We start from the raw sequence: 115,343 nt of genomic DNA, 5'->3' as shown, positions 1-115,343 counted from the left end.
AGCTTTTTCTTGCGTTGAAAATTGTTTCTTACCATTCACTAGGGTTCCACAACTTCCCGTCAAGTTCTCCTTGTTTCAATTCGATACGGGTTTCTTGCTGCTGCAACAACTGTCCCAGCTCTTGCAAAAATGCTTTTTCATGGTAATCAGTGGTTTCTTGAATGGATTGTTCTATCAGCGGTGTTAGCCAATCATGCCCCATCAAAGCACCTCCAATTCAGCTAAAGCATCTTCTAATTCGTTCAATGTTTCATGGTTTTCCTGCAACAGGGATAGCAAAGGAGAAAGCTGCGGTTTTTTAGAAACCAAATGTGCCAGTTTCTCAGCAAACCATTGTTGCTTTTGGTCAAACGTAAAGGGAGCGGGCATCGATAATAATTGCTGATAGGCAATGACAAAGGCACGCTTTTCTTTTTCCGTTTTATACATCAGTTGGTCAAGGACAACGATGGGTAACACGGTCATTTGGTGTTTTTTTGCCATCAGTACGAGTGGATGCAAAATTTCGTTAAAGGTCGTATTTTCTCGACCGCCTAACTGAAATTCTTTGGCAGCAACACCAGTAGAAACGGCGAAACTGATTTCTTTTCCCACCAAAGCAGGCGCACAATTTTCCCAAACCGTATCGATCCAAGCTTTCATTTTTGCTGGAACACTGTACCAATATAAGGGGAATTGTAAAACCAAACGGTCACAGTTTTGCAGCAGCGCCTGTTCATCGGCAAGAGAAAAGTCAGAAAAATCATCAAGAAAGTGTATGGTGACATTTGGAAGTTTGGCACTTTCACTGAAAAAACGTTGGGAAAGTGAGTTGTGGAAATCTGGGTGGCTAGCCACCACTAAGGTTTTTATCATGAGATTGATCATCCTTTCCTACTACATGTACCATATTTTACCAGAAAGGGAAACTAGTCTGCTTTGCTTTTCGTAGTGTTGGTCCTCTTTTAGTTTGATTTAAGGTACCTCGTCTATATTCATTGATAAGGAAGTGTCAGTAACAACTTACACGTGAAGGAAATGGGGGAATAGAGGATGGAATCAAATGATCCCTTGATCAAAGGTCTAGCAAATGTAGTAATGTTCGCCGCCAATACAGTGGAATATGTCGAAAATAAACTTGCCAGTTGCCGACAACGAATATCTGGAAAGCAACCCTCAAAAGAAAGTGACTATGGCAATGGGCAAGAGTTTACAGAATTGACTGCGCAAAAATGATAGATAGAGAGAAAATAGAAGAAGTGACTCACCTTTTACCTGGTGATTCACTTTTTTGCTGTCAAGTTCTTCATCATCAGTTGGTACTTTTCTTGATGGAAGGTATAATGAGTAAATGAAGCATAGTGGAGAGGAGAAGAATGAAGAAACAGTAGAGAGGAGAAGCAGGTGATGAACCATTTATACAAACGAATCCAATACAAAATCCCTGAGCTAAACCGAGTAGAACGAACCGTCCTTAACTATTGTTTGAGAGCGCCTGAGAAAGTTTCGGAAATGACGGCCGATGAGTTAGCTTCTCAAACCTATACTAGTCAAGCAACGATCAGTCGAATGGCGAAAAAGCTTGGCTTTACGGGTTTTCAAGAATTCAAATTTTCATTGAAAAGTTATCAAAGCCTTGAAAGAAACGAGTCTGCTACCCAAGCCTCTCTTGGCTTATCCCCACTGATCAAGCAAATGATTGACCAGCTGACGACATCCTTATCAATGATTGAAGAAGCTGACTTTCAGCGTGCCGTGGAAATGCTGCAGCAAGCACAACGAATCGAATTTTTCGCTTTAGGGCAAAGTGCGCCGGTCGCATTATCTGCAAGTCGAAAATTGCGCTTTTTAGGTAAAACAGTGGGTGCATCAACGGATTGGGATGAATTGACAACCATCGCGAACCAACTATCAAAAAATGATTTAGCTCTTTTTATTAGTCATAGTGGAGAAACGATCGGGATGCTAAATTATGCTACTCGTTTGAAACAAAGAGGCGTGCCGATTTTAGCCTGTATTGGTCAACCAAAAAGCACGTTAGAAAAGCTTGCCACCTTCTCTTTTCCTGTTGAAATGTCAGCGATTTATCATCATGAAGTCGATCTGAGCCCGCGGATCTCCTTAGCTGCGTTACTGGATATTTTAATTATTCAATACGCCAATCAAATCGAAGAAGGACTTGATCCTGAATGACCATTCCATTTTGTGAATGGTCATTCTTCTTTGGGGAACTGTATTGTAAGCCTTCTTGATATCGTTTACATTTTAAGAGATAAAAGTGTTAGGAGGAAATGATATGCAAAAAGGAAAGAAAGCAAGCTGGATGGAAATTTTTCAAGGACTTGGGAAAACATTTATGTTGCCAGTCGCTTTACTCGCATTCATGGGTTTATTTTTAGGGATTGGTAGTTCATTTTCATCTTCTTCAACGATCGACGTTTTCCCATTTTTAGGTGCCTCTTGGCTCCAAGTGGTTTTTCGATTCATGTCAACGATCGGTGGGTTTGCCTTTAGTTACTTACCCGTCATGTTTGCGATGGCGATTCCTTTAGGTCTAGCAAGAAAAGAGAAGGGAGTTGCGGCATTCTCAGGCTTTGTGGGCTATGTCGTGATGCATTTATCCATCAATTTTTATTTACAAGAAACGAATCAATTAGCTGCTGCAGATCAACTACGAGAAGCAGGGCAAGAGATCGTTTTTGGCATTCAAACATTATCAATGGGTGTTCTAGGAGGTATTATCGCAGGATTGATCGTTTATAAATTGCATATGCGCTTCTACCATTTTCAATTGCCAGATAGTTTTGCATTCTTTTCAGGAGCACGTTTTGTTCCAATCATCACCTCGCTTACTTTAGCTGTTGTCGGGGTGGTCATTCCGATGATTTGGCCGTTGTTTGCTATGATCATCACAGGAATCGGACATTTGATCCAACAAGCTGGTCCATTCGGTCCGTTCTTATTTGGTTCAGGTGAGCGCTTGTTACTGCCATTTGGATTACACCATATTTTGGTTTCCATGATTCGCTTTACCGAAGCCGGGGGAAGTCAGCTGATCGATGGTCAGCAAGTCTTTGGGGCGTTGAATATTTTTTATGCGGAATTACAAAACGGCTTGAGCATCTCACCAAGTGCAACTGCGTTCTTGTCTCAAGGGAAGATGCCAACCTTTATGTTTGGCTTACCGGCAGCAGCATTAGCTATGTACCACACGGCAAAACCTGAGAATCGTTCAAAAATAAAAGGCTTATTGATTTCAGGCGTCATTGCAACTTTTGTGACAGGAATTACTGAACCAATCGAATTTTTATTCTTATTCATCAGCCCTTTATTATGGATTTTTCATGTCATCATGACAGGTGCTGGATTTATGGTAATGAGTCTATTAGGTGTCACGATTGGAAATACCGATGGGGGCGTGCTTGATTTTCTTATCTTTGGTGTGATGCAAGGCGCATATACAAAATGGTGGCTCGTTCTGATCGTAGGAGCTTGCTGGTTTGCCCTTTATTACTTTGTTTTTAAAACAGTAATCCTTCGCAAGAACTTGAAGACACCTGGTAGAGAAGAGAACAGTGATCAAACGAATGAGTTGGAAGAGGAAATGACCTATTCTGGAAAGAGTGGCTACGATGCCCATGGTATTTTGGCAGCTTTAGGGGGAGCAAGCAATATTGATTCTTTAGACAATTGCATTACACGGCTACGCCTCGTTCTAAACGATGGTACATTGGTTGATGATGAACGGCTGAAAAAACTAGGTGCGCTTGGAGTCGTTCACTTAGATGATACTAACGTTCAAGTAATCATTGGAACGAAAGTAACAACAGTCAGAAATCAACTTGATGCGATTCTTTAGCAAAATTGTCAAGTAGTAGGAGTGAAGAAAATGTTTTTTGATGAACCAATCAATCGTAAAGGAACCCAGTGTACTCAATGGGATTATGTTGAAGACCGTTTTGGTGAAAAAAACTTGTTGCCATTTACGATTTCCGATACGGATTTCAAGGTGCCAGCTGCAGTTGAAGCGGCACTTATCAAGCGGATGCAGCACCCGGTTTTTGGGTACACACGTTGGAATCATAATGAATTCAAGCAAGCGGTCTGCAAATGGTATTCTGAACGTTTTAACAGCATGATCAAAAGCGATTGGCTGGTCTACAGTCCTTCCGTTATGTATAGCGTTAAACAGCTCGTCACCCTACTCAGTGAACCAGGAGATGGGATCATTATTCAGACGCCAGCGTATGATGCGTTTTATAAAATGATCAAAGAGAACAAAAGAAAAATCGTACCTAATACACTCATCTATGATGCTAAGTCGTATCGCATTGATTTCGAAGAGCTAACAAGATTGATGGCACAGCCTGAAAATAAAGTTCTTCTCCTCTGTAGTCCTCATAACCCAACTGGGAGAGTCTGGCAAAAGGATGAGTTGCAACGAATCATCGAATTGGCGAAAACCCATGATGTATTTATCATCTCTGATGAGATCCATATGGACATTGTAAGAAAAGGACAAAGGCATCAACCGATCATTGATTTGTTGCAAGAAAATGTAGCCCTTGTTACTTCGGGAAGTAAAACATTTAATTTCCCAGGGTTGATTTATTCTTATGGAATCATTCCTGATCCCAAGTTGCGTGAGCGCTTCTTAACTCAGTTAAAAGAAGCCGATGGGTTGAGCTCCACCAGTATTTTTGGCATGACCGCAACGATTGCTGCCTACGATAATGAAAGTAAGTGGGTGGATCAGCTCAATGACTATATTGATGGTAACATTGCTTATGTGATCGCTTATTTACAGGAACATCACCCAGAACTCGTTGTCACGAAAAGCGAAGCCACGTATCTTATGTGGATTGATTGTACAGCACTGGGTTTAACGATGGCGGAATTGCAGCAACGAATGATTCGAAAGGGGAAAGTCGCGATTATGTCAGGAGAGATCTATGGGAAAGAGGGGAGAAATTTTTTGCGCCTAAACATTGGCTGTTCGCGAGAAAAACTCATTGATGGCTTGAAGCGATTCACAATGAGTTTGACATAAAAAAGAACCCACTGAGCAATCAGAAAGATCCTGTATTCTTTCTGATCGCCAGTGGTTTTTTAGTCTTTCGTCGTGCGGGGAGTCATTGCAGTAGTAACGGGGATTGGTTCAACGACATGGAAATAACCTTCTTTGTCTTGAATGATCAGCATATCTTGCTGACTCTTGCTCTTGATGATCTCACCTTTAACAATTTCGTTGGTGACAGTCCGATAAATGCTTGTAGTCATGTTCATTCCTCCCAACGGTTTTTACCAATTGATCTTCAATAGGGGGACTAGTACAAATCAATTGCTTGATTTGTACCAGCAAGGAAAAAGAAAACGAATTGGTATCTTTAGTATAGGAGAGCAATGTTTAGATTGCTGCAATTCCATGTAAAGTTTTTGTTAATCCTTTTATTTTCAGCGATTGACTAATCGGCTAAAGAAAAACGCAAGGCCATTTTATTACTGCCAGACTCCACCATTTTTCCTAGTAACGTTGTTGCATTTTTTAAATACAGTTCGGCCATCTCAGCGTTGGCTTCTTCAAGCAGACGAGTAGGCTGCTTGTCAGCGGAAGCTTTACGATCAGTTTCTTGTTGGATGCGGCGACAAGCCGCCATCGTTTCCATTTCAAAACGGTTGGCAAGATCACTATAGCGATCGTAGTCGCTGTCTCCAATCAACGCCAAGGTGCGTCCTAACCAATAGCTATTTGATGGATCGTAGGTCTTTGTCGTATCACAATAGCCAAGTGGGGTCTTAGTGATAGCTGCATAAAAGGGCACAACGCCATTGAAGGTATTGGGGCCAAAGGCAAGCCAATGAATGCCAGCGATTGCTGCGGGCACGTGGTTGCGGATCTGTAAAATATGGACTTGCTGGTTGCGATTGAGAGCAATCGATCGGAATTGTGTTTTTTGTGTCTCGCTCCCTGTACCGTAAGGGTCAAAAGGCGTATTTTGGAAGTGGGAGCTCAATGCCCATTTTACATCTTCCACGGATAGCTTTTGTTTTGGGTAGCATACAAACGGGAGCTCTTGATCGATCGGTTCAGCGGCTGTTCCGCTAAAGTGTTTTTGAATGTACCATGCCCGCGGGTTATTGTAACGGGTATCTTTTTCTGAGGAGCTGCCAAAAATATGGCGTAGATTAATGCCTTCAAAATCAGGATTTAATTGATAGTCTTCAATCAACTGTTCGAGATCCTGCGAACACAACGTCATTTCTGAGGCGAAATCGAAGTGATCAATGTTTAAGCGATTTGGTGCCACGACATAGGCATCATCTGGTATGCGAACAGCTGCCCAGTGATGTCCACCGATGGTTTCCATATACCAGATTTCCTCGGCATCAGAAAAAGCGATCCCGTTGGCTTCATAGGTCCCATAGGTTTCTAAGAGTTCCCCTAAGCGTAAAACACCTTCTTTAGCGGAATGGATGTAAGGCAGTACGATGCTGACGAAATCAGCTTCCCCGATACCATCTTCCACATATGGATCAATAGCCAAAACGCGTGAATTGGTTGTGATCGTTTCTGTTGCAGTCATGGCGATATTTTCTTCATTGATTCCTGAAGCTGCCCAAACTCCTTGCGATTCATCTGCTTCAGGGGTTGAAGTATAGCGTAATGATTTTGCTGGCAAACTGATTCGACAGTCGCTTAAAACGGCGTAAAATTCATTTCCTTGCCGTTCTGGAGTGATGACGACGAATTTTTGCGGTTCCGAACCGCTTCCAGAATCTTCATTGCGGGCAATCATGGTCGAGCCGTCGATCGATGCTTTTTTTCCTACTAGTAAAGTGGTACAGGACGCTTTTTTTCTATCCATCTTTCCAACACTCCTTCATTTCTTCTTACGAATGATTGAAGCTAGTATATCCATAGTCTCATGGTTTTACAATGCTTTCTATAGAGAGGAACAAAAAAATTTCGCCTTTTTTATTAATTTTTAGTAGAATAAGGTGTTGTAAAAAAAATCAAAGGAGCCATTATTATGAAGAAAACAGTTGTTTTTAGTTATATTTTTTTACTAAGTCTGGTTTTTGCCGGCTGTGCCAAACCATCGATGGATGCGGGAAACTCCTCCAGTGAATCTTCGTCAGTCCAACAAAACGCCGAAGAGCGCACTGCCCAAATCAGCTTCAATAATAAAAGTGAAGAGCAAGACCAGGAGATCGAAACCAAAACGGTCACTTTTAAAGAAGGGGTTTCTTTGATGACTATCATGAAAGAGAACTTTGACTTGGAAGAAAATCAAGGGATGATCACCAGCATTGACGGTTTAGCGCAAGATGAAAAAGCTGGCTATTATTGGACATATACGATCAATGATGAAATGATTACAACTGGGGCAGATGATACCTTTTTAGGAAACAACGATAAAGTGGTTTTCACCTATGAAAAATTCGAATAAACCACTTGCATTTGCTGGAAAAGAAATTGCTTATTTAGGGCTGCTTGTGGCAGCGGCCGTCGTCGGCAGGTCACTTTTTCAACCCTTACCCAATGTTCAACCAATGACGGTGATCTTTTTATTAGTAACCATCCATTTAGGTCTTAGTCGTGGATTGATCGTTTGTCTGCTCTCGATGCTGATTACCAATTTTTACATGGGAATGGGAATATGGACGATTGCTCAATTAGTTAGCTATGCAATCATTATTTTGGGGATGTATCTGTTGTCAAAAAGCAAGCTGTTTATGAAACGATTGCTTTTACAAGTCAGCTACAGTGTATTTGCAGGGTTTGCTTATGGCTTTGTGATATCTTGGATCAGTGTCAAACTTTATGGGTTTCCTAGCTTTTGGGCTTATTATTTTCAAGGATTGAGCTTTGATGCCCTCCACGCAATAGGCAATGGCATTTTTTATCTGTTACTAGCACCGATTTTTCTGCGGCTTTTCCAACACTACTATCCAAAGAACAACAGCGAAGGGCACTAAGCGCTTCGCTTTTTTTGTTGAGTTAGCTAAGTTCGGGCAAAACGTCCATGACTAGAGGAAAAGTCTTTGACGATCAAGCGAGGTGAAAGGGGCTATGTGAGGAAACAAGCAGGCATATTGTTGTGCAAAAGCGGTTTCTGCAGGTATCCTTAAGGTATCTAAGGAAGGATGTGGCTTTTGATGAAATGGATCGTGAAAAAAGATGATTTAGAAAGCTACCGTGCGAAGTTCCATGGAAAACTGGCTGGTTATGCCGAGGAAGCCAAAATGATTGCCCTGCCAACACCAAAGTATTTTATCGTGGTGGTTGACGAAGAAAAAATCCACTTGATTCAGTTAGATCTGCAATTTCATGAAAAAGGGATGCAGACAATTATGATCCACGAGATCACAAAATTACAACTAGGCGGTGTGGTAAATAAAAAAGTCCAGATTCAGACACCTTCAACCACTGTCAAACTAATGATCAAACCGTTGGCGATCGGTATCAAAGAGGAGCAAAAAGCCTTGATCGATCGGTTTACCAGAATGTCGCGATAAACATCGGAGGAACACGCGGGAAAAATCAGCTGGATTTTTTCAAAAAAAAAGCAAGGGCAGTTGCCTGCACTTGCTTTTCGTGAGTCCTGTTATTCTGGCGTACCGACGATTTTAATAAACTCATCGATATTCTTGATTTTCATATGCTTGATCACTAACTGTTCCCGCTTGTTCCATTTTCCTTCGACTTCTAATTGGTATTTATTTAAAGGAAGGCGTAAGACATAACTGGCTAAGTAGCGATCCTTAATAATGCAATTCACGATTTTGTGGTCTTCTAAAAGTTGGATACCTGTTAGCATCATTGGCGTTTCTTGAAAAACACGGCTATTGACTAACAATCCAGTGTGGGTTTCGTTCATGGGATCTTCCTTTCTGATAAACCTGGGATAAATCATCTTTCTGTCTGTTATGTTACCTGATTTGCATCAGAAAGGCAATTCCTATAATAAATCCTCGTTATTATGTGCCACGTAAAAAGAAAGGAGGCAAAAGGAATGGTTGGGTATAACCGTTTCTCAAAAGAGTTTCAAAAGGCTTCGAAAGAACTCCGTGAAGGGAAGAAGTCCAAAAATGCCAATAAAGGGCTGCGAACACGACAAAAAATCGCTGCTGAAAAAGAACAAAAAGCACAAAATGCTTTTTCGACTGGTTTTTTGATCGGTTCCTTCAGAGAAATATTCCGCAAGAAATAAGCAAGTTCCGCTGCCAAAGCGGGACTTGCTTTTTGTTTAGAATAAATAATTGAAGAAGACACCGTTGAGAAAGGAAAAGCTCAGATAAAATAGAAAAAGTGTCACGATGTCCAGGGGTAGGCCTTTCAGAATTGGCGGAATTGCGGCAATTTGATTTCGTGTATGAACCCCTGACAAAGCACAGGAAAAGAGAAAATACATGCCTACAGCAACAAATAAATTGGTTAAATAATCGGTATAGGGAAATTGGGTCACAGTGGCGATCGTCAGCAAGATGACACTGACTAGGGTCGTCTTTTTTAGATCATTCGTCAAGAAACGTTTTTTTGCTGGAACGATCAGTAAGCATAAACTGGCAGTAATCAAGGCGATGATGGCAGCACTTACCAAATTGGTGACCACTTGATTGCCATAGACAAAGCGATTTTGAAGCAAAAGATAAAAACTTAAACCGCTCAACAAGTATGCGACTGCAATGATCCCTGACAGGAAAACCACCCGTGTCGTCACGTTCGGTTTTTTTTCTTTGACGGTCGGCGCCAAATTTTGACAGGCGTAATTTGTGAGTAGAATGACTAGGAAGACCACTAGTCGATTGGCGATCATCATATGAGAACGCTCCTTTCTTGCGTTTTAGCTCATGATTTTAAGGTTGAACGGGGTCTTTTTTCCTTCCCCTAAAATGCGAAGGCGTAAGAAGCGATCGATGAGTGGAGTAAAACAATTCATGATCAAGATGGCATAGCTCATGCCTTCGTTTGTGAAACCAAAGAAACGGAAGAGGACAACGAGAAGCCCCACGCCTAAGGCAAAAAGATTTTCTCCTGCTTTTGTTCCTGGAGTCGAAGAATAATCAGTCGCCATATAGATCGCACCCAACATGGCACCACCGCTGATGATATGCCCAATCACCGTTTGCCAACTGCCAGTAAAAAGTCCTTCTGGACCAAGGATAAAAGCAAAGAGCCCGATCGTTGCAAAAATAATCAGTGGGATACGAGGGGAGATGATTTTCTTGTAAACGAGAAAAATTCCACCCAGAAGTAAAAGCAAGGCACTGGTTTCACCGATTCGTCCCCCAGTAAATCCTAAAAAAGCATCCAACAGATCAGAACCGCTTAAGGTGTCCCCGGCCTTCATGACAGCTAATGGCGTAGCACCGGAAACGACATCGTTCGCCGTAGCTTGCGAAACCACATCAGGAGCGATGCTGCCAAAAGGTGGATCTGGCCAACTGATCAAAAACATCTGGTTATAAAACAAGCCAATCAACAAGGCGCGACCGCCAAGGGCTGGATTTAAAAAGTTATAGCCGATACCGCCAAAAAATTCTTTGACGATGATCACGGCAAACGCCACCCCGATCACTGGGAAATACCAAGGTGCGGTCGGTGGAAGATTCATCGTTAAAAGCAATGCCGTCACAACGATGCTTAGATCGAAACGAAATGGCCGTTTGATGAGGTAGGACCAAATTCCGTCTGCGGCAAACGCCGTGGCTAACGCAATGAAAAACAACCCATATACCTTGAGCCCGAAAAGGTAGCCCGAGAATAAAACTGCTGGTAGTAAGGCTAGTACTACACAGCCCATGATTTTGACTGTTTCGTCATTGCTGCGAATATGGGGGCTTGGTGGTGTTTCTTGGTTTTTTCGTTGCTGAAAGAGGCGCTCGCTATCGGAATCCTTGTAGTAATCAGGCACTTTCCTTCGCCTCCTTCTGCAGCTGTGCAACCTTGCCTTTTGCGGCAGTGATGTTGGCAGCTAAGGAACGTTTGGCTGGACAGACAAAGGTGCAAGCACCACAATTGATACACGCTTCTGCCAGCAATTCTTCACATTTTTGATAATCGCCTGCTCGATAGAATTGATCAATCTCCATCGGCATCAGGCGCATCGGACAAGCTTCAACACATTTATTGCAGCGAATGCAGGGGTTCTCGGCATATAGCCAATCGGTTTCTTCATTAAAAACAACGATCCCGTTGCTGCCTTTGGTGACCGGAACCTTTAATGTTTTGACGGATTTCCCCATCATGGGGCCGCCAAGAATCAGCTTGCTGGGCGCACCTTGAAAGCCGCCAGCAAAATCGATCAACTCTCCTGCGAGTGTTCCTAAAGGATTTTTGACGATGCGTGGATGTTGAACATCACCAGTCACGGTTGTATAGCGTTCAATCAGTGGTTTGTCATAACAGACCGCTTCAGCGATGGCAAAGCTGGTGGCAACATTGATCAATACGATCCCAATATCGGCAGTCAAGCCGCCTAAAGGTACCTCCTGATCGGTCAATAACTCTACTAACTGCTTTTCACCACCGGTTGGATAAACAGTTGGGACAGTAACGACTTCTATCGTGTCATCCTCTGCACTTGCGGCTTGCATCGCTGAAATGGCTAGCGGTTTATCATCCTCGATGCCAATGATGATTTTTGGATCAGCTAACAATTTTTGGGCAATTTTTGCCCCTTGGATGATTTTTTGGGCTTCTTTTTGCATTAAGAAGGCATCACTGCGCAAAAAGGGCTCACATTCAGATCCGTTTAAGATCAAGGTATGGATTTTTTTATTTTCATCAATACTGAATTTGACATGGGTGGGAAACGTTGCACCGCCTTTGCCGGCGATACCGCCTTGACGGATTTTTTTGAGGATCGTTTCGTTAGCAGCAGATTGCCAGTTGAATGGGGTAGACAAAAAATCATTATCGAAGGCATAATCGTTTTCAATGATGATGGTTTTTCCTTCTTCATTGTTTTGATTTGGCCAATCGACAATATCGACGATTTTGCCCGAAACAGATGCATGGACTTTCGCAGATACAAAGGCATCTGCTTCAGCGATCACTTGCCCTTGCTTGACGTACTCACCAACGGAAACCGTCGGTTCGACAGGGGCACCAATATGTTGTGCCAAAGGGATAAAGACCATCGTGGGTGAAAAGGTAAGGATTTCATCCTGTTCGATCATTAATTTTTCTTTTAACATTTGTAACGGGGGACTTAGTGAAATTCCACCAGTAAATGTTCTCATAGCCAACACTCCTTTTTTCTCCTAACTTTATTCTAGCATGCCATCCGCATTCTCAAAACCATAAACGCTTACATTTCACAAGAAAAACTTATTTCGGTTGACATATGATTGTTTGTTCATATATAATCAGGGTATAAACATGATTGGTCGTTCATATGTTCGATGGAATAGAGGAGGTTTTGATGATGGCTGAACATACTTGTCAACACGAGCACACAAAAACGAAGGGACATACGCATACCCATGATCATGGGACGTTTCCTCGTAAAGTTTACTTCGCGGGGGTAATCTTCTTTATAGTGGCGCTGTTTATTTCGAATCAATGGGTAAAAGACGGGGTTTATTTTGCTGCAGTTTTATTAGCGGGCTACCACATTTCGTGGGAAGGGATCGAGGATACCGTAAAAAGCACAAGAATCAATCGGCACTTTACGCCAAATGTACATCTATTGATGTTATTAGCAGCGATAGGGTCAATGATCATAGGCAATTTTAATGAGGCAGCCTTACTGATTTTGATTTTTGCTGGTGCTCACTTTTTAGAAGAATACGCGGAAGGGCAAAGCCGACGAGAAATCACCAATCTTCTCAAATTGAATCCAACGGAAGCACGTTTGATGGGCCCAGATGGGAAAGCCAAAAAAATTGCTGCTTCAGAGATAAAAAAAGGGGATATTTTACAAGTTTTGCCTGGTGATCAGTTAGCAACAGATGGGGTGATTCTTTCTGGCACGAGTGCCATCAACGAAGCTTCCATCAATGGTGAGAGTATACCGCGAGAAAAAACAGCGGGAGACGAAGTTTATGGCAGTACCATCAATGGCAATGGAACATTTTTGATGGAAGTCACAAAAGACAGCTCGGAAACGGTCTTTGCCAAAATTCTTTCAGTCGTTGAAGCGGCACAGTCGAATCAGTCACCAACAGAAACACGAATCAAAAAAATCGAACCAATCTATGTAACCATTGTTTTCATTGCAGTCCCTTTGTTCATCTTAACAGCACCGTTTCTACTTGGTTGGGATTGGTATACCAGTTTTTATCGCGGGATCGTGATGATGATTGCAGCGTCTCCTTGTGCGTTAGCGGCAAGTGCGGTACCTGCTAGTTTATCTGCGATTTCAAATCTAGCGAAAAAAGGGATTCTTTTTAAAGGCAGCAACTACTTAACGAATTTTGCTCAGATCAAAGCGGTGGCATTTGACAAAACGGGCACGTTGACCGTCGGAAAACCAACGGTCACGGATGTCATTTTCGCTGAAGCCATCGATCAAGCAGAGGCCGCTTCCATCATCGTTTCGCTGGAAAAACAAGCCAATCATCCATTAGCAGATGCGATCGTTACTTATTTTGAGAAGAACAATAAAGGGCAGCAAAGCGAACAGCTGACGGTTACGAATGAGATTGGTTCCGGTTTAGTAGCCGTCTCAGGAACAAAAACCTATCGATTAGGAAAAAGAACCGAAAACTCCCAGTTAACAGGTTCGTTGGAGCAACAGTACCGTCACCTGGAGGCGCAAGGAAAAACGATGGTCGTTTTTTCCATTAATGAAGAGGTTGTCGCAATCATCGCTTTGATGGATGAGCCGAACGAACAGGCAGCTTCTGTGATTCGTTATTTAAAAAATGAAGGGATCCATACCGTTATGATCACCGGAGATAGTGCGTCTGCTGGGGAAGCCATCGGAAAGCGGCTAAACGTTGATCAAGTGGCGGCTAATGTGTTGCCTGAGAACAAAGCGGAAGCGGTTCGAGCACTCCAAGAAGCCTACGGACAAACCGCCATGGTGGGGGATGGCATCAATGATGCGCCCGCACTTGTTCAGGCAGACATCGGTTTTGCGATGGGGGAAGGGTCAGATGTTGCTATCGAAGTGGGGGACGCCGTGATCATGAAAAATGATCTTTCACGCTTCGCGTATGCCTATCGCTTAGCGAAGAAAATGGATCGAATCATTTGGCAAAATATTTTCTTCTCCATGTTTATCGTCGCATTATTAGTCGGGTTGAATCTATTTGGAAAAATGAATATTGGGCTGGGGGTATTTGCCCATGAAGGAAGTACGTTGATTGTATTGTTTAACGGGTTGCGCCTTTTGCGCAAACTGCCAGATGCATAAAAAAAAGCGGCTATCGAAGGATAGCTGCTTTTTTAATGACTGAATTGTGTCGAAGTTGGAAAATCAAAGGCATCGATTTTTTGCAATCGATTTTCGATCCTTCTTAAAATCCCTTCAGAGGAATCCAACGGTTTGATTGCATGATAAGCAGTCAGTAACAGGTCTTTTTCTTTAGCGGGACGATTTTCGATGCGGTAGATATTTGCTAGTCGTTCCACGTATTCATAATGACTATAGTCTGTTTTGTTGATCAAGAAATGCAAAAGATCTTTTGCTTTTGCGTAGTCTTCTTGAAGATAGAAACTGATTGCTTCACGATACAATTTGATATCAAGTTCTTCGATCTGGTCAGGGGTTGCTTTAAGCGCACGCCACTCATTGATCGAGATTTTTCGTACGACTTTGCCAGTTGCATCGGTCAAAAAAATTACCGGTACATCGTTTGGATGTTTTGCTTCTTGCTTGATTTTCTTCATGTCGCACCTCCCGCGTGTCAATGGACTGACTGTTTGATATCTCCTATTTTAAAAGGAATAGCGGGAAAAGTCTACATGTAGATGTTAGATTCGTAGGAAATTTTAAAACATTCTCATTTATTAGGCTCTTTTTCGTTGAAAATGGTTGACCGCATCGGAGGCACCCATGAAAATCAAGATCCCGCCAAAAATTTGGAAGAATAACAACCAAGTGGCAAAAGGATTCAATACTAGGATGATCCCTGCAGCAATGATCAATAGACTGATGATCAAGCTAGTGATATAAGGTAAACCAATGCGTTTTTGGTTAAAGCTTGCCATCAATCGGGTGCAACCGCTGATGGTGATCATGATTCCTAAGAAAAATGGCACGATGGCAAGTAACCCTTTGGCAAAAACTAAAATCGCAGCTGCCGCAATCAGCAGTAAGATACCAGAGACGGATTGCACATTGCGATAGCCCTTTTGTTTTTCTTTGTAGCTCGTATACAAGCTAATGATCCCTAAACATGCAATATACCCGGCAACAAGATAAACGATCGTGTTAAAGACAGATCGGGGTGCAATCAAGATGATGAAGCCAAAGACGATATATACGACGGCACGAAGTAAATCATAGCGTTGTAATTTATCAAAAAATGCATTCATGATAATTCCTCCTTTTTTTCCTATTGTACCGAATTCTTGTTAAAATAGATATCAAAAAACCTACGAAATAGGCTAAGCCTTTTGTATCAGATGGTTTTTTGGTAGAATAAGGAAAAGAAAACAGAACGGAGAGTATTATGAGTGGGTTAACGCTAGTGATGTGTGCCTTTACGATCGTTTTATACCTTTATTTATTCGTGGTAAGGAAAGACATTCAATTTCTTGCTGTGGAGCGCAAACTAAGCAAGGTCGCCATTACGATTTTTTCAGTAATGATTATCCTATCTATGGTGATGATGGAAGAGGCACTTGATAATCGGGTGAGAGGGATCGTTTCGGGTTTGGTCTTTTTGAGCTTTGTTTTAGATAGCCGCGGCTTAGCACTTGATCGAATCATTGTCCATCCAATGAGTATCAAAGGGATACTATACCAAGAGATCGATCGAGTCGTTTTATTTCAAGAAAAGGAAGGGCAGCCCATCAAGATGAACTATTTTCGAAGAGGGATGAGAGGCCCATTGATGAAATTCAAGCAGCCATTAGCAGAATTGGTTGTTTTCTTGTCAGAACACTTGAATGAAGGGACACCGATCGATATTTTAGTCGATCATGATCAAGGAACAAAGGACTAAAAGACCCTCGATTACTGCCAGTTTAAGGCGTAATCAAGGGTCTTTTTTTAGGTTGAAAATTGATTAATGGAACACGCGGAAGCGCTCATCGTCACTTAGAAATTCTTTTTCGTTCGGTTCGCTTTCTTTTGAACCAAAAACTAGTTGCGCCCGTAGTTGCCAATTTTCAGGAATTGACCATTCAGCTGCAACAGCATCATCGATGACAGGGTTGTAATGCTGTAAGTTGGCACCTAATCCAGCTTCTTCTAAAGCGGTCCAAGCGTTCGCTTGAGCGATCCCATTCGATTGTTCTGCCCAAACGGGAAAGTTCTCTGCATATAGAGCAAATTGCTCTTGCAAATTTTTCACGGTATCCGTGTGAATAAAGAATAGAACGGTTCCGTAACCCGCTTTAAAACCAGCAAGTTTTTGTTTTGTCGCTTCAAACGCTTCGGGTGGTGTCAATGGTTCTATCGCAGCCTCTGTTAATGTCCACAATTTTTCGTGGGCTTCGCCAAATAAAATCACGGCTCTTGGTGATTGTGCGTTAAACGCAGTTGGACTATTTTTCACTGCTTCTTTCACAATGTCTTCGATTTCAGTGTCGGAAAGAGCCACATTTTTACCTAGCCCATAGATTGAGCGGCGCTGTTTGATTGTATCAAGAAATTTTGTCATCGTATTCCCACCTTTTCTATTGTCATAGAGTGAAGTATACATTCTTACTTAATGTTAGTAAAAGAAAATGCTTGGGACGTCAAAAAGTCAGGCAAACGCACCTGACTTTTTCTTATTGGGCATCGATAGCAATGAATTTAACGGTCACGTATTCTTCAGGGCCATATTTGCCGTTTTCACGACCAAAACCGGAATGCTTGACGCCGCCGAAGGGAGCCGCCGGATTTGAGATCGCAATGTCATTGACCCCAACCATCCCATAATGGAGGTTTTGGGCTACATCCGAGATCGTTTGCAAATTCGTTGAAAAGAAGTAGGAAGCTAGTCCAAATTCCGTATCATTTGCCGCAGCGATGACTGCTTGTCGATCCGTAAATGAGATCAATGGGATCACAGGTCCAAAGGTTTCTTCATAGTAGATAGCCATCTCGGAAGTAATCCCATCGATGACCGTTGGTGCGAAGAAGTTGCCTTTTTCGTACTCACCTTCAGTAAGCTTCTTACCACCGAGTAAAACTTTAGCTCCTTTATTTACCGCATCTTCCAACTGCTCGATGACTTTTTCAACGCCTGCTTGGTTGATCAAAGGACCAACAGTAGGGTTTTCCAGACCATTGCCGACCGTTACGGTTTCCATTTTCGCTAGTAATGTTTTGGTAAAGGCGTCTTTGACGGACTCTTCGACAAAAATTCGATTGGGGGATGTACAGACCTGACCGTTGTTGCGGAATTTTGCTGCAATTAATTTTTCAGCAGCTAAATCTAAATCAGCATCAGCAAAAACAAGAAACGGGGCATGACCACCTAACTCCAATGAAACTTTTTTCAGAGTTGGTGCTGCTTGTTCATATAATTTCATCCCAACTTTCGTGGAGCCGGTAAAGGTGATTTTTTTGACTTGTTCATTTTCGGTCAATTCTTTCCCAATCTCAGAAGAATCTCCTAAGACGATATTGACGACCCCGTCAGGAAGTCCTGCTTGTTGAAAAAGCTCGCCTAAAGCTAATGCGGATAGAGGGGTTTCTTTTGATGGTTTCATAACAAGGGTACAGCCAACGGCCATAGCAGGTGCAATTTTTCTTGCAATCATGTTAGAAGGAAAGTTCCAAGGCGTGATCGCGCCAACAACCCCGATCGCTTCTTTGCGTACCAGCCAATGATTGTGTTCAGGGGCTGGAATCACTTCGCCATAGACCCGTTGCGCTTCAGCTGCATTCCAACGGAAATTGTCAACGTTGGATTGGATTTCTGCCTCCGCTTCTTTTAATGGTTTTCCTTGTTCCATACTCATGATTTTTGCTAAACGATCGCTTTCTTCCTCCATCAAATCAGCAATGACGTTCATCAAGTCGGCACGTTCTCGAGGGGAGCGTTTTGACCATTCGGGAAAAGCAATCGCTGCGGCATCGATTGCTTGCTTGGTTTCCTCGATCCCTCCTTGACTGACTTTTACGAGTTCTTCATTAGTGGCAGGATTGGTAACCGAAACCGACTCTTTTGTTCCTTCAAGCCATTTTCCGTTAATCAATAACTTTGTTGGTACTTGTGGTAACTGTTGGTTCATCTTGGCACTTCCTTTCAATAATGGGTTCTTATTTAACCCTAGCACGGATCAGAAAGGATGACAATTCATATGCAAGTCTCTTGATTCTCCAAATTTTTGTAAAGAACCAAAGGGGAAATGTCCTGCTCCTATCATTTTATGGTAGAATAGAAAAATAAGAATGTTTGTTCGATTCTTGGAAAATATAGTAAAATATTCAAGGAGTGAGGGACGCGTGCAACAAGTAAAAGAGCTTTTAAAAACAGTAGGATTTGTCGTGATCTTCACTTTATTCCTCTTGTTATTAAGACAGTATGTCTTTACTCCTGTGATCGTAAAAGGAGATTCGATGGACCCCACATTACATGATGGTGAGCGGGTGATTGCTTTGAAAAATACCGAGATCGAACGTTTCGATATCATAACGTTTGAAGCACCGGATGAAACAGGCAAAAACTATATCAAACGCGTGATCGGTTTACCTGGCGATCAGGTTTCCTATCAAAACGATACCCTTTATATCAATGGACAAGCATATGATGAACCCTACTTGGATGAATTCAAAACAGCTGTCACAGATGGCTTTCCATTGACCAGTGATTTTGATATGGGGTTATTTGGTGTTGAAGTCATTCCTGAAGGTCAAATTTTAGTGTTAGGGGATAACCGCCGAATTTCCAAGGATAGTCGTCAATTAGGTTTGATCGATGAAGCAACGATTTTGGGTGATGTAAAATTTGTATTCTGGCCAATTGCCGATTTTGGTATGCTAGGCAAAGAGTGAAATTCTGCGACCGTTTTTTTGTTTTTAAGGAAATTCTTTTAAAAACAAAGACGCATTTGAAGAAGCGTGTCGCTGATTTTTAGTTTTTTTTTAAAAGACGATGGAGAGAAGGAGTCCTTTCATGAGTTTACGATTTATCCTTGGCGATGGCCGTTGTCGTCATGATCAAGCAGTGATAGAAAATGCAAAAAGTTGGTTAGAAAAAGACCATCAAGAAGTATTTTTTCTGGTACCTAACTACAACAAATTTGAACGAGAGCGCGAGATCCTTCAATTACTGAAAGAGGATCGCATAGAAGATTTTGCTTCTATTCGCGCGCAAGTGTATAGTTTTCACCGTTTGGCTTGGTTTTATTTGCAGCAAACCGGGTTGCTTTCTCAAAATGCCATCACTGAAAATGGTGCCTCCATGATCATGCGTAAGCTGCTTTTGGAACTAGAAGAAGAACTCGTCTTATACCGTGGTGAGATCAACAAAGCGGGTTTTATCCAGCAATTGTTGGCGTTCTATCAAGAAATGCATACAAGTCGATTGGGGATCGAAGATTTATTGGCAGGTGGTGCTGCACCAAGCGCAACCCAAGACGAGGAGAAAAAATACAGTGAATTAGCAAAAATATTTCAACGATTTGAACAAGAACTTCTGGAGCGTGCATTACAAGTCGAACAACCGGTCACCTTGTTGTCACGCTTTCTTGAAGGTTCCTTGCTGGATGATTCTCCAGTGGAGCAAGCAATGCCTAACGCGGTGTCAATGAACAAAGCACCAGATCTTTCCCATGCCTTATTTATTATCAGTGGGTTTTCCGCTTTTTCAACACAGGAACAGCAGCTGATTCAAGTGTTGATGAAAAAAAGTCATGTCATTATTGATCTTTTTCTGGATCGTGGGTATCCACAAGAGCTGCCTTCACCGTTAAATTTGTTTTATGAAGCAGGGCGAACCTATTATCAATTGATCAGTTTTGCCCGAGAAAATCAAGTGCCGATTTATTTGGATCAGAAACTTTCGGTCAACCAAGAGGTAGACAAGGAAGCGAAGGGATCGATGCAACAGGCGTATAATGAAATTGAAACATTTTGGCGGCAGACTCAGTCACAAGTCAACTATCAGCAACAGTCCTCTGTGAAGGACTTTCTGGCAGTTTGGAAAGTTGGGAATCCAGAAGAAGAGATCCGTCAGATTGCAGCGTCGATCCGTGGGATGATGAGCGATAAGAAACGGTACCCAGCATTACGATACCGAGAGATCCAATTATTGATCGCCGAACCAGAAATCTATCATCAATATATCCCTAAAATTTTTACTGAGTTTGAGATTCCTTTTTATATCGATGAAGAGCAGATGATGGCGCAACATCCATTGGTTGAGTTTTTGAATGCTTTTTTTGCTTGTCAATCCTATGGCTTTCGCTTAAATGATATTTTACGGTTGCTTAGAACGGAACTTTACTTACCGGCAGCCTATCGCTCCGAAGCAGATTGGCTCGTTGGGCGTGACCAGTTTCGTAAGTTGGTGGATATTACCGAGAACAAAGCGTTGGCTCATGATTTCCAAGGAGCAAGTTGGACGAGAAACGAAGATTGGGAACTGATCGAGTATTTACAATCGGAAGAAGAGCAGACGGATAAAGTGGATTTGACAGCGTATACCAACCAGTTGCGCAGGGCCTTTAAACAAGATGTTGCTGATACTCTTGACTGGCTGACGGCTGCTAGAACGAACCGCGATGCGGTCGAACTGCTGTATCGCTTTTTACTGAATGCCGGTGTTGAAGAACAACTGCGGCATTGGCGAGATCAAGCGATCCAGCAAGGGAAATTGGATCAAGCCCGTAATCATGAACAAGCATGGCAAGCCTTGATGGATTTGCTGGATGAATATGCTGCGATCTATGGGGAAGAGTCCTTTGATTTTGCGCTCTTTGAGGATGTCTTATTGACTGGCTTAGAAAATGTCACATTCGGGAAGATCCCAACAGCGATCGACCAAGTCAACATCAATCGCCTTGATCTGGCACGTCCAAAGCAAGCAAAGATCACATTTGCACCGGGATTGAATGAAACGGCGTTACCAAGAAAAATAGAGAACAAAACGTTGTTGACGAATGAAGAACGTCAGCATTTCAATCAGTTGTTCAATGGTGAAAAATACCTTAGAGATACAGTGGTGGAAGGCAGTGTCAAAGAGCCATTTGCCTTTTATTCTGTCTTGCTTTCAGCAACGGAACACTTATCACTGTCCTATGCCGTTAATTTTGATACCCAGCAAAACATCAAAATGTCGCCTTATTTAGATCGCGTGGTCAAACGTTTGGATGTCCCACTGCAAGAGCGAGGAATATTGACGCTAGTCAGCGATCCAAGAAACTATGTCGGCAGTTACCGTGGCCTGATCTATCAAATCAATAACCTCAGTCAGCAAGCGCAAAAAAACAAAGAGAATTTGCCTAGGGTTTGGGAGCAGCTGAAACAAGCACTGCTGCGTTCGGAATGGACAGATTTAGCTGCCCAAGTATTTGAAAGCCAAACGCATCAAAATATTCCGATTCCTTTGTCTCAAGCACAAGCTGCGGCACTATATGGACCATCGATCTACAGTTCCATTTCTCAGATGGAGACGTTCTATCAGTGTGAATACAAGTATTTCGTCAGCTACGGATTACGGTTAAAAGAACGGGAAGTTTATGGCTTAAATCCAGCAATGACCGGTGAGTTTTTCCATGATGCGTTGGACCGCTTTGTCAAAGTCCTGATTGCTGAAAATATTTCCTTGACCCAGTTAACTGCTGACCAACGCGTGCAATTTGTGGAAGTCGTTTTGCAGGAAATTTTTGGCGAAAGCCGTTATCGCTTACTGACGAGCTCTGCTCGGATGAATTTTATTCGGTATCAATTAGGCAAGACGATTCAGCGAGTAGCGTGGGCATTAGCGAAACAAGGACAAAAAATGCATTTTAGTCCTGAAAAGACGGAGGTGCTATTCGGTCAGATCGCTGGCTCAAATGGGATCAATGGGATCGAATTGCCATTAAGTTCTGGCGGGAAACTGCATGTGCGGGGGAAGATCGATCGTGTCGATACGGCGAAAACGGAAGAAGAACAATGGCTTTCTGTTGTTGACTATAAATCTAGCAGCCGAGATTTTGACCTTTCTGAAGCATACTACGGACTTGCGATGCAGTTGATCACCTATCTTGATGTCGCATTGACGGATGCTGTCCAACTGGTTGGTTCGCCAAATGTGCGACCAGCGGGGGCTTATTATCTGCATGTGCATAATCCGCTTTTGGACGGACAAGAAGCCAGTGAAGAAGAACGTTTAAAACGTTTCAAGTATGACGGGTTGTTTATTGACGAACCGGCTGTTTTCCCGTTGCTAGATGAGGATGTTGAAGCCAGCAAAAATTCACCGATATTTCCTGTTCGAAAAGACAAAAACGGCAATTATCAAAAAACAACGCAGGCGAAAAACAAGTTTTATACAGAAGAAGAGCTTGAACTGTTAAGAAAACACAATCGTAAAAACATGCAGCAAAGCGGTGAGAAGCTGTTGAGCGGTGAAATCGCCTTAAACCCGTCTTATAAAATAAAAGACAAAAAACGGGCGTGTGAATTTTGTCCGTTTCGCAGCATCTGTGACTTTGATGTATTGTTGAAAGAAAATGAGTACCACCGTTTAGAAAACTTATCTAAAGATGAGATTATCCATCGCTTAAGGGAGGAAGAAGATGAGTAAGATCCCTTTAAAACCGCAAAATGAAACCTTTACGGATACCCAATGGCAAGCCATTTTTGATAAAGGGGATAATATCCTCGTTTCCGCTTCAGCGGGTTCAGGCAAAACCACCGTTTTGGTTCGGCGAGTGATCGAAAAGCTAAAAGCAGGAACGACGATCGATTCTTTACTGATCGTAACCTTTACCGAAGCAGCTGCTCGAGAAATGAAAGAACGGATTCAAGTGGCATTGCAACAGGCCATCAATCAAGAAAGTGACGAGCAAAAGCGCCAGCACTTCGTTCGTCAGCTGCAGCTGTTGCCGACAGCTAACATTTCTACCTTGCATGCGTTTTGTTTAACTGTGATTCGGCGTTTTTATTATTTGATCGATTTAGATCCTAATTTCCGCATGATGACCGATGAAACCGAAATTTTATTGATGAAAGAAGAAATCTGGACACAGCTGAGAGATCAACAATATGAAGCCAATGATGAAGCCTTCTTTCGTTTGACGGAAAATTTTTCAAGTGATCGTTCTGATGAAGGCGTCGGGGATCTGATCCTGTCTCTTTATGACTTTGCCCGAGCCAATCCAGATCCAGTCAACTGGTTAGCCCATCTAAGTGATCACTATATCGGCAAAGAAACCTTTGCTGAAAATATCCTGTATCAATCGCAAATCAAACCGAGTTTGCAAGAAAATTTGAAGACAGCGGCGCATTTGCTGCAGGCGGCGCAAGACTATGCCCGTTCTGATGAAGCGATGGAAAAAGCGGCACAGTTGATCGATACCGAATTGGGCATGGTGGAAACCTTAAAGGCTCTGCTGGATGCAGACGATGTCGATGGCTTCTATGAGCAGATCCAAACATTGCGTTTTGGTCGTTACCCAGCTTTTCGCAAACCAGAACAAAAGGAATTGTCCCAAGAAATCAAGCCCTTACGCGATGATGCGAAAAAATTGGTCGAGCAATTGAAAGCCACCTTCCCGTATCCACCAGCTGAAATGATGGAGCTGCTTCATCGATCAGCACCTGTCGTTGAAAAAATGGCAGCGATGACCGAAGCATTTATGAAAGCATTTCAAGAAAGAAAGCTTTCAAAAGGCCGTTTAGACTTTAATGATTTGGAACATTTCACCTTGCAGATTTTACAAGGAGATGGCAGTGGAAGTGAGGCGTCGACCTATTATCGTGATCGCTTTGAAGAAGTTTTAGTCGATGAATACCAAGACGTCAATCGGCTGCAAGAGGCAATTTTATATTGGGTCAGACAAGTCGATCATAACCCTGGCAATATGTTTATGGTGGGGGATGTGAAGCAGTCGATCTATTCGTTTCGACTAGCAGATCCGACGCTATTTATCGAAAAATACTTGGCATTTGAAACAGAGAATGGTGGGCGAAGAATCGTCTTAGCAGAAAATTTTCGTTCTCGTTCCGATGTATTGGATTTTACGAATCTAGTTTTTCAACAACTGATGGATGAAAGGGTTGGACAAATCCCTTACGATGAGGCGGCAGCCTTGATTACCGGTTTTCCTGATTTTCCAGAAAGCGAGGCCTTTGCAACAGAGCTCTTGTTATATGAAAAAGAGCATGAATCCGAAGAACAATTGATCGATGACAAAACAGAAGGTGAAATGCAGATCACTGCCTTGAAGATTCGAGAGTTGATTGAATCAAACTTCATGATCTATGACAAAAAAGCCAAAACAAATCGACCAATCACTTACAATGACATCGTCTTATTGACCCCCACACGTAAAAACAATCTTGTCATTTTGGATGTCTTTAAGCAGTTTGGGATTCCGATGGCGGTCAATGATGCTCAAAACTATTTTCAGGCAACGGAGATCCAAACCGTCGTTTCTTTGCTGCAGATCATTGATAACCCGTACCAAGATATCCCACTTGTGGCCGTTTTGCGTTCGCCAATCGTCGGCCTAACAGAAGATCAATTGGCTGAGATCCGTTTGGCGAATCGTTCCAGCGACTACTACGATGCAGTATTGGATTACCATGGGCAACAAGAAGCGTCACCCTTGTGGCAAACAGTGGATGGGTTTTTAACAAAACTGGAACAATGGCGAGAGGAAGCACGACGATTACCAATCCCGACCTTACTTTGGCAAATCTATGAGGATACTGCCTATTTGGATTATGTCGTGGGACTGCCTGCAGGTCAGCAGCGCTATGCCAATTTAGCCGCATTGGTTCACAGAGCGGAGAAATATGAAAAGAGCAGTTTCCGTGGGTTGTACCAATTCATTCGCTTCATTGAAAAGATGCAAGAAAAAAACAAGGACTTGGCAGAGCCATTAGCTACACCAGTAGAAGATGCGGTTCGTGTGATGACCGTCCATGCAAGTAAAGGTTTGGAATTTCCTGTAGTCTTCTTATTGGATACAACAAAATTCTTTAATTACCAAGACTTTCAAAAACGCTATATCTTTGAAGAACAGCTGGGGGCTGGGATCCAATATGTGGAACCCGCAGAAAACCTTAAATTTGAAACACTGCCGTTTCAAGCCATCAAGCAAGTTCGTTTGAAAAAAGCCTTGTCAGAAGAGATGCGAAAATTATACGTAGCATTGACACGAGCAGAGCAGAAGCTTTTCTTAGTAGGCTCCTATAAAAATCAAGCGGATGCCTTCAAAACATGGCAATCTGGCTTGACACAATCCGAGATGGTTCTTGATCCAGCGTTGCGCCTTGTTGCTCGGGGGAGCTTGATGGATTGGGTCGGACGGACCCTGATGCGCCATCCAGATATGGAAGCAGTATTCTCCGAAGCGTCAGAACGCAAGCGGACGATCGATCATCCTGCTCATTTTCGTCTATCATGGTGGAATCAAGAAACGATCACGCAAGAAGTCCAAGAGACGCTTGCGCCAGTCGAGGAGCCTAAACGATTGATTGCGCCAGATAGCAATATCGATGATCTTTTGAAACGCCTAGCCTATCGCTATCCTTATCAAAAAGCGACCCAAACGACTAGTTATCAATCTGTTTCAGAATTGAAAAGACTCTATAACGATCCTGATGATCAACAGACCACTTTGTTGGAATGGCGGTCGGTTTCCGAGAAGACGAATCCTCAGCAATATCGCTACGTACAAGATGAATTGGCGAAACCCAAATTTCTGCAAGAAACGAAGCCTCTCGCCAGCAGTATCGGAACCGCAACACATACGGTTTTGCAAATGATCCCCTTAGGAATGAAGCCAACACAAGATACTTTGGCGCTCCTGATTGCTGAACTCGTGAAAAAGCAATTTTTTTCTGAAGAAATCGCCAAAAAAATTGACCGATCGAGTATTTTGTGGTTTTATCAAACTGAACTAGGTGAACTGCTGAACCAATTCTCTGATGTGGTGAAGCGGGAGCAGCCGTTTTCGATGCTAAAAGAGGCCGATACGATCTTTGAAGGGTTTGACGAACCAGATGCGCCGCTTTTGATCCATGGTATTATTGACGGCTATATTGAATTGGCGGATGAAATCATTTTGTATGACTTTAAAACAGATGATGTGTTCGGCAGTCAGGCTCAGATTGAACAGAAAATGCGCGAACGATATTATGGTCAATTAAAACTCTATTGCCAAGCATTGGAGAAAGCATTGAACAAACCAGTGAAACAGACCTATTTAGTGCTGTTAAAACCTAAGATGATCGTGGCATTCTAGCTGATCGATCCTAGTTTCTTACATTTCGTAAGTCATATGCTATAATAGGTAAAAGAGGTGATGGAGAATGATAAAAGTAGAATCGGATTATGCCCTTTGTCCTAAATTTGAAAAAGCTTTTTCTATTTTAGGCAAAAAGTGGAACGGCTTGATCATTGATGTCCTTCTTGAAGACGGCAAACAAAGATTTGTTGAGTTAGCAAACAAGATTCCTCAAGTGAGTGATCGGGTGTTAGTCGAACGCTTGAAAGAATTAGAGCGGGAAGAAATTGTCTGCAAAGAAAACAATCTTTACTGCTTGACGCCAAGAGGTATTGCTCTTGAAAAGAGTATGATGAGTGTGAAGCGTTGGGCAGAAACCTGGGTACGTGAGGAAGAATGCAGTTGATTTCTCAACGGAAATTAGGTAAACTAAGCTTAAATGAATAGTAAAAAAAAGCGTTGATAGAAACTAGTAATTTGGCTGGATCAGAAAAAGGGAGACTTGTCACAGACTGAAAGCAAGTCCTGTATTCGAAAAATGAATTTCACTTCTGGAGCTTGCTGAGAACAATCAGTCGGCAGTGTTGCTGTCGTTAGCCGAAGTGAGTGCGCGGAACTTTCCGCGAATGAGGATGGTAACACGAGACGTCGTTCCTTTTTTAAGGGATGACGTCTTTTTTTGTCTTTTTATCAAAAGATCGTCACTTTTTCCAGTCAAATCGTTTTTTACACTATTCACTGTATAGAAGGAGGAAACACATGTCTTTACAAGAAAAATTAGAAGCATTGAAGGAAACGACATTGCTTAAAATCAAAGAAAGTCCAACCATGAATGACTTGAATCAGATTCGAGTGGAAGTGCTTGGAAAAAAAGGTCCCATTACTGAAGTTCTACGGGGGATGAAAGATCTTTCTGCGGAAGAACGGCCGAAGGTGGGGAGCTATGCCAACGAGATTCGTGATATCTTGACAGAAGCGATCGAAGAAGCAAAATCGTCTATCGAAGCAGCAAACTTGGAAAAAGCCCTTGCTGAAGAATCCATCGACGTGACTTTGCCTGGTAAAAAGATGGACCGAGGAACACGCCATGTGCTAACGCAAATCATGGAAGAAATCGAAGATATCTTTGTTGGTATGGGCTACCAAGTAGTTGAAGGCTACGAAGTGGAAAAAGATCATTACAACTTCGAACGGATGAATCTGCCAAAAGATCATCCAGCCAGAGACATGCAGGATACTTTTTATATTTCAGAGGAAGTGCTGATTCGGACCCATACGTCACCAGTGCAAGCGCGAACAATGGAGACTCATGATTTTTCTAAAGGGCCGCTGCGGATGATCTCACCAGGGAAAGTTTTCCGTCGTGACACAGATGATGCGACCCATAGCCACCAATTCCATCAAATTGAAGGATTGGTGATCGATAAAAATATTACGATGGGTGACTTAAAAGGAACCTTAGAAGTCATGATGCAAAAAATGTTTGGTGAAGATCGCCAAATTCGCTTGCGACCAAGCTATTTCCCTTTCACAGAACCATCGGTCGAAGTTGATGTCAGCTGCTTCAAGTGCGGTGGTGCAGGTTGTAACGTTTGTAAACAAACTGGCTGGATCGAGATCCTCGGTGCTGGAATGGTGCATCCTAACGTCTTAGAAATGTCAGGGATCGATCCAACCCAATATTCAGGATTTGCTTTTGGTTTAGGTCCTGATCGAGTGGCAATGCTGCGCTACGGCGTAAACGACATTCGCCAATTCTATCAAAATGATGTGCGTTTCATTCGCCAGTTCAAGGGGGAACAATAAATGTTAGTATCGTACAAATGGTTAAATGAATACCTTGATCTGTCTGAGATCACACCAAAAGACCTGGCGGACAAAATGTCAGTGACCGGGATCGAAGTCGAAGGTATTGACGTGCCTGAAGAGGGTTTAAAAAAAATCGTTGTCGGAGAAGTGACCGACTGCCGACCACATCCAGATTCTGATCATCTATCGATTTGCCAAGTAAATATTGGTGAGGAAGAAGACACGCAAATCGTTTGTGGAGCACCAAATGTCAAAAGCGGCATCAAAGTCATCGTGGCATTACCAGGCTCTCGAATCGCGGGCAATGTAAAAATCAAAAAGGGCAAGATGCGGGGAGAAGTTTCGAACGGCATGATTTGTTCATTGCAAGAATTGGGATACGCCGATAGCGTGATTCCCAAAGAATATGCAGAAGGAATCTATTATTTACCAGCAGAAGCAGAAGTAGGAACACCGGTTTTTCCTTATCTCGATATGGATGATCACATTATCGAATTATCGATCACTCCGAACCGCGCGGATGCGTTGAGCATGCGGGGAGTTGCTTATGAAGTCGGTGCGATCTATCGGCAAACACCGAAGTTTCCTGAAATTGCGCTTAATGAAAGTGAAGTAGCTGCTGCCGATAAAATTCAGGTGAAGGTCACGGAAGCAACCGATGCACCCGCCTACCAAATTCGAATCATTGATGGTGTAACGATCGCCCCAAGTCCACAATGGCTGCAAAATCGCTTGATGAATGAAGGCATTCGTCCAATCAACAATGTTGTGGACGTGACAAATTATATCTTGTTATTATTTGGCCAACCATTGCATGCTTTTGATTATCAAAAGCTAGACAGCAAGGAAATACTGGTACGTCGCGGCAAAGAAAATGAAAGCCTGGTTACCTTAGATGGAGAAACACGTCAGCTTTCATCAGAAGACATCGTTATCACCAACGGAACGACACCCGTTGCGCTCGCAGGCGTCATGGGAGGGCTTGATTATGAAATCACGGAAACAACGACCACAGTCGCTTTAGAAGCGGCGCTGTTCGATCCATTAGCGATTCGTTTAACCTCAAAGAAATTCAATTTAAGAAGTGAGTCCTCTGCTCGTTTTGAAAAAGGGATCAACCAAGCAACGGTTGCAAAAGCTTGTGATGCAGCAGCAGCACTAATTGCAGAACTTGCTGGCGGAACGGTCTTAAAAGGGGCAGTAATAGGTTCCCAAGTAGCAGTAGAACCTGTGGAGGTTACAATCACTTTAGCTCGAATCAATAGCTATTTAGGCACAGAAATCACTGATGAAGAAGTGCAAGAAATCTTTGATGCATTAGGCTTTGGTCATCGTCAAGAAGCAGACAGCTATATTGTTTCTGTCCCACCTCGTCGTTGGGATATTACGATCGAAGCAGATATCATTGAAGAAGTGGCGCGTATTTACGGTTATGATCGTTTGCCATCGACTTTACCGCAAGGAGAAACGGTTGCCGGTCATCTAACCAAAGCGCAACGTCTGACTAGAGAAGTTCGGACGCTTTTAGAAGGCAACGGGGTCAGTGAAGCCATTAGCTATGCTTTGACCACTGAAGAGAAGGCACAACAATTTACGGATAAATCGAGCCAAGTGACTCGATTGGATTGGCCAATGACCGAAGAGCGTGCCGTCTTGCGCTTGAATCTGATTTCAGGCTTGTTAGACGACATTGCGTACAATTTGGCACGTAAAAACAATCGTGTTGCTTTGTATGAAATTGGTCGCGTCTTCTATCAAACAGGCGACAGTAAGCACGAGCTGCCAACAGAAGTCAATCACTTAGGGCTAGCTTTGACAGGAAATATCCATGAGAAAGACTGGCAAACCCAAGCTCAAAAAGTTGATTTCTTCCATTTGAAAGGCATTTTAGAAAATCTATTTGATTCGTTGGCATTAACCGACCGTATTCGTTATCAAAAAACGGCAGCTATCAAAGAGATGCATCCTGGCCGTACGGCAATGATCCTGCTAGATAACCAAGAAATCGGCTTCTTGGGACAAGTCCACCCATCGATCGCCAAAGATTATGAAGTGAGTGAAACCTATGTTGCTGAATTGAACTTAGATCAACTGTTAGCAGCGAAAACAGAACAATTGGTCTATCAACCAGTTTCTAAGTTCCCATCAGTAACGCGGGATATGGCACTCTTGCTTGATGAAACGATCGATAACCAGTCCGTGATGGAGATCATTCGCGAAAGTGCAGGTCGCTTCTTAAGTGCGATTCGTTTATTCGATGTTTATCAAGGGAAAAACATCGAAGCAGGCAAAAAATCATTAGGGTACAGCCTGACCTTTAGCAATCCAGAAGCTACCCTGACGGATGAAGAGATCAATCAAGCAATAGCGAAAATTACTCGTAACTTAGAAGAAAAAGTTCAAGCAGAAATCCGCTAATCAAATAAGTAGAAAAACGTTCTCCACCATACAAAGAAGTTGGGTGGGGAACGTTTTCTACTATTATAATAGATGCTCAGATGACACAAGAATGTGAGGAGTTGAGTGAAAGCCGTAAAAGATTTCTCTATAGAAGGCAATCCAGCTTTTTTGGTACAACTTTTTTTAAACACTGGCAAGGTTGAAAAAAAGGATTTTCTAATCCGCATTTTATGAGGTTATTTTTTAGGACAGCTCTCTTGGTTTTTGTGCAAGAAACAGCATCAAATCAAATTACACAAAGTGTCAGTCTGGGGAGGAAGGGTTCTCGTGAAATCTAACACAGAGTTGACACATAGGTTTTGTATGAAAGAATTCATTCCGATTTGTAAACAAAAAAACAAGCCGTAAAGGCTTGTTTTTTAGGCGAAGTAATTGATGCCCATTGCATTTTTGACTTCAGCTAACGTTTGGGCGGCAACTTGTTCTGCTTTTTCACTACCAATTTTTAATAAGTTCATCACTTCACCGGGATCTTTTGCAAAAGCTTCACGGCGTTCACGAATCGGTGCAAATTCGGCTTCCAGAACATCGATCAAATAGCGTTTGATTTTGACATCGCCTAGTCCACCACGGGTGTAATGTTCTTTTAATTCAGCAATTTTTTCTTTTTCAGTGCCAAATACATCAAGATACGTAAAGACCATATTGCCTTCGACTTGTCCAGGGTCGTTAACATGAATGTGATTTGGGTCCGTGTACATGCTCATCACTTTCTTTTGTAATACATCGGCTGGATCAGCTAAGTAAATACCATTGTTCAGTGATTTGCTCATTTTCCCGTTCCCATCGATCCCCGCTAAACGTCCCATGCCTTTTGGCGGTAAAACCGCTTTTGGTTCGACTAATACTTCACTATACGTAGAATTAAAACTATGCACGATTTCTTGCGTTTGTTCCAGCATTGGTTTTTGATCTTCTCCAACGGGGACTAAATTTGCTTTAAAAGCGGTGATATCCGCTGCTTGAGAGACAGGATAGATGAAGAAACCTGAAGGGACGCCTTCACCAAATTTTTTTTGTTCAATTTCGGCTTTAACGGTTGGATTGCGTCGTACTCGAGCAACACTGACTAGATTGAGATAATACATCGTCAATTCAGAGAGCTGAGGGATTTGCGATTGAATAAACATCGTTGTTTTTGCTGGATCCAATCCAACGGCTAAATAATCCAAAGCAACTTCTAGAATATTCGCTGAGACCTTCTCAGGTGTTTTCGCATTATCTGTTAGTGCCTGCATGTCAGCGACCATGATATAAAGCTGATTTTCAGGGTCAGCTTGCATTTCGACCCGTTTTTTTAAAGACCCCACATAATGGCCAAGATGCAATTTGCCAGTTGGGCGGTCGCCAGTTAAAATCGTATTCACTTTTTTTCCACCTTTTTCCTTTGTTATATGGTTTATCTTACCTTTTTTTAGCAAAAGAAACAACCGGTTCTCCTCGTGATCTGATGGGGTGAGAAAAATTTTCATGGACAAAAACCTCACATCAAAGTAAAATAGCACTTGTCTTTTCAGAAATAAGGGGGGAACATTGGAAAAGCACCTTTACAAATGAAAAAAGATTGAGCTATAATATGAATCAAATCTTTCCAATTACTCATTTAATTTTAAAAAAAGCTAGGAGTGTGAATCAATGGCAATGATCGAATTTAAGAACGTAGAGAAATATTACGGAAAGTTCCATGCATTAAAAAACATCAACCTTGAATTTGAAAAAGGTGAGGTCGTTGTTGTTATCGGACCTTCAGGATCTGGTAAAAGTACAATGCTCCGTACGATTAATGGTCTAGAAACCATTTCAGGTGGTCAATTATTGGTCAATGGCAAGAACTTGTTTGACAAAGATGTCAAAATGACAGAAATTAGAAAAAACATCGGCATGGTGTTTCAACATTTCAATTTGTATCCAAATAAAACCGTGTTAGAAAACATTACGTTGGCACCGATCAAAGTATTAAAACAAAATGAGCAAGAAGCCATCAATTTGGCGGAAAAGCTTCTTGATCGGGTAGGGATGTTAGATAAAAAAGATTCCTATCCTTCCATGTTATCTGGCGGACAACAGCAGCGGGTCGCAATTGCCAGAGGGCTTGCGATGAAACCAGAAATGCTGCTTTTTGATGAGCCAACGTCAGCATTGGATCCAGAAATGATTGGTGATGTCTTGGATGTCATGAAAAAAATTGCCAGTGAAGGCATGTCCATGATCGTTGTTACCCATGAAATGAGCTTTGCCCGTGAAGTAGCAGATCGAATCGTCTTTATGGCGGAAGGACAAGTCCTAGAGGATCGGCGCGATGTCGATGGATTCTTTGATGCACCAAGAGACGAACGTGCAAAACAATTCTTGAGCAAAGTCAGCAATCATTAAGCAATAGGAGGAACCCTTATGAGAAAGAAAATATTTTCTTTTCTAGTCTTAGCCTTTGCCCTTGTGACTTTCTCAGGTTGTAAAGGACAAAGTGCCGCAGAGATCGATATTTTAGAAAACAGCAAAGAGACGAATCAGATCGTTTGGGGCGTAAAAAACGATACCCGTCTTTTTGGATTAATGGATATCGCGACCAGAGAAGTACGGGGATTCGATATTGATATCGCTCGTGCAATCACTGAGAAAATTTTAGGTCGTGATGGCAATGCCATCTTTGTTGAAGTTACCTCAAAAACTCGGATTCCTCTTTTGAAAAACGGCAACATCGATGCAATCATCGCCACGATGACTATCACGGAAGAACGTAAAAAACAGGTCGATTTTTCCGATGTCTACTTTGATGCAGGCCAATCGTTATTAGTTGCCAAAGACAGTCCTATTCAAGGGATCGAAGATTTGACCGCAGATACCACTGTATTGGTCGTGAAAGGCTCTACTTCCGCTGTCAACATTCGTGAAGCAGCGCCAGAAGCGCAAATTTTGGAACTTGAGAATTATGCGGAAGCCTTTACCGCTTTACAATCTGGTCAAGGGGATGCTATGACCACGGATAATGCGATCTTATTAGGGATGGCGAGTGAAAATCCCAATTACCATTTAGTTGGCGAAACTTTTACAGAAGAACCTTATGGTATTGCTATCAATAAAGGACAAAAGCCGTTTCTTGATGCAGTGAATCAAGCGTTGCGGGAAATGCGTGAAGATGGAACCTATGATGAGATTTACAACAAGTGGTTCCCTGAAGACGAATCAGGAAAAGTAGAGTAGGAGGAAACTGAATGGTTGAATTATTTCAAACGTATACCGGTCAGTTTATTGAAGGCTTTAAATACACAGTCATGGCGAGTTTGATCGCACTGTTTTTTAGTCTTTTGATCGGAACCTTAATGGCAATTTTTCAGTTGTCAGACAATCGCCTCATCAAAGGGATTGCCAAAGCGTATGTTGAGTTTTTTAGAAATATTCCCTTATTGATCATCGTGATGTTCTTTTATGTCGTTGTGCCAATGTATTGGGTTTCTTTTGACGGCTTTCAAGCAGGAACGATCGGCTTAACGATCTATACATCGGCATTTATCGCTGAGACGATCCGTTCAGGAATTCAAACGGTCCCTAAAGGCCAGATGGAAGCTTCCTTGTCTTCTGGTTTTACTTACAGCCAAGCGATGCGCTACATTATTTTGCCTCAAGCATTTAAGATCGTCGTACCGCCGTTAGGCAATCAATTTATCAATCTTGTCAAAAATTCATCAATTTTGGCGATGGTTGCAGGATTAGATATTATGTATCAAGGCGATTTGATCGCAAGTGAGACCTTCAATACATTTGATACGTATATCATTGTTGGTCTTTTCTATTTGATCATTACCCTACCATTGTCTTATTTGATGGTTTACTTGGAACGGCGTTGGGCTGTCCGCTCATAGAAAGGAGCTAACGAACTATGGACTTTTTTGAAGCTTTTTCAGCGATTAACATTCGCTTCTTGATCGATGGCTTGCGGGTAACAGTTGAAGTGTCGATCCTATCGATTTTATTTAGCTTTATTATCGGAGGGATCGCCGGCATTTTGCGCTTCAGCTCGATCCCAGTCTTTTCTAAAGTATTAGGTGTCGTGATCGATGTTATTCGTAACTTGCCTTTGCTCTTGATCATCTTTTTCACTTACTTTGCATTGCCGCAGATCGGTATCCGCTTTAATATTTTTTGGTCAGCAGTTGTGGCGTTGACGATTTTTGAATCAGCGATGCTTTCTGAAATCTTTCGTGCTGGTTTGAATTCTGTGCCAAAAGGGCAGATGGAAGCTGGTTTGTCTACAGGGCTAAGCTATGTCGAAGTATTGCGGAGCATCGTCGTGCCGCAGGCATTTAAAGCGATGCTGCCAGCGATCGTCAGTCAGTTGATCTCTTTGATCAAAGATACGTCATTAGCTGTGATTATTTCTTTACCAGAGCTGACCCATCATGCTCGAATCATTTATGGTCAAAACACAAACTATGTTTTGCCTATGTTTTTGGCAATGACTGTTTTATACTTTTTGGTTTGTTATGCCTTGTCATTGCTTTCTGGCTTTTTGGAAAAACGTCAGTACGATTACTAAAACGAATAATCGACAAAAACATCCCCACGATCGGTCTTTCACCCATGCAAGTGCAACTTGTGAGGTGTAAGCCAATCTTGGGGATTTTTTCTTTTTGACCGTTTCGTGCTTTTTGGGAAAGCTTTTTTAGCAAACGAAAGGAATACTTGAAAAATAGTCAAAAAAAGTCCAAAATGAATAAGAGAGAAAAACGCCCAAACTCTTTCTTTCATGTAAAGGATGGAAACTATGACAAACAACAGACCAATTGGTTTTATCGATTCTGGTGTTGGTGGGTTGACGGTCGTCAAAGAAGCAATCAAGCAATTACCCAACGAATCGATTCTTTATCTGGGAGATACAGCCAGATGCCCGTATGGTCCGAGACCTGCTGAGCAAGTCATCGAGTATACGTGGCAAATGACCCGTTTTTTATTAGAAAAAAATATTAAAATGTTGGTGATCGCTTGTAATACAGCGACAGCGGTCGCCCTTGAAGAAATCAAAGAACAACTAGCGATCCCAGTGATCGGCGTGATCCTGCCTGGCAGTCGAGCAGCAGTCAAAGCAAGCAAAAACCAACGAATCGGTGTCATCGGGACAAACGGAACGATCAAAAGTGACTCTTACAAGCGCGCGCTTCATGGCAAAGCGCCCCATGCGTCCGTCGTCAGTTTGGCTTGCCCAAAGTTTGTGCCGATCGTAGAAAGCAAACAATACCATAGCTCGGTTGCCAAGAAAATCGTGGCAGAAACATTGCGTCCATTGAAAAACAAACGGCTAGATACAGTGATTTTGGGTTGTACCCATTATCCTTTATTGCGTCCTTTGATCCAAAATGAATTGGGCGCTCATATCCAGCTGATTGATTCAGGTGCAGAAACGGTGGGGGAAGTCAGTACCTTGTTGGACTATTTTTCCATTGCTGCAACGAGTCAGGACGATCCGCATCCGCAACATGCATTTTTTACTACTGGTTCACCGAAAATGTTTGATGAGATTGCCAATGATTGGCTTGATTTAGACACGATCTCATCGATTCACACTGATTTAGGAGGCTTTTAAATGCGACATGATGGCAGAAAAGAAACAATGTTAAGACCAGTTAAAATTCAAACCAACGTCTACAAACACCCCGAAGGATCGGTTGTGATCTCTTTTGGTGACACAACCGTGATCTGTTCGGCAACGATTGAAGATCGGGTCCCTCCGTTTTTACGAGATACGGGAAAAGGCTGGGTCACAGCCGAATACAGTATGCTCCCACGAGCGACCAACACTCGTAATCGTCGAGAAAGTGCCAAAGGCAAGCTTTCTGGTCGGACGATGGAGATCCAACGGCTGATCGCTCGTTCCTTGCGCGCAGTAGTCGATTTAGAAAAATTAGGGGAGCGCAGTATCGTGGTCGATTGTGATGTCGTTCAAGCAGATGGCGGTACCCGAACAGCTAGTATTACCGGCGCATTTGTCGCGTTGCGTTTAGCTATCGATACCTTGTTGCGTGACAAAGCGTTGACGGAAGATCCAATCAAGGAGCATTTGGCAGCAATTAGTGTCGGGATTTTACCAGATGGCACCTGTGTGACCGATCTTGATTATCAAGAAGATTCTTCAGCTGCTGTTGACATGAATTTGGTGATGACGGAATCTGGTCGATTTGTCGAATTGCAAGGAACTGGGGAAGAAGCGACCTTTGATGGTCAGCAGTTGAATGAGATGCTGATCTACGGAAAAACGGCTATCGAAGAATTGATCGCCTATCAAAAAGAGGCACTGTTTTTACCAGATGAACCCCCTTATGAGATTCCCGAAAAAACGATCGTCATTGCTACAGGCAATCCAGGAAAAGCCAAGGAATTTAAAGCCGTATTTGGCGCAGCAGGTTACGATGTCCGTACCTTAAAAGACTATCCTTCCTTGCCAGATGTTGAAGAAACCGGCACCACCTTTGAAGAAAATGCCCGCCTTAAAGCCGAAACCATCGCCAGAATTTTGGGAAGACCGGTGTTAGCTGATGACTCAGGACTGAAAGTCGATGCACTAGGGGGGCGACCAGGGGTGTATTCTGCTCGATTTGCTGGTGAGCAAAAAAGTGACGCTGCCAATAATGCAAAATTGCTCTATGAATTGACGGATGTCGAAGATGACAAACGCAGTGCCCAATTTCACTGTACGTTAGTTTTCGCAGCGCCAGGAAAAGAGAGTTTGGTGGTTGAAGCTCAATGGCCGGGGAGAATCGGCCGCATCCCTCGCGGAGAAAATGGGTTCGGCTACGATCCATTGTTTATTCCTGATGGTTCAGAGCAAAGCGCAGCCCAAATGAGTCAAGAAGAAAAGAACCGAGTGAGCCACCGTGGTCTAGCAATCAAAAAACTGCAGGAACAGTGGCGGGAGTGGTTAGAAGGAGAAAATGTATGAAATACTTAGTTGTCAGTGACAATCATTCAGATCGTGAGATTCTTGTTGATCTTAAAAATGAATTCGAAAATCAAGTCGATTTGTTCCTTCATTGTGGGGATTCAGAACTTCCTGAAACGGATCCTTTATGGGAAACATTCCAAGTCGTTTGTGGCAATTGCGATTACGGTGGTGGTTTTCCGAATGAGCGTATCGTTAAAACGCCGCTGGATACCATCTATATGACCCATGGCCATTTGGCGGATGTTCGTTTTGGCGTAACCAAATTAGGCTTAAAAGCGCAACAAGCAGATGCCTCGATCGCTTTGTTTGGTCATACGCATCAAATTGCTTGTGAGAAAGTCGGGAATCGACTTTTCTTGAATCCCGGCAGTATTTCCCAACCGCGAGGGCAAATTCAAATCAAAAGTTTTGCGATTATTGAAAGTACGCCAGAACAATGGGCAATCCAATACTATGATCGTTCCTTTCATAAAGTTCCAGAGCTAGCTTTCGTTTTTACACGTTAAGTAAGCGGAATCAAAAAGTAAAAATTTCATTATAATTTTGCAGGTTTCTACTTTCTATTCTCATTTTCAAGTAAAATAGAAGAGTAGCTGTGAAATGGAGGCAATTAGATTGATAGGACAGACCGTAGAAAAAATATTACTCGAGAATCAAGAAAATTTCTTGGTGCCGGCAGAGAATGTGGCATCGGTATTTTATAACCACCCTTTGAGTCACGCATTGCTTGTTTTATCAAAAGTGGGCTATTCAAAGATCCCAGTACTAGATAGTGAGGACCATTTAGTCGGCTTAATCAGCCTCTCAAACATCGTAGAACGAATGATGGATCTCACTGGCTTCAGTATGGAAAATATTGAAGGGCTGACTGTGGCAGATGTCATGGAAGTCAATGTGAATTGCATCAAAGAAAACGATGAGTTGGAAAGTATGCTGCATCTGTTAGTGGATCAAGCATTCTTGCCGATCGTTGATGATGACAATGTCTTTGTTGGGATTATCACCCGCAAAGAGATTTTAAAATCCGTCAATCATTTGGCGCATGAAATCGAAAGACGCTATTTGCTGATTTCGAAAGAAGATGCCCCAAAGATGACAGATGAACTGCATGTGGTATAGAAAAAAGGTTATCCCAGTTTCGGGATAACCTTTTTTTAAATACCGACGATCGGCGCATTGGGGATCGTATAGCCTTTGGCAGTTAAAGCATCGATCGATGCGGCCAAAAATTCCTCTTTGATTTTCCATTGCGTACCGTTGGTCACATACATGGTCGTGCGAATTGCAAAGTTGTTGTTCCCTAGATCCACCAGACCGAAGACCGTAGGGGCCGTTTGAATCTCTTCTTCGTGCTGCTGAGCAATCTGTTCATTGACTTCTTCAATGATGGCACGTATTTCATCTAAGCCTTCAGATGGTAAGATACGTACGTCTACCACGACTTGCATATTGGCTCTTGATGTATTACTGATGGTTGTGATGTTACGATTTGGGATATAATGAACGGTTCCGTCAACGGATTTTAATTGAACAGTCCGAATACCGACGGCCGTCACTGTACCTTCAAGCGTCAGATTGGTCAAGCGGACGTAATCACCAACGTTGATTTGTTGTTCAGTAATAATAAAGAAGCCAGTAATCAAGTCATTCATAAAGCCTTGGGCACCGAGACCGAGGGCGACACCGACGACTCCGGCACCGGCTAGTAGCGAGCCTACAGGTACGCCGATGGTTGAAAGGAGTGCATAGACAAAAAAGAAGCCTAATGTGTAATGAACCGTATTGCGGATCAGGGTATGGATCGTGTTGATTCGACTCACATTGAAGGTGGCTTTTTTTTCATAGGACCGATAGATCCGATCAATGATCATGTTGCTTATTTTTAATAAAATTCCGAATAAGATACACAAAAAAAGCAGCATCAGTGCTTTTTGGATCAGTAGGCCAATGATCGATTCCCAGTCGATCGATGCCCACCATTTTTGTAATGCATTGAGCTGAGCAGCTGCTGGTTCGGTAATGCTGGAACCACTTGAATCGGTCGTGCTAGCTGCAAGTAGCAGTTGTTTCATAAAATCCCTCCAAGTCTTACTGCATCTATTTTAACGAAGATAAAATAGAAATGCAAAGGAGGTTTTCTGAAATACCTGTTTTTTTCAGAAAAAGCCTGCTTAGCCAACGGGTAGGCAAATAGCAGACTTTTCTATGACACTCATTGATTAAGATAAATGAACGCCTTTATCAACGAAAATCACTTCGCCGATAATCCCGCTTGATAATGGACTGATCAAGAAGGCACAAGTATTGCCCACTTCTTCAATCGTCACACCAATATGATCAGGTGTTCGATCCTCTGACAATTGGATCAGTTTTTGATAGTCTTTTACACCAGTTACTGCCAGCGTCTTGATGGCACCAGCTGAAATCGCATTGACGCGGATTTTTTGCGGTGAAAGTTCGGCAGCTAAATAGCGAACGCTTGATTCTAAAGCGGCTTTTGCAATCCCCATCATATTGTAGTTCGGTACTGCTCGTTCGGCACCTAAGTAGGAAAGGGTAACGATTCCAGCATTTTCAGCTAAGATTGGTTTGGCATATTTAGTGACGGCAATCAATGAATAACTGCTGATGTCTTGCGCCAAAGCATAACCGTCACGAGAAATATTCAAAATATCGCCAGATAGATCTTCTTTATTGGCATAAGCAACGGCATGGACAACACCGTGAATCTCACCTGCATATTCTTTGATCGTTTCAAAGGCGGAAGCAATGCTTTCGTCATTGGCGACGTCACATTCCACTACAAATTCGTCAGACTCCAATAAGCGCTCTAAAGGCTTTTTCATGCGGTCGTTTTGATACGTGTAGATCACTTCGGCTCCTTGTGCTTTTAATGCTTGTGCACAGCCCCAAGCGATACTGCGTTTGTTAGCAACGCCCATGACGACAACTTTTTTACCGGTTAAAAAACTCATAATTCCACTCCTTAATAAATTCAACAATAATAAAATACGTATAATGACAAATAGTAAATCAAACTATCTTGATTTCTAATTATTAAGCATAATTGTTTGATTGTCAAACTATTTTTTTCTTAATAAATATTTAGTTGCGAATTTCGCTGAACTATGATACTTTGATAATCAAACTATAATAAATTCTTAAGCAAGGAAGGGAAACCATGAAAAAACTATTGACTGAAACAGAAGTCATGGATTTGATTCCAAATCGCTACCCAATTATATATATTGATTACGTCGATGAAATCGAGTCTGGCAAAAAGATTATCGCAACGAAAAATGTCACCATCAACGAAGACTTTTTCCAAGGACATTTCCCAGGAAATCCAGTAATGCCAGGTGCCTTGATTTTAGAAACATTGGCACAAGCAGGATCGATCCTGATCTTGAAATCCGAGGAATTCCAAGGTAGAACGGCGTATATCGGCGGCATCAACAAAGCCAAATTCCGTCAAAAAGTTGTTCCGGGAGATACCATGAAACTTGTTTTCGAGATCACTAAAATCAAAGGCTCTGTAGGAACTGCTGATGCGGTCGCTACAGTGGACGGCAAAAAAGCTGCGGAATGCGAATTCACCTTTATCGTTGGCGACCAAAAATAAAAGAAAACCGCTGAAATTCCCGATTAACGGAGACTTCAGCGGTTTATTATTTATTCTTTGGCTTCTTGCAAGACCTTGATCGTTTCGATCTTCACTGGCTCAACCGGTTGAGAATTCTCACCATTGCCAGAGTCTTGGGTTTCTGCTTGTGCAATTTTATCTACGACATCCATGCCTTCGATCACTTGACCAAATACAGTATAGCTACCGTCCAATTGTGGTGTTCCACCTTTTTTGTAGGCTTCGATGATTTTTTCAGGATAGTGTTGGATCGCTAGACCGTCGGATACATCTTGATCATTTTGAACGATGTAGAATTGACTGCCTTGGCTGTTTGGCGCACTTGATTTTGCCATTGCTAATGCGCCTCGCAAGTGATAAAGCTGGTTGGAATATTCTTCGCCGAATCCTTCGCCCCAAATGCTTTCTCCGCCAGTACCATCACCATTAGGGTCGCCCCCTTGGATCATAAACTCTTCTACGACACGATGGAAAGTCAAGCCGTCATAATACCCATCTTTGGCATGGGTCAAAAAGTTTTCGACTGCTTTGGGCGCGATCTCTGGGAAAAGTTTGATTTTGATCGAGCCTTCTTCCGTTACCATTTCAACTAAAGCTTCATTCTCTTGCACATCCGTTGATAATTGCGGCAATTCCAGGGCATTCAAGTCAACAGATTCTGAGGTTGACGTGCTTTCTGCCGAATTGCTTGCTGAGGGATCGGTGGTACTTGAACCTGTACAAGCAGCCAATAATAAAAGGCTAGCAGCTGCTGTCAGTGTGAATAGGATTTTTTTCATTCTTTCATTCCTTCCAGTTTTCTTAATGATAATCATAACAAAAAAGAGACATAGAAGAAAGCGCAGATTTTGTGGAATGAGAAAGAAACAGACGGAAAGGTGTAGACCACTTTTTAGATGTTTGCTATAATGAAAGAGGATTCATTATAATAAACGGATAGAATTTACAGGAGGTTTTTTTGATGGGAAAATTAGGGATATCGATTTATCCAGAGCGCTCAACGTTTGAAAAGGACAAAGCGTATCTAGACTTGGCACACAAATACGGCTTTAAACGGGTATTTACCAGTTTGCTGCAAATCAACGATGACAAAGAAAAAGTCTTGGCAGACTTTAAACAAGTCGTAGATTATGCCAATCAGTTAGGAATGGAAGTCATGGTAGATATCAATCCTGGTTTATTCGAACAGTTAGGTATTTCTTATGATGATTTATCCTTCTTTGATGAGATGGGGGCTTACGGTGTTCGGTTAGATATTGGTTTCACTGGTTCAGAAGAAGCCAAAATGACCCGTAATCCTTACGGGATCAAAATCGAAATCAATATGAGCAGCGGCACGAGCTACGTGGATAACATCATGAGTTATTCACCTAATACTGAAAATTTACTCGGTTCGCATAACTTCTATCCTCATCGCTATTCAGGGTTAGGCTATGACCATTTTGTTTTTTGTTCGGAAAAATTCCGCAAATACAATTTAAATACGATGGCTTTCGTGAATTCTCACGAAGCTGATTTCGGTCCATGGCCAACACAAGATGGTTTATGCTCTTTGGAAGACCATCGTGATCTGCCACTAGCTACACAAGTCAAACATTTAGTGTTGACTGGTTTGATCGATGATATCTCTATTGGCAATGCCTATGCTTCAGAAGCAGAATTGGCAGCAATGGCTGAAGCGTTTCATGCTGATTATCCGACATTAAGAGTCGATGTCGTTGACGGAATCACTGAAGATGAACGAATTTGTCTCTTCGATAATCTGCACAGCTATCGAGGAGATCGCTCAGAGTACATCTTGCGTTCAACGATGACGCGGATCTATTATAAAGACAAGGAATTTCCACCTCATGATACCCGTGATATGGTAAGAGGGGATGTCTTGATCGATAATGCTGGCTATGGACAATACAAAGGTGAGACGCAAATCGCCTTAAAAGCAATGAAAAATGATGGTCGCGTCAATGTCGTTGGTAAGATCGCTGATGAGGAACTATTCTTATTAGAATTTTTGAAACCTTGGTCAAGTTTTAAATTGGTCAAAAATAACTAATTATCACGAGAAATCAACCATTGCCAACAAAGCGTTTTGGCAATGGTTTTCTTTTTGGGCGCTTGCAATTGACAAACACGAGCAAAAAACGGTAATTTATGTAGTGGGTTCTTTCCATGAAGAACGATGAAACCATAATAATATTATGTAAACTATATAACAAGAGGACGTGACACGTGTGAAATTGCGCTGGAAGATTGCCATCGGAGTGGCTGTATTAGCAATTGCAGTATTAGGGTATGCAGGAAACTATTTTTACGATTATGCGGTGGTTCCTTCAGAAAAAGATTTTTTGGAAGGAGATACCCCTGGTACGGATGAAAATCAGACAGGAAATGAATCGCAAAATTGGTTTACAGATCCAGCAAATCGTGAGATATGGCAGCTGACTTCTGAAGATGATTTAAAATTATCCGCCATTTATCTACCGGCAAAGGAGAAGAATCGAGGAAAAACGGCGATCATCGCGCATGGCTACATGGGGAATGCAGAAACGATGGCGGACTATGCTAAGATGTATCATGATTTAGGCTATAATGTCTTGGTTCCAGACGCTCGAGGGCATGGTCAAAGCGAAGGAGATTATATTGGTTTTGGGTGGCACGAACGTAAGGATTATCTGCAATGGATCGATGAAGTACTCGCAAAAAATGGTCCTGAAGAAACGATCACTTTGTATGGCATCAGTATGGGGGCTGCCACGGTAATGATGACCAGTGGGGAAGACTTGCCGAAAAATGTCACTTCTATCATTGAAGATTGTGGGTATACCAACGTCAATGAAGAATTGGGGTATCAACTCGATCAATTGTTTGGTCTACCTGCCTTTCCATTGATGAATGTCACTAGCCTTGTCACAAAAATCCGAGCGGGGTATTTCTTTGGTGAAGCAGATGCAGTCAAACAACTGCAAAAGAATACGCGTCCAATCTTTTTTATCCATGGCGATGCAGATACGTTTGTTCCTTATTCGATGCTGGATATTTTGTATAACGCGACCGATGCACCAAAAGAAAAGTGGGTTGTTTCAGGTGCCGAGCATGCGAAAAGCTACAAAACAGATCCAGCGCTTTACAAAGAAAAAATTGCAGCTTTTTTGGACAAATACGATCGCCCAGCAAGTGAATAAAAAAGTGCCGGTTCAAAAAAAGAACCGGCACTTTTTGCTTGACCCTTGGCTTATAAACGAGCAAATTCTTCTAGCAAACGAATCATTTGGCAAGTAAAGCCATATTCATTATCATACCAAGCGACGGTTTTCACCAGTTGGAAATCGCCAGCCGTGGTTACTTCTGTTTGTGTCGGATCAAAGATAGAACCTTGAGTGGTACCAATCACATCTCCAGAGACGATCTCACGGTCATCGTAACCGAATGACGGATTATCGACGGTGTGTTTTCTGATCGCTTCATTGACTTCATCGGCGGTTACTTTGGTTTTCAAAATTGAGACTAATTCTGTTAAAGAACCATCGACGACAGGAACCCGTTGGGCGTGTCCTTGTAATTTGCCATTTAATTCTGGGATAACTAGACCGATCGCTTTAGCAGCACCTGTCGAGTGAGGGATCGTGTTGTCTGCAGCGGACCGAGCGGCTCTTAAGTTTCCGCCTTTTACCGGACCATCCAATAGCATTTGTGTAGAAGTATAGGCATGTACCGTCGTCATCGTACCAACTTCGATCCCGAATTCCTCATTTAAGAAGTAGGCCATCGGAGCTAAGCAGTTGGTCGTACAAGAACCTGCGGATATGATAGTATCCTCTGGTGTTAACGTGTCGGAGTTGACATTGTAAACGATCGTTTTCATATTACCAGCTGGTGCGGAGATAACGACTCGTTTGACACCCGCATCAAGATGGGCTTGTGCTTTTTCTGCGGAAGTGTAAAAACCCGTGCATTCTAAAACGATATCGACGCCATTTTCTTTTGCCCAAGGGATTTTGCTTGCGTCTGGTTCAGCGTACACACGGGTCTCTTTGCCATCGACAACGATAGCATTATCCGTTGCAGTAACAGTTCCAGGGTACGTGCCGTGGGTCGAGTCAAATTGCAATAAGTGTGCTAACATGACTGGACTCGTTAAATCATTGATTGCCACAACTTCAATATCGGCAGAAACTTCTTTGATCCTACGAAAAGCCAAACGTCCAATTCGTCCAAAACCATTGATTCCAACTTTTACTGTCATTTCTTGTTTCCTCCTTTGATTGTGTCTGGTACACTTAAAAGTTTGCTACGATTTCAAGTGACTGTCAAAGAATAACCCTTAAGAATTCGCGATTTCTTACGGAAACCCATGAGAAAAGATAGACAAAAGACGTTTCGGTCGTTACAATAAAATAGACTTTCTTATTAGAGAAATAGTAACCACTTAAGGTGAGATAACTGATAATCAAAAAGTATAGAAGGTAGTAAAAAAAGAATGGAGGACAAATAATGTCCATGTTTTTAGATCAAGTGACAATCGATGTCAAAGCAGGAAAAGGCGGCGACGGAATGGTTGCTTTTCGCCGAGAGAAATATGTCCCAGACGGCGGACCCGCAGGTGGTGACGGTGGACGTGGTGGTGATGTCATTTTAGTCGTAGACGAGGGTCTGCGTACATTAATGGATTTCCGTTTTAATCGTCATTTTAAAGCGCAACCCGGGGAAAACGGCATGAGTAAAGGAATGCACGGTCGTGGCTCAGATGATACCTACATCAAAGTACCACAGGGAACGACCGTTCGTGACGCTGAAACAGGTGCCTTATTAGGTGATTTGATTGAGCAAGGCCAAACATTAGTGATTGCTAAAGGTGGCCGTGGCGGCCGTGGCAACATTCGGTTTGCCTCTCCAAAAAACCCAGCCCCAGAATTAGCTGAGAATGGAGAACCTGGTCAAGAAAGAAAAATCGAGCTCGAATTAAAAGTTTTAGCAGATGTTGGTCTAGTTGGTTTCCCTTCAGTTGGGAAGTCTACATTACTCTCTGTGATTTCCTCTGCTCGACCAAAAATTGGTGCGTATCATTTTACCACGCTGGTACCAAATTTAGGTATGGTAACAACTACTGATGGCCGTAGTTTTGCGGTCGCTGATCTGCCTGGTCTGATCGAAGGAGCCTCACAAGGGGTTGGTTTAGGGACTCAGTTTTTACGCCATATCGAACGGACCCGCGTCATTTTACATGTGATCGATATGAGTGGCATGGAAGGACGCGATCCATACGAGGACTATTTGTCCATCAACAATGAATTGTCGACCCATAACTTGCGCTTACTAGAGCGACCACAAATCATCGTTGCCAATAAGATGGATATGCCGGATGCTGAAGAAAACCTAGCCCTTTTCAAAGAGCAGCTGGCAAAAGAAAAAACGGATGAGTTCGCGGATGAACCAATGATTTTCCCAATCTCTGGTGTCACTCGTAAGGGAATCGATGCCTTGTTGAATGCGACAGCGGATCTATTGGAAGTCACCCCTGAGTTCCTTTTATACGATGAAGAAATGGAAGAAGATGTTGTTCATTATGGCTTCCAATCGGATGAATCAGAGTTCTCAATTGATCGTGATCCTGATGCAACTTGGATCTTGAGCGGTGAAAAAATCGAAAAACTATTCCAGATGACGAATTTTGATCATGATGAGACCGTGATGCGTTTTGCTCGTCAGCTGCGTGGTTTAGGTGTCGATGAAGCATTACGGGCGCGTGGTGCCAAAGACGGCGATATCGTTCGGATCGGCAACTTCGAGTTCGAGTTTGTCGAATAATCGTTTAAAAGAACATCATTTGCCTAAAAAATACTTTTTTAATTGCAGTGGATTTGACTGCCGATCATTGATTTTCTCTAAGAAATCAATGATCGGCAGTCTTTTTGGTTTATTTTTTCATTTAAATGATTTACTGTTAAAATAAAGAAGAGAACAAATAAACCAAAGGGAGCGATTTTTATGTCAAAACGTGTCATTGTAATGAATTTTGATGCCAGTGCCAAAGCGTACCAAGCCTTTTCGGAAGTGAAGCGGATGCATATGGAACGGAAGATCAAAGGGGAACAAATGGCAGTTCTTACCCACACCAATGAAGGCGTGCATCAATTTAAAGTCGAGGACTTTCTCGATTTTACTGGGAACAATAAGACATCAACGGGTGGATTGATCGGGATGCTCGTTGGTGTGCTAGGCGGACCTTTAGGAATCATGCTGGGCTGGTTTGGTGGCAGTATGATCGGTGCTACTCGTGATGCAAAAGAGATCCAAAATGCGCAAATGCTTTTTGAACATGTCGGAAACCAAATTGGTGTTGGTGATACGGGGTTATTATTGATCGCAGATGAAGAAGACAATCGTCCTTTGAATCAATTGATCATGAATGAATTAGGCGGTGACATCACGCGCTTTGACTACGATGAAGTGGAAGCAGAGATTGAAACGGCTAAGAAAGTCGAAGAATCTACCAAAGCACGCGTTCAAGAAGACTGGAAAAACTCTCATAACGACGCAGAAGATCGCCAATCTGAGAAATAAAATCCACAAGCTTCAATTGCAACTTGATTTCTTTTCCGCTAAAATTGGAAAGAGATGAAAGGAAAGAAGCTTATGGAATTAGAATTTTTAGGAACAGGCGCGGGTGTGCCTGCGAAACATCGAAACGTGACCAGCATTGCGTTACGACTTTTAGATGAACGGAATGCCGTTTGGCTTTTTGATTGTGGCGAAGGGACGCAAATGCAGATTTTGCATTCTACGATTCGTCCACGAAAGATTGAAAAAATCTTTATCACTCATCTTCATGGTGACCATATCTATGGGTTGCCAGGATTGATCAGCAGCCGCTCCTTTCAAGGAGGCGACACGCCTCTAGAGATTTATGGACCCAAGGGGATCAAAGCATACGTTCAAACGGTTTTGCGGATTTCTCAGACCAAAGTCAGCTACCCCTTACATTTTTTCGAGATTGAAGAAGAAGGGATTCTTTTTAAAGATCAGCAATTTGAAGTATCGTGTCTGCGCCTTTATCATGGCATTGACAGTTTTGGTTATCGGATTGTTGAAGCAAGCCATCAAGGGGAATTGCAAGTGCAGGATTTACTGGAACTTGGGTTGAAACCTGGCCCGCTCTTCGGTCGTTTGAAAAAAGGTGAAGTAGTTACCCTTGACGATGGACGTCAAATCAATGGGGCTGATTTCTTGGGCCAAGCGAAAAAAGGTCGGATCGTGGCGATATTAGGTGATACGCGTAAATGTCAAAACGCCGTACTGCTAGCAGAAGATGCGGATGTATTGGTGCATGAAAGTACCTTTAACAAAGAAGAAGCCAAGTTGGCTCGCGCTTATTTTCACTCGACGACGCGGCAAGCTGCCGAAGTGGCACAAGAAGCTCAAGCGAAGCGTTTGCTGTTGACCCATATCAGTGCGCGTTACGTTGGCAAAGATATTACAAATTTAGTAAATGAAGCAAAAGAAGTATTTCCGAATACGTTGATCGTCAAAGATTTTGATATTGTCGAGATCCCTTTTGCCGGAGAGGAAGAAACAGATGAATTTAGAGAATAAAGTTGTCGTTGTAACAGGTGGCTCTGCTGGACTTGGAGAACAAATCTGTTATGAAGCCGCAAAACGTGGTGCGATCGTCGTGACTTGTGCCCGAAGAACGAATCTGATTGGAAAAGTCAAAGAACAATGTATGGAATTAAGCGGCAAAGAAGCGTATGCGTTTCAATTGGATGTAGCAAATCCTGAAAGTGTGGAGCGCTTACTAGAAAAAATCAATGAAAAAGTTGGTAAGATCGATGTCTTCGTCAATAATGCTGGCTACGGGATCTTTCAAGAATTTACAGAGATGGACCCGGCGGTCATCCGAAATATGTTCGAAGTCAATGTGCTTGGCATGATGGTTTTGACCCAGCAAGTAGCGATCCAAATGGCTGAACAAAAGCATGGTCATATCATAAATGTTGCTTCGATCGCAGGTAAGATCGCTACGCCAAAAACGGCCGTCTACTCTGCAACAAAATTTGCTGTGCTCGGTTTTTCTAACGCATTACGTTTAGAACTAAAACCATTAGGGATCAACGTAACAACGGTCAATCCTGGACCGATCGAAACGGCATTCTTTGACCAAGCAGACCCAAGCGGTAGTTACTTATCGTCGGTGGGCAGCCTAGTGCTCGAACCGAACAAATTAGCGCAAACGATCGTCAAAGCGATGATCCATCCAAAACGAGAAATCAATCGCCCACATATTTTAGGCGCTGCTGCGAAACTATATACCCTGTTTCCTTCAATCGGCGATTATATGGCGGGAACGATGTTCAACAAAAAATAGGAGTTGAAGCCCATGAAAAATCAATGGCGTGTTATCGTTGGTATTTTACTGATTTTAGTGATCGTTTTATTTGCCGTTGCAAACAATATGACTGTCCCGATCAACTTTGGCTTCACAACGATTCAATCGCCACTGATCTTAGTCATTATTGGTTCTGCTTTGTTAGGCGCATTGATTTTGCTGCTGGTTTCCACAAGCGCAATGTTCCGCCAAAAAAAAGAACTAAAGCAATTGAGAAAAGAGCTTTCAGATTATCGTTCGAATAACGAGAAGGTTCTCCAAGAACAACGAGAAGCTTTGGAACGGGAATACACGAACAAGCAGGCGGAGTTAGCGGCAAGACAGCAGCAGCTCGATGATCAAGAAGCCCAGCTTTCCTCACGTGCTGCGGGCGCATCCACGCCGCCAACGATCGATGAGGAAATGAAGTCTTTTGAATCGCAAGCCTAAAAGAACGACGTTTCACAAAAAAAGAGTTTGCTAGTGCAAGATTTGCTGCAAGCTCTTTTTTTTGTGTTGTAAAACGAGTGCTGTTTCTCTCGTTGTTTTTCTTTTTTGCATAAACTTTGCTATAATATCCTAGTTAGGAGTGATTTGGTGAAACGTGCAAATTTTCATTGGGTGCGTCCGCAAGAAAGCGAAACGACCCCAGTATTTAAAGAGCTGATCCAAGAAAGAAAGATCCCTGAGCGGATCGGCGCGTTGCTATGGCAGCGAAATATTCGAACAGCAGAGGCGCTCGATGCTTTTTTATCAACGGACCTGCAATATCTTCATGATCCGTTTTTATTTCATGATATGGCTAAAGCCGTGGAACGAATCCATGAAGCGATTTTAAATGGCGAACGAATCTTGATTTATGGTGATTACGATGCGGATGGGATTACGAGCACTACCGTGTTAAAGGAAACGTTGGAATTGCTAGGGGCGGAAGCTGAGTATTATTTGCCTAATCGTTTTACAGATGGATATGGTCCCAATCTAACTGTCTATCAAGATAAAATTGCAGCAGGGACGCAATTGATCATCACCGTCGACAATGGGGTGTCTGGTCATGAGGCGATTGCTTATGCTCAAGGACAAGGAGTTGACGTGATCGTCACAGATCACCATGAACTACCTGCAGAACTACCGGAGGCGTTTGCTATTGTCCATCCCCGTCACCCTCAAGGAAACTATCCTTTTGGTGATTTGGCTGGAGTCGGCGTTGCATTTAAAGTGGCTTGCGCTTTGTTAGAAGAAGTGCCAGTGGAATTGCTTGATCTTGTTGCGATTGGGACGATCGCTGATATGGTTTCTTTAACCGATGAGAATCGGCTATTAGTCAGCAACGGGTTGAAAATGATTCAGCAATCGGATCGCATCGGACTGAATGAGTTGCTGTCTGTCAGCGGTTTAAAAAAACAAACAGTCAACGAAACAGATATTGGCTTCGCCGTTGGACCACGGTTAAATGCGATCGGTCGTTTGGAGGATCCCAATCCGGCTGTTCGCTTGTTGACTACCTTCGATGAAGAAGAGGCAGTCAGCTTAGCGAAAACCTTAGATACAATCAATCAGCAGCGAAAAACCTTTGTTGAAGAAATCATGAAAGAAGCACAAGAAAAAATCGATCCTGCGAATCATGTTCATTTGGTGGTGGGAGATCATTGGCACGAAGGTGTTTTAGGGATCGTGGCAGGACGAATCATGCAAAGTACAGGACAACCAGTGATCGTTTTGACCAAAAAAGAAAATGGCTTAGCCAAAGGGTCGGGAAGAAGCATTGCTGCGTTGAATCTGTTTGAAATGCTGTCGACGATGAAAGACATGTTTACTAGCTTTGGCGGCCATCATGCAGCAGTTGGATTAAGTATCCCCATCGATCATTTAGATATGCTGCAAGCCCAAATGAATCGTTACGTTGAAGAAAATGGCATTGACCTCAGTCAGGGCATCCCATTAGCGATCGATGAGGAGTTACTGTTAACAGAAGTTTCGATCAGTTTTATTGAATCATTAAAAGTCTTAGCGCCTTTTGGAACGGACAACCCCTTACCGAAATTTTTATTTTCTAATCTGATGACTCAAAATGCTCGCCAGATTGGTTCAGAAAATCAGCATTTGAAGTTAGTGATGAGCGATGAGTCTAACACGCAGCTGGATGTCATTGGGTTTGGTTTTGGAAAAGATTTAGTAGCGTTTGAAAACGACCGCTTATCGATCGTTGGTCAGCTTTCCATCAATGAATGGAATGGCAACAAAAAACCGCAGCTCATGTTGGATGATTTTGCAGTGGAAGGGATTCAGCTATTTGATTATCGTTCGAAAAGAAGCCGCCAAGGTGTCTCTCTGGGCAGTCAAACATTAGGCGTTCTTTTCAAGCAGAAACTTCCTCGGGAATTGCAAGGCTTTTGTGGGCAAACCACCATATTTGACTCAGTTACAGCCTTGGAAGATACTTTTCGTGCTGGTCAGTTCCAAGAGATTGCATTTTTAGATTGTCCTGCTGACCCTGCAGTGATCAAAGAGATCGTTCAAGCGCTCCAGGCGTCAAGAGTTGCTTTTGTTTTCTACTCGACAGAAGATGCTTATTTAGATGGGGTAGGGACAAGAGAGCAATACAGTCGTCTCTTTCAACTGATCAAACAGCAGCCTCGTTTGGACATTCGTTACAAACTAAAGATGGTCGCTGACTATCTAAAAATCCCACAAAAATTACTTATTTTCATGATTCAGGTGTTTTCTGAGCTGGAATTTGTTACAATACAAGATGGTGTTTTGAATAAAACTGCTGATCCTGTTTCCCGTCCATTGACGGAGAGTCATTTGTATCAGCAACGACAAAAACTGATCAAAACAGAAGAATTTTTATTAATGAGTGATTTATCAACCCTTCGTCAGTGGTTGACAGTCTAGGAGGAAAGAAAATGGATTTAAAAGAGTATATTGCTAGTATTCCTGATTATCCCCAAGAGGGAATTATTTTTCGGGACATCTCGCCATTGATGGCAGATGGAGAAGCGTATCGGTATGCGACACAACAAATCGTTGAGTATGCACAAGAAAAAGGCATCGATATGGTGGTAGGACCTGAAGCCCGCGGCTTTATCGTTGGTTGTCCAGTTGCGTATCAATTAGGTGTCGGCTTTGCCCCAGTACGTAAAAAAGGCAAATTGCCACGGGAAACGATTGAAGCAGAATATGAAAAAGAGTACGGTGTGGATGTCTTGACGCTGCACGCCGATGCCATCAAACCAGGTCAACGTGTCTTGATCTGTGACGATCTACTAGCAACTGGTGGAACGATCAAAGCAACGATCGAACTCGTAGAAAAACTAGGTGGTATCGTTGTTGGCTGTGCTTTCTTGATCGAACTGATGGATCTACATGGAAGAGACAAGATCCAAGGTGTCGAAATCAAGACGTTAATGGAATACTAAAAAAGCAGAAACAAGAAAAGGACTCGCTGTGTAGTGACCCCAAAAAGTTAGACTTTTATGGAGTGGAGAAATCCACTCCTTTTTTGTACGATAAAATTAACTGTTAGACAGCTGTTTTTACAGCTTCTCGAAACTGAACCGGACTTCGCCAATTTAATTTCTTTTTGATGCGTTTATGGTTGTAATAATAGATATATTGGTCAATTTTTGTTTTCAATTCATCTAAACTCCGATAGACTTCTCCATGAAAAATCTCTTGCTTTAATAAACCAAAGAAGTTTTCCATAGGTGAGTTATCTAAACAATTCCCTTTACGAGACATACTCTGGAAGATTTTATGCTGCTTCAATTTATTCTTATAAGCATTCATTTGATAGGCCCATCCTTGATCTGAATGGAAGGTTCTACGAAATGGACAATCATTTGTCATCTGGATTGCTTCTTCTAATCCTTCCATTATGGCTAGTGCGTTTGGTTTTTCAGAAATCCGATAAGATAGAATTTCACTATTGTAGAAATCCATGAAAGGATCTAAATACAGCTTTTTCTGACGAACGACACCTGTGGTGTCTACTTCATAATACTTAAACTCTGTGGTATCAGTTGTAATTTTTTGGTGACAGATATTTGTATAAAACCGACGATGAATACGATTTTTGGCGACAGTGCCAACCTTCCCACGATAAGAATTGTACCGTCGAGATTTTCGAGTGTAAGACTTTACTTCGATACCTAGTTTTTTTATCAGACGTTGAATCTTCTTTTTATTGACATGAATCCCTTGATTCTCTAATTCTTTTTTTAGTCGCAGACAGCCATAGTCTTTATGCTCCTTGCGAATTTCAATCATTTTTTCTTCAATTTCTTGGTCTGGGTTTGGTCTGTCAAACCGTTTCTGCCAATACATATAGGTTGCTTTAGGAAATTTCAATGTTTCAAGAAGCTCAACTAGTTTGAATGATCCTCGGAGGCTGGCGATGATTCGTGCGATTGATTCTTGCGTCTTTGCTGGGCTTCCTGTTTTCGCAGCTTCCTCAACTCTTTTAAAAAGGCATTCTCAATTTGAAGGGATCGGACTTGCTTTTCTAATGCCTTGATACGATCGCGTTCTTCAGTTGTTGTATTTTCTTTTTTGTTCTCTTTTTTTCTAGCCAAAGTAAGTGATCGCCCTTTCTCTTTTGAGATCCCCTCAATACCTGCTTCTCTGAAATTACGCATCCAATTGGCAATAAGCGCAGGGTTGTTCATTTCTAAAGTGCTGGCAACTTCTCGATAGGACATCTCACTTGTTTGATATAACTCTATCGCATTTAACTTAAATTGAACAGAATATTTCTGATTTTGATGCTTTCTCAATAGACCTTCCTCTCCGTATTCACGATAGGCATTCACCCAATCACTTACTTGAGACTTGCTTGAAATACCGTATTTATTGGCAAGATGCCGATATCCACCCACACCACTAAGATATTCTTTAACGATTTTTAGTTTTAATTCAAAAGGATATTTTGCCATACAAATAGCGCCCCCAAAAAGTTAGATTTTTGGTCTAACTTTTGGGGGGCGCTTCACTGGAGTCCTTTTTTTGTTTCTGCTGCCTTATGGGCGTATGTAGGGGAAGGATCATGGTTCATAACGATAAAAATCATGATCGTGATAATAATGGCGGTTACGTTTGCGCTCTGCTTGACGGAATTTCTTTTCATCCCAAAGCATGAACCAAAGCATCATTAGAGGGCAAAAAATCAGAACAGCACTTAAAACGCCAAAATAGCCAATAACAATTCCCATCAATAATACCCACAACATAAAACCAAATCGACGAACTGCTTTCATCTCATTCACTCCTTAAATAATACGAACTTATGTTTGTATACTTATTATACGAATGTTTGTTCGCTTTGTAAAGAGGAAAGAAAAAAAATCTTCGTAAAAACGAAGATTTCCTAGTCAGCTCGTTGAGAATCAAAGCAGATGGCGATACAATCCAACAACCAATCCTAAAATCGTTACGTCAGGCAAAATGATTGGTTCTAAATAATCATTTTCTGGTTGTAAACGAATGTAATTCTTTTCTTTATAGAATCGTTTGCACGTAGCTTCGTCTTCATCTGTCATAGCAATCACGATATCGCCATTTTGAGCACTTTGTTGTTTACGAACGATTACTTGATCACCGTCGAGAATGCCAGCATTGATCATACTTTCTCCTCGGATCGTCAACATGAATAAACTTCCTGTGCTATTCGCTAAATCTGGCGGAATCGGAAAGAAATCGGATGCATCTTCCACGGCTAAAATCGGTTCTCCAGCAGTTACGACACCAAGCATCGGAATGGATGCTGGTTGAACATCGATTTTTTCAAGACCGGAAGCAGTTAATTCAATGGCTCTGGGTTTTGTAGGATCTCGTAAGATCAGCCCTTTTTTTTCAAGTCGGGACAAATGGCCATGAACAGTTGAGGTAGAAGATAACTGAACGGCTTCGCCAATTTCGCGAACAGTCGGCGGATAGCCTTTTTCAGTGACACGTGTATGAATGAACTTAAGAATTTCGATTTGTCGATTTTCTGTTCGTTTTGCCAAAACTGACACCTTCTTTCATTTGATAACCTTAGTGTACCATAGCTATATCGATTATTCAAACAAATGTTCGCTTTTTGTGCTATTGTTTTTGCTCGCTAGTTTGTAGTAAAATCAAGAGGGAAAAGGAGGAACAACTATGCTATCTCAAGAAAAATTAGCTCGAATCAATGAACTTGCCAACAAGAAAAAAACAGAAGGATTGACTGAGGCTGAGACCCACGAACAAAAAGTTCTGCGTGAAGAGTATTTAACCGCCTTTCGTGGAGGGATGCGACACCATATCGAAGGAATGAAAATCGTTGACCCTGAAGGTGCTGATGTGACACCAGAGAAGTTAAAAGAGATTCAAAAGAAAAAAGGTCTCCACGGCAGATAATTGTGAATTCCTTTTCATTGCTATTGAAATAAGCTTCTGAATCACGTATAATGAAAGATGTAATAAAGGTAAAAAAAACCTAAATTAGGAGGAACTACCATTGTTTGATAAAATCGATCAATTAGGAGTGAACACCCTTCGTACATTAAGTATCGAAGCCGTACAAAAAGCCAATTCAGGACATCCAGGATTACCGATGGGGGCAGCACCCATGGCCTATGCCTTGTGGACGAAACACTTGAAAGTCAATCCAACGACTTCTCGCAACTGGGTGGATCGTGACCGCTTTGTTTTGTCTGCTGGACACGGTTCGGCGTTATTGTACAGCTTGTTGCACGTGTCTGGTTACGATGTGACCATTGAGGATCTAAAAAACTTCCGTCAATGGGATAGCCGCACGCCAGGACATCCAGAAGTCGATCACACAGACGGCGTGGAAGCAACCACTGGACCTTTAGGACAAGGGATCGCCATGGCAGTCGGTATGGCAATGGCCGAAGCCCACTTGGCTGCAACCTACAATCGCGAAAAGTATCAAGTCATCGATCACTATACCTACGCTTTATGTGGCGATGGCGACTTGATGGAAGGTGTTTCGCAAGAAGCTGCATCCATGGCTGGTCACATGAAATTAGACAAACTGATCGTCTTGTACGATTCAAATGACATCTCCCTAGATGGCCCAACTTCAAAAGCCTTTACAGAAAATGTCGGTGCGCGTTTTGAAGCGTATGGCTGGCAACACATTCTCGTTGAAGACGGCAATGATTTAGAAGCGATCTCGAAAGCGATCGACGAAGCAAAAGCTGAAAGCGACAAACCAACCTTGATCGAAATCAAGACTGTGATCGGATACGGTGCGCCAAATCAAGGCACCTCTGCCGTTCATGGTGCGCCGATCGGTGCCGAAGGCATTTCTGCAGCCAAAGCGATTTATGGTTGGGAATACCCAGAATTTACCGTACCTGAAGAAGTTGCCGCGCGCTTCAAAGAAACCATGATCGATGAAGGGCAAAAAGCTGAAGCAGCTTGGAACGAAACCTTCCGTGCCTATGAAGCAGCCTACCCAGAACTTGCTGCGCAATTCAAACAAGCCTTTGCGGGTGAATTGCCAGCAGATTGGGATGCAGCATTACCAAGCTACGAAGTTGGCAGCTCACAAGCTAGTCGAGTATCCAGCAAAGAGATGATCCAAGCCTTATCCAAAGCCGTCCCTAGTCTCTGGGGTGGATCGGCTGACCTTTCTGGATCCAACAACACGATGGTGGCAGCAGAAAAAGACTTTGAACCTGGCCAATACGAAGGCCGCAACATTTGGTTTGGCGTCCGAGAATTTGCGATGGCGGCAGCGATGAACGGCATCCAATTGCATGGCGGTACGCGAATCTATGGCGGAACCTTCTTCGTCTTCGTTGATTACTTACGTCCAGCGGTGCGCTTGTCTGCGATCCAGCATGCACCTGTGATCTATGTCTTGACGCATGACTCCGTGGCGGTGGGAGAAGATGGACCGACGCATGAGCCAATCGAGCAATTAGCCAGCGTCCGTTGCATGCCAAATGTCCAAGTGATTCGTCCAGCAGACGGCAATGAAACCCGTGCTGCCTGGAAATTGGCCATGACGACAACGGATAAACCAACAGTCTTAGTCTTAAGCCGACAAAATCTACCAGTGATCGAAGGCACGCAAACCGGTGCGGATGAAAATGTCGCAAAAGGTGGTTACGTGATTTCAAAACAAGCTGGTGAAACACCAGCGGGGATTTTGATCGCCACAGGTTCTGAAGTGAATCTTGCGGTCCAAGCACAAGCTAAATTGGCAGAAGAAGGCATCGATGTATCGGTGGTCTCCTTACCAAGCTTTGATTTGTTTGAAGCACAAAGCTCAGAATACAAAGAAAGCGTCTTGCCAAAAGCAGTGAAGAAACGGGTAGCGATCGAAGCAGCTTCCCCATTTGGTTGGGAACGTTACACCGGTTGCCATGGAAAAGTGATCGCGATCGATCATTTCGGTGCATCCGCACCTGGTGACAAAGTCTTAGCGGAATTCGGCTTCAGTGTTGAGAATGTCGTGAATACTTTCAAATCAATCGATTAATTGATCGACAATCAATCAAAAATAGCACGTTCGAGAATCTTTTCGATTTTCGAGCGTGTTTTTTTGTCTGGATCATGGTTAGAGAACCACAAGGGAGAGGAATGAGAAACGCAAGTCACCGATTCAACAGGGAAATACTTTCTATCGATGAGCCAATCGTCAGAGAGAAATTGGATCAAACAAATAATAAACGTCACTTTGTTGTATAAAATTGAATATATATGAATAAAAATACTGGTTTTCGTTGTTGCAAGGCTGGTTCCTGTGTATAGTTAAAGAAAAGGAAACTAAACAATAAGAGCCAAGGAGAATGGCTCAAGAAAAGAGAACAAGGAAGAACGACTACTTGAAGAAAGAGGAATAAGGAGATGGGAAAACACGATGAAAAGGTTGAGGGTTAGTCACACGAACCGACGGAAGAAATGCGACGTTATGAGTGGAAAAAAGAAAAAAAACATTCTTTTGGTAATACTACTGCTAAAGCTATTTTCACGAGACGTTTACGCAACAGAATTGAATGAAATTGCAACAGGTGATGAAGCAAACGTTGTGATACATACTGATTTTCTCAAGAGTGAAGTGACAAATCCGTCTATTTATCTCACCTATACGGCCGTTCCGTCAAGTGGAAGTGAGATAGTTGATGTTCACGTTGAGATCAATGGGGCATACCATAGTCATCTTTATTTGAAAGATGAAAACAATCACGAAACAGTGGAGGAATTCGAATTCGGCAGTGGAATCGTTGTTTTGCCCTATCATCAACCAGAAGCGATGTATCTTGAGCTTGTAGCGGTTGACAGCAGCGGCGCCAGTGGGCGATTCAAATTAGAACATCCGATTACTGTGGTAGATCCACCCGCTCTGCCGTCACCAACTCCTGATGAAATTAGTACTGAATTTTTTTGGGAGGATGAAAGAACATTTGTGAACAATCGCTTATACATGGGAATCGCTGGGGAAACAGAAATAGACCGATTCCGAGTATCAGAAGCGAAGATCCATGAAGCAGTCGAATCGATTGGCGGGACAATTTTGCAAGAAGCGGATTGGTCATGGCACATTCTCATAGGTGTCAAAAAAAGTACCGCTGAAGAGCTGATCGCCATGATTATGAGTCTGGTTACGAATTATCCTGAGGTCTTCGACGGGGGCAGTTTAGATATAATTGAGAATGTCGGACATGTAGGAGAGACAAGTGAGACATTTGATGTGGACACGAACGAGACCTTAAATGATCCGTTGGCCTACGCACGATCAAATGAGGTTGCAGCTTCTACTGAGCCGGTGGAGATTTCCTCCAGAATGACACTATTTCTTTATATAGTAATGGTAATACCAGTGCTCAGTTTGGCCGTAACATGGTTTTTACTCAGACACAAACGCTAAATAGGAGGAAAAATGGAAATAAAAAAGAAACGATTGCGCAATAAAGTCGTGGTATTAGTGATCATCTTGCTGTTTACACCCAAAATCAGTCATGCTGAAACGAATAGTAATACAGAAAGAGACGGGCAAACGATCATAAACATGGAAGATAAACCGATCATCGAACTACTCAGTGAAGAGCCTGGTGCAGAATTAAATGTGCCCTTTTTTGAGATAATTTACGCAATAACCCCTACTACAGGCAGTTTTATTGATGAAGTGTTCGTGAAGGTCGATGGGGAATTCGATCGTTATCTTTTTCGAAGTATCACTTCATCAGTAATGATCGAACCCGGTCGAAAAATAGCTGACGCACGTTTATTTCTTCCAACTGAATCTGAAGCGCATCGATTTGAACTTGTAGCCATTGACAGCACAGGAGCAATGGCGACCTATTCATTTGAAGAACCATTTTATATGAACGAATCTCCAGGACTACCTGCACTGTTTTTGGAGGATATCACTACTTATGAGGCAGACGGCGTAAAAAAGAGTTTTGTGAACAATCGCATACACCTTGAAATCGACCGTGCTGCTCGCGATGAGCAGTTTCCCACATTGACTGAACAATTGTTGGATAGTCTCATCACACGTGAAGCTCAACTTTTAGCTGGACCTGATCAAAATGATCGAGTAACAATTGAAGTAGCACCCTTTTCCTTTGAGGAATTTCATCAGATCCTCTTTGAAATCAGACATTTTTCTTCTGGGTTGATCAAAAGGGGAGCTTTGGAAGAAATTGATCCCACGACTGTTTCACTTGATCCTAGAGACGAAAAGCATGCAGCTTGGCCCATGACAATTACTTCAGATATGGTTCAGACAGGGTGGGTCCCTGGACTATTTTTGCGCAAATATCAAACGAATCTGCTCAGGTTTAAGTTTACTCTTAGTGAGGAGAATTATTTGCTGCACAAGTACTTTCCGTCCACTGATTTAGGACGATCATTGTTCTATCAACGGGCGGACGATGCCGTAAGGCAAATCGATGGAATCAGAGTAATCGATCCTCTGCCGATGTTTCCGTATATATGGGTAGAACTCGATGAAAATAGTCCCAATGAATTGATCGAAAAGGCCCAAAAAGTAATGAGAGAATCCGCGGATGTATTTGACCAAGCAGAGATGGTCTTGATCAATGATTATCTAAATGGCGAACCATTCTACGAAAAGGTGCATAGGCAAGTACCAGTTGTGATCAATGAGAATGGTACCGTAGGCTCGCTGTCTTCGGTAAAATGGATAGGGATCACACCGACTATGAAGTCAATTTACCGCACTATCATAAGTCTCCCCATAATTTACTTATGCTTCATTTTTTGTGTGTATCTTTGGAACCGAGTGCGTTTTCGTCCCAAATAGTTTTAGATTTTTCAGGAATCGACGGCGATCAACAAGGCAGGTTCAGAAAGGAGCTAAGAAAGCAAGGTGGTTGAAGGAAGCTGAATTGTTGCAAATTAGCTTTTTGCTTATTCTTGAAACAGAGAAGAAGAAAGTGAAAAAACTTTTAAAAGTTTTTTATTTTGTTGAGAATACTAAGAATGTTCGTTTAGTTTTTTTAAAAGACTCTTTCCAAAGTGTAAAGTGATCATTGTTTGCACTGTTAGATGTTTTTCCGTATAATAGCTGTATTGATTTATTTGAAAAAACGTACAGTTACTGGAGGAAAAAAATGGGAAGTTATCAAACAAGAAGTGAAAGACATCATCAACCAAAGAAGACGATAAAAAGACCTACTAAAAAGGCGGTGGTCTCTTTGATGGGGGCAGGAATGATGTTAGCGCCAATGACGGTCACTTTCGTTCCTCAACAGGTACAAGCTGCTGAGAATCAATACGCAACGCAGGACATTTCAGGTTTTATCGAGCAAATTGGCTGGTCAGCACAAGATGTTGCTGCCAACAATGATCTCTATGCTTCTGTGATGATTGCTCAAGCGATTTTGGAAAGCGGCTATGGTTCTTCCGCGTTATCCAATGCACCCTATTACAATTTGTTTGGGGTCAAAGGCAGTTACAACGGACAAAGTGTCTATATGCCTACACAAGAGTATTTGAATGGTCAGTGGGTAGAGATGAATGAACCGTTTCGTCAATATAACTCTTACTGGGAATCGTTTCAGGATCATGCGAATGTCTTGCGAAGCACGAGTTTCGCGACAGGAACTGCTCATTACAGTGGTGTTTGGAAAAGCCAAACAACCTCATTTTATGATGCAACGAATTACTTGACGGGGCGCTATGCTACCGATCCAGGGTATGCACAAAAACTGAACTGGTTAATTGAAACGTATCAGCTCACACGCTTTGATACTGGGACAACGCAAAGTACCGCATGGACAAGTACAACGAGCACGACTAGCACCAGTACTACGCAAACTACAACGACGACTCAGGTAAACAGTGGATCTACAGCGCAGAGCTATCACGTTGCTTCAGGCGATACACTTTGGGATATCGCCAATAAATTTGGCACAACGGTCGACGCTCTAATGGCAACAAATGGGTTATCTAGTGAGGTCATTGTTGTTGGCCAAGAATTAATCGTTTAATTATCTGATACCGCCTTAAGAATGATTGCTCTAAATGGCATCATTCTTAAGGTTTTTTTGTAATGGAAAAACAAAATCAAGAAAGTGAATACAAACAAATATAAAAAAATAAGAAAAAAATTGAAATTGCTTACTTTTTATTCGCAACTCGGGGTTATTTTAGGTAGAATGGAAGAAGAAGAACGGGAGGGATTTTCAATGACAAAAATCTATCAATCGGTCAATGAGTTAGTTGGGCATACGCCAATCGTCAAATTAAATCACATCGTAGAAGAAGGTTCTGCGGATGTGTATCTGAAATTAGAGTTCTTCAATCCTGGGGGAAGTGTCAAGGACAGAATTGCTTTAGCCATGATTGAAAAAGCAGAAAAAAATGGCTTGTTAAAAGCTGGTGATACCATCATCGAACCAACATCTGGGAATACTGGGATCGGCTTAGCCATGATCGGTACGGCAAAAGGCTATCGTGTCGTGCTGGTTATGCCAGAAACCATGAGTATTGAAAGACGTAAAATTGTTCAAGCTTATGGCGCAGAGTTGATTTTGACCCCTGGGTCTGAAGGAATCACTGGTTCTATCAATAAAGCAAAAGAATTAGCAGAACAAGACGGCTATTATATGCCATTACAATTTGAAAACCCAGCCAATCCAGAAGTCCATGAAAAAACGACAGGGAAAGAAATTGAGGATGCGTTTGAATCTAAAGGGTTAGACGCTTTTGTTGCTGGGATCGGCACAGGTGGCACGATCACTGGTGCGGGGAAGGAATTAAAGCGCGTCTATCCTAATTTGAAGATCGTGGGCGTTGAGCCTGCAGAATCAGCTATTTTAGGAGGTGGCAAACCTGGTCCCCATAAGATCCAAGGGATCGGCACGGGATTTGTTCCTAAAGTACTAGACACTGAGATTTATGATCAGGTGATTGCCATCGCTAGTGAGGATGCCATGGAAACTGCGCGTCAAGTTGGGATGAAAGAAGGAATCTTAGTAGGGATTTCTTCTGGTGCAGCGATCAAAGCGGCATTAGAGGTTGCTAAGGACTTAGGAAAAGGCAAAAAAGTCTTAGCGATCGTACCAGATAATGGTGAACGCTATTTGTCTACGGCACTGTATCAGTTTGAAGACTAGCAAAGAGGGGGAAAGCAGGCATTCGTTTGTCTGCTTTTCTTTCTCGAAAAACTGAGGGAAGACGGGCTGGGCAAATGCGTTATTCCTTTAAAAAAACAAGGAAAGCTGTTTGAATTTTTAGGTTTTACATAGTATGATAGGTAAGATAAGAGAAATGGAGGAACTCCTGTGAGTACGATCTACGATGAAGCGATCAAACGATTAAAACATGAAAATATTCGTATTACACCGCAGCGAGTAGCGATATTAGAATTTTTAGCCAGTCACGATGCCCATCCGACCGCTGAAGAGATTTATCGGGCGATCGAAGTTCATTTTCCTGGTATAAGTGTCGCAACGGTATACAATAACTTACGTTTGTTCACAGAAATTGGCTTTGTAAAAGAAATGAATTATGGAGATGCCTCCAGTCGTTTTGATTTTACAACGGAGCCTCATTATCATGCTATCTGCCAAAAGTGTGGAAAGATCGCTGATTTTTACTATCCAGGATTGGAAGATGTCGAGATGGCAGCTTCGAAATTAACTGGGTATCAAATAAATAACCATCGACTAGAAGTTTATGGTCTATGTCCTGAATGCCAAGTGAAAGAGGAGGAAACAAAATGAAGATAATTTCTACAGATCAAGCACCACAAGCAATCGGTCCTTATGTTCAAGCAAAAATCGCAAACGGCTTTTTGTTTGCTTCTGGTCAAGTGCCATTAGATCCTGTTTCAGGGGAAGTTGTCGGTACGACGATTGAAGTACAGACTCAGCAAGTATTGAAAAATATTAACGCGATTCTTGAAGCGGCGGAACTTACGCCAGATGACATCGTTAAGACGACATGTTTTTTAAAAAATATGAATGATTTCGTTCCTTTCAATAATACGTATAGCACATTGTTCAATGAAGCGTTACCTGCACGTTCTGCTGTCGAAGTTGCTCGCTTACCAAAAGATGTTTTGGTTGAAGTTGAGATCATCGCAGCAGTCAAAGAAAAAGCGTAACCAACAAAGAATCGTGGGACGTCCGCATTTGCGTCGTCCCCTTTTTATTGATTCGATCCTGATAGGAAGAATCTTAATGTTTCAAGTGAGCCAAGGAGAAGAGGATGTAGTATGGTTTCGTTAAAGGAATATTTGGCAAAAGGGCAAACGACGATTTCAAATTTGCTTTTAGAGAATTACCATCATCTTGGTTTGACGAATGATGAATTTTTGTTATGGCTGCAACTGTATCGCAGCCATGAGCAAGGCAATGATTTTCCAGATTTACGTGAGATTGCCTCGGTGATGGGCAGCGACCAAAAAGAGATCTATCATTGGTTGAATCAATTGCTGAAAAAAGATGTGCTGCGAATGGGTTCTAAAAAAGACGACGCAGGAAAAATGGTGGATTATTATGATTTCACTGGCATTTATGAACGGCTCGAGTTTCTTTTGCAGCAGCAATCTAAAAAGGAAGTCGCTGAAACAAATGAAGAGAAGATACGCGAGTTGTATCGCTTATTTGAAGGAGAATTTGGTCGCCCCTTATCGGCGATCGAATACCAACGGATCGGGCAGTGGTTGGATGAGGACCACTATGATCCCGAGCTGGTCCAGTTTGCTTTGCGAGAAGCGGTCTTGAATCAAGCGTATAGTTTAAACTATATCGATCGTATTTTGCTTTCGTGGGAACGCAAGAATATTACCTCAAAAGCGCAAGTAGAAGAAGAGCAAAAAAGAAGAAAAAAACAGTTTCTTCAAAATGAAACCACGCCACAAGAAGATGGCCCAATGCCCAAAATCCCTATGCATAATTGGTTAGAAGGAGAGTAAGATACAAGGAGTTTAATTCGTCCAATGATCAGTAAAGAAAAAACAATGACTGCGATAGAAATAATGTATGAGATGTTTCCTGAAGCACATGGAGAACTAGTGTCAAAAAATGCCTTTGAATTGCTGATTGCTGTCATTCTAAGCGCACAGGCAACGGACGTGTCAGTCAATAAAGTGACACCGGCACTTTTTGAAGCATATCCAACGCCGCAGGCTCTCAGCGAGGCGCCGTTAGAAGACATTATTGAAAAAATCAAATCAATTGGCCTCTATCGAAACAAAGCGAAAAATATCAAAGCTTGTGCCTCTGAATTGTTGCTGCGTTTTGGAGGCGAAGTGCCTCAAACCAGAGAAGACTTAATTTCTTTGCCAGGTGTCGGCAGAAAAACAGCGAACGTCGTTCTTGGCGATGCATTTGGCATTCCAGCAATCGCTGTCGATACGCATGTCGAGCGGGTATCAAAAAGGCTGCGCATCTGTAAACTAGACGCCAACGTATTAGAAGTCGAACAAACATTGATGAAAAAGATTCCAGATACATTGTGGGTCAAAACGCATCACACGTTAATTTTCTTTGGTCGTTATCATTGCACAGCACGGGCACCTAAGTGTGAGGTTTGTCCATTGTTGACAATGTGCCAAGAAGGAAAACTTCGGATGAAGGGGAAGAAAACCATTTAATGGTGAACATAAACCAAAAGTAACTAGGATCAAGACGCTAAGCGAAATCGCTTAGCGTTTTTTTTGCACAAATTGATAAAAAAACAGGTAATTAACGTAATACCCTTTATTAAAGCCCTTTCAAGTAACTGGAAAAACATAAGCTTACTGAATTTTTTTGATTACACCACTCAAAATCAGGTGTTTTTTCACAAAGAGATCGTGTGAGGGGTGATGCTCGATGCGAAATGAACCTTCCAATACGCCTTTTTTTGAAACTATTTGTAAGCCTAGTATGATGGGCTTCTTTCGCACAATTTTCACCCTTTCTTTTCATAAAACTGCTTATTTTTGTTCAATAAAACGTAAAATTAATAAGAAAATTCACCTATTGGTGAAAAATAGTATTTCAAATCTGTGAAAATCATCAGTATAGTGAACTTTGTCAAAGGTTATAAGTCTTTCTCTGCTATTTTACGAATGACAGAAAAAGCGTTGCACAGTTCAAATGATTCTGTAACGATCTCAAAATCATTTTTTGTTAACGGGTCTTAGACAAACGCAGTTTTAAAAAGATCACTTATAAGATGTGGCAAGTATAGAGGAGGAGGGAGAATGAAAGGAGAAAAGGTATGGAAATTAGTTCGTATGGTTCTGTTTTGCACTCTTTTTTATGGGATAACTATTTCTACGGCAGCGGTGAATGCTCAGGAAGTGCAGTCGGTTGAAACAGAAAGCTCTGTGCTTTTTACCGGTGTTTATGAGCCTATTGGGCAACCCGAACCAGCACCGCCAGCAGGCCCTACAGAGAATATCTCGCCACCAAACGAGGTAGCAAAACCAGGTGGTATTTTACCAAAGACCAACGAGACAAGAACTTACGGCGTAATCTTACTTGGATTACTGCTCGTACTGGTTGTATTGTATGTGCAATATACCAAACATCGATCAAGATTTATGATGGTTAAAAAGAAAAGACAAATAATTTGAAAGCAGCGATGAATTTGAAATTCGTACGATTTGCATCGGCAGCTGTTTTAGCTGCAACTTTATTTACTATTAGCGCGCAAGCCTTCGCTACTGAAAGTGTAACAAACTATGATACAGAAGGGAAAGTTCTCTTTGTACCAAACGATAGCGAAGCGACAGTGGTTCAACCACCAAATCCTGGTCCTAATGGTCCAGATGTAGAGATCAATCCAGTCGGCCCGGAAGGACAAACGGGACCATTGACGATTGCTTACGCACCTACGCTTAATTTCGGTGAGCAAGTGATTTCTAATACCGATCAAGAATATAAGCTAGTGGCTGAATTACACAAGCTAAAAGACGCGGAAGATAGTGAAGAAAGAGTTCCATATGTTTCATTTGCTCAAGTCCAAGATACGCGTGGGACAAATGCTGGTTGGGATTTAAAAGTTTCCTTAAGTGCTTTTGAATCAGGAACACAGAATAATGAACTGACTGGAGCACGAATTCGTTTTAATTCGCCAAAATTGGAATATAACGGAAGCAAACAAGAAAATGAACCACAAATTCATGCGGATGGATTGATTTTAGATGCTACAAATAGTGAGCGTTCGGTTCTGACCGCTGCTCAAACAAAAGGTGCTGGCGTATCGTCAGTCGTTTGGGGCGATCAGGAAGAAATCAATCGACAAGTGGAAGCAGGCGCAGAGGTTGTTGAAAATGCTGGAATCGAGTTACTTGTTCCTGGATCAACAGCAAAAGACGCTGCTCTTTATGAAGCAACCCTTACTTGGACATTGGCTGCAACAGCTGGACCGGACGGAGAAACGGTTCAATAACTTGGTTTTGTACTGAATAAAAAAGAAAGAAGGAACTAGAAATGAAAAAGATTCGTTTAGCTACGGTCGCTGTATTATCCACCACTTTACTAGCAGGAGGCGTTCAAGCCTTTGCCCAATCTTCATTAGAAACGACTACCGATAACGTTGTAGGATTTACCTCAGACGGAAGCGATCTAACAGTGGTACAACCGCCAGTCGTGCACCCAGAAGTAGAAACGATCGAACCAACACCGCCAGGACAAACGGGTCCATTTACCATTGCTTATGCACCACAAACATTCGATTTTGGTCAGAATGCTATTTCTACCAGTGATCGTTGGTATTCGATCGTTGCTGATGAGCGTAATTTGGCTGATCAATCAGGTACGACACCGTATGTATCGTTTGCCCAAGTGCAAGATACCCGAGGAAAAAGGCAGTGTGAAAAATTAATGATAAAAAAGAAAAACAAAGGTTGGTTTTCTGCCCAAAAGCTAATGGACGAAGTGAATCAATTATCCATAGAAGAGCTGAATGAATTTGAGGAGACAAATCAAGAAGAGGGAATCGTTGAGGATCAAGGGTCCGCAAAGGCTACCCCTGAAAAAAATGAGGACGAGACCAATCGACCAGCAGACAATGAACTCCCTAAAACCCAGAAAGAAGCAGTAAAACCTGTCGCACAAACTTTCGCAAAACCGATTTCTCACCAAAGAGTGGCTGGAGATCAGCAGAAAGAGCAAAGTGTCAAAAAGATAGCAGTGCAGCAAAAGTCCTCTGGCAACCGTGATAGCTACGCCAAGGATAGTCAACTCGTTGAAGATAAAGGAGAACGTATGGAGAAAGAATTGAGTACAAATCAGACAAATAAGCAAGAGTCAAAAGAACAAGAAAAGGATCATATGATTGAAAATTTATCTTTTGAAATCAAAGAATTGATTTTAGAAAATGAGCAACTACAGGAAGAAAAAAATCAGTTGAAAAAACAGCAGAAGATAGTGGCTCAACAAGAAGCAGAGGCAAAAGAATTAAAAGCTTCGCTAGTAGAAGCAAATAAGAAAGTCAAAGACCTAGAAGAACAGTTTGCAAAAGTAGATACAGAAAAACTTGAAGCAAAAATCCAGCAATTAGAGGCCAAGTTAGCTGTTCAGCAAGAAAAAGAGCAACAAGAGAAACAAACTTACGAAAAGGAACGCGCTGAATGGACCTTGAAGCGGCAAGAAATCCAGCAGATGCAAGAGGTAATTGCTGATTTGAAACAGCAATTGGCAGAAAAAGAAGAGCTTGCTGCAAATGTATCAGCTAGCGAATCAAATGAAGAAGTCGCAGAGCTTCACGCGACAATCGAAGCATTAAGGGAAGAAAATGCAGCCCTACAAATCGAAAACGAGCAGTTCCAAACAGAAATCAGCGAGGTTTTAGTCTTTGCTAGAAGAAAAGCGAATCGCACGATTCAAGAAGCGAAAATCGAATCTGAACGAATGATCCGTACAACAGAAATGCGGATCGATGGGATTCATGATCGTGCCAAAGAGATTCTTTTTGAAGTGAACGAGACGAAAGAAAATGTGATTCACTTGTTTGACGATCTGCATAATCAAGTTTATCAGCTTTCCGATAAAAAATTGCTGTTTGAAGAGCTTGAAAAGTAAGCTTCTACATTTATATGGCAGTTAGTTATAAAAAAACAGTAGATCAGATTTTGATCTACTGTTTTTTGCGATTCTCCGTTATTCGACACTACCATCGTTTGGTTCCGGTGGGTCCGGTGGTGAGGAAGGATTATCTTCCGTATTCGGTGGTGTTGTTTGACCCGAATCCTGAGTGGTAGGAGGGGTCGTCACAGATGATGAATCATCCTCATCAGGGGTTGTCACTGGTGGTGTTACTTCGCTTGATGATTCTGTTGTACTTGATGGTGTTGATTCGCTACTTTCTGTAGAAGGTGTCGTTGGTTCAACGTAGGAACTGCTGCTGGACGAACTTGGTGCTGAATAGCTTGGTTGGGTGTACGTCCCTTCAAGATAAAGCTCTCTTCCGATCCGTGTCAATCCGTCAGGCATTGTCCAGTCCGTGTTTTCTACAGAAGCAGAAACATAGCGCATCAATTCACGATAGACATCTGAAGCCACATGGGTACTACTATCAGTGATCGGTGTCATTTTGTCGTTGTAGCCTGTCCAAACCGCCAATGAGTAGGAGGGAGTATAGCCGGCAAAGGTAATATCAGGGTAGGCACCATTCGATGTATCCAGTTGTGCTAACTGGTCATCGGTGTAGTTGGACGTTCCCGTTTTCCCTGCTTGGTACAAACCATCGATTTGCGCGTTGGTTCCAGTTCCGACAGAAATAACATCTTTCAAGATATCGGTCACCATGTAAGCTGTCGTATCATCCATTGCTTCTTGACCAGAAACTTTAAAGGATTCTTCGTCTTCTGTACCATCTTGCATGACGATTTTATTGACGTACTGTGGTTCATAATAGGTGCCACCATTTGAAAACGCAGCATAAGCAGCGGCCATTTTCAGACTGGAGATCCCATACTTTGTGCCATCTAATTTATCCGTATTGCTAGAAATCGCATTGGATTGGGTGATCGTATCATATTCGATTCCTAAACCACTGAGAAAGTCTGCGATATTGTCCGCGCCGACTTCATCAAACAGCTTCACTGCCGGCACATTTCTAGACTCTGCTAGAGCGGTCCGCAAGGTGATATTGCCCATATATTGGCGATCCCAGTTGTAAACAGGAATATTCGTCCCTTTATACGTGTAAGGTTCATCTAAAATCATTCTACCCGTGGAATCTTGTAGAAATTGAAAGGCAGGGCCATAGTCTGTGATTGGTTTGACGGTCGAACCAAAGTCTCGTGCGACATTGACAGCCAGGTTATTTGCTAGAACATCATCAACATTACGGGCACCGATCTGAGCGGTCACCTTGCCTGTGTTAACATCAACTAAGGTAGCGGCAACTTGCATCTTGTCATCTGGGTAATCAACGTAGTCGTCACTGTTGACGATGTCATATAATCGTTTTTGTGCATCGATATCGACATTAGTATAAATATCTAAGCCGTCAGTATACACATCTTTCCCAGTTTTTTCTTTGACTTCAGCGATCACTTCGTTGAAGTAATTATCAAAGTACTTCCACTCTTGGTTTTCACGGGGATTGTCTTGCAAGCCTTCTTGAATATCCTCGGCAACGGCGGCATCATATTCTGCTTGCGTGATTTTCTCGTTTTCAAGCATTGCGCCTAAAACCACATCTCGCCGACTTTTCGCATTATCAGGATGCGCGAATGGGTCAAAAGCTGAAGGGGCATTTGGTAAACCGGCAATCAAAGCGGTTTGTGCAAGGTCTAGTTCAGCTAACGGCTTGCCGTAAAACTTCATTGCGGCGGTTTGCATCCCATATACACCATTGGACATATATACTTTATTGATATAGTAAGTGAGGATCTCTTGTTTTGATTTCATTTGTTCAAGACGAACCGCCATCCATGCTTCTTGTGCTTTACGACGTAATGTTTGGTCTTCAGCGCTGGTAGAAAAGAAGGACAGCTTGATCAATTGCTGTGTCAACGTACTTCCGCCTTGCATACCGCCGGTTGTGGCATTGGATAATGCGGAACCGACGATCCGAATCGGATCGAATCCGATATGCTGGTAGAAGCGGCGATCTTCGACAGAGACGATCGCGTCTTCCAGCAGTTGAGGAATCTCACTTGCTGTAATTTTTTCTCTGGTTTCACTACCGAATTCAGTGATCAATTCGCCATTTGACGCATAGAAACGAGAAGAAACCGTTGAATCCAAACGTGTTTCATCAAGTGCAGGCGCATCTTTGGCATACCACCAGAATAGCCCCATCCCGGATAGAATCCCGATACAGCCCAAGAAAAACAGCCCCATAAATACTTTTAAAAGAATACTCCCAATGCTTCGTTTGCCTTTTGCCTTAGGAGGCTTTGGTGCTTTTTTAGCTGTACCTTTTTTAGAATCATGCCGAGAGGTCCTCGATTGTGATCCATTTGCCATACTAATCATTCTCCTTCATCGTTAAAAATTGATCAACTGCTTTTAAATAGGGAATACGCGGCGCAATTGAAGGGATGATTTCAATCCCATTCGTTTCAATATAGGCCAGTGTCATTGATTTTTTCCCCGTTTCTTTTTGCAGGTGCCATTGAGAAATTAAGCACTTGCTATCGAGAAAAAAGCAGCGTTGTAGACTAGAAAACCATAAAAGAACGAAACATAAACCCGCTTGTTCCAAACAGTCTTCCATATGCTTGATTTGGTGTGGATGAAAATTTTTAAAGGGAAATGACGTTTTGTTTTGAGTCTCTTTCGCTTCAAAGTCGATATATTGCCCTTGATAAACCCCATTGTAATCAGTGGTGGATGCCTCACGGAAATAGGCTTCTTTGATTACGGCGGCGCTTCTTCTTGGATAATCTACTTTTACGATTTGAATTGGTGTCGGTTTCTTATGAATGACAGCAAGTTTCCGATTCAAATAATAAAGGTTGCTTTCATTGATCGCTTCTTCAAAACGCATCCCACGATTGGCATACGTTTTTGGCTTTATTAGTTTCTCTTGCATTTTTTGTTTTTTGCCGTCATCATAGGTAGTAGATTGTCCATTCGGGTAACGAATAACCATGTTGTTCACACTCCTAGGCAACATTATACCAAAAAGTCGTTTGGAAAGAAAAGAGATGACCAGAGAAACAATGAAAACCTTATACTTTACTGGCTATCGTAATTATGAATTAGGTGTCTTTCAAGCAAAAGATCCCAAGATTGCAGTTATTAAGAAAGTAATAATGTCGACTTTGACCAATTATGTCGAAGAAGGGCTAGAATGGCTCTTGATCAGCGGGAATCTTGGAGCGGAGCTGTGGTGTGCCGAAGCCGTTGAACAATTAAAACAAACATACCCAGAACTGAAACTAGGAATTATTTTTCCTTTTGAAGGGTTTGGTGAAAATTGGAACGAAACAAATCAGCAGGCACTGCAAACGGCGAAGTCATTTGCCGATTATGTCAATGCCACCAGCCATAAGCCTTACCAAGACCCCAGTCAATTAAGAAATCACACGGCATTTTTACTGGAGCATACCGAAGGCGCACTTGTGTTATATGATGACGAATTTCCAGGAAAACCTAATTATTTCTTAAGAGATGCCAAAGCTTATAGTGAGCAAAATCCCTACTTTATTCATCAAATAACAATGGATGACCTACAAAACGCAACATTTGATAGTAATTTACTTTGATTTTCGTATATTTTTTGATAGAATGGTCTAGAAAGTGAAAACCATTTGGAATAAACAATGAGGTGTAAATAATGGCAAATTTAATTTATAGTCCAAAAGATATTCTGCAACAAGAATTCAAAACAAAAATGCGCGGGTATGATCCAGTTGAAGTGGACGAGTTTTTAGATAATATCATTAAAGACTACGAAAGCTACAATAAAGAGATCTTAGCCCTGCAAGAAGAAAATGACCGTCTGACAGCGAAAATCGATCAATTGTCGAAAAACCAAGCGATCGCATCTCGTGTTCAACAAGAAGCGCCGAAAAGCCAAACCGTTACAAACTTTGATATTTTGAAACGTTTGTCTAATCTTGAAAAAGAAGTGTTTGGCAAAAAGCTTGATCGTGAATCAGAACCTGTCACTCGTTCTTCTTCCTACAACAGCAACTATACAAATGCTGATTTTGAAGATGACAACGAAAAAACCCGTCAATTCTAATCTAATGTAGAAAAGATAGTTGTGGTTTTCGGGTAATTGCGGCATAACTCGATTATGCTGAGGAAAGTCCATGCTCGCACAAGCTGAGATGCTTGTAGTGTTCGTGCCTAGCGAAACCATAAGCTAGGGTACTTGAGAAAGTAACGGCAGGAAAAATGGCTAAGGTGTAAGCTATGCCAAAGTATCCTTGAAAGTGCCACAGTGACGAAGCAAGGCGGGAAACCGTCTTGGTGGAACGCGGTAAACCCCTCGAGCGAGCAACCCAAACAATGGTAGGGGCACTTTTTGCACGGAAATGAACGGAGCAAGAAGGCAAGTAATTGCAGATAGATAATTACCCAGTGTTTTCTTCTCCCTGAGGAAAATACGGACAAAACATGGCTTATAGAAAATCACAACCTATCAGGGAATCCTTCCAGCAACGGAAGGTTTTTTTATACCAAGAAGGAGAGCGTTATGACTGAAAAAACATTTAATTGTATTGCCACCGCTGCGAGCGGTTTAGAAGCACTAGTGGGCAAAGAATTACGGGATTTAGGGATCGAATGTGAGGTTGAAAACGGCCGAGCGCGCTTTAAAGGGACAATGGAGACCATTGCTACCGCGAACTTGTGGCTCCGTACAGCGGACCGTATCAAAATTGTCGTCGGGGAATTTGACGTATTGACTTTCGATCAGCTGTTTGAGGAAGTTAAAGCGTTACCGTGGGAAGACTTTTTACCTTTAGATGCTGAATTTCCAGTAGCTGGAAAATCAATCAAATCAAAATTGTATAGTGTACCTGATTGTCAAGCGATTACCAAAAAAGCAATCGTCAATCGCTTAAGAGAAGTATACCATCGTCCAGCAAGTGTGCCGCTGACTGAAACGGGCGCTTTTTTCCAATTAGAAGTCGCTTTATTGAAAGACCATGCGATGATCACATTGGATACGACTGGCCCTAGTTTGTTTAAACGTGGCTATCGTTTAGAAAAAGGAGGCGCGCCGCTGAAAGAAAACATGGCTGCGGCTTTAGTGATGCTGACAAATTGGTACAAAGACAAGCCGTTTGTCGATCCCGTTTGTGGATCAGGCACGTTGTGCATTGAAGCAGCGTTGATCGGTCACAATATCGCCCCTGGCTTTAATCGGGAATTTGTTTGCGAAACGTGGGATTGGTTCCCAGCAGAAGTATTTGGAAAAGTACGGAAAGAAGCAGATGAAGCTGCAGATTATGATGTCGAATTAGATATTACCGGTTCGGATATCAATGGTCGAATGATTGAGATCGCCCGCAGAAATGCGGAAGAAATCGGTCTAGGAGACTCGATCACCTTCAAACAACAAGCCGTTAAAGACTTTAAAACAGAAAAAGAGTATGGTGTCGTTGTGGCTAACCCTCCTTATGGCGAACGCTTAGGAGAAGAAGCGTCCGTTCAGCGACTGTATCAGGAAATGGGCCAAGTGTTTCGGCCGCTTAAAACCTGGAGCAAGTACTTTTTGACCAGTGACTTGACTTTTGAGACCCATTACGGCGAAAAAGCGACAAAAAAACGCAAATTATACAACGGTGCGATTCGTACCGATCTCTTCCAATACTGGGGACAACGTCCGCCACGCAAAAAGGAGTCTGCTGAATGAAAGAACAAGAATTTCTGAAAGAATTAAAAGAAATCGATCTATTACAACAAGCAATGGGGATCTTAGGCTGGGATAATCAAACAGGGATGCCAGAAAAAGCCAGTGATTACCGTGCGGAAGTTGACAGCTATTTATATGGTCTATACTTTGATAAAAAAGTGGGGGAACCAATCCAAGAAGCCATCAGCTATTTCGGGAAACACCCAGATGAATTATCAGAAGTAGGGAAAGCTGCGTATCAATTAGTCAAAGAAGAATATGAATTGCAAAAAGATGTACCCAATGAGTTGGCGATGGCGGCTTCCGCAGCTACGTCAAAAGCACATACTGCTTGGCTCAAAGCCCGTAAAGAAAAAGATTTTTCTTTATTTAAAGACGCTCTTTCTGAAAACATTCGCTTGACAAAAGAATTGATTCCTTATTGGAAGAAAAATGAGCTGACGAACTATGACGTGTTATTAAACCAATACGAACCGAATATGACGGTTGAGATTTTGGATAACGTATTCTCACAAGTGAGAGACGGTATCATGGATATTCGTCGTCAATTGGCTGAAAAAGGAACAGCGCCAGATACTTCGATCCTTTCACGTAAGATGACCGAAGCGCAACAACGTAAATTTATCTCAAAAGTGATCGCCGACTTAGGCTATGACTTTTCTCGCGGCCGTTTGGATAATACGGTCCACCCATTTGCTACGGGGATCAATCACAATGATGTACGGTTGACCACACGCTGGAGCGAAACTGACTTCTCGATGGGACTGTTCGGTGTGATTCATGAAGCTGGTCACGGGATGTACGAGCAAAACATCGATGAGAAGTACGAAGGCACGCCTGTTCATGAAGGGGCGTCCATGGGAATCCACGAATCCCAATCGCTGTTTAATGAAATCATTATCGGCAGCAACCGCAATTTCTGGGCAAAGCAATACCCATTTTTCCAAGAATGTGCGGAAGGCACGTTTGATGATGTGTCTTTTGACACTTTCTATGACTCCTTGAAGCATTCAAAAGCTAGCTTGATCCGTATTGAAGCCGATAGTCTGACATATGTCATCCATATCATTATTCGTTACGAGATCGAAAAAATGATCTTTAATGAAACCGTATCGATCGATGAACTGCCAAAAATCTGGAATGACAAATACGAGGAATATTTAGGGATTCGTCCAGAAAATGATCTGGAAGGGATCTTACAAGACGTTCATTGGTCTGGTTCAAGCTTCGGGTATTTCCCATCCTATGCTCTAGGATATATGTATGCAGCACAATTACTCCACGCCATGGAAAAAGAAATCAATGTCGATGAAGTGTTGGCTTCGGATGATTATTCACCGATTCGTAAATGGCTGACTGAAAATATTCATCAATATGGCGCATCCAAGAAACCAAATGAATTGATTTTAGATGCAACGGATGAATTATTGAATCCTCAATATCTATTAGACTATTTACGCAAGATCTATTTTAGTGTCTATAAAATCAGCGAGACGCAAGTTTTCGCTTAAAAGTAACGAGTGGAAAGAAGCTTCGCAAGACGTTGCCGCCCAATTTATTTCATGGGGTGCTCGTCTTGTTGAACTTCTTTTCCTTTTGTATCAATCACCATCGAAAAAAGAAGGCTAGCTGCTTTCATATCGAAAGAAGGAAAAAAATGAAGGAAGAAAACAATGTTGCCGATCTTAGCAAAGTAATTACTTATGCCGAAAGTATTCTGGGGAATGATTACACAGGACATGGATTTGATCATGTCAAACGAGTGGCTGGGTTAAGTCAAGCCATCATTGATGCCGACGAATTGGCAGTTGATCGTTTTGTCGTACAGGCGGCAGCCTATCTCCATGATACGGTGGATGACAAAGTTGTGGCGGATGTCACAGCGGCGTCTAACGAAGTGCGAGCTTGTTTGACCACAGCGGGAGCCAGTGAAGCACAAACGAAAGAAATTTTTTCTATTATCGAGAATCTGTCATTTTCAAAAGAACTTTTGCAAGGCGCGCAAATTGTCTCAGTAGAAGGCCGCGTCGTTCGTGATGCAGATCGTCTCGATGCTTTAGGTGCGATCGGTATTTTACGGACGAGTTATTTTGGTGGCAGTCATCAACACCCGATCCATGTCAGTGACTTAGCCCCAAAGACGTTTCAAAATCACGAGGATTACCGAAAAGGGACGACGGTGATCAATCATTTTTATGAAAAACTATTTTTGCTTCCTGAAAAGATGACCACGGCGTATGGCAAAAAAGAAGCCCAGCGACGCGTGGATTTCATGAAGGATTTTTTAGAAGAATTCTATGCAGAATGGGATGTCTAACTTTGTTTAGAGTTTTTTAAACTAAAATTCGATTATTTCCTTTTTCCTCCTTTGTTCTTTATAATAGTAAGTACAAAGGAGGGATGGAAATGTACTACCAACAGGCATTACAACCGAATGAACTATTGCCAGCGATTTCCAATTCAGGGGAATGCTTTTTTGTCATTCGGGCTGAGCTACCCATCCGGCAATATCAAATCGCAGTCTATCTTTACGACGATCAATTCTTTTTGTTGCAAGATGATCGCTTGTTTGATCAAATCGACCATATCTCTAGTGAAACATTAGGGGATGAGGAAGAGATTTTACCATTTATCGAAGAAGCGCTGGAAGAAAACCATTATTTATTAGTGGAAAAAGCGTTTATTCGTTTAGATTTATCTACTTTACAAAAGATGACCGATCTTACTAGTTTCGATATCTTGTTTTATGAATTTTTTGACTCATGGGGGGAAGAAGGATGAAACGGACTGAATACGTAACGCTACAAGACCAAACATTGATTGACCTATTCCAGCAGTTAGGAGAGGATGTTTCGAATCTCGAGCTGATCGATGAAGAAAAGAATATCGATGTGGTGGTTGTGTCGAATAGTGACTGGCAATATTTATTGGAGCAAGTCAATGATGATGTGAAAGAGTCTTTTGCTGATACCTCAGAGACAGACCTGGATGAAGAATTAGCCGAGGAATAAACCTTTTTTTGGTTGATAAACTGTTTTACTACGAAAGTGGCGGATGGATCTTTAGAAGGGGTTTCGCAATCTAGGCAGCTTACCAAAAAATACGAAGCGATCTCATTTCCCGTCAAGAGGAGCAGGATCAATTCGTATTTCTAGGTAAGTTGTTTTTATTTTGTCCGCAGACGAACGTTTTTGACTTTTAAATAGCCGCGAATCAAGTTGACAATCAGTAAAAGAATGCCCACAATCAATGGAATCGCTAATAAGTAAGGCGAGTAAAGGTGGGTTTCTTGCACGTGTTCAAGAGATGTTTTCTCCACTTCATTGATGGCTTGTTGAATGACTTGTAAACTAAATCCTGTCAGAAAACCAGCAATGATGAAAAGGACAAAGCCTAAATAGGGAATATCGGAAGACCGGCGAAAAAGAGCAAAAGCTGCATATAAAACCAAAAGGAATGCCGGTACGCCAAAGGCAAAATAGGGATTTAACATGGTTTTTTAACCTCCTTTTCTTTTATGATACTCCAAAATTTACGTTTTGGGAAATAGCGTGTAAGATAAAAAGAAAACGTGAAGGAGTTCTTTATGTCCGCTTATATTACCCCAATAAAGGTTGCCTTGCTGGTTTTTCCTTTCCTAGCATTGGCGATATCAATGATTTTTTTTGTTATCCAATATCGAAAATACGGTCGTTTTATCTTGTCACGCGCACTGGTTCTGTATTCATTTGTCTTCTATTTATTGTGCGCCTATTTCTTAGTTATCCTACCATTGCCCTCGATCGAAGAGGTAGCACAGATGACTGGTCCTAAGATGGAATTGCAGTTAGGGGCATCGTGGCAACATTTTGTCCAACAGACCGTCTTAAACATTCACGATCCGCAAACCTATCTTCCCGCTATGAAGCAGGGGGTCTTTCTTGAGCCACTCTTTAATTTATTGTTGACCTTACCATTTGGGGTCTATTTGCGTTATTACTTCAAATGTTCCTTTTTAAAAACACTCGTTATTACGTTTTGCCTGACGTTGTTTTTTGAATTAACGCAGTTGACGGGCCTGTATTTTATTTATCCTCGTCCGTATCGCTTATTCGATGTCAATGATCTCTTTGTCAATACAGTTGGAGGGCTTGTGGGCTGGACGATCGCCCCGCTTTTTACATTCTTATTGCCATCAAGGGAAGAAATGGATGCCGATTCATACGCCAAAGGCACTCGGGTGACTGTGACACGAAGGGTGTTTGCTTGGTTGATCGACTGGGCAATACTGAATGTGATCAGTTTCCTTGTGGTGATCGCTGTTCGTTTGCTCACTCAACAGACGGTACGGGACTTTAGTGGGGACTATTGGTACTTTGCTCTTGAAGTGTTGCTGTACTTTGTGTTGTTGGCTTACCTTGCCAAAGGACAAACGATTGGAAAAAAACTCGTACGAATCAAAATCATGCAAGAAGGCCGTGAGCGTGTCAGCTTGGGGGCTTTATTGAAACGCTATGGTTTGTTTTATCTGATTTATGCCAGCATCAGTCGGGTCAATATCTTTTTCGCACCGTTTCTTGAGTCCAACAATCTGCTGCTTTTAGTCGTTAGTTTGTTGATGGTAGTTATTTTTGGGTTGATCCAGTTTGGTTTTTACTTGAATCTCTTGTGGGCAGCAATAAAAAAAGAAAGCCGCTTTTTCTATGAACGCCGCAGTGCAACGTATACTATCAGTACGATCGATCCTCAATCGATTACAAAAGAAAGTTAGGAAAACAAGGCAACATATGCTATAATCCAAAGGATGCTAAAAGAAAGAAGGTGTTTGAATGTCTTTTGAGTCATTTAAATTTCAACCATTTATTTATGAAGCACTTGCTGATAAAAAGTTCTCTAAGCCAACAGAAGTGCAAGAAAAACTGATACCTGTTATCCAAAAAGGACGCAGTGTTGTAGGGCAATCACAGACCGGAAGTGGTAAGACCCACTCATTTTTACTGCCGTTGATGGATAAAATCGATGCCGAAAAAGATGAAGTGCAAGTAGTGATCACTGCACCGAGTCGTGAATTAGCCACGCAAATCTATCACGCCGCAAAACAAATCGGCGGATTTCATGATCCTGAAATTCGAGTGTCAAATTTCGTCGGAGGAACGGATAAGCAACGTCAATTAAGCCGTCTGCAAAATCAACAGCCCCATGTCGTGATTGGGACACCTGGTCGTATCTTGGATATGATCAACGAACAAGCGTTAGGGGTTCACACTGCCAATGTATTTGTTGTGGATGAAGCAGACATGACCTTAGATATGGGCTTTTTAGAAGAAGTCGATCAAATTGCGGGGCGTTTGCCTGAGAAACTACAAATGCTGGTTTTCTCCGCAACGATTCCAGAGAAATTGCGCCCATTCTTGAAAAAATACATGGCCAATCCATTGATCGAAGAAATCAAATCGAAAGCAGTCATCTCTGATACGATCGAGAATTGGTTGATTTCTACCAAAGGGAAAAATACCAATAAATTGATCTACCAATTATTGACTACAGGCCATCCCTATCTTGCCATCGTTTTTGCCAACACGAAGAGCCGTGTGGATGAAATTACGGATTACTTAAAGGAACAAGGCTTAAAAGTAGCGAAGATCCACGGCGACATCAGTCCTCGTGAAAGAAAACGGATCATGCGCCAAGTGCAAAATTTGGACTACCAATATGTTGTCGCAACAGATTTAGCTGCGCGAGGAATTGATATTGAAGGGGTTTCTCATGTCATCAATGCTGAGATTCCAGCTGATTTAGACTTCTTTATCCACCGTGTTGGTCGGACCGGTCGAAACCAAATGGATGGGACCGCGATCACTTTATATGATCCAAGCGATGAAGGGGCAATCCAAGCCATCGAAGATCTAGGGGTTGTTTTCCAACCGAAGGAAATCAAAAATGGCGAGATCGTTGCGACTTACGATCGGAATCGTCGGCAAAAGCGGGAAAAATCTCGTGACGAATTAGACCCAACCTTGATTGGCTTAGTCAAGAAAAAGAAGAAAAAAATCAAGCCTGGCTACAAGAAAAAAATTCAATGGGCTGTTGATAAGAAGAACAAAGAAAAACGGAAGATCGAACGTCGTCAAACGACTCGAACGGCCCGTAAAAACAAGAAAAATTCGAATAGCTAATGCTTAGCAAAACAGCAGTCAAGGAAGAGAACTACTCTTCCTTGACTGCTGTTTTTAATTGTTTGGTCATTTCTACACACAATACGCCATCTTCAGCATAGGGTTCAGATGTTTTTTGATACCCACAGGATTCATAAAACGCACAAGCGTCGATCTCTGCGGATAACACTGATTGGAGGGCACCCTCTTGGACACCACGCATTTCGAGATAATGCAATAATTTGGTGCCGTATCCTTGGTGCCGATAGGCCTTAGCTACGCAAAAGCGATCAGGTTGCAGAGTGTTCGGTGAAGAGAATTGATAGCGAATGGTCGCGATCGGGATGCGTCCATCTAACCAAAGAAAGTATGGGCAGGTTTGGTCTTTTTCATCAAATTCCCATTCTATAGGGATGTGCTGTTCTTCCACAAAAACGGCTTGCCGCAGGGCGAAAACCGCTTGTAGCATCCACGGACTGCGTCCAAAATAAAGCATCCGTCGTTTTCCTCCTTTTTCGTGGTATACTCGTTATATAGTAATTGTAGCAGATGAGAGGAGAAATGACGTGGATTTTTTTGAGGCGTTACAATGGTCAAATTGGAAGACACTGTCCTTTGAAATCAAAGAACAGCTGATCCAGCAAATTTTAATGTATTTTGTCAGTCCTTTAAAGGAGATCACCGATGTCCATTTTAGTCAGTTGACGTATGCAGGGTTGAAATGTGCTACCTTTGAATTAACGATCGATGGCGAAGACTTTGTCTTTATACCAGGGAACTCTGAGGCGATCTTAGGTTGGGATCTCGGTGTGCAAGGATTACCAGCTACTTGCTGGAGTAAAAATTGGCAGTCAGCCCCCAACGAGATCATTCGCCAGCTGGAAACAATCTATGAGTTAGAAACCAGCCAGGATTGGGGGATTTTTGTCAATGAGTCTACGAGCCCTTTGCGCAAAGCTGTGATTGATCCTATGCTAGTCCAAAAAAGTTCTCTGCCTGCTGGCGCAAGGTATATCGGGCAGTTAAATACGATCACTGGGGAGTTTCACGGGTTAGTCGATCAATTCAGTGTTTTCGAAAAAGAGCTAAAGGCACAATTCACAGCACCAGCGTCCTTTGAGGAAAGCTTGCGTTGGGAATTACCCGCTTTTTATCACGAAGAGAATCGCTATTTTGCTGCACTCGAGCCGTTATCGGAAACTTATCAGTTATTTACTCACGAATCCGTCAGTCAAACAGAATTGAAACAGCAGTTAGACAAACAAGGCTTTCAGCTGCTATCAGAGGATCAATGGGAATACGTTTGCGGTGCTGCGACTCGGCGACTTTTTCGCTGGGGCAATGAAAAGTCCTGCGACGATGGTGTCTCTTTGTCAACCGCTGAATTGCTTGAACCGAATTTATTTGGCTGCACCTATGGGCTTGCGGATGCTTGGGAGCTGACAGATGGCTTGTCTTTAAAAATGGAGAACTGGCAGATTTGTGGGCATCCTTTATTCGATGCCTTGCCATATGCCAGTTATTACCGTTCACGGAAAATGCTGCAGCCAGATCAAAAGCTTTCTCCCCAGAGCTATCGTTACCGCAAAGCGATTCTGATCAACAAAGAACGGATTTGAGGATTGACTTTTTCGAAACATTTCCTTATACTTTGAATGACGAAGGATATGGTCGGTTTGATGATTCATTACAGAAAGTTTTTCACTGCTGAGAGAAAAACATGAATTCGGACGGATTGCTCCCTTTGGTGCTCAACTGCAGCAGAAATGTTGCCGTCCACTCCGCGTTAACGAGTCTAAGAGGTAATGAGTCACATCATTGCAAGCAAGGTGGTACCGCGTATCGACGTCCTTGCTCTGCAATGGTGTTTTTTTATCGTCAAAATGACTCTACAGGCATAAGAGCGCCTTACCAGCAATTTTGTCAGCCCCTGTATCTTAAGCGAACACAGAAGAAAGTAGGAGAATAACGTGAAACAATTATCCAGTGCAGAAGTACGCCAAATGTTTTTGGACTTCTTTCAATCAAAAGGACATTCCATCGAGCCGAGTGCGTCCCTTGTTCCAGTCAACGATCCAACCCTGTTATGGATCAATTCAGGGGTGGCAACGCTAAAAAAATATTTTGATGGCAGTGTTGTTCCTGAAAACCCAAGAATTACCAATGCGCAAAAATCGATTCGGACTAACGACATTGAAAACGTTGGGAAAACAGCAAGACATCATACGATGTTTGAAATGCTAGGCAACTTTTCAATCGGCGATTACTTCAAAAATGAGGCGATCCATTGGGCATGGGAGTTTTTGACCTCACCAGAATGGATGGGTTTTGATCCAGACAAATTATATGTCACGGTTTATCCAAAAGACACAGAAGCAAAACGGATTTGGGCAGAAGAAGTCGGCTTACCACCAGAGCATATCGTTGAGATTGAAGACAACTTTTGGGACATCGGTGCAGGACCTTGTGGACCGGATTCAGAGATTTTCTATGACCGTGGTCCTGAGTTTAATGACGTAGCGGAAGATGATCCCGAAAACTACCCTGGTGGCGAAAATGAACGCTATTTGGAAATCTGGAATCTGGTCTTTTCAGAATTCAATCATCAACCAGATGGCTCCTATGAACCACTACCACATAAAAACATTGATACGGGGATGGGGCTGGAACGAATGGTTTCTATCGTTCAAAATGCACCAACCAATTTTGAAACAGACTTGTTTCTGCCGATCATTAATGCAGTGGCAGATTTAAGCGGTCGTGTGAACTACGGCGACAGCAAAACGACAGATATCTCCTTTAAAGTGATTGCAGACCATATCCGCGCGCTTTCTTTTGCGATCGGCGATGGGGCACTTCCTTCAAATGAAGGCCGTGGCTATGTTTTACGTCGTTTATTACGTCGTGCAGTCATGCACGGGAAAAAATTAGGGATCGATACTGCCTTCTTATACAAATTAGTACCGATCGTTGGCGAGATCATGGAAAGCTACTATCCTGAAGTACTAGAGCAGCAAGAATTTATTGAGAAAGTGATCCGCAACGAGGAAGAACGTTTCCATGAAACGATCAATGAAGGGTTAGATATTTTAAATCAAGTGATCGCCCAAGTAAAAGCAGACGGTCAAGATACGTTAGCTGGTCAAGATATTTTCAAATTGTATGACACTTATGGCTTCCCAGTTGAATTGACAGAAGAAGTGGCGGAAGACGAAGGGTTGAAAGTGGACCACCAAGGGTTTGAACAAGAAATGGATGCACAACGTGCCCGTGCTCGTGCGGCTCGACAAACGGAGCTTTCAATGGGCGTACAATCCGCTTTATTGACAGATATCAAAGTAGACAGCCGTTTCGTTGGCTATGATTCACTTGAAGCAAACAGCGAATTATTAGTGATCATCCAAGACGAAGCGTTACATGATTCTGTTTCGACAAGTGAAGCAAAACTGATTTTTGCCGAAACACCATTTTACGCAGAAATGGGTGGACAAGTTGCGGACACAGGCACGATCGTAGCAGAAGATGGTACGATCGTAGCGGAAGTGACGGATGTCAAAAAAGCACCGAACGGTCAGTTCTTGCATACTGCTACAATCAAAGCGCCACTACAAGAAGGCGTGAACTATTTCTTACAAGTGGATCAGCATCGTCGCAATAAGATCATTAAAAATCATACGGCGACTCACTTATTGCATAAAGCCTTAAAAGAAGTATTAGGCAGCCATGCGAACCAAGCAGGTTCATTAGTTGCTCCAGGACATTTGCGCTTTGACTTTAGTCATTTTGGGCAAGTGACCAGCGAAGAGCTGAGCCAAATGGAACAAATCGTCAACCAGAAAATTTGGGAAGCTCTTCCTGTTGTGACGATCGAAACGGATATCGATACCGCAAAAGGCATGGGAGCGATGGCACTCTTTGGTGAAAAATATGGGCATGACGTTCGCGTCGTCAATGTTGCCGATTGGTCGATCGAATTATGTGGGGGAACCCATGTAGCAAATACGGAGGATATCGGTATTTTCAAAATCGTTTCTGAATCAGGGATCGGTGCTGGTGTTCGTCGGATCGAAGCAGTGACTAGTCAAGAAGCTTATACGTTATTGCATGAAGAAGAAGCGCAATTAAAAGCAATTGCAGGGATCGTTAAATCCGCCCAATTAAAAGAAGTTGTTGCCAAAACAGAACAACTGCAAGCGCAGCTGCGTGAATTGCAAAAAGAAAACGAAGCTCTTGCCAGCAAGTTAGCAAACCAGCAAGCAGGTGATGTTTTCAAGGATGTCAAAGAAGTAAATGGTCTGCGTCTGATCACAGCAAAAGTGACTGTAAAGGACATGAACCAATTACGTCAACTAGCTGACCAATGGAAACAAAAAGACCATTCTGATATTTTAGTGTTAGCTACCGCGAATGATGGCAAAGTGAATCTTTTAGCTGCCATGAACAAAGCAGCCAACGAAAAAGGATTGAAAGCGGGCGATTTGATCAAAGAGATCGCACCTAAAGTTGGCGGCGGCGGTGGCGGCCGTCCTGATATGGCACAAGCCGGCGGGAAGAATCCAGAAGGAATCGCAGCAGCACTTGAGACAGCAGCAGCGTGGTTAGCTGCCAAGTAAGCACACTATGGTTGAATCTGTACCCGCGAGTTCCTTTCCTTTAAGAAGATAGGTGAAAGAGGAGCGTAGGTCTTTAACACATTCCTTTTTTGAACGAAGATGACGGTGGGGGAGACCCTTCCGTTATCTTTTTCCTTTTTTCATACATGTTATCTGAAAATGCGTTTGATAATTGAAGGGAATTCGCTTTTTTTTCGAAAAAACGATACGAATAGTTGTTTAATTGAATTCCTTCGGGGTAAAATAAGAAAGATGGTTTTTTGAGAGGGTGATGATTTGCTAAACTTTTTTTTAGATCGTAGCAAAAAAAATGGTGTCTACGAACGTACAGCCATCGGGAAATTAGCAGGTAGCCTAGGGTTGCTTTCCAACCTACTATTATTTGCTGGGAAATTTATCATTGGCTTATCTGCCCAGTCTGTTTCGATTATGGCAGATGCCATCAACAGTCTTTCAGATACCGCCTCGTCTATTTTAACATTGATCGGTTTTCGGATCTCTGCGAAACCAGCCGACAGTGAACATCCATATGGTCATGAGCGATTTGAAGCCATCAGTGGGTTTGTAGTATCTTTGATCATCACGTTTGTTGGCGGCCAATTTCTCATCAGCTCTGTGCAACGCATCATGGAACCGACGAGTATCCGTCTTTCCCCACTATTGTTTATCGTTTTGGTCTTATCGATTTTGATCAAAATCTGGCAGGGAGCGATGTACCGCAAACTGGCGAACCTGATCGGCTCTCAAACACTTAAAGCCAGCGGACAAGACAGTCTCAACGATGTGTATACAACGGGGGCAGTTTTGTTTTCAGCGACGATCGAGTGGCTGACTGGCCTACGTATCGATGGCTTTGTCGGCTGTCTGATTGCCTTGTATATTTTGATTAGCGGAATCAAAATGATTCGTTCCTTTATCAACGAATTATTAGGGGCACGCCCAACCCAAGAAGAAGTAGCTGCCATGGAGCAACGCTTGGATCACTATCCGACGATTCTCGGTTACCATGATTTACTGGTTCATAATTATGGACCGAAAAATCGCTTTGCCAGTGTGCATATCGAAGTGGATGAAACGTGGTCTTTACGAGAAGCGCATGAGGTGATTGATGCGATTGAACAAGATTTTCGCCAATCTTTAAAGGTCGACCTGGTCTGTCATCTTGATCCAGTACCAATTCAAGATCAGCAGTATCGGCATTTAAAAAAAGACGTGTCAAAGATCATTCGCTTCGTTGACCCACAGTTACGGATGCATGATTTTCAGGTCAAAGGAGATCTGTTGGCTTTTGATTTAGTGATTCCCGCAAAACCGGCGTATAGTGATCAAGAAATCGAAGAAATGTTGAAACAAAAAATCAAAGAAACACTAGGGGACTATGAATTGAAGCTTGCTTTCGATCACAGTTACCTATTATAGGGTTACAGGATATAGGAGGAAACTATGATAAAAATGGATATGAGCATGATTTCCACGGTATTATTGGCACTTTTGTTTATTAATACGATCGCTGCCTTTATTACTGTTTTTCGGAAACCACGCTCGATTGCAAGTGTCTTTGCTTGGATGATGACGTTGGTATTCATCCCCGGCATCGGGTTCTTGTTGTACTTGTTTTGTGGTCGGGGGATCGACGGAGAAATTATTTATAAATTTAGTGAGCACCACCAAAGTAGGATCAATGAGTTGAATCAAATCATCAAAGTGCACAATTATTCTTTTCCTGAACATCCTTACTCAGATGACAATCATCTATTAGAGCGCTATTTTAAGAACCTTGATGAATCGCCCTTGACGAAAGGAAACAAAGTAGAATTTTATACAGATGGAAAAGAAAAATTTGCAGCATTGTTTGAGGACATGAAGCAAGCAGAAGATAATCTGCATGTGGAGTATTATTCGTTTTTTAATGATGAGATCGGTGGCCAATTCTTGTCAATCTTGATCGATAAAGCCCGTGAAGGTGTTGAAGTGCGTTTGGTCTATGATCCATGGGGGTCACCGAAGGCCAATCGGAAATTCTTTCAACCGTTGATTGATGCCGGTGGAAAAGTCGTGCCTTTCATCACTTCGAAGAACCTGATCCGCAACACACGATTGAACTACCATCTACATCGAAAAATCGTTGTGATCGACGGTCAAATCGGATGGACTGGCGGCTTTAATGTCGGCGATCAGTATTTAGGGAAAAAGGCCAAATTTGGCTATTGGCGAGACACCCATGCGAGAATCGTAGGTACTGCCAGTTTTACACTACAAGAGATTTTTATTCGTGACTGGAACGCATCTGTAAAAAGAGAAGAGGATCAGCTGGAATACGAGGATCGCTACTTTATTCTACCGCCGAAAGAGCGCTCTGGAAATGTTGATTTGCAGATCGTCGCTGATGGGCCTGAAAGTGAGACCCAAATTCTCAAAGGCGGTTTTGTAAAAATGATCTTAGCTGCCAAAGAATCGATTTGGATCCAAACGCCTTATTTGATTCCTGATGACAGTATGATGAACGCATTGGAAATTGCCATCCACTCAGGTGTAGACGTCCGAATCATGATTCCATGTATGCCTGACCACCCATTCATTTATCGGGCAACACAGCATTATGCCAATTACTTGCATCGCCGTGGTGCAAAAATCTACATCTATAACAATGGTTTCCTCCATGCGAAGACGGTCATGATGGATGATACCATTAGTTCCTTTGGGACGACGAATCAAGACATTCGGAGTTATGCCTTGAATTTTGAAGTCAATGCCTTCGCCTACGATCACGATGTCACGCAAACGTTGAAAGGCTTCTTTGAAGAAGATATGGCACAATCAACATTATTGACGGATGAAATTTTGGCGAAGCAATCTTACTGGTTGCGCTTCAAACAAAACTTCTCTCGGTTATTGTCTCCGATCCTTTAATTTCATCGCTTTTGCTAATCCTTGGCGTGCCAAATGGTCGGCACCTTTATTTTGACTCTCAGGGACCCATTGGATGATTGCTAAAGCGAACTGTTTCAACAAGTATTGAATTTCTGTTAAATAATCAGAAAAAGCAGGGTTTTTGGTATAATTCTTGTCGATGGTCTGCGCAACGACTTTGCTGTCGGTATAGAGCATAATTGTCTGTTCCTGTAAACCTTTGTCAATCAGCAGCTGCAACGCGTTGACCATCACAGCGAACTCTGCTTGGTGGTTGGTTGAATCAGGTAGCGGAAACGCAATTTGTTCATGCAGATCAGTACCGACAATGACGATTCCACCGCCACTAGGGCCGGGGTTGCCTTTCGTGGAAGCATCAAGATAAACTTTTAACATTGTCTCACCCTTTTTTGATATGATAAAGATAGTATACTAGAAATTTTATGTTGTGAGGAACTTTTATGAAGCGTAAATTGTATTGGCAACCGGAAGCTGCTACAGCGATCATTTATTGGTCGTTTACTATGATGATATTATTTATCAGTTTGATTCTTTCGCTAGAAAATACCAGACCTTATTGGAAAAGCAACCTCGTTTTAGCCGTCTTTTTCTTTTTTGTATGGTTAGGGATTCACCGAAGCATGCTCATCAGGAATGATTTGCTCCTGATTCGCTATGCGCGCTTATGGAAGAAAAGCCTTATTTCTTTACCTGAGATAGAAAAATGGCAAATTATAAACCGTTTAATAAGCATTACCGATCATCAAAAAACGTATACCTTCACGTTGCGTAAAAAAGATGTGGCATGGTTAGAAACTTTTTTTCAAGAAAAAATCCCTGAAAAAAGGGTGCAGGTCAAAACCAACGAGTAATTCATAGGAATCTAGAAAGCAGCGATCACTCCTTTTGGCGATACAGCCTTAGGAGGGACGTTGTTTTTTGTTTACATAAAGGATTCGTGAAACTTCTTGTAAAAGTGTGAAAAATCTCTCTTTCTTTCTGAATAAAATCAAGTATAATAAGAGCATAGCAAACAAAATACATTTTAAAGTGCTAAATAGTTCGTGAATTGAGGGTAAAAATGAAATCAGATATCGAAATTGCACAAGAATCAATGCCTAAACCGATTATTGAAATTGCTGAACCACTTGGTTTAACAGGGGATGACCTGGAACTTTATGGCAAGTATAAAGCAAAAATCGAATGGTCGGCAATCACCGAAAAAGCAAACAATCCGCTGGGTAAACTCATTTTAGTCACAGCGATCAGTCCGACACCCGCTGGAGAAGGCAAGTCAACCGTGACCATTGGACTTGCAGATGCGTTAAATCAAATCGGCAAGCAAACCGTCATCGCCTTACGTGAGCCATCTTTAGGACCAGTAATGGGCATCAAAGGCGGCGCTACCGGCGGCGGCAAAGCACAAGTGTTGCCGATGGAGGACATCAACTTACACTTCACTGGCGATATGCATGCGATCACAGCAGCAAACAATGCCTTGTCTGCATTGATCGACAATCATATCCAGCAAGGTAATGAGTTGGGGATCGACGGACGTCGGGTCACATGGAAACGGGTTGTCGATTTGAATGATCGAGCGTTACGACAAGTGATCGTCGGTCTAGGGGGACCGTTACAAGGCGTTCCCCGAGAAGACGGTTTTGACATCACCGTTGCTAGTGAAATCATGGCGATTTTGTGCTTGGCAACAAGCATTGATAATTTAAAAGAGCGATTAGGAAAGATTTTAATTGGTTATTCTTTTGAGAAACAACCGATTTACGTAAAAGATCTGGCGGTCCAAGGTGCTTTAGCCTTACTTTTGAAAGATGCCCTCAAACCGAATCTCGTTCAAACGATTGAAGGAACCCCTGCGCTGATCCATGGCGGACCTTTTGCAAATATCGCTCATGGGTGTAATAGTGTCATCGCAACCGAAACGGCTTTGCACTTAGGCGAATACACAGTGACCGAAGCTGGGTTTGGTGCTGACTTAGGGGCAGAGAAATTTCTTGATATCAAAACACCGAACTTATCAAAGGCACCAGATGCGATCGTAGTAGTAGCGACGATCAGAGCACTGAAGATGCATGGTGGGGTCGCTGTGGCTGATTTAGGGACAGAAAACTTAAAAGCATTAGAGTTAGGCTTCAGTAATTTAAAGCGACATGTTGAAAACATGCGTAAATACGGGATTCCAGTTGTCGTTGCGCTTAATGAGTTCTCACAAGACACCGAAGCGGAGCGAACACTAGTCGAAACCATGTGCCAGCAAATCGACGTCACCATCGCACGGACAGCCGTTTGGGCAGACGGTGGTGCAGGTGGAACGGATCTAGCAAAAGCAGTGGTTCAAGTAATCGAGGAAAAACCTGCCAACTATCAACGCTTGTATACCGACGATTTGCCTTTAGCGGATAAAGCTTCTTTGATCGTGCGGGAGATCTATGGCGGGGCAGAGGTTGAGTTTGCGCCGAAAGCCAAGGCACAGTTGCAAAGCTTCAAAGAACAAGGCTGGGATCAGCTGCCGATCTGTATGGCAAAAACCCAGTATTCCTTCAGTGATGATCCAAAGCGATTGGGCGCACCAGATGACTTTACAGTAACGATTCGCGAATTCGTGCCAAAATTAGGGGCTGGCTTTATCGTAGCCTTGACAGGTGCCGTGATGACGATGCCAGGATTACCGAAGAAACCTGCCGCCATCAATATGGACGTGACTTCTGATGGCCAAGCGATCGGTCTTTTCTAAAAGAGCACTCACAAACAAAGAAGGCATTCGCGGCATTTGAAACGGAAAAACGGAAAGAGATGATTTGAAAGGACGGATGCAAGCGGCATTCGTCTTTTTCTCGTTCATTAGACGTGATGGAAGATAAAAGTAGGGATTCTTGTTATAATAATCAAGGAAGCAAGCAAAAGTCTATTTTCTTTCTTTTGATAATCAAGTATACTTAACCAATTGAGGTGATCTTTGTCAATGGAGCTACAACTAACTAGGAGGACTGGTTTTTATGGAATGGGCAGTCCCTTGGTGATCATGCAAGGAAAAAAAAGAATCGCTGCCATCAATCATCAGCAAACGATTTTTTTGGCGCTGGCTGAGCAGACGCCGATCCGTGTGCGCATGTTTTTTTTGGAAAGTCAGCCTTTTCAGTTACCAAAAGACCAATCAGCGCTCAAGCTGGAGGTCGTGATGAATCCTGCGCTTAAAAGAATATATATCGGCTTTTATTTAAGCCTTTTTCTCATGATGGGGGTATTAGGCTTATTATCCATCTCCCTTTACTCGTTGCTTTTTGTCGGTGTGTATTTAGTGGCATATTTTGTCTTTGTTTTGATTTATTTAAAAAAAGCGTATCTTATCAAGGAGGTTCCTCATGGCTAGTGGTGCAGATCAATTTTTGAGCAGTTTTAATCGAATCGAAAAGCGGCTTCGTGACGAATTGGATAATCCGCGGAATATGGGTTTTTCTGAAATGGTTCGTCGCTTGTCAAAAAGCAAAAATATCAATGTCAGAAGAGCAGAAGATGATCTATTACAAATGGCTCAGCTGCGCAATGCCATCGTACATGAAAAAATCGGAGAAAACTTTGTCATTGCAGAACCGAATGAATGGGTCGTCAATCGCATCCAAGAAATTGAACGCTCCTTACTGGCACCTGAAAAAGTCATGCCGCGTTTTGCGAAACGAGTGACTGGTTTTGAAAAGCACCTGCCATTACCAGAGTTATTGAAAATCGTTGCCCAAAAGCGCTATTCACAATTTCCGATCTATGATAATGGTCGATTTTTGGGCTTGATCACCTTGCGGATGCTGGGATACTGGTTAGCGAAAGAAAGCCTCCATGGTGAAATCAAGTTGGCAGGCAGAACGGCAGATGAATTATTAGCAGGAGATGGGAAACGATCGAATTATTGTTTCGTGTCGGCTGAAACGACCATCGTAGAAGTGGAAGAATTGTTTCAAAAAAATGCCCTGCTTGAGGCGGTTTTGATCACCAAGGATAAAAATCCGAATGGAAATCTCTTGGGCATCATCCGTCCACGAGATATTTTTAAAGAAGAAAGAGTGGAAAATTTATGATCGCGTTGTTTTTTTTGTTAAGTGCTGTTGTCATTGGCTTGGATCAATGGCTGAAAATTTGGATCGTTGCCAATTATCAACTGGGCGAAACACATTCTCTGATCGACAATGTGTTGTCCCTGACCTATCTTCAGAATACGGGCGCAGCTTGGAGTATTCTAGAAGGAAAAATCACCTTTTTTGCGATCATCACCGTTATCGCGGTTGCTGTTGTTGTTTACCTATTGTTTCGCTACCAAAAAAGCAGTCTCTGGTTTCGTTTCGGACTGGCGTTTGTTCTAGGTGGGGCGATCGGTAATTTTATCGATCGGTTGCAGCATGGCTTTGTGGTCGATATGTTCCAGCTTGATTTTATCAATTTCCCAATTTTCAATATCGCTGATATGTCATTAGTGTTCGGGGTGATCTTGATTTTTATTTATGCACTGGTAGATGACGAAGCAAAAGGGAAACAAGGAGAATCAAATGGAAAAGCAAATTGAAGTAATCATTAAAGAAGAAAAAGGGCGGGTCGACAAAGTGTTGGCTGAACGCTTGCCAAATCATAGTCGGTCACAAATCCAGCAGTGGCTAAAAGAAGATGCGGTCACATTGAAGGGCGAAACGGTTCGGGCAAATTATAAGGTAAAAGCAGGTGATCACTTGATCATCCAAGTACCAGAACCTGAAATTGTAGACTTACAACCAGAAAATATCCCTTTGACGATCGTCTATCAAGATGCTGATGTGGCAGTCATCAACAAACCGCAAGGGATGGTGGTTCATCCATCCGCTGGGCATCCAAATGGCACCTTGGTTAATGCATTATTGTACCATATGGATGATTTATCCACGATCAATGATGTTATTCGGCCAGGAATCGTTCATCGAATCGACAAAGATACGTCGGGTCTGTTAATGATCGCCAAAAATGATCAGGCGCATGAGTCGTTAGCGAAACAATTGAAAGACAAAACATCGTTACGCAAGTACGTAGCATTGGTTCATGGTACGATCAGCCACGAAAAAGGCACCATCAATGCACCGATCGGTCGCTCAAAAGTCAATCGCAAAATGCAAGCCGTGATCGAAAATGGCAAACCCGCTGTCACTCACTTCACCGTGTTGGAGCGCTTCGAGCAGTTCACCTTAGTAGAACTACAGCTGGAAACAGGAAGAACCCATCAAATAAGAGTCCACATGCAGTACATCGGTTTCCCGCTAGCTGGCGATCCGCTATATGGACCTAAGCGCACGCTAAAAGGCAATGGGCAGTTTTTACATGCCAAGCTTCTAGGCTTCACCCACCCAACAACAGGCGAGTCGCTAGTCTTTGAAGCGCCATTACCAGAGCTGTTCGCGGACACGTTAAAAAAATTGCGAAAAAATGATTGATTTTTTTGTGTGAGAACTGTATAGTAATTGTAACAACTAAATAGCTCCTTTAAATGTAGTCCCGTGAGGCTAAGAAGGAATGAGTAAGCAGACGACTCCCGCGTTGGAGATTCGAACCCTTACTAGATGATAACGTGTACCCAAAATCCACAGAATGGGATTTTAGGCAACGATCGGAAAACATGACTCCTACCTCAAACAGGTAGGAGTTTTTTTATTGTTCAAAATCAGGAGGGAATAACATATGGCAGCGAAAGAAGTAGTAGATGCAGTAACAATGAAACGAGCGTTAACGCGGATCACCTATGAAATTATTGAAAGAAATCGAGGCATTGATAACTTGGTGCTGGTAGGGATCAAAACCCGCGGCATCTATATCGCGCAACGAATAGCAGAACGTTTAAAACAACTAGAAGGCGTAGAAGTACCTGTCGGTGAATTGGACATCACCTTGTACCGAGATGACAAAAAGACAGAAGATGATCCAGAGATCCATTCATCAGACATCCCGACTGCCATTGATGGCAAAGAAGTCATCTTGATCGATGATGTCTTGTTTACAGGACGGACGATTCGGGCAGCTTTGGATGCCATCATGGATATTGGTCGACCAAGAAGAATCTCACTCGCCGTTTTAGTTGACCGCGGTCATCGTGAACTACCGATTCGGGCAGATTTTGTTGGAAAAAATATTCCAACTGCTTTAAGTGAAGAAATTATCGTGGAGATGGAAGAATCCGATGGTTCTGACCGGATCATGATCAATAAAGAAAACGACTAGGAAGAAGAGTGACAGCAACATGCAGAAGCAAGAATTTCGTAATCCAGACGCAGTTTTAGACATCAAAGATCGGCCCAAAGCACTGCCTTGGTTAGGCCTAAGCTTACAACATCTTTTCACGATGTTTGGGGCAACCGTTTTAGTTCCGATCCTCGTTGGGATCAACCCCAGCATCGCTTTAGTTAGTTCAGGTATTGGAACATTGGTTTACTTGGTTACGACGAAAGGGAAGATTCCAGCGTATCTAGGCAGCAGCTTTGCGTTTATCGCAGCGATGCAGATGCTGATGAAATCTGACGGCTACCCAGCTATCGCACAAGGCGCCATCACGACTGGGTTGGTCTACGTGATCGTTTCGATGATCATTAAACGTGCAGGTGCTGCTTGGTTGGATAAGATCTTACCTCCGATCATTGTCGGTCCTGTGATTATGGTGATTGGATTAGGGTTAGCCGCTAACGCAGCTCAGAATGCGATGTACAATGACTCAGTCTATGATTTCAAGTACATTCTGGTAGCCTTGGCTACCTTAGGATTAACGATTTTCTTCAATATGTTTCTGCGAGGGTTCTTAGGACTGATTCCGATCCTTCTGGGGATCGTGGGCGGATACTTGATCGCCTTAGCAGCGGGAATCGTCGATGTACAGCCCATCATTGACGCCAACTGGTTTGGCATGCCGAGCTTCGAGATTCCCTTCATTAACTATGAACCAAAACTGTATCTGAATGCGATCACGACGATGGCGCCGATCGCTTTTGTTACCATGACCGAACACATCGGTCATCTGATGGTCTTGAACAAATTAACGAAGCGGAACTTTTTTGAAGAGCCAGGCTTGAACCGAACACTTTTGGGCGATGGTTTTGCTCAAATCGCAGCAGGTCTCGTTGGGGGACCCCCAGTGACAAGTTACGGAGAAAACATCGGGGTTTTAGCCATTACACGGGTCCACAGCGTGTTCGTCATCGGTGGTGCGGCAATTCTAGCCATCGTACTAGGCTTCGTTGGAAAACTAAGCGCATTGATCTTAAGTATTCCTGGTCCAGTCATCTCAGGGATCAGCTTCCTGCTCTTTGGCGTCATCGCTGCCAGCGGGTTGAAAATTTTGATCGACAATAAAATCGATTTTGATCGTAAAAAGAATTTGATCATTGCGTCAGTGATCCTTGTGGTAGGAATCGGCGGGCTTGTCTTCACGGTCGGTACCTTCACCTTATCCGCAATGGCGTTAGCAACTGTCCTAGGAATCTTCTTGAATCTTATTTTACCTGACAGCTCCCGCAGCGAAGAAAAATAACTTGTGCCAACTCATCGTTTAAACAGAATCAAAGGAGGAATTCATTCATGATTATTCAATCCGAAAGAATCAGCTTAAAGCATCTTTTGACGGTCGAAGCATTGACGGACCGTGAAGTGATGGGACTCATCCGCAGAGGACAAGAATTTAAAAGAGGGGCGAAATGGATGCCCCAAAAAGAACAATATTTCGCAACAAATCTCTTTTTTGAGAACAGTACCAGAACCCACAAAAGCTTCGATGTTGCTGAGAAAAAACTAGGGATCGAAGTCATCGAATTTGAAGCCTCCACCAGTTCTGTTCAAAAAGGCGAGACCTTGTATGACACGGTCTTGACGATGTCGGCTTTAGGTGTAGACGTTGCGGTCATTCGCCACGGTGATGAAAACTACTACGACTCTTTGATCCAAAGCAAAACGATCCAGTGCAGTATCATCAATGGCGGGGACGGCAGCGGCCAACACCCAACGCAATGTTTGCTAGATCTGATGACAATCTATGAAGAGTTCGGGCACTTTGACGACTTGAAAGTCGCAATCGTAGGCGACATCACCCATTCACGGGTCGCAAAATCAAACATGCAAATGTTGAAGCGTCTCGGCGCGAAAGTCTTCTTCTCAGGTCCAAAGGAATGGTATGACGAAGAATTTGAAGTATACGGTCACTGGTTGCCTCTCGACGAATTGGTCGCAGAAGTCGATGTCATGATGATGCTTCGTGTCCAGCACGAGCGCCATGATGGAACGGAAAGCTTTTCAAAAGAAGAATACTTAAAAAATCACGGGTTGACCGTCGAACGCGCCGCAAGAATGAAAGAGCATGCGATCATTATGCACCCAGCACCAGTCAATCGCGATGTGGAGTTAGCTGATGCCTTAGTTGAAAGCTTACGCTCGCGCATCATCACCCAGATGTCCAATGGCGTCTTTGTTCGAATGGCAATTCTTGAAGCGGTGTTGAACGGTAAGGCCTAACAGGCAAAAAGGAATGAATTAGAGGAGGAAGTTTACATGAAAACACTCATTAAAAACGGTAAAATCATCAAAAAAGACAATCACTGTGTTCCTGCAGCAATTTGGATCGAAGACGGAATCATACGCGGGATCGGTACAGCATTTCCCGAAACAGATTTTGACGAAGTCATCGATGCCAAAGAGCAATTGATCACACCAGGTTTAGTGGATGTTCATGTACACTTCAGAGAACCGGGCTTTGAATACAAAGAAACAATCGAAACGGGCAGCATGGCAGCCGCTCGTGGCGGGTTTACGACAGTTTGCGCAATGCCAAACCTTGACCCAGTTCCTGATACACCAGAAAAATTAGCAGCTGTTTACGAAAAAATCAACGCAGATGCATCAATCAATGTCTTACAATACGCCCCGATCACCGAAAACTTGCGCAGCGAAACGTTGACGGATGCAGCTGGAATGAAAGCCGCGGGGGCATTTGCCTTAACAAATGACGGTGTCGGGGTTCAGACTGCTGGCACAATGTATTTGGCAATGAAGCAAGCCGCCGAAAATGACTTGGCCTTGGTTGCCCATACAGAAGATGATTCCTTACTCTTTGGCGGCGTGATGCATGCTGGTAAAAAAGCGGAAGAACTTGGATTGCCAGGGATCTTGAGTGTAACAGAAGCATCTCAAATCGCTCGGGATGTGCTTTTAGCGGAAGTAACAGGAGCCCATTACCATGTCTGCCATGTCTCTACGAAAGAAAGTGTTCGAGTGATTCGAGATGCCAAAAAAGCTGGGATCCATGTGACAGCCGAAGTTTCTCCCCACCATTTGCTTCTCATCGATGAAGATATTCCTGCCGATGAAGGCTTTTGGAAAATGAACCCACCGCTACGTGGGCAAGAAGACCGTGAAGCGTTGATCGAAGGTCTGTTGGATGGCACGATCGATTGTATCGCGACGGATCATGCCCCACATGGCTATGAAGAAAAAATGCAAAGCTTTTTAAAAGCACCCTTTGGCATCGTCGGATCAGAATATGCCTTCCAATTGTTGTACACTCATTTTGTGAAAACAGGACGCTTTACCTTGCAGCAGCTAGTGGATTGGATGACCGTGAAACCAGCGTCGCTCTTTGGTCTAAGTGCTGGAACGATGATGGTCGGAGACAAAGCCGACCTGGCAATTTTTGACTTAGAATCAGCTTATAACGTGGATCCTAAGCAATTCCTATCAAAAGGAGTCAATACGCCTTTCGGTGGATGGATGTTATATGGGGATACGAGTTATACATTTGTAAATGGTAAAACAGTATGGCAAAAAGGTGGGCAATAATATGAAGCGTTGGCTTATTTTAGAAGATGGAACATACTTTGAAGGCGAAGGGTTTGGTGCCAGTGTCAATGTTTTTGGTGAGATCGTTTTTACCACAAGCATGACAGGGTATCAAGAAGCCATTACGGATCAAAGCTTTAACGGACAAATCATTACGTTTACGTATCCGATGGTTGGCAATTACGGCGTCAACCGAGACGATTACGAATCAATTTCACCGACTTGTAAAGGGGTTGTTGTGAAAGAACACGCGCGTCTAGCGAGCAATTGGCGGAAACAGCTGACGTTAGACGAATTTTTAAAACGCAAAAATATTCCAGGGATCGCAGGAATCGATACACGAGCGCTGACGAGAAAGATTCGTCAACACGGAACCATGAAAGCGAGTATCGTTGATGCAGGCGATATCTTTGATCATGCCTTTGATCAATTAAAAGCGGCGGTTTTACCAACCAATCAAGTGGCACAAGTTTCTACCTCAAAACCTTATCCAAGTCCTGGAACGGGTCGCAATATCGTGGTCATCGACTTCGGCTTGAAGCACAGTATTTTACGGGAGTTGTCACGCCGTAACTGCAATTTAACGATTTTGCCATACAATACGACAGCCCAAGAAATTTTAGACCTCGCACCAGATGGCGTAATGCTGACGAATGGACCAGGAGATCCAAAAAGCTTGCCAGAAGCAATTAAAATGATACAAGGGATTCAAGGCAAGGTACCAATCTTCGGGATTTGTTTAGGCCATCAGCTCTTCTCATTAGCGAATGGGGCAGATACCTATAAAATGAAATTCGGTCACCGCGGATTAAACCATCCGGTAAGAGAGATCGCCACTGGTCGGATCGATTTTACCTCACAAAACCATGGCTTTGCTGTGGATGAAGCATCCATCGATCCAGAAAAACTAATGGTGACCCACGTCGAAGTGAACGATGGCACGATCGAAGGGGTTCGTCATCGCCGTTACCCAGCATTCAGTGTCCAATACCACCCAGATGCGGCACCGGGCCCGCATGATGCAGTCCACTTATTTGACGAATTTTTAGAGATGATCGATGCATGGAAGGAGCAGAACTAATATGCCAAAACGTACAGATATCAAGAAAATCATGGTTATCGGTTCTGGACCGATTATTATAGGACAAGCGGCAGAGTTTGATTATGCCGGTACACAAGCTTGTTTAGCTTTACGAGAAGAAGGCTACGAAGTGGTGTTAGTCAATTCGAATCCCGCAACGATCATGACGGACAAAGAAATTGCTGACAAAGTCTACATTGAACCAATCACATTTGAGTTTGTCTCACGGATTTTACGTAAAGAACAGCCTGATGCAATTTTACCGACATTAGGCGGACAAACGGGCTTGAATATGGCGATGGAATTAGCCAACTCAGGTATTTTGGATGAATTAGGAATTGAGTTGCTAGGAACTAAATTAGCAGCAATCGACCAGGCAGAAGACAGAGATCTATTCAAACAATTAATGGAAGAATTGGATCAACCGATCCCAGAATCAGAAATCGTGTCAACGGTGGAAGCAGCAGTTGAATTTGCAAAAAAAATCGGCTTTCCAATCATTGTTCGTCCAGCATTTACGCTAGGAGGAACGGGCGGCGGCATGTGTAACAATGAAGAAGAACTTCGCCAAATCGCTGAAAACGGCTTGAAGCTCTCGCCAGTGACCCAATGCTTGATTGAACGGAGTATTGCTGGATATAAAGAGATTGAATATGAAGTGATGCGAGATTCTGCTGACAACGCGATCGTCGTTTGTAATATGGAAAACTTCGATCCAGTCGGTATCCACACCGGCGATTCCATCGTCTTTGCGCCGAGCCAAACTTTGTCAGACCATGAATACCAAATGTTACGGGATGCCTCATTAAAAATCATCCGCGCGTTAAAAATCGAAGGTGGCTGTAACGTTCAATTGGCGCTTGATCCTCATAGCTTCAACTACTATGTCATTGAAGTAAATCCACGGGTCTCACGTTCCTCTGCGTTAGCAAGTAAAGCTACAGGGTACCCGATTGCCAAACTGGCAGCGAAAATTGCCGTCGGTTTAACATTGGATGAAATGAAAAATCCAGTCACAGAAACGACGTATGCAGAATTTGAACCCGCTCTTGACTATGTCGTCGCAAAAATTCCTCGCTGGCCGTTTGACAAGTTTGAAACTGGGGAACGTCGATTAGGAACACAAATGAAAGCGACTGGTGAAGTGATGGCGATCGGTCGTAATATTGAAGAGTCATTATTAAAAGCCGTTCGTTCATTGGAGATCGGCACACACCATATCGAAATGAAAGAATTAGAAGCTCTTTCTGACAATGATCTGATGGAAAAAGTCATCAAGGCGCAAGATGATCGCCTATTCTACGTCATGGAAGCCATCCGAAGAGGGTACACCATCGAAGATTTGAACGAAATGACGAAAATCGACTTGTTCTTCTTGGATAAGATGCTTCACATCTTTGAGATCGAACAAGCATTAGCAAACGAACCACATTCCCTTGATGTGTTGAAAAAAGCCAAGCAAAACGGCTTTACGGATAAAAAGATTGCTGAGCTGTGGGAAACCACGGAAGCTGAGATCCGCACGCTGCGTCATGAGCAAAAGATTTTGCCCGTCTACAAAATGGTAGATACATGTGCCGCAGAATTTGAATCAGCAACACCTTATTTCTACAGTACCTATGAGTTTGAGAATGAAAGCAAGCGCAGTGAAAAAGAATCTGTTCTTGTCCTAGGTTCTGGACCGATCCGAATCGGACAAGGGGTGGAGTTCGACTATGCAACAGTGCACTCGGTGAAAGCGATCCAAGCTGCTGGCTATGAAGCGATCATCATGAACAGTAATCCTGAAACGGTTTCGACTGACTTTTCTATCTCCGACAAGCTGTACTTTGAACCATTGACCTTAGAGGATGTCTTACACGTCATCGATTTGGAACAACCCATTGGGGTCATCGTCCAATTTGGCGGGCAAACGGCGATCAACTTAGCAGAGCCTTTAGTAAAAGCTGGGGTCAAAATCTTAGGCACCAGCATTGAAGATCTTGATCGTGCCGAAAATCGTGATCTCTTTGAGCAAGCATTACAAGCGCTAGATATTCCGCAACCACCAGGGGATACAGCGACGAACGAACAAGAAGCGATCGCCATCGCTCAAGAAATCGGCTATCCTGTTTTAGTCCGCCCAAGTTATGTCTTAGGGGGACGTGCGATGGAAATCGTGGAAAACCAAGCCGATTTAGAAGATTATATGCGTCATGCAGTGAAAGCATCACCAGAACATCCTGTTTTGGTCGATCGTTACTTGGTCGGTAAAGAATGTGAAGTCGATGCTATCTGTGACGGCAAAACTGTTTTGATTCCTGGAATCATGGAACATATCGAGCGTGCAGGGGTCCATTCAGGAGATTCAATGGCGGTCTATCCACCGCAAAATCTTTCGGATGAACTAATTGCTACGATCGAAGAATATACCAAACGCTTGGCATTAGGTTTAAATTGTATCGGTATGATGAATATCCAATTTGTCATCCATGAGAACAAAGTGTATGTCATTGAAGTAAATCCTCGTGCTAGCCGAACCGTGCCATTTTTAAGCAAGGTAACAGAGATCCCAATGGCCCAAATTGCCACGAAGGCGATTCTCGGGGAAGAGATCACAGCATTAGGTTATCAAGACGGACTTGCGCCAACACCAAATGAAGTACACATCAAAGCACCTGTCTTCTCCTTTACAAAACTTTTAAAAGTCGATACTTACTTAGGCCCTGAAATGAAATCAACGGGTGAAGTAATGGGATCAGACAAAGATTTGGCAAAAGCACTTTATAAAGCTTTTGAGGCATCAGGCCTGCATATTCCTGAATTTGGAAAAGCACTTTTCACCGTTGCAGACGAAAGCAAAGAAGAGGCAGCAGCACTGGCAGAGCGTTTCGTAGAGGTCGGCTTCACCTTATTGGCTACCAATGGAACCGCCGATTACTTTGAAGAAAAAGGACTACAAGTGACTCGGGTTGCCAAGATTTCCGAACAGCAAGCAGAAGAAACGGTTGTTGATTTGATCCGTAAAGGAACGACCCAAGTAGTAGTCAATACCATGGACAAAGATCGCCAAAATGCAACGGAAGACGGATTTGTCATCCGCCGTGAAGCGGTGGAACATGGTGTACCGACCTTTACTTCTCTTGATACAGCGGATGCGATTCTAAAAGTGATGGAATCCCGCAGTTTTTCAACGAAAGCAATTTAACGCAGATAAAGGAGTTTTTTGATGAAGCAAGAAATCATGACCATCAGCAAACAGCGTCAACTGGCACCGCGGATTTTTGAAATGACATTGACGGGTGAATTAGTCAATGAGATGAGGACCCCAGGGCAATTTCTACACCTGCGGGTTCCTCAAAATGCCTTTCTTCTTCGCCGACCGATCAGTATCAATCATATCGATGCTGAGAAAAAAGAATGCCGAATCATTTATCGGGTCGAAGGAGATGGCACAAGAATTTTTTCAGAAATGACTGTTGGTGATCCAATCGATGTGATGGGGCCGTTAGGAAATGGGTTTCGCTATCATCATTTAAACCAGGGGGACACTGCATTTATCGTAGGTGGCGGTATCGGTGTACCGCCGCTCTATGAATTATCGAAACGCCTGACGCAACAAGGCGTCCACGTCATTCACTTTTTGGGCTTTGCCAGCAAAGACGTCATGTATTATGAAGAGGAATTTCGCGCACTGGGAGATACGAGGATCGCTACCGATGATGGCAGCGCGGGTTTACAAGGAAATGTTGGCAACCTGTTATTAGCTGCAGAGCAAACACCTGCGGCGGTCTTTGCTTGCGGAAATAACGGTCTTTTAAAAACCACCGCCCAGCTTTTCGAAGACCTTCCAGATGTTCAATTATCCATGGAGGCGCGAATGGCTTGCGGGATGGGTGCCTGTTATGCCTGTGTTTGCCATACGAAAGATGATGAACAAGGCACAAAAAGTGTCAAAGTTTGTGACGAAGGGCCTGTATTTCAGGCGAGAAAGGTGGTCATTTAATGTCGATCAATGTCGAGCTACCCGGATTGAGTCTAAAAAATCCGATCATGCCTGCCAGCGGCTGTTTTGGGTTTGGTGCAGAATATGATAAATATTATGACATCAGTCAATTAGGTGCGGTGATGATCAAAGCGACCACACCTGAACCACGTTTCGGCAATCCGACCCCAAGGGTAGCAGAAACGCCTAGCGGTATGTTAAATGCCATCGGGTTGCAAAATCCTGGGTTAGAAGCGGTCATGAATCAAATTTTACCCGACTTGGCCCAAAAACACCCCGATTTGCCAATCATCGCGAATGTTGCCGGTTCGACCGTCGAAGATTATGTTCTTGTGTGTCAGGAAATCAGTCAGGCAGAAAATGTCAAAGCGATCGAATTGAATATCTCTTGCCCGAACGTCAAGCATGGCGGCATCACGTTCGGAACCGATCCAGCGGTTGCTGGTGCATTGACTGAAGCGGTCAAAAAAGTCTCGCAAGTGCCGATCTATGTCAAACTTTCGCCGAATGTGACGGATATCGTCCCAATTGCACAAGCGATCGAAGCAGGCGGCGCCGACGGGTTTACGATGATCAATACACTTTTAGGCATGCGGATCGATCTAAAAACACGGAAACCAATTTTAGCTAACCAAACAGGGGGCTTGTCTGGTCCGTCAATCAAACCAGTGGCGATTCGCCTGATCAAACAAGTGGCGCAAGTTTCTCAATTACCAATTATTGGCATGGGGGGCGTGATGTCAGTGGATGATGTCCTTGAAATGTATCTGGCAGGTGCTAGTGCTGTTGCAGTCGGAACCGCAAACTTTACCGATCCTTACATTTGCCCAAAGTTGATTGAAGAATTGCCTATACGAATGGCAGAATTAGGAATCCCTTCTTTGGAACAGCTGATAAAAGAAGTGAGAGAGGAGCACATGTGATGAGTGAACGGCCAATTATTGCCTTAGATTTTCCTAACAAACAGGCTATTGAAACTTTTTTAGCGCAATTTCCTATAGAGGAAAAGTTGTTTGTGAAAGTGGGAATGGAGATTTTCTACCAAGAAGGACCAGCGATCGTTACTTGGTTAAAAGACTGTGGTCATGATATTTTTTTAGATTTAAAACTACATGATATTCCCAATACAGTAGGACGAGCAATGGAACGCTTAGCTTCTTTAGGTGTGGCTTTGACGAATGTTCATGCAGCCGGTGGGATCGAAATGATGACTGCTGCTAAAAAAGGCCTGCAGCAAGGAACCCCCGCAGGACACAAAGTTCCTGATTTGATTGCAGTTACCCAATTGACCTCCACTAGTGAGGCACAAATGCATCATGATCAGCAGATCATGACGTCACTGCAAGAAAGTGTCATGCATTACGCCACTTGTGCCCAAAAAGCTGGGTTAGACGGTGTTGTTTGCTCCGCTCACGAAGCAAAGCAGATCAAACAAAGGACAACGGATGCCTTCATACGCTTGACGCCTGGTATCCGACCAGCTGGCAGTGAAGTTGGTGATCAAAAACGGATCATGACACCTGCACAAGCTCGTAAAGCAGGGGCTACCATGATCGTTGTGGGACGTCCAATCACCCAATCTAAGGCACCGTATGAAAGTTATCTGCAAATAAAACAAGAATGGAAGGAAGCTAGCCAATGAAAGAACAATCCAATCAAATCGCCAAAGATCTTTTAGACATCGAGGCGATTTTCTTACGACCGAATGAACCATTTACTTGGGCAAGCGGCATTAAAAGCCCTATTTACTGCGACAATCGAATCACTATGAGTTATCCACATGTACGTCGCGCCATTGCGAAAGGCTTAGCTGCAGTCATCAAAACGACTTACCCAGAAGCAGAAGTGATTGCAGGGACCGCAACAGCTGGGATTCCCCATGCTGCATGGGTCGCTGAATTGTTAGATTTGCCAATGGTTTATATTCGCAGCAAAGCAAAAGAACACGGTAAAGGCAATCAAATTGAAGGGCGTATTCAACCAAATCAAAAAATGGTCGTCATTGAAGATTTATTGTCAACAGGTGGCAGTGTCTTAGAAGCTTGTGAAGCAGCCAAAAGAGAAGGAGCCGACGTATTAGGCGTCGCTGCGATCTTTACTTACGAGCTGCCTCAAGTCCAAGAAAATTTTGATCAAGCAGGTTTATCCTATGTGACTTTGACAAACTATACAGCGTTGATCGAGTCGGCTTTAGAAACGGGTGCTATTCAAGAATCTGATGTTGCCCTGTTACAAGAGTGGCGTAAAGATCCTGCTGCTTGGTTGAGTGAATAAGGAATTGAAATAAGAAACGGATATGTGAGGGAATGACCAAGCATATTCGTTTTATTTTTACCTATTTTCTGATAGCATTGGGAGAAAGTTTTTTGATAGGAAGGGCTATACCTTGCTGTCAACTTGAATTAGGAGGCTGTTTTTTTTGAAAAGAAATATGGACGTTCCCTGGAGTTATTCCGGAGACAATGGACCTGAACATTGGCACACTTTGTGCGACTGGTATGCACAAGGTGCCGAATTTCCTTACCAATCCCCAATCGCTTTAGTCCACGATGAGACCGAAGAACCCATCGATCAGGACTTGGCTTTTCACTATAAACGAGAGCGGTTCACGGAAAAAGAATTCAAAAATACGATTCACTTTGTTCCTTATAACAAAGAAAGCTATGTCACATTTAAAGGGATCAACCACTATTTGACGGATATTCATTTTCACATGCCGTCTGAACACATTATCGATGACGAGCAGCAAGAGTTAGAGTTTCACCTCGTTCATATGAATGATGACGGTGAAAACTTGGTGGTGGGTATCTTATTCAAACTGACGGATAAACTCAACTGGATCTGCAATCAGCAAGACGACAGCATCTGGGACTTTGAGAACCACACCCAATGGTTTGATCCGAGCATGTTCTTGCCAGAACGCACCCACCATTTTCATTATGTTGGTTCCTTGACGACCCCACCAACGAAAGGGCCAATCAACTGGTTTGTCTTTGACTGGGTTGGGGAGATGAGCCGTCGCTTCATTTTAGAATTCCGCGAAGAAGTATTAGAAAATAATAATCGCCCATTGCAAGACCGCAAAGATCGGCCTATTTATTTCTATTGATTTATAAAAATGGTTCCTTTTACGTATTTTTTTCGGACTTCTCTTCTGATTATCCTATAAAACCCGACGTAGTGGAAACCTTCTAGCAATACAATAGCTTAAAAACGAACGGAAAAAAAGACGAAAATCCTCGTCTTTTTTTTTATTTTCATAGGCATCGAGCACAAAGACTATGCTAAACTAATCAATAAGCAGGTTTTAAGTATTCGTTTTATTGTGAAATAAAACACAATTGAATCAATTGAAAAAGAGCAGACACGGTAAAGCTTTTTTAGCGAATTATTTTATAGTAAAAGAAAGGAAATTCATATGCATGCATGGGAGGCAATCCAAAAATCAATCGATTATATTGAAGACAATCTTACCGAGCCGTTAGAGATCGAAACGTTGGCGCAAGTTGCATCATTGTCCGTTTTTTATTATCAGCGCTTATTCACTCGTTTGGTTAAAATTTCTGTTAGGGAATATATAAAACTGCGTCGTTTGGCAAGAGGTGCGCTTTTATTGAAAAACCAAAAGAAGCGAGTCATTGATGTCGCTTTTGAAGTCGGCTTTAGCAGTCATGCCGTTTTTTCAAGAACGTTTAAAACGGTCTATAGAATTTCACCCTCGCTTTATCAGAAAAAGCCCATTGGCTTACAAAACTTTGATAAGCCAGATCTTTCATTAGGCTATATTGTGACGGAAGAGGGTATCCCATTGATCAGTGAAGGGGTTGTTTTAGAAATCCAGAAAAAAAGCAATCCGCATCCGCTGGTCTTCTATGGTGTCCTCGGTTACTACCCATTCAACTATGGGAAAATGCTAGGGCAACGAACAGGGATCGACCCGATTGAAGAAATTTGGCATGAATTTCTTCAAAAGATTGCCAATCAACCGGGAAATGCCAACTACCAGATCGGTGTTTCGTTTCCAGGAGATGCACCAGAAGGCTATTCGAGTTACTTTGTTGGCCAAGTAGGTGATGCCTCACAGGGATCGACCTTCAGTGAATGGACGCTACCAGCTCGGGATTACGTTGTTTGCAGTTTTGATACGATTTCAGAGCAACTGATCATCAATATGGGGAAGGCGATGCGCTATACCCGTTTCTGGTTAAAGAAGAATGGGTGGGTTGCTGAGGATTTTTTCCCTGAGCTTTATCAAAAAAAAGAAAATCATGTCGTTCATGTTGAATTATGGATTCCTTTTAAAAAAAGAAGTGAGATGTAAGGAGGAACAGTACAATGACTCAATTTGAAGAAGGAGTAAAACTACTTGAAGAAAAATTCGGACATTTTAAAGACAATGTGATCGCTCTTGCGACGACTGCTTGTAACGAGAATGACAAGGGAGGAACACAGCCAGTCGTCCGAGAAGTAGATGCTTTTTATGAAGACGGTGTTTTTTACGTGTCAACTCATGAGCAATCAAACAAAATGAAGCAAATCAGTAAAAATTCAGCAGTTGCGATTGCTGTCAGTGGTGAGTGGTTTACTGCGATCGGTCAAGGGGAGAATTTAGGGTGGGTGCTAGACCCTAAAAATGCAGAATTAAGAAGCAAAATTCGCAAAGCCTTTGTCTGGTACGACGAAGTTAACAATGAGGATGATAAAGGCTGTTGTTTTCTAGCGATCCGTTTGACCAAAGGAACGTTAAATATCAATCACTGGGAAAAGCTGTATCATTTTGATTTCGAGAAGAAAGTCACTATGAAGGATGGCGGGATATAGTAGCCAGCAAAACCTATTAGCCGCAGGTGCTGTTCAATTGCCATTCTAGCGGATCTAGCAGATATGTTGATGGCTGAATTCTGAGAAGGTTTGCCTTTTGTGGTACAAGCTAAGCAAAATTGTTGCTGAAAGAGCAGTAGAGAAAACGAAAAGCATAAAAAACCGATCACAAGCGCGTGCCTCTTCGCACCGCTTATGATCGGTTTTTTGATTGATTACTTTATGATTTTTTGATCCGAATAAACTTAGAAACAGCTAGGACTGTTTTAATCTCAAAATTCCCTCATCAGGTGTCACAAAAAGTGTTTTTTGATTCTCATAAATGACGAATCCAGGCTTGGCACCATTCGGTTTCCGAATATGTTTGACTTGCACGTAGTCCACTGGTACTTGGGCAGATTGACGATATTTTGAGAAATATGCGGCAAGCTCTGCAGCTTCCATTAAGGTTGTCTCACTAGGATCATCCGAACGAATGATGACATGAGAGCCAGGAATATTTTTGGTATGCAGCCAGATATCACTCTTACGAGCTGTTTTTAAGGTCAGTTGGTCATTTTGTAAATTGTTTTTTCCGACGAAAATTTCAGTTCCGTCTGAAGAAAGAAATCGTTCTGGTTGCGAAGGAGCAGCTTTTTTACGCTGTTTCGCCCGATTTTTGACATAGCCTTGTGCGATCAGTTCTTCCCGAATAACCGCCAGATCCATGGGAGAGGCGATTTCTAATTGGGCTAACACGGATTCGAGATACGCGATTTCTTCTTTCGTTTCGGCAATCTGCTGATGGATCAGTTTGACTGCATTTTTTAATTTCTGGTAACGTTGAAAATATTTCTGAGCATTTTGATTTGGAGAAAGAGCAGGATCGAGTTTGATCGTCAAAAGCCGATTCTCATCATAGTAATTTTCCAAATCAACTGAAGCAGCACCACGAGGGACTTGATTCATAAAGGTCGTCAAAAGCTCACCTTTTTGACGGAATTCTTCGGCGTTTTCTGAATCGATCAACGTTTGTTGGCGTTTCTTTAACTTCAATTGGTTCCGTTTCAGTTCATTCTCAATTTTTTTCAGTAATTCGCCACCTTGTTGTTTGACCCGATCTCTTTCCGCCTTATCGTGATAAAACGCATCTAAAAGCTCACTCAGACTCTGATAATGGGTGACAGTGGTGGTCGCATCCATCAATGATGGATAGGGAATGGGTGTAAAATATTCCTTTTTCTCTGACTGGAGATAACTTGGTGCTAGCTCCTGGGTAAGCTCTGTAAAAAAAGCTTCCCACTGACGCAGTTTTTCATTGGGATTGGCATTGATTCGAGCGATTAATTCTTCTGCTGTATCGCGGCCTAAGCCTTGGAATCGTTGTTGAAGTTCTTTTGCCGTCAATGGATCAAGAGTAGATAATTCTTCAAAAATCTTGGTGCGAGAGGCTGTGAAAGGATTAAGCGTCGATTGCTTTGGTGGTGCAACATAGACAGCACCTGGCAATAAGGTACGATACGTATTTTGTGAATGACCAATGTGTTTGATCGTATCGACGATTTTTCCGCTCGTCTTATTCATTAATAAAATCGTACTGTGACGGCCCATTAGTTCGACGATCAAGACGAGGGCTTGCAAATCACCTAATTCATCTCGTCGCGTGAAATGAAAATGGATCACACGGTCATTGTCGATTTGTTCGATTGATTCTAAGATCGCCCCTTCTAAATATTTCCGTAGCATCATCAAGAAATTCGGTGGGGTTTCTGGATTGCTATAGGCGATCGTTGTGCATTGTACACGAGCATAGGTGGGGTGTGCGGATAGCAAAAGTTTGTGATTTTTCCCTTGGGAACGAATCACAAATACGACCTCATTTTCATAAGGTTGATGAATTTTGTTTACACGTCCACTGGTTAATTGATTTTGTAATTCTTTGACCATTAAATGGGTAAAGACACCATCAAAAGACATATTGTTTCCCTCTTTTCTTTTAAGGATAGTTTGACTGAGGGATTGATCCTTCCAATGTCAAATATTCCTATCTATTATACCGAAGAATCCAAAGAAAAGCCATGGCAGCTAGCTTTCCTTTTTCTTGGTAGGTTGGTGATCGGTGGTTTGCAGTGCACGCTCGATTTCCTTGTTCAAGAAATAAGAGATGACTGTTCGAATAATAACGACGGCAGCTAGACGCACGATGTCTTCGAAAGTAGGATGGATGATCGTCTCGATAATATCTGCTGCAATCAAGATCTCTAGACCTAATAAAACATAACTCCCTAAATAATTGCGGATAAAATTATTCTCTCTGGCTGCCACCAATCGATCCTTTTCTGTTAATTCGTAGCGCACAAAATCAATGCCTGCGATCAATACACCCCAAACGATGACAAAAATGGAGAGAAAGTTCAAACAGACAACGATGAAATCGAAGATTGGATTGGCTCCAGTCATCAATGAATCAGCTAGATTATGCATAATGACTCCTTTACCGTTTTCTTTTATCTTACCGAATTATCGAAGAAATGTGAAGTTTCTTGACGTTCTAGGAGGGAATTGATAGTATGAATTAATAGTAGGATTTTTAAAAAAGGTGGGCAAATTATGGAACAAGTTAGGAACTTTGTTCATTACACGAAAGAAAAAATAGTTGAAAGCTGGCAAGCTTTTTTAGATGATCTTTATCGCGATCAGAAAAAAACGATTTTCACGCTGATCGGGGGAATTCTTTTCGCACTGGTCTTCGCAGGTTTGATCGTCTTTTCTCAAAATCGTATCAATGCTTCTTTAGTGGATCGGATCGCTTTTGACAAGCTGCCGTCAAAAAAAGTACAGCCATTGCCTTATCTGACTGCAGACAAGACGATTCGTGAAACACGAGCGATTTCGGTGATGTTTAGTAAGCCCAACGGACCTCAACTCGATCAAGTATTTGATCTGATCCAAGCGCAAGAAGATGAGCTGAATCGGACATTTTTTTATTATCCAATCGTCTATGATGCGGCTTTTTTCTCCAATGAATACAGCGTTGATCCTGATAAAGTGACGTTTGTTTTTTATGAAGAAGGGGTTGAGAAAAATCGCTTTACCTTTGATTCATTTGAGCAGCCAACGACGGAATTCATCCCGGAATTGAATCGTTTACCGATGTGGACGATTCGTTCTTCTGCCAATGATCGATAAAAAAATCTGACAATTTGACAGAAAATTGTTGACGTTTTTTTATCAATAAGCTAAACTGAATTCAATCAAGAAAGAAAACAAGTTGAGAAGGAGGAACAATCATGAAACTATTTATTCCATTGCAAGTGAAATCATGGCAAAACTGGCGTAGATAGTTGTATTGATGGGACCTCATTCCATAGATACAACTTTTTAGAGAACCTTCTAAAGTGCTGTATCTATGCTGGTAGTTGAATTTATCGCCGCATAGGACAAGCTTCTATGCGGCTTTTGCTTACTTGCAATTGCCGTCACATAGGCAGTTGCTTTTTTTGTTCTCAAAAACCATAAAATGAAAAACACGAAAAATGTAAGCAGAAAAAGGAGAATGAAAAATGAAAAACAAGGGATTAATTGCATCGGTTGCCGTTATTTTATTATTTTTAGGAGCGACATTTGTCTATCAGTTAGGAATGAGAAGTGGGACCAATCAAGCTAGTGAGACTTCGGAACCAGTAGAAAAAGCTGAAAAAACAGTCGGGATCCTACAATTTGTCAGTCATGAAGCACTGGATGCGATCACCGAGGGGATCAAAGAAGGCCTTAAAGAATCAGGCTATACCGAAGGGGACAACTTGACGATCGAATTCCAGAACGGTCAAGCGGATCAAAGCAAATTGGCAACGATGAGCCAGCAGCTGCTAAATAAAGATGCCGACGTTTTGGTTGGGGTAGCAACACCCGCAGCACAAGCGTTGGCGAATGTCACTCAGGATGTACCGATCGTTTTAGGAGCGGTCACTGATCCAGTTGGGGCAAATCTCGTGGCAGATATGGATCAACCCGGCGGCAATATCACTGGTGTTTCCGATAAAGCACCAGTTGCTGCACAAATCAAACTAGCAAAAGATTTGCTGCCAGAGGCAAAAACAGTCGGTATTTTGTATTCTTCGACCGAAGACAATTCGAAATACCAAGTGGCAGAAGCAGAAGCTGCTGCCGAAGAAAATGGCTTGACCAGCAAATCGTATGCCGTTCCTTCAAGTAATGAAATTGCGCAAATGGTGCAAGTGATGGCACGGGAAGTCGATTTTATCTATATTCCGTTAGACAATACGATCGCAAATGCTATGCAGACCGTAGTTCAAGAAGCCAATAAATCAAAAACACCAATCATTACTTCCGTAGACACGATGGTGGAACAAGGCGGTTTGGCAACGGTCGGACAAGATCAATTTACGATAGGCGTGGAAACTGGGAAGATGGTGGCAGCAATTCTTGATGGGACAGCAGAACCTGCGACAACACCGATCTATACATTCAGCGATGGCGAAACGATCATCAATGAAACTCAGGCGCAGTTATTGGGCATCACTATCCCAGAAAACCTCAAAGACGAGGCGAAACTGATTACAACGACGCCAGAAAGCGAAGCAAGTGACGAGTAACAACCAAGAACAGCGACCACCTGCGATCATCGAGAGGGTCTTGAAAGAGAAAACTTGTAAGAATATGGAGGAAGAATGATGATTGTTTCAGCAATAGGGCAAGGATTACTTTGGGGAATCCTGGGATTAGGGATTTTTATGACCTATCGAATTTTGAATTTCCCGGATATGACGACGGAAGGGTCCTTTCCGTTAGGCGGTGCTGTCTGTGTGACAGCGATCACCCATGGGGTGTCGCCCGTCTTAGCGACTTGTTTAGGAGTATTGGCTGGGATGTGTGCGGGCTGTGTGACAGGACTTCTTTATACAAAAGGCAAAATTCCCGTGATTTTAGCTGGAATCTTGGTGATGTCTTCATTGAACTCGGTCATGCTGTTTGTGATGCGCTCACCCAACCTCTCTTTATTAAATCAACCGAAAATTCAAGATTTTTTTACTAGAATGAATTTACCGAATTATTATGATACGGTGATCATTGGATTGATCATGGTCTTGTTGATCGGAGGCGTCTTGGTTTACTTTTTCCATACGAATTTGGGTCAAGCTTACATCGCTACAGGTGATAATGAGCATATGGCAAAATCGATGGGGATCAATACCGATCGAATGAAAATCATTGGATTGATCGTCTCCAATGGCGTGATCGCACTCTCAGGCGCATTGATTGCGCAAAATGACGGCTATGCCGACATAAGCAAAGGTATCGGTGTGATCGTTATCGGACTGGCGTCAATCATCATTGGTGAAGTGTTGTATGGGGAACTGACCTTGCTGGAACGTTTGATCGCTATTGTGATTGGCAGCATTATTTACCAATTATTGATCCTATTTGTGATCAAAGCTGGATTTGATACGACCTACTTGAAGATCTTCTCTGCAATCGTTTTGACGATCTGCTTGTTGATCCCTCAATTTAAACAAGCCTTGCATCTACGCACTGGTTTTGAAACGGAGGACGAATAATGTTAGCCTTAAAAAAAGCCTTTAAAGTTGTCGGCAACGGACCAAATGAGAAAAAAGTACTCTTGAATAAAATCGATCTTTCTTTAAAGCCAGGAGAATTTGTCACAGTCGTTGGAGGAAACGGTGCCGGCAAAAGCACGTTATTCAACTGCATCTCAGGCACCATGCCCTTGACGAGTGGGCAAGTGATGATCGATGATCAAAATGTGACTACACTTTCGGAAGAAAAACGCGCACGCTTTTTGGCGCGGGTTTTCCAAGATCCGAAAATGGGCACTGCTCCCCGTATGACAGTGGCAGAAAATCTGCTGTTAGCCCAAAAAAGAGGGCAAAAACGGTCACTTGGTCTTCGACAACTCCAAGGACAAAGGGAAATGTTCTTTGCGCTTTGTAAAGAAATCGGCAACGGGTTGGAAAATCATTTGGATACGCCAACGGGCAGTTTATCTGGTGGTCAACGACAGGCACTAAGTTTATTGATGGCAACGATTCAAACACCAAAACTGTTGTTGCTAGATGAACATACGGCTGCTTTAGATCCAAAGACTTCCAAACAGCTGATGCAAATCACTGCAAAACGCGTGGAAGAACAAAACCTGACCTGTCTAATGATCACCCATCGGATGGAAGATGCATTAAAATACGGGGACCGCTTGATCCTGCTCAGAAAAGGGGAGATCGTCAAAGATCTTTCAGCAGAGGAAAAAGCGCAATTAAGTTTACCAGAACTATTACTGTTCTTTGAGGATGACTTATAAACCCTTGATAGAACAGTGTTTTCAAAAAAAACAATCAAATAAATGAAAAAAATAAGAAAAAATCATTGACATCTTTCAAAGTTAAACCTATACTTAGGTCAATCTTACATCAGTTTGGAGCGAACGACTATGCAAAAATTATTGCTAACGAACCCCACACAACTGAATAAATATTACTTTAGCTATTTTAGATAGGTTTGTATTCATGAAGGCATGGGTACAAACGCTAAGTTTGTATCTATGATGGCTAGAGCATTTCGTAATGAATTCGCAGCCACGTAGATCGTAAAATCTATAGTGGCTATTTTTTATATTCACATATCGGCTCTGTCGTTATGTAATGTTTGAAGGTGTTCACTGTAGATTCTTAAATTTACGGTGGACATCTTTTTTTGTTGAAAGGAATGAACCAGATGAAACAAATGATAACCGGACACACACGGTTGGCGGCACTATTTGCCAAACCAGCCAAACACAGCATCTCTCCAGCGATGCACAATCTTTCTTTTGAAGAACAAGGGATCGACGCCGTGTATCTGGCCTTTGATGTTGAGCCGGATGATTTAGCCGCTAGTATCCAAAGCATCCGTCAGTTGGACCTCTTAGGTGTCAATTTATCGATGCCTCATAAAATGGCGGCTGTAGCGCTGATGGATGAATGTTCACCAGCAGCCGAGTTGATCGGCGCAATCAATACGATCGTCAATCAAGAAGGTC

Annotated in this window: 111 protein-coding genes and 1 other RNA gene (1 of these 112 only partly in view); 85 read left to right on the top strand and 27 right to left on the bottom strand. The window is 42.6% G+C overall.

Annotated features, from left to right (window positions below):
* Window positions 1-28: 28 nt before the first annotated feature.
* Window positions 29-202: a hypothetical protein gene (locus QN079_RS08680; RefSeq protein WP_005226215.1), complete on the bottom strand. Its 174-nt coding sequence runs from the start codon at window positions 200-202 to the stop codon at window positions 29-31.
* Window positions 202-867 (bottom strand): NAD(P)H-dependent oxidoreductase, encoded by a 666-nt coding sequence (locus tag QN079_RS08675; RefSeq protein ID WP_353957168.1) that lies wholly within the window; start codon window positions 865-867, stop codon window positions 202-204. The genes QN079_RS08680 and QN079_RS08675 overlap by 1 nt, the downstream gene beginning before the upstream one ends.
* A 165-nt stretch (window positions 868-1,032) precedes the next feature.
* On the opposite strand from QN079_RS08675, the gene QN079_RS08670 reads away from it, so the two are divergent.
* The 4 genes from QN079_RS08670 to QN079_RS08655 all read left to right on the top strand — a co-directional run bounded on the left by QN079_RS08670 (window position 1,033) and on the right by QN079_RS08655 (window position 5,029).
* Entirely contained in the window at window positions 1,033-1,215 is a 183-nt protein-coding gene (locus QN079_RS08670; protein ID WP_289229524.1) for a hypothetical protein, read from the top strand.
* 171 nt (window positions 1,216-1,386) lie between these two features.
* A complete protein-coding gene (locus QN079_RS08665) occupies window positions 1,387-2,172 on the top strand; it encodes a MurR/RpiR family transcriptional regulator (protein WP_289229523.1) in 786 nt (261 codons plus the stop codon).
* A 103-nt stretch (window positions 2,173-2,275) separates the two neighbouring features.
* Window positions 2,276-3,838 (top strand): maltose/glucose-specific PTS transporter subunit IIBC, encoded by a 1,563-nt coding sequence (gene malX, locus QN079_RS08660; RefSeq protein WP_289229522.1) that lies wholly within the window; start codon window positions 2,276-2,278, stop codon window positions 3,836-3,838.
* A gap of 30 nt (window positions 3,839-3,868) precedes the next feature.
* Window positions 3,869-5,029, top strand: a complete 1,161-nt coding sequence (locus QN079_RS08655; protein ID WP_289229521.1) for a MalY/PatB family protein — start codon at window positions 3,869-3,871, stop codon at window positions 5,027-5,029.
* A 59-nt stretch (window positions 5,030-5,088) separates the two neighbouring features.
* Here the strand turns inward: QN079_RS08655 and QN079_RS08650 are convergent, their stop codons facing one another.
* The gene (locus tag QN079_RS08650) at window positions 5,089-5,259 is read right to left on the bottom strand and encodes a hypothetical protein (protein WP_010748430.1); all 171 of its coding nucleotides are present in this window, start codon (window positions 5,257-5,259) and stop codon (window positions 5,089-5,091) included.
* 185 nt (window positions 5,260-5,444) lie between these two features.
* Window positions 5,445-6,845: a C69 family dipeptidase gene (locus QN079_RS08645; protein ID WP_289229520.1), complete on the bottom strand. Its 1,401-nt coding sequence runs from the start codon at window positions 6,843-6,845 to the stop codon at window positions 5,445-5,447.
* A gap of 165 nt (window positions 6,846-7,010) precedes the next feature.
* Here QN079_RS08645 and QN079_RS08640 point away from each other — a divergent pair, with 165 nt between their 5' ends.
* The 3 genes from QN079_RS08640 (at window position 7,011) to QN079_RS08630 (ending at window position 8,499) form a co-directional block, all read left to right on the top strand.
* Window positions 7,011-7,430, top strand: a complete 420-nt coding sequence (locus QN079_RS08640; RefSeq protein ID WP_005226209.1) for a DUF4430 domain-containing protein — start codon at window positions 7,011-7,013, stop codon at window positions 7,428-7,430.
* Window positions 7,414-7,959, top strand: a complete 546-nt coding sequence (locus QN079_RS08635; protein WP_015509784.1) for a metal ABC transporter permease — start codon at window positions 7,414-7,416, stop codon at window positions 7,957-7,959. Before QN079_RS08640 ends, QN079_RS08635 begins: the two co-directional genes overlap by 17 nt.
* A gap of 180 nt (window positions 7,960-8,139) precedes the next feature.
* Window positions 8,140-8,499 carry a hypothetical protein gene (locus QN079_RS08630; protein ID WP_008381942.1) on the top strand — a complete coding sequence of 120 codons (360 nt, stop codon included), beginning with the start codon at window positions 8,140-8,142 and terminating at the stop codon, window positions 8,497-8,499.
* An 89-nt stretch (window positions 8,500-8,588) separates the two neighbouring features.
* On the opposite strand, the gene QN079_RS08625 is transcribed toward QN079_RS08630, so the two are convergent.
* A complete protein-coding gene (locus tag QN079_RS08625) occupies window positions 8,589-8,861 on the bottom strand; it encodes a hypothetical protein (protein WP_005226206.1) in 273 nt (90 codons plus the stop codon).
* 135 nt (window positions 8,862-8,996) lie between these two features.
* Here QN079_RS08625 and QN079_RS08620 point away from each other — a divergent pair, with 135 nt between their 5' ends.
* The gene (locus QN079_RS08620) at window positions 8,997-9,194 is read left to right on the top strand and encodes a hypothetical protein (protein ID WP_015509783.1); all 198 of its coding nucleotides are present in this window, start codon (window positions 8,997-8,999) and stop codon (window positions 9,192-9,194) included.
* A 36-nt stretch (window positions 9,195-9,230) separates the two neighbouring features.
* Here the strand turns inward: QN079_RS08620 and QN079_RS08615 are convergent, their stop codons facing one another.
* Genes QN079_RS08615 through rsxC form a run of 3 tightly spaced genes read right to left on the bottom strand, consistent with a single transcriptional unit; the run spans window position 9,231 to window position 12,228 of the window.
* Window positions 9,231-9,803 carry a hypothetical protein gene (locus tag QN079_RS08615; protein ID WP_015509782.1) on the bottom strand — a complete coding sequence of 191 codons (573 nt, stop codon included), beginning with the start codon at window positions 9,801-9,803 and terminating at the stop codon, window positions 9,231-9,233.
* Between the two features lie 24 nt (window positions 9,804-9,827).
* Window positions 9,828-10,898 (bottom strand): RnfABCDGE type electron transport complex subunit D, encoded by a 1,071-nt coding sequence (locus tag QN079_RS08610; protein ID WP_015509781.1) that lies wholly within the window; start codon window positions 10,896-10,898, stop codon window positions 9,828-9,830.
* Window positions 10,891-12,228: an electron transport complex subunit RsxC gene (rsxC, locus tag QN079_RS08605; protein WP_034857394.1), complete on the bottom strand. Its 1,338-nt coding sequence runs from the start codon at window positions 12,226-12,228 to the stop codon at window positions 10,891-10,893. Before rsxC ends, QN079_RS08610 begins: the two co-directional genes overlap by 8 nt.
* 185 nt (window positions 12,229-12,413) lie before the next feature.
* On the opposite strand from rsxC, the gene QN079_RS08600 reads away from it, so the two are divergent.
* Window positions 12,414-14,348 carry a heavy metal translocating P-type ATPase gene (locus QN079_RS08600; RefSeq protein ID WP_502875153.1) on the top strand — a complete coding sequence of 645 codons (1,935 nt, stop codon included), beginning with the start codon at window positions 12,414-12,416 and terminating at the stop codon, window positions 14,346-14,348.
* Between the two features lie 32 nt (window positions 14,349-14,380).
* On the opposite strand, the gene QN079_RS08595 is transcribed toward QN079_RS08600, so the two are convergent.
* Together QN079_RS08595 and QN079_RS08590 are read right to left on the bottom strand one after the other, a co-directional pair.
* A complete protein-coding gene (locus tag QN079_RS08595; RefSeq protein ID WP_005226200.1) occupies window positions 14,381-14,824 on the bottom strand; it encodes a hypothetical protein in 444 nt (147 codons plus the stop codon).
* Window positions 14,825-14,944: 120 nt separating this feature from the next.
* Window positions 14,945-15,472, bottom strand: a complete 528-nt coding sequence (locus tag QN079_RS08590) for an HdeD family acid-resistance protein (RefSeq protein WP_005226199.1) — start codon at window positions 15,470-15,472, stop codon at window positions 14,945-14,947.
* 137 nt (window positions 15,473-15,609) lie between these two features.
* Here QN079_RS08590 and QN079_RS08585 point away from each other — a divergent pair, with 137 nt between their 5' ends.
* Complete coding sequence (locus QN079_RS08585) at window positions 15,610-16,104, top strand: hypothetical protein (RefSeq protein ID WP_128432766.1); 495 nt, start codon at window positions 15,610-15,612, stop codon at window positions 16,102-16,104.
* Between the two features lie 63 nt (window positions 16,105-16,167).
* On the opposite strand, the gene QN079_RS08580 is transcribed toward QN079_RS08585, so the two are convergent.
* Window positions 16,168-16,764 carry a nitroreductase family protein gene (locus tag QN079_RS08580; protein WP_074933687.1) on the bottom strand — a complete coding sequence of 199 codons (597 nt, stop codon included), beginning with the start codon at window positions 16,762-16,764 and terminating at the stop codon, window positions 16,168-16,170.
* Between the two features lie 112 nt (window positions 16,765-16,876).
* On the bottom strand, window positions 16,877-18,328 hold the full coding sequence (locus QN079_RS08575) for an NAD-dependent succinate-semialdehyde dehydrogenase (protein WP_289229518.1): 1,452 nt from the start codon (window positions 18,326-18,328) through the stop codon (window positions 16,877-16,879).
* Between the two features lie 214 nt (window positions 18,329-18,542).
* Here QN079_RS08575 and lepB point away from each other — a divergent pair, with 214 nt between their 5' ends.
* The 6 genes from lepB to pheT all read left to right on the top strand — a co-directional run bounded on the left by lepB (window position 18,543) and on the right by pheT (window position 30,709).
* Window positions 18,543-19,091, top strand: a complete 549-nt coding sequence (lepB, locus tag QN079_RS08570) for a signal peptidase I (protein WP_289229517.1) — start codon at window positions 18,543-18,545, stop codon at window positions 19,089-19,091.
* Window positions 19,092-19,212: 121 nt separating this feature from the next.
* A complete protein-coding gene (locus tag QN079_RS08565; protein WP_289229516.1) occupies window positions 19,213-22,830 on the top strand; it encodes a PD-(D/E)XK nuclease family protein in 3,618 nt (1,205 codons plus the stop codon).
* Complete coding sequence (gene addA / locus QN079_RS08560; protein ID WP_289229515.1) at window positions 22,823-26,500, top strand: helicase-exonuclease AddAB subunit AddA; 3,678 nt, start codon at window positions 22,823-22,825, stop codon at window positions 26,498-26,500. The genes QN079_RS08565 and addA overlap by 8 nt, the downstream gene beginning before the upstream one ends.
* A 67-nt stretch (window positions 26,501-26,567) precedes the next feature.
* Window positions 26,568-26,888 carry a winged helix-turn-helix transcriptional regulator gene (locus QN079_RS08555; RefSeq protein ID WP_005226192.1) on the top strand — a complete coding sequence of 107 codons (321 nt, stop codon included), beginning with the start codon at window positions 26,568-26,570 and terminating at the stop codon, window positions 26,886-26,888.
* A 353-nt stretch (window positions 26,889-27,241) separates the two neighbouring features.
* Entirely contained in the window at window positions 27,242-28,288 is a 1,047-nt protein-coding gene (gene pheS, locus QN079_RS08550; RefSeq protein ID WP_005226191.1) for a phenylalanine--tRNA ligase subunit alpha, read from the top strand.
* On the top strand, window positions 28,289-30,709 hold the full coding sequence (gene pheT / locus QN079_RS08545; protein ID WP_289229514.1) for a phenylalanine--tRNA ligase subunit beta: 2,421 nt from the start codon (window positions 28,289-28,291) through the stop codon (window positions 30,707-30,709).
* Window positions 30,710-31,110: 401 nt separating this feature from the next.
* Here pheT and trpS read toward each other — a convergent pair whose 3' ends face one another.
* A complete protein-coding gene (gene trpS, locus QN079_RS08540) occupies window positions 31,111-32,118 on the bottom strand; it encodes a tryptophan--tRNA ligase (protein ID WP_005226189.1) in 1,008 nt (335 codons plus the stop codon).
* A gap of 268 nt (window positions 32,119-32,386) precedes the next feature.
* Between trpS and QN079_RS08535 the strand changes: the two genes are divergently transcribed.
* The 8 genes from QN079_RS08535 to cbpB all read left to right on the top strand — a co-directional run bounded on the left by QN079_RS08535 (window position 32,387) and on the right by cbpB (window position 38,804).
* Window positions 32,387-33,124, top strand: a complete 738-nt coding sequence (locus QN079_RS08535) for an amino acid ABC transporter ATP-binding protein (protein ID WP_005226188.1) — start codon at window positions 32,387-32,389, stop codon at window positions 33,122-33,124.
* An 18-nt stretch (window positions 33,125-33,142) separates the two neighbouring features.
* Complete coding sequence (locus tag QN079_RS08530) at window positions 33,143-33,952, top strand: transporter substrate-binding domain-containing protein (protein ID WP_005226187.1); 810 nt, start codon at window positions 33,143-33,145, stop codon at window positions 33,950-33,952.
* A gap of 11 nt (window positions 33,953-33,963) precedes the next feature.
* A complete protein-coding gene (locus tag QN079_RS08525; RefSeq protein WP_005226186.1) occupies window positions 33,964-34,611 on the top strand; it encodes an amino acid ABC transporter permease in 648 nt (215 codons plus the stop codon).
* Between the two features lie 17 nt (window positions 34,612-34,628).
* Window positions 34,629-35,285 carry an amino acid ABC transporter permease gene (locus tag QN079_RS08520; protein ID WP_005226185.1) on the top strand — a complete coding sequence of 219 codons (657 nt, stop codon included), beginning with the start codon at window positions 34,629-34,631 and terminating at the stop codon, window positions 35,283-35,285.
* 228 nt (window positions 35,286-35,513) lie between these two features.
* Entirely contained in the window at window positions 35,514-36,329 is an 816-nt protein-coding gene (racE, locus tag QN079_RS08515) for a glutamate racemase (RefSeq protein ID WP_015509769.1), read from the top strand.
* On the top strand, window positions 36,330-37,682 hold the full coding sequence (gene rph, locus QN079_RS08510) for a ribonuclease PH (protein WP_118215625.1): 1,353 nt from the start codon (window positions 36,330-36,332) through the stop codon (window positions 37,680-37,682).
* Window positions 37,679-38,191: a metallophosphoesterase gene (locus QN079_RS08505; protein ID WP_005226182.1), complete on the top strand. Its 513-nt coding sequence runs from the start codon at window positions 37,679-37,681 to the stop codon at window positions 38,189-38,191. Before rph ends, QN079_RS08505 begins: the two co-directional genes overlap by 4 nt.
* A gap of 109 nt (window positions 38,192-38,300) precedes the next feature.
* Window positions 38,301-38,804, top strand: a complete 504-nt coding sequence (gene cbpB, locus QN079_RS08500; RefSeq protein WP_005226181.1) for a cyclic-di-AMP-binding protein CbpB — start codon at window positions 38,301-38,303, stop codon at window positions 38,802-38,804.
* 35 nt (window positions 38,805-38,839) lie between these two features.
* On the opposite strand, the gene QN079_RS08495 is transcribed toward cbpB, so the two are convergent.
* Both QN079_RS08495 and fabI read right to left on the bottom strand, forming a co-directional pair.
* Complete coding sequence (locus tag QN079_RS08495; protein WP_015509767.1) at window positions 38,840-39,757, bottom strand: mechanosensitive ion channel family protein; 918 nt, start codon at window positions 39,755-39,757, stop codon at window positions 38,840-38,842.
* A 147-nt stretch (window positions 39,758-39,904) separates the two neighbouring features.
* Window positions 39,905-40,660, bottom strand: coding sequence for an enoyl-ACP reductase FabI (gene fabI / locus QN079_RS08490; protein ID WP_005226179.1), 756 nt, complete (start codon window positions 40,658-40,660; stop codon window positions 39,905-39,907).
* 206 nt (window positions 40,661-40,866) lie between these two features.
* Here fabI and fabZ point away from each other — a divergent pair, with 206 nt between their 5' ends.
* Complete coding sequence (gene fabZ, locus QN079_RS08485) at window positions 40,867-41,307, top strand: 3-hydroxyacyl-ACP dehydratase FabZ (protein ID WP_005226178.1); 441 nt, start codon at window positions 40,867-40,869, stop codon at window positions 41,305-41,307.
* Between the two features lie 50 nt (window positions 41,308-41,357).
* Here fabZ and QN079_RS08480 read toward each other — a convergent pair whose 3' ends face one another.
* Entirely contained in the window at window positions 41,358-42,107 is a 750-nt protein-coding gene (locus QN079_RS08480) for a peptidylprolyl isomerase (RefSeq protein WP_289229513.1), read from the bottom strand.
* Between the two features lie 182 nt (window positions 42,108-42,289).
* On the opposite strand from QN079_RS08480, the gene QN079_RS08475 reads away from it, so the two are divergent.
* Together QN079_RS08475 and QN079_RS08470 are read left to right on the top strand one after the other, a co-directional pair.
* On the top strand, window positions 42,290-43,381 hold the full coding sequence (locus tag QN079_RS08475; protein ID WP_289229512.1) for a DUF871 domain-containing protein: 1,092 nt from the start codon (window positions 42,290-42,292) through the stop codon (window positions 43,379-43,381).
* Between the two features lie 178 nt (window positions 43,382-43,559).
* The gene (locus QN079_RS08470) at window positions 43,560-44,510 is read left to right on the top strand and encodes an alpha/beta hydrolase (RefSeq protein ID WP_289229511.1); all 951 of its coding nucleotides are present in this window, start codon (window positions 43,560-43,562) and stop codon (window positions 44,508-44,510) included.
* A 50-nt stretch (window positions 44,511-44,560) separates the two neighbouring features.
* On the opposite strand, the gene gap is transcribed toward QN079_RS08470, so the two are convergent.
* Window positions 44,561-45,571: a type I glyceraldehyde-3-phosphate dehydrogenase gene (gap, locus tag QN079_RS08465; protein WP_005226174.1), complete on the bottom strand. Its 1,011-nt coding sequence runs from the start codon at window positions 45,569-45,571 to the stop codon at window positions 44,561-44,563.
* 248 nt (window positions 45,572-45,819) lie between these two features.
* Here gap and obgE point away from each other — a divergent pair, with 248 nt between their 5' ends.
* The 7 genes from obgE to QN079_RS08430 all read left to right on the top strand — a co-directional run bounded on the left by obgE (window position 45,820) and on the right by QN079_RS08430 (window position 53,112).
* Window positions 45,820-47,133, top strand: coding sequence for a GTPase ObgE (gene obgE, locus QN079_RS08460; protein ID WP_289229510.1), 1,314 nt, complete (start codon window positions 45,820-45,822; stop codon window positions 47,131-47,133).
* 180 nt (window positions 47,134-47,313) lie between these two features.
* Window positions 47,314-47,889 (top strand): DUF456 domain-containing protein, encoded by a 576-nt coding sequence (locus QN079_RS08455; protein ID WP_010748409.1) that lies wholly within the window; start codon window positions 47,314-47,316, stop codon window positions 47,887-47,889.
* Between the two features lie 72 nt (window positions 47,890-47,961).
* Window positions 47,962-48,918 carry a ribonuclease Z gene (gene rnz / locus QN079_RS08450; protein ID WP_289229509.1) on the top strand — a complete coding sequence of 319 codons (957 nt, stop codon included), beginning with the start codon at window positions 47,962-47,964 and terminating at the stop codon, window positions 48,916-48,918.
* On the top strand, window positions 48,902-49,690 hold the full coding sequence (locus QN079_RS08445) for an SDR family NAD(P)-dependent oxidoreductase (RefSeq protein ID WP_015509761.1): 789 nt from the start codon (window positions 48,902-48,904) through the stop codon (window positions 49,688-49,690). The genes rnz and QN079_RS08445 overlap by 17 nt, the downstream gene beginning before the upstream one ends.
* 12 nt (window positions 49,691-49,702) lie before the next feature.
* On the top strand, window positions 49,703-50,140 hold the full coding sequence (locus QN079_RS08440) for a lipopolysaccharide assembly protein LapA domain-containing protein (protein ID WP_005226169.1): 438 nt from the start codon (window positions 49,703-49,705) through the stop codon (window positions 50,138-50,140).
* 147 nt (window positions 50,141-50,287) lie between these two features.
* The gene (recJ, locus tag QN079_RS08435) at window positions 50,288-52,588 is read left to right on the top strand and encodes a single-stranded-DNA-specific exonuclease RecJ (protein ID WP_289229508.1); all 2,301 of its coding nucleotides are present in this window, start codon (window positions 50,288-50,290) and stop codon (window positions 52,586-52,588) included.
* Window positions 52,589-52,599: 11 nt separating this feature from the next.
* Window positions 52,600-53,112, top strand: a complete 513-nt coding sequence (locus QN079_RS08430; protein WP_005226167.1) for an adenine phosphoribosyltransferase — start codon at window positions 52,600-52,602, stop codon at window positions 53,110-53,112.
* Between the two features lie 103 nt (window positions 53,113-53,215).
* Here the strand turns inward: QN079_RS08430 and QN079_RS08425 are convergent.
* From QN079_RS08425 to lexA, 3 genes are all read right to left on the bottom strand, one after another.
* Window positions 53,216-54,627 (bottom strand): IS3 family transposase gene (locus QN079_RS08425; protein ID WP_428206824.1). Its coding sequence is split into 2 segments (ribosomal slippage): window positions 53,216-54,159 and window positions 54,159-54,627, totalling 1,413 coding nucleotides; the frame shifts between segments, so codons are not numbered across the junction.
* A gap of 108 nt (window positions 54,628-54,735) precedes the next feature.
* On the bottom strand, window positions 54,736-54,948 hold the full coding sequence (locus QN079_RS08420; protein WP_005236082.1) for a hypothetical protein: 213 nt from the start codon (window positions 54,946-54,948) through the stop codon (window positions 54,736-54,738).
* A gap of 129 nt (window positions 54,949-55,077) precedes the next feature.
* Window positions 55,078-55,698, bottom strand: a complete 621-nt coding sequence (lexA, locus tag QN079_RS08415; RefSeq protein ID WP_005226165.1) for a transcriptional repressor LexA — start codon at window positions 55,696-55,698, stop codon at window positions 55,078-55,080.
* 136 nt (window positions 55,699-55,834) lie between these two features.
* On the opposite strand from lexA, the gene QN079_RS08410 reads away from it, so the two are divergent.
* The 13 genes from QN079_RS08410 to QN079_RS08350 all read left to right on the top strand — a co-directional run bounded on the left by QN079_RS08410 (window position 55,835) and on the right by QN079_RS08350 (window position 69,186).
* Complete coding sequence (locus QN079_RS08410; protein ID WP_005226164.1) at window positions 55,835-56,074, top strand: DUF896 family protein; 240 nt, start codon at window positions 55,835-55,837, stop codon at window positions 56,072-56,074.
* Between the two features lie 100 nt (window positions 56,075-56,174).
* On the top strand, window positions 56,175-58,172 hold the full coding sequence (tkt, locus tag QN079_RS08405; RefSeq protein ID WP_005226163.1) for a transketolase: 1,998 nt from the start codon (window positions 56,175-56,177) through the stop codon (window positions 58,170-58,172).
* A 549-nt stretch (window positions 58,173-58,721) separates the two neighbouring features.
* Window positions 58,722-59,561 (top strand): hypothetical protein, encoded by an 840-nt coding sequence (locus QN079_RS08400; RefSeq protein WP_289229507.1) that lies wholly within the window; start codon window positions 58,722-58,724, stop codon window positions 59,559-59,561.
* A gap of 12 nt (window positions 59,562-59,573) precedes the next feature.
* Window positions 59,574-60,962 (top strand): hypothetical protein, encoded by a 1,389-nt coding sequence (locus QN079_RS08395; protein WP_289229506.1) that lies wholly within the window; start codon window positions 59,574-59,576, stop codon window positions 60,960-60,962.
* 310 nt (window positions 60,963-61,272) lie between these two features.
* On the top strand, window positions 61,273-62,151 hold the full coding sequence (locus tag QN079_RS08390) for a glucosaminidase domain-containing protein (RefSeq protein ID WP_016609285.1): 879 nt from the start codon (window positions 61,273-61,275) through the stop codon (window positions 62,149-62,151).
* A gap of 198 nt (window positions 62,152-62,349) precedes the next feature.
* Window positions 62,350-63,279 carry a cysteine synthase A gene (gene cysK, locus QN079_RS08385; protein ID WP_005226159.1) on the top strand — a complete coding sequence of 310 codons (930 nt, stop codon included), beginning with the start codon at window positions 62,350-62,352 and terminating at the stop codon, window positions 63,277-63,279.
* Between the two features lie 168 nt (window positions 63,280-63,447).
* Window positions 63,448-63,888 carry a Fur family transcriptional regulator gene (locus QN079_RS08380; protein ID WP_005226158.1) on the top strand — a complete coding sequence of 147 codons (441 nt, stop codon included), beginning with the start codon at window positions 63,448-63,450 and terminating at the stop codon, window positions 63,886-63,888.
* Complete coding sequence (locus tag QN079_RS08375; RefSeq protein WP_015509753.1) at window positions 63,885-64,271, top strand: RidA family protein; 387 nt, start codon at window positions 63,885-63,887, stop codon at window positions 64,269-64,271. The genes QN079_RS08380 and QN079_RS08375 overlap by 4 nt, the downstream gene beginning before the upstream one ends.
* A 111-nt stretch (window positions 64,272-64,382) precedes the next feature.
* Complete coding sequence (locus tag QN079_RS08370; protein ID WP_010748401.1) at window positions 64,383-65,084, top strand: DnaD domain protein; 702 nt, start codon at window positions 64,383-64,385, stop codon at window positions 65,082-65,084.
* A 24-nt stretch (window positions 65,085-65,108) separates the two neighbouring features.
* Window positions 65,109-65,765, top strand: a complete 657-nt coding sequence (nth, locus tag QN079_RS08365) for an endonuclease III (protein WP_005226155.1) — start codon at window positions 65,109-65,111, stop codon at window positions 65,763-65,765.
* Between the two features lie 594 nt (window positions 65,766-66,359).
* Window positions 66,360-66,734 carry an EF2685/EF0750 family sortase-dependent surface protein gene (locus QN079_RS08360; protein WP_005226154.1) on the top strand — a complete coding sequence of 125 codons (375 nt, stop codon included), beginning with the start codon at window positions 66,360-66,362 and terminating at the stop codon, window positions 66,732-66,734.
* A gap of 14 nt (window positions 66,735-66,748) precedes the next feature.
* Window positions 66,749-67,552: a WxL domain-containing protein gene (locus QN079_RS08355; protein WP_289229505.1), complete on the top strand. Its 804-nt coding sequence runs from the start codon at window positions 66,749-66,751 to the stop codon at window positions 67,550-67,552.
* 41 nt (window positions 67,553-67,593) lie between these two features.
* Entirely contained in the window at window positions 67,594-69,186 is a 1,593-nt protein-coding gene (locus tag QN079_RS08350) for a WxL domain-containing protein (protein ID WP_289229504.1), read from the top strand.
* A gap of 78 nt (window positions 69,187-69,264) precedes the next feature.
* Here the strand turns inward: QN079_RS08350 and QN079_RS08345 are convergent, their stop codons facing one another.
* On the bottom strand, window positions 69,265-71,583 hold the full coding sequence (locus QN079_RS08345) for a PBP1A family penicillin-binding protein (protein ID WP_353957167.1): 2,319 nt from the start codon (window positions 71,581-71,583) through the stop codon (window positions 69,265-69,267).
* Between the two features lies 1 nt (window position 71,584).
* Window positions 71,585-72,211 carry a Holliday junction resolvase RecU gene (gene recU / locus QN079_RS08340; protein ID WP_010748391.1) on the bottom strand — a complete coding sequence of 209 codons (627 nt, stop codon included), beginning with the start codon at window positions 72,209-72,211 and terminating at the stop codon, window positions 71,585-71,587.
* A gap of 70 nt (window positions 72,212-72,281) precedes the next feature.
* Here recU and QN079_RS08335 point away from each other — a divergent pair, with 70 nt between their 5' ends.
* The 8 genes from QN079_RS08335 (at window position 72,282) to QN079_RS08300 (ending at window position 77,940) form a co-directional block, all read left to right on the top strand.
* The gene (locus QN079_RS08335) at window positions 72,282-72,827 is read left to right on the top strand and encodes an SLOG family protein (RefSeq protein ID WP_005226143.1); all 546 of its coding nucleotides are present in this window, start codon (window positions 72,282-72,284) and stop codon (window positions 72,825-72,827) included.
* 71 nt (window positions 72,828-72,898) lie between these two features.
* On the top strand, window positions 72,899-73,309 hold the full coding sequence (gene gpsB, locus QN079_RS08330; protein ID WP_005226142.1) for a cell division regulator GpsB: 411 nt from the start codon (window positions 72,899-72,901) through the stop codon (window positions 73,307-73,309).
* Window positions 73,310-73,333: 24 nt separating this feature from the next.
* Window positions 73,334-73,699: RNase P RNA component class B (gene rnpB / locus QN079_RS08325), an RNA gene on the top strand.
* 66 nt (window positions 73,700-73,765) lie between these two features.
* Entirely contained in the window at window positions 73,766-74,929 is a 1,164-nt protein-coding gene (locus tag QN079_RS08320; protein WP_289229502.1) for a THUMP domain-containing class I SAM-dependent RNA methyltransferase, read from the top strand.
* Window positions 74,926-76,440, top strand: a complete 1,515-nt coding sequence (locus QN079_RS08315) for a carboxypeptidase M32 (protein WP_289229501.1) — start codon at window positions 74,926-74,928, stop codon at window positions 76,438-76,440. Before QN079_RS08320 ends, QN079_RS08315 begins: the two co-directional genes overlap by 4 nt.
* Before the next feature lie 146 nt (window positions 76,441-76,586).
* Entirely contained in the window at window positions 76,587-77,246 is a 660-nt protein-coding gene (locus QN079_RS08310; protein ID WP_289229500.1) for an HD domain-containing protein, read from the top strand.
* A gap of 83 nt (window positions 77,247-77,329) precedes the next feature.
* The gene (locus QN079_RS08305) at window positions 77,330-77,710 is read left to right on the top strand and encodes a hypothetical protein (RefSeq protein WP_050979025.1); all 381 of its coding nucleotides are present in this window, start codon (window positions 77,330-77,332) and stop codon (window positions 77,708-77,710) included.
* The gene (locus QN079_RS08300) at window positions 77,707-77,940 is read left to right on the top strand and encodes a hypothetical protein (protein ID WP_289229499.1); all 234 of its coding nucleotides are present in this window, start codon (window positions 77,707-77,709) and stop codon (window positions 77,938-77,940) included. The genes QN079_RS08305 and QN079_RS08300 overlap by 4 nt, the downstream gene beginning before the upstream one ends.
* A 155-nt stretch (window positions 77,941-78,095) precedes the next feature.
* Here the strand turns inward: QN079_RS08300 and QN079_RS08295 are convergent, their stop codons facing one another.
* Window positions 78,096-78,422, bottom strand: a complete 327-nt coding sequence (locus tag QN079_RS08295) for a hypothetical protein (protein ID WP_010748384.1) — start codon at window positions 78,420-78,422, stop codon at window positions 78,096-78,098.
* 93 nt (window positions 78,423-78,515) lie between these two features.
* Between QN079_RS08295 and QN079_RS08290 the strand changes: the two genes are divergently transcribed.
* Window positions 78,516-79,679, top strand: coding sequence for a VanZ family protein (locus QN079_RS08290; RefSeq protein ID WP_289229498.1), 1,164 nt, complete (start codon window positions 78,516-78,518; stop codon window positions 79,677-79,679).
* Window positions 79,680-79,737: 58 nt separating this feature from the next.
* Window positions 79,738-81,084 (top strand): DEAD/DEAH box helicase, encoded by a 1,347-nt coding sequence (locus tag QN079_RS08285; protein ID WP_289229497.1) that lies wholly within the window; start codon window positions 79,738-79,740, stop codon window positions 81,082-81,084.
* 31 nt (window positions 81,085-81,115) lie between these two features.
* Here QN079_RS08285 and QN079_RS08280 read toward each other — a convergent pair whose 3' ends face one another.
* The gene (locus tag QN079_RS08280) at window positions 81,116-81,559 is read right to left on the bottom strand and encodes a GNAT family N-acetyltransferase (RefSeq protein ID WP_142965791.1); all 444 of its coding nucleotides are present in this window, start codon (window positions 81,557-81,559) and stop codon (window positions 81,116-81,118) included.
* A 70-nt stretch (window positions 81,560-81,629) separates the two neighbouring features.
* Between QN079_RS08280 and QN079_RS08275 the strand changes: the two genes are divergently transcribed.
* The 4 genes from QN079_RS08275 to cls all read left to right on the top strand — a co-directional run bounded on the left by QN079_RS08275 (window position 81,630) and on the right by cls (window position 88,586).
* Window positions 81,630-82,682, top strand: a complete 1,053-nt coding sequence (locus QN079_RS08275; protein WP_074535777.1) for a DUF7278 family profilin-like fold-containing protein — start codon at window positions 81,630-81,632, stop codon at window positions 82,680-82,682.
* Between the two features lie 351 nt (window positions 82,683-83,033).
* Window positions 83,034-85,676, top strand: a complete 2,643-nt coding sequence (gene alaS / locus QN079_RS08270) for an alanine--tRNA ligase (RefSeq protein WP_289229496.1) — start codon at window positions 83,034-83,036, stop codon at window positions 85,674-85,676.
* A gap of 276 nt (window positions 85,677-85,952) precedes the next feature.
* Window positions 85,953-87,095, top strand: a complete 1,143-nt coding sequence (locus QN079_RS08265) for a cation diffusion facilitator family transporter (RefSeq protein ID WP_289229495.1) — start codon at window positions 85,953-85,955, stop codon at window positions 87,093-87,095.
* 24 nt (window positions 87,096-87,119) lie between these two features.
* Entirely contained in the window at window positions 87,120-88,586 is a 1,467-nt protein-coding gene (cls, locus tag QN079_RS08260; RefSeq protein ID WP_015509734.1) for a cardiolipin synthase, read from the top strand.
* On the opposite strand, the gene QN079_RS08255 is transcribed toward cls, so the two are convergent.
* Complete coding sequence (locus QN079_RS08255) at window positions 88,566-88,982, bottom strand: ribonuclease HI family protein (protein ID WP_005226128.1); 417 nt, start codon at window positions 88,980-88,982, stop codon at window positions 88,566-88,568. The two genes, cls and QN079_RS08255, sit on opposite strands and share 21 nt — an antisense overlap.
* Before the next feature lie 65 nt (window positions 88,983-89,047).
* Between QN079_RS08255 and QN079_RS08250 the strand changes: the two genes are divergently transcribed.
* From QN079_RS08250 to QN079_RS08160, 19 genes are all read left to right on the top strand, one after another.
* Window positions 89,048-89,458, top strand: a complete 411-nt coding sequence (locus tag QN079_RS08250; RefSeq protein ID WP_005231379.1) for an EbsA family protein — start codon at window positions 89,048-89,050, stop codon at window positions 89,456-89,458.
* 209 nt (window positions 89,459-89,667) lie between these two features.
* Complete coding sequence (locus tag QN079_RS08245) at window positions 89,668-91,338, top strand: formate--tetrahydrofolate ligase (protein ID WP_015509731.1); 1,671 nt, start codon at window positions 89,668-89,670, stop codon at window positions 91,336-91,338.
* Window positions 91,339-91,566: 228 nt separating this feature from the next.
* Window positions 91,567-91,974 carry a hypothetical protein gene (locus QN079_RS08240; protein WP_289230712.1) on the top strand — a complete coding sequence of 136 codons (408 nt, stop codon included), beginning with the start codon at window positions 91,567-91,569 and terminating at the stop codon, window positions 91,972-91,974.
* On the top strand, window positions 91,967-92,674 hold the full coding sequence (locus QN079_RS08235) for a CBS domain-containing protein (RefSeq protein WP_005226123.1): 708 nt from the start codon (window positions 91,967-91,969) through the stop codon (window positions 92,672-92,674). The genes QN079_RS08240 and QN079_RS08235 overlap by 8 nt, the downstream gene beginning before the upstream one ends.
* On the top strand, window positions 92,671-93,156 hold the full coding sequence (gene lspA / locus QN079_RS08230) for a signal peptidase II (RefSeq protein ID WP_005226122.1): 486 nt from the start codon (window positions 92,671-92,673) through the stop codon (window positions 93,154-93,156). The genes QN079_RS08235 and lspA overlap by 4 nt, the downstream gene beginning before the upstream one ends.
* Window positions 93,140-94,048, top strand: coding sequence for an RluA family pseudouridine synthase (locus QN079_RS08225; protein WP_289230711.1), 909 nt, complete (start codon window positions 93,140-93,142; stop codon window positions 94,046-94,048). Before lspA ends, QN079_RS08225 begins: the two co-directional genes overlap by 17 nt.
* Window positions 94,049-94,292: 244 nt before the next feature.
* Window positions 94,293-94,829 carry a bifunctional pyr operon transcriptional regulator/uracil phosphoribosyltransferase PyrR gene (pyrR, locus tag QN079_RS08220; RefSeq protein ID WP_289230710.1) on the top strand — a complete coding sequence of 179 codons (537 nt, stop codon included), beginning with the start codon at window positions 94,293-94,295 and terminating at the stop codon, window positions 94,827-94,829.
* 19 nt (window positions 94,830-94,848) lie between these two features.
* Window positions 94,849-96,129, top strand: a complete 1,281-nt coding sequence (locus tag QN079_RS08215) for a solute carrier family 23 protein (RefSeq protein WP_005226119.1) — start codon at window positions 94,849-94,851, stop codon at window positions 96,127-96,129.
* A 47-nt stretch (window positions 96,130-96,176) separates the two neighbouring features.
* The gene (locus tag QN079_RS08210) at window positions 96,177-97,103 is read left to right on the top strand and encodes an aspartate carbamoyltransferase catalytic subunit (protein ID WP_151195257.1); all 927 of its coding nucleotides are present in this window, start codon (window positions 96,177-96,179) and stop codon (window positions 97,101-97,103) included.
* Window positions 97,104-97,139: 36 nt separating this feature from the next.
* On the top strand, window positions 97,140-98,423 hold the full coding sequence (gene pyrC / locus QN079_RS08205; protein WP_289230709.1) for a dihydroorotase: 1,284 nt from the start codon (window positions 97,140-97,142) through the stop codon (window positions 98,421-98,423).
* A gap of 1 nt (window position 98,424) precedes the next feature.
* On the top strand, window positions 98,425-99,504 hold the full coding sequence (locus tag QN079_RS08200) for a carbamoyl phosphate synthase small subunit (protein ID WP_289230708.1): 1,080 nt from the start codon (window positions 98,425-98,427) through the stop codon (window positions 99,502-99,504).
* A 1-nt stretch (window position 99,505) separates the two neighbouring features.
* Window positions 99,506-102,691 (top strand): carbamoyl-phosphate synthase large subunit, encoded by a 3,186-nt coding sequence (gene carB / locus QN079_RS08195; protein ID WP_289230707.1) that lies wholly within the window; start codon window positions 99,506-99,508, stop codon window positions 102,689-102,691.
* Between the two features lie 21 nt (window positions 102,692-102,712).
* Window positions 102,713-103,489, top strand: coding sequence for a dihydroorotate dehydrogenase electron transfer subunit (locus tag QN079_RS08190; protein ID WP_005226114.1), 777 nt, complete (start codon window positions 102,713-102,715; stop codon window positions 103,487-103,489).
* Window positions 103,489-104,412, top strand: coding sequence for a dihydroorotate dehydrogenase (locus QN079_RS08185; protein WP_005226113.1), 924 nt, complete (start codon window positions 103,489-103,491; stop codon window positions 104,410-104,412). The genes QN079_RS08190 and QN079_RS08185 overlap by 1 nt, the downstream gene beginning before the upstream one ends.
* Entirely contained in the window at window positions 104,412-105,131 is a 720-nt protein-coding gene (gene pyrF, locus QN079_RS08180) for an orotidine-5'-phosphate decarboxylase (RefSeq protein ID WP_005226112.1), read from the top strand. The genes QN079_RS08185 and pyrF overlap by 1 nt, the downstream gene beginning before the upstream one ends.
* Entirely contained in the window at window positions 105,128-105,763 is a 636-nt protein-coding gene (pyrE, locus tag QN079_RS08175) for an orotate phosphoribosyltransferase (RefSeq protein WP_005226111.1), read from the top strand. The genes pyrF and pyrE overlap by 4 nt, the downstream gene beginning before the upstream one ends.
* Before the next feature lie 157 nt (window positions 105,764-105,920).
* On the top strand, window positions 105,921-106,598 hold the full coding sequence (locus tag QN079_RS08170; RefSeq protein ID WP_289230732.1) for a carbonic anhydrase family protein: 678 nt from the start codon (window positions 105,921-105,923) through the stop codon (window positions 106,596-106,598).
* Window positions 106,599-106,907: 309 nt separating this feature from the next.
* On the top strand, window positions 106,908-107,810 hold the full coding sequence (locus tag QN079_RS08165) for an AraC family transcriptional regulator (RefSeq protein ID WP_289230706.1): 903 nt from the start codon (window positions 106,908-106,910) through the stop codon (window positions 107,808-107,810).
* Between the two features lie 14 nt (window positions 107,811-107,824).
* Entirely contained in the window at window positions 107,825-108,310 is a 486-nt protein-coding gene (locus QN079_RS08160) for a pyridoxamine 5'-phosphate oxidase family protein (protein ID WP_289230705.1), read from the top strand.
* A gap of 255 nt (window positions 108,311-108,565) precedes the next feature.
* Here the strand turns inward: QN079_RS08160 and efbA are convergent, their stop codons facing one another.
* Window positions 108,566-110,266, bottom strand: a complete 1,701-nt coding sequence (gene efbA / locus QN079_RS08155; protein ID WP_289230704.1) for a fibronectin-binding protein EfbA — start codon at window positions 110,264-110,266, stop codon at window positions 108,566-108,568.
* A gap of 108 nt (window positions 110,267-110,374) precedes the next feature.
* Window positions 110,375-110,773 carry a DUF1622 domain-containing protein gene (locus QN079_RS08150; RefSeq protein ID WP_016609320.1) on the bottom strand — a complete coding sequence of 133 codons (399 nt, stop codon included), beginning with the start codon at window positions 110,771-110,773 and terminating at the stop codon, window positions 110,375-110,377.
* Window positions 110,774-110,899: 126 nt separating this feature from the next.
* Between QN079_RS08150 and QN079_RS08145 the strand changes: the two genes are divergently transcribed.
* The 5 genes from QN079_RS08145 to QN079_RS08125 form a co-directional block, all read left to right on the top strand.
* On the top strand, window positions 110,900-111,478 hold the full coding sequence (locus QN079_RS08145; protein ID WP_289230703.1) for a hypothetical protein: 579 nt from the start codon (window positions 110,900-110,902) through the stop codon (window positions 111,476-111,478).
* A gap of 374 nt (window positions 111,479-111,852) precedes the next feature.
* Window positions 111,853-112,905 (top strand): tryptophan ABC transporter substrate-binding protein, encoded by a 1,053-nt coding sequence (gene trpX, locus QN079_RS08140; RefSeq protein WP_010748363.1) that lies wholly within the window; start codon window positions 111,853-111,855, stop codon window positions 112,903-112,905.
* Between the two features lie 78 nt (window positions 112,906-112,983).
* Window positions 112,984-113,868: an ABC transporter permease gene (locus QN079_RS08135; protein WP_010748362.1), complete on the top strand. Its 885-nt coding sequence runs from the start codon at window positions 112,984-112,986 to the stop codon at window positions 113,866-113,868.
* Entirely contained in the window at window positions 113,868-114,626 is a 759-nt protein-coding gene (locus tag QN079_RS08130) for an ABC transporter ATP-binding protein (RefSeq protein WP_005226102.1), read from the top strand. The genes QN079_RS08135 and QN079_RS08130 overlap by 1 nt, the downstream gene beginning before the upstream one ends.
* A 413-nt stretch (window positions 114,627-115,039) precedes the next feature.
* Window positions 115,040-115,343: the 5' portion of a shikimate dehydrogenase gene (locus QN079_RS08125; protein WP_015509715.1), read on the top strand. 566 nt of this gene lie beyond the right edge of the window; the window shows 304 of its 870 coding nt (coding positions 1-304); it begins with the start codon at window positions 115,040-115,042; its stop codon lies beyond the right edge, outside the window.

Origin of the sequence: Enterococcus sp. FZMF (assembly GCF_030263915.1) — a bacterium.
Classification (GTDB): Bacteria; Bacillota; Bacilli; order Lactobacillales; family Enterococcaceae; genus Enterococcus_D; species Enterococcus_D casseliflavus.
The sequence above is the reverse complement of the archived record's forward strand: the minus strand, read 5'-3'. Positions and strand labels throughout refer to the sequence as shown.

Bases quoted from the DNA above. Each gene is read 5' to 3' on its own strand.
- QN079_RS08680 (WP_005226215.1), bottom strand. From the start codon at position 202: ATGGGGCATGATTGGCTAACACCGCTGATAGAACAATCCATTCAAGAA.
- QN079_RS08675 (WP_353957168.1), bottom strand. From the start codon at position 867: ATGATCAATCTCATGATAAAAACCTTAGTGGTGGCTAGCCACCCAGAT.
- QN079_RS08670 (WP_289229524.1), top strand. From the start codon at position 1,033: ATGGAATCAAATGATCCCTTGATCAAAGGTCTAGCAAATGTAGTAATG.
- QN079_RS08665 (WP_289229523.1), top strand. From the start codon at position 1,387: ATGAACCATTTATACAAACGAATCCAATACAAAATCCCTGAGCTAAAC.
- malX (WP_289229522.1), top strand. From the start codon at position 2,276: ATGCAAAAAGGAAAGAAAGCAAGCTGGATGGAAATTTTTCAAGGACTT.
- QN079_RS08655 (WP_289229521.1), top strand. From the start codon at position 3,869: ATGTTTTTTGATGAACCAATCAATCGTAAAGGAACCCAGTGTACTCAA.
- QN079_RS08650 (WP_010748430.1), bottom strand. From the start codon at position 5,259: ATGACTACAAGCATTTATCGGACTGTCACCAACGAAATTGTTAAAGGT.
- QN079_RS08645 (WP_289229520.1), bottom strand. From the start codon at position 6,845: ATGGATAGAAAAAAAGCGTCCTGTACCACTTTACTAGTAGGAAAAAAA.
- QN079_RS08640 (WP_005226209.1), top strand. From the start codon at position 7,011: ATGAAGAAAACAGTTGTTTTTAGTTATATTTTTTTACTAAGTCTGGTT.
- QN079_RS08635 (WP_015509784.1), top strand. From the start codon at position 7,414: ATGAAAAATTCGAATAAACCACTTGCATTTGCTGGAAAAGAAATTGCT.
- QN079_RS08630 (WP_008381942.1), top strand. From the start codon at position 8,140: ATGAAATGGATCGTGAAAAAAGATGATTTAGAAAGCTACCGTGCGAAG.
- QN079_RS08625 (WP_005226206.1), bottom strand. From the start codon at position 8,861: ATGAACGAAACCCACACTGGATTGTTAGTCAATAGCCGTGTTTTTCAA.
- QN079_RS08620 (WP_015509783.1), top strand. From the start codon at position 8,997: ATGGTTGGGTATAACCGTTTCTCAAAAGAGTTTCAAAAGGCTTCGAAA.
- QN079_RS08615 (WP_015509782.1), bottom strand. From the start codon at position 9,803: ATGATGATCGCCAATCGACTAGTGGTCTTCCTAGTCATTCTACTCACA.
- rsxC (WP_034857394.1), bottom strand. From the start codon at position 12,228: ATGAGAACATTTACTGGTGGAATTTCACTAAGTCCCCCGTTACAAATG.
- QN079_RS08600 (WP_502875153.1), top strand. From the start codon at position 12,414: ATGGCTGAACATACTTGTCAACACGAGCACACAAAAACGAAGGGACAT.
- QN079_RS08595 (WP_005226200.1), bottom strand. From the start codon at position 14,824: ATGAAGAAAATCAAGCAAGAAGCAAAACATCCAAACGATGTACCGGTA.
- QN079_RS08590 (WP_005226199.1), bottom strand. From the start codon at position 15,472: ATGAATGCATTTTTTGATAAATTACAACGCTATGATTTACTTCGTGCC.
- QN079_RS08585 (WP_128432766.1), top strand. From the start codon at position 15,610: ATGAGTGGGTTAACGCTAGTGATGTGTGCCTTTACGATCGTTTTATAC.
- QN079_RS08580 (WP_074933687.1), bottom strand. From the start codon at position 16,764: ATGACAAAATTTCTTGATACAATCAAACAGCGCCGCTCAATCTATGGG.
- QN079_RS08575 (WP_289229518.1), bottom strand. From the start codon at position 18,328: ATGAACCAACAGTTACCACAAGTACCAACAAAGTTATTGATTAACGGA.
- QN079_RS08565 (WP_289229516.1), top strand. From the start codon at position 19,213: ATGAGTTTACGATTTATCCTTGGCGATGGCCGTTGTCGTCATGATCAA.
- addA (WP_289229515.1), top strand. From the start codon at position 22,823: ATGAGTAAGATCCCTTTAAAACCGCAAAATGAAACCTTTACGGATACC.
- QN079_RS08555 (WP_005226192.1), top strand. From the start codon at position 26,568: ATGATAAAAGTAGAATCGGATTATGCCCTTTGTCCTAAATTTGAAAAA.
- pheS (WP_005226191.1), top strand. From the start codon at position 27,242: ATGTCTTTACAAGAAAAATTAGAAGCATTGAAGGAAACGACATTGCTT.
- pheT (WP_289229514.1), top strand. From the start codon at position 28,289: ATGTTAGTATCGTACAAATGGTTAAATGAATACCTTGATCTGTCTGAG.
- QN079_RS08535 (WP_005226188.1), top strand. From the start codon at position 32,387: ATGGCAATGATCGAATTTAAGAACGTAGAGAAATATTACGGAAAGTTC.
- QN079_RS08530 (WP_005226187.1), top strand. From the start codon at position 33,143: ATGAGAAAGAAAATATTTTCTTTTCTAGTCTTAGCCTTTGCCCTTGTG.
- QN079_RS08525 (WP_005226186.1), top strand. From the start codon at position 33,964: ATGGTTGAATTATTTCAAACGTATACCGGTCAGTTTATTGAAGGCTTT.
- QN079_RS08520 (WP_005226185.1), top strand. From the start codon at position 34,629: ATGGACTTTTTTGAAGCTTTTTCAGCGATTAACATTCGCTTCTTGATC.
- racE (WP_015509769.1), top strand. From the start codon at position 35,514: ATGACAAACAACAGACCAATTGGTTTTATCGATTCTGGTGTTGGTGGG.
- rph (WP_118215625.1), top strand. From the start codon at position 36,330: ATGCGACATGATGGCAGAAAAGAAACAATGTTAAGACCAGTTAAAATT.
- QN079_RS08505 (WP_005226182.1), top strand. From the start codon at position 37,679: ATGAAATACTTAGTTGTCAGTGACAATCATTCAGATCGTGAGATTCTT.
- QN079_RS08495 (WP_015509767.1), bottom strand. From the start codon at position 39,757: ATGAAACAACTGCTACTTGCAGCTAGCACGACCGATTCAAGTGGTTCC.
- fabI (WP_005226179.1), bottom strand. From the start codon at position 40,660: ATGAGTTTTTTAACCGGTAAAAAAGTTGTCGTCATGGGCGTTGCTAAC.
- fabZ (WP_005226178.1), top strand. From the start codon at position 40,867: ATGAAAAAACTATTGACTGAAACAGAAGTCATGGATTTGATTCCAAAT.
- QN079_RS08480 (WP_289229513.1), bottom strand. From the start codon at position 42,107: ATGAAAAAAATCCTATTCACACTGACAGCAGCTGCTAGCCTTTTATTA.
- QN079_RS08475 (WP_289229512.1), top strand. From the start codon at position 42,290: ATGGGAAAATTAGGGATATCGATTTATCCAGAGCGCTCAACGTTTGAA.
- gap (WP_005226174.1), bottom strand. From the start codon at position 45,571: ATGACAGTAAAAGTTGGAATCAATGGTTTTGGACGAATTGGACGTTTG.
- obgE (WP_289229510.1), top strand. From the start codon at position 45,820: ATGTCCATGTTTTTAGATCAAGTGACAATCGATGTCAAAGCAGGAAAA.
- QN079_RS08455 (WP_010748409.1), top strand. From the start codon at position 47,314: ATGTCAAAACGTGTCATTGTAATGAATTTTGATGCCAGTGCCAAAGCG.
- rnz (WP_289229509.1), top strand. From the start codon at position 47,962: ATGGAATTAGAATTTTTAGGAACAGGCGCGGGTGTGCCTGCGAAACAT.
- QN079_RS08445 (WP_015509761.1), top strand. From the start codon at position 48,902: ATGAATTTAGAGAATAAAGTTGTCGTTGTAACAGGTGGCTCTGCTGGA.
- QN079_RS08440 (WP_005226169.1), top strand. From the start codon at position 49,703: ATGAAAAATCAATGGCGTGTTATCGTTGGTATTTTACTGATTTTAGTG.
- QN079_RS08430 (WP_005226167.1), top strand. From the start codon at position 52,600: ATGGATTTAAAAGAGTATATTGCTAGTATTCCTGATTATCCCCAAGAG.
- QN079_RS08420 (WP_005236082.1), bottom strand. From the start codon at position 54,948: ATGAAAGCAGTTCGTCGATTTGGTTTTATGTTGTGGGTATTATTGATG.
- QN079_RS08410 (WP_005226164.1), top strand. From the start codon at position 55,835: ATGCTATCTCAAGAAAAATTAGCTCGAATCAATGAACTTGCCAACAAG.
- QN079_RS08395 (WP_289229506.1), top strand. From the start codon at position 59,574: ATGGAAATAAAAAAGAAACGATTGCGCAATAAAGTCGTGGTATTAGTG.
- QN079_RS08390 (WP_016609285.1), top strand. From the start codon at position 61,273: ATGGGAAGTTATCAAACAAGAAGTGAAAGACATCATCAACCAAAGAAG.
- cysK (WP_005226159.1), top strand. From the start codon at position 62,350: ATGACAAAAATCTATCAATCGGTCAATGAGTTAGTTGGGCATACGCCA.
- QN079_RS08375 (WP_015509753.1), top strand. From the start codon at position 63,885: ATGAAGATAATTTCTACAGATCAAGCACCACAAGCAATCGGTCCTTAT.
- QN079_RS08370 (WP_010748401.1), top strand. From the start codon at position 64,383: ATGGTTTCGTTAAAGGAATATTTGGCAAAAGGGCAAACGACGATTTCA.
- nth (WP_005226155.1), top strand. From the start codon at position 65,109: ATGATCAGTAAAGAAAAAACAATGACTGCGATAGAAATAATGTATGAG.
- QN079_RS08360 (WP_005226154.1), top strand. From the start codon at position 66,360: ATGAAAGGAGAAAAGGTATGGAAATTAGTTCGTATGGTTCTGTTTTGC.
- QN079_RS08350 (WP_289229504.1), top strand. From the start codon at position 67,594: ATGAAAAAGATTCGTTTAGCTACGGTCGCTGTATTATCCACCACTTTA.
- QN079_RS08345 (WP_353957167.1), bottom strand. From the start codon at position 71,583: ATGGCAAATGGATCACAATCGAGGACCTCTCGGCATGATTCTAAAAAA.
- recU (WP_010748391.1), bottom strand. From the start codon at position 72,211: ATGGTTATTCGTTACCCGAATGGACAATCTACTACCTATGATGACGGC.
- QN079_RS08335 (WP_005226143.1), top strand. From the start codon at position 72,282: ATGAAAACCTTATACTTTACTGGCTATCGTAATTATGAATTAGGTGTC.
- gpsB (WP_005226142.1), top strand. From the start codon at position 72,899: ATGGCAAATTTAATTTATAGTCCAAAAGATATTCTGCAACAAGAATTC.
- QN079_RS08320 (WP_289229502.1), top strand. From the start codon at position 73,766: ATGACTGAAAAAACATTTAATTGTATTGCCACCGCTGCGAGCGGTTTA.
- QN079_RS08315 (WP_289229501.1), top strand. From the start codon at position 74,926: ATGAAAGAACAAGAATTTCTGAAAGAATTAAAAGAAATCGATCTATTA.
- QN079_RS08310 (WP_289229500.1), top strand. From the start codon at position 76,587: ATGAAGGAAGAAAACAATGTTGCCGATCTTAGCAAAGTAATTACTTAT.
- QN079_RS08305 (WP_050979025.1), top strand. From the start codon at position 77,330: ATGGAAATGTACTACCAACAGGCATTACAACCGAATGAACTATTGCCA.
- QN079_RS08300 (WP_289229499.1), top strand. From the start codon at position 77,707: ATGAAACGGACTGAATACGTAACGCTACAAGACCAAACATTGATTGAC.
- QN079_RS08295 (WP_010748384.1), bottom strand. From the start codon at position 78,422: ATGTTAAATCCCTATTTTGCCTTTGGCGTACCGGCATTCCTTTTGGTT.
- QN079_RS08290 (WP_289229498.1), top strand. From the start codon at position 78,516: ATGTCCGCTTATATTACCCCAATAAAGGTTGCCTTGCTGGTTTTTCCT.
- QN079_RS08285 (WP_289229497.1), top strand. From the start codon at position 79,738: ATGTCTTTTGAGTCATTTAAATTTCAACCATTTATTTATGAAGCACTT.
- QN079_RS08280 (WP_142965791.1), bottom strand. From the start codon at position 81,559: ATGCTTTATTTTGGACGCAGTCCGTGGATGCTACAAGCGGTTTTCGCC.
- cls (WP_015509734.1), top strand. From the start codon at position 87,120: ATGATAAAAATGGATATGAGCATGATTTCCACGGTATTATTGGCACTT.
- QN079_RS08255 (WP_005226128.1), bottom strand. From the start codon at position 88,982: ATGTTAAAAGTTTATCTTGATGCTTCCACGAAAGGCAACCCCGGCCCT.
- QN079_RS08250 (WP_005231379.1), top strand. From the start codon at position 89,048: ATGAAGCGTAAATTGTATTGGCAACCGGAAGCTGCTACAGCGATCATT.
- QN079_RS08245 (WP_015509731.1), top strand. From the start codon at position 89,668: ATGAAATCAGATATCGAAATTGCACAAGAATCAATGCCTAAACCGATT.
- QN079_RS08240 (WP_289230712.1), top strand. From the start codon at position 91,567: ATGGAGCTACAACTAACTAGGAGGACTGGTTTTTATGGAATGGGCAGT.
- QN079_RS08235 (WP_005226123.1), top strand. From the start codon at position 91,967: ATGGCTAGTGGTGCAGATCAATTTTTGAGCAGTTTTAATCGAATCGAA.
- lspA (WP_005226122.1), top strand. From the start codon at position 92,671: ATGATCGCGTTGTTTTTTTTGTTAAGTGCTGTTGTCATTGGCTTGGAT.
- QN079_RS08225 (WP_289230711.1), top strand. From the start codon at position 93,140: ATGGAAAAGCAAATTGAAGTAATCATTAAAGAAGAAAAAGGGCGGGTC.
- pyrR (WP_289230710.1), top strand. From the start codon at position 94,293: ATGGCAGCGAAAGAAGTAGTAGATGCAGTAACAATGAAACGAGCGTTA.
- QN079_RS08215 (WP_005226119.1), top strand. From the start codon at position 94,849: ATGCAGAAGCAAGAATTTCGTAATCCAGACGCAGTTTTAGACATCAAA.
- QN079_RS08210 (WP_151195257.1), top strand. From the start codon at position 96,177: ATGATTATTCAATCCGAAAGAATCAGCTTAAAGCATCTTTTGACGGTC.
- pyrC (WP_289230709.1), top strand. From the start codon at position 97,140: ATGAAAACACTCATTAAAAACGGTAAAATCATCAAAAAAGACAATCAC.
- QN079_RS08200 (WP_289230708.1), top strand. From the start codon at position 98,425: ATGAAGCGTTGGCTTATTTTAGAAGATGGAACATACTTTGAAGGCGAA.
- carB (WP_289230707.1), top strand. From the start codon at position 99,506: ATGCCAAAACGTACAGATATCAAGAAAATCATGGTTATCGGTTCTGGA.
- QN079_RS08190 (WP_005226114.1), top strand. From the start codon at position 102,713: ATGAAGCAAGAAATCATGACCATCAGCAAACAGCGTCAACTGGCACCG.
- QN079_RS08185 (WP_005226113.1), top strand. From the start codon at position 103,489: ATGTCGATCAATGTCGAGCTACCCGGATTGAGTCTAAAAAATCCGATC.
- pyrF (WP_005226112.1), top strand. From the start codon at position 104,412: ATGAGTGAACGGCCAATTATTGCCTTAGATTTTCCTAACAAACAGGCT.
- pyrE (WP_005226111.1), top strand. From the start codon at position 105,128: ATGAAAGAACAATCCAATCAAATCGCCAAAGATCTTTTAGACATCGAG.
- QN079_RS08170 (WP_289230732.1), top strand. From the start codon at position 105,921: ATGGACGTTCCCTGGAGTTATTCCGGAGACAATGGACCTGAACATTGG.
- QN079_RS08165 (WP_289230706.1), top strand. From the start codon at position 106,908: ATGCATGCATGGGAGGCAATCCAAAAATCAATCGATTATATTGAAGAC.
- QN079_RS08160 (WP_289230705.1), top strand. From the start codon at position 107,825: ATGACTCAATTTGAAGAAGGAGTAAAACTACTTGAAGAAAAATTCGGA.
- efbA (WP_289230704.1), bottom strand. From the start codon at position 110,266: ATGTCTTTTGATGGTGTCTTTACCCATTTAATGGTCAAAGAATTACAA.
- QN079_RS08150 (WP_016609320.1), bottom strand. From the start codon at position 110,773: ATGCATAATCTAGCTGATTCATTGATGACTGGAGCCAATCCAATCTTC.
- QN079_RS08145 (WP_289230703.1), top strand. From the start codon at position 110,900: ATGGAACAAGTTAGGAACTTTGTTCATTACACGAAAGAAAAAATAGTT.
- trpX (WP_010748363.1), top strand. From the start codon at position 111,853: ATGAAAAACAAGGGATTAATTGCATCGGTTGCCGTTATTTTATTATTT.
- QN079_RS08135 (WP_010748362.1), top strand. From the start codon at position 112,984: ATGATTGTTTCAGCAATAGGGCAAGGATTACTTTGGGGAATCCTGGGA.
- QN079_RS08130 (WP_005226102.1), top strand. From the start codon at position 113,868: ATGTTAGCCTTAAAAAAAGCCTTTAAAGTTGTCGGCAACGGACCAAAT.